This window comes from Streptomyces sp. TRM70350 (genome assembly GCF_019219825.1).
Lineage (GTDB): Bacteria > Actinomycetota > Actinomycetes > Streptomycetales > Streptomycetaceae > Streptomyces.
Genome location: NZ_JAHUXH010000009.1, coordinates 170,471 through 264,091 on the forward strand (window position 1 = coordinate 170,471; position 93,621 = coordinate 264,091).

At 70.9% G+C, this 93,621-nt stretch carries 104 protein-coding genes and 4 pseudogenes (1 of these 108 running past the window's edge); 57 read left to right on the forward strand and 51 right to left on the reverse strand.

What is annotated here, in order from left to right:
* A protein-coding gene (locus tag KWI83_RS16980; protein ID WP_218515193.1) for a non-ribosomal peptide synthetase crosses the window boundary here: on the forward strand, positions 1 to 774 show its 3' portion. It extends 13,521 nt beyond the left edge of the window; 774 of the gene's 14,295 nt are visible here — the last part of the coding sequence; its start codon lies off the left edge, out of view; it ends in the stop codon at positions 772 to 774.
* Positions 771 to 980, forward strand: a complete 210-nt coding sequence (locus tag KWI83_RS16985) for an MbtH family protein (protein WP_218515194.1) — start codon at positions 771 to 773, stop codon at positions 978 to 980. The genes KWI83_RS16980 and KWI83_RS16985 overlap by 4 nt, the downstream gene beginning before the upstream one ends.
* 98 nt (positions 981 to 1,078) lie before the next feature.
* Here KWI83_RS16985 and KWI83_RS16990 read toward each other — a convergent pair whose 3' ends face one another.
* The 4 genes from KWI83_RS16990 to KWI83_RS17005 form a co-directional block, all read right to left on the reverse strand.
* Entirely contained in the window at positions 1,079 to 1,291 is a 213-nt protein-coding gene (locus KWI83_RS16990) for a hypothetical protein (protein WP_218515195.1), read from the reverse strand.
* 340 nt (positions 1,292 to 1,631) lie between these two features.
* Entirely contained in the window at positions 1,632 to 2,786 is a 1,155-nt protein-coding gene (locus KWI83_RS16995; RefSeq protein WP_218515196.1) for an alkaline phosphatase PhoX, read from the reverse strand.
* A gap of 222 nt (positions 2,787 to 3,008) precedes the next feature.
* The gene (locus KWI83_RS17000) at positions 3,009 to 4,817 is read right to left on the reverse strand and encodes an ABC transporter ATP-binding protein (RefSeq protein ID WP_218515197.1); all 1,809 of its coding nucleotides are present in this window, start codon (positions 4,815 to 4,817) and stop codon (positions 3,009 to 3,011) included.
* A gap of 65 nt (positions 4,818 to 4,882) precedes the next feature.
* Entirely contained in the window at positions 4,883 to 6,580 is a 1,698-nt protein-coding gene (locus tag KWI83_RS17005; protein ID WP_218515198.1) for an ABC transporter ATP-binding protein, read from the reverse strand.
* 139 nt (positions 6,581 to 6,719) lie between these two features.
* On the opposite strand from KWI83_RS17005, the gene KWI83_RS17010 reads away from it, so the two are divergent.
* The 5 genes from KWI83_RS17010 to KWI83_RS17030 are packed head-to-tail and all read left to right on the forward strand — an operon-like array spanning position 6,720 to position 11,941.
* Entirely contained in the window at positions 6,720 to 7,787 is a 1,068-nt protein-coding gene (locus KWI83_RS17010) for an iron ABC transporter permease (RefSeq protein ID WP_218515199.1), read from the forward strand.
* Positions 7,784 to 8,893, forward strand: coding sequence for an iron chelate uptake ABC transporter family permease subunit (locus KWI83_RS17015; RefSeq protein ID WP_218515200.1), 1,110 nt, complete (start codon positions 7,784 to 7,786; stop codon positions 8,891 to 8,893). Before KWI83_RS17010 ends, KWI83_RS17015 begins: the two co-directional genes overlap by 4 nt.
* A 17-nt stretch (positions 8,894 to 8,910) precedes the next feature.
* A complete protein-coding gene (locus tag KWI83_RS17020; RefSeq protein WP_256362364.1) occupies positions 8,911 to 9,786 on the forward strand; it encodes an ABC transporter ATP-binding protein in 876 nt (291 codons plus the stop codon).
* Positions 9,786 to 11,384: an amidohydrolase gene (locus KWI83_RS17025; RefSeq protein ID WP_218515201.1), complete on the forward strand. Its 1,599-nt coding sequence runs from the start codon at positions 9,786 to 9,788 to the stop codon at positions 11,382 to 11,384. The genes KWI83_RS17020 and KWI83_RS17025 overlap by 1 nt, the downstream gene beginning before the upstream one ends.
* Positions 11,381 to 11,941 (forward strand): GNAT family N-acetyltransferase, encoded by a 561-nt coding sequence (locus KWI83_RS17030; protein ID WP_218515202.1) that lies wholly within the window; start codon positions 11,381 to 11,383, stop codon positions 11,939 to 11,941. The genes KWI83_RS17025 and KWI83_RS17030 overlap by 4 nt, the downstream gene beginning before the upstream one ends.
* 159 nt (positions 11,942 to 12,100) lie before the next feature.
* Here KWI83_RS17030 and KWI83_RS17035 read toward each other — a convergent pair whose 3' ends face one another.
* From KWI83_RS17035 to KWI83_RS38595, 8 genes are all read right to left on the reverse strand, one after another.
* Positions 12,101 to 12,394, reverse strand: coding sequence for a hypothetical protein (locus tag KWI83_RS17035; RefSeq protein WP_218515203.1), 294 nt, complete (start codon positions 12,392 to 12,394; stop codon positions 12,101 to 12,103).
* Positions 12,391 to 13,314: an acetylglutamate kinase gene (gene argB / locus KWI83_RS17040; RefSeq protein WP_218515204.1), complete on the reverse strand. Its 924-nt coding sequence runs from the start codon at positions 13,312 to 13,314 to the stop codon at positions 12,391 to 12,393. Before argB ends, KWI83_RS17035 begins: the two co-directional genes overlap by 4 nt.
* Before the next feature lie 17 nt (positions 13,315 to 13,331).
* Positions 13,332 to 13,655: a bifunctional ornithine acetyltransferase/N-acetylglutamate synthase gene (locus KWI83_RS40280; RefSeq protein WP_374106313.1), complete on the reverse strand. Its 324-nt coding sequence runs from the start codon at positions 13,653 to 13,655 to the stop codon at positions 13,332 to 13,334.
* A complete protein-coding gene (gene argC / locus KWI83_RS17050; protein WP_218515205.1) occupies positions 13,652 to 14,692 on the reverse strand; it encodes an N-acetyl-gamma-glutamyl-phosphate reductase in 1,041 nt (346 codons plus the stop codon). Before argC ends, KWI83_RS40280 begins: the two co-directional genes overlap by 4 nt.
* 79 nt (positions 14,693 to 14,771) lie before the next feature.
* The gene (locus tag KWI83_RS17055; RefSeq protein ID WP_218515206.1) at positions 14,772 to 15,428 is read right to left on the reverse strand and encodes an isochorismatase family protein; all 657 of its coding nucleotides are present in this window, start codon (positions 15,426 to 15,428) and stop codon (positions 14,772 to 14,774) included.
* Positions 15,429 to 15,526: 98 nt separating this feature from the next.
* Complete coding sequence (locus KWI83_RS17060; protein ID WP_218515207.1) at positions 15,527 to 16,363, reverse strand: undecaprenyl-diphosphate phosphatase; 837 nt, start codon at positions 16,361 to 16,363, stop codon at positions 15,527 to 15,529.
* Between the two features lie 184 nt (positions 16,364 to 16,547).
* A complete protein-coding gene (locus KWI83_RS38590) occupies positions 16,548 to 16,820 on the reverse strand; it encodes a phosphatase PAP2 family protein (protein ID WP_256362365.1) in 273 nt (90 codons plus the stop codon).
* A complete protein-coding gene (locus KWI83_RS38595) occupies positions 16,817 to 17,179 on the reverse strand; it encodes a hypothetical protein (RefSeq protein ID WP_256362366.1) in 363 nt (120 codons plus the stop codon). The genes KWI83_RS38590 and KWI83_RS38595 overlap by 4 nt, the downstream gene beginning before the upstream one ends.
* A gap of 280 nt (positions 17,180 to 17,459) precedes the next feature.
* Here KWI83_RS38595 and KWI83_RS17070 point away from each other — a divergent pair, with 280 nt between their 5' ends.
* On the forward strand, positions 17,460 to 17,762 hold the full coding sequence (locus KWI83_RS17070; RefSeq protein WP_218515208.1) for a PadR family transcriptional regulator: 303 nt from the start codon (positions 17,460 to 17,462) through the stop codon (positions 17,760 to 17,762).
* A 14-nt stretch (positions 17,763 to 17,776) separates the two neighbouring features.
* On the opposite strand, the gene KWI83_RS17075 is transcribed toward KWI83_RS17070, so the two are convergent.
* The 3 genes from KWI83_RS17075 to KWI83_RS17085 form a co-directional block, all read right to left on the reverse strand.
* Positions 17,777 to 18,109, reverse strand: a complete 333-nt coding sequence (locus KWI83_RS17075) for a DoxX family protein (RefSeq protein WP_374106319.1) — start codon at positions 18,107 to 18,109, stop codon at positions 17,777 to 17,779.
* Positions 17,998 to 18,645: a response regulator gene (locus tag KWI83_RS40285; RefSeq protein ID WP_374106314.1), complete on the reverse strand. Its 648-nt coding sequence runs from the start codon at positions 18,643 to 18,645 to the stop codon at positions 17,998 to 18,000. Before KWI83_RS40285 ends, KWI83_RS17075 begins: the two co-directional genes overlap by 112 nt.
* A 246-nt stretch (positions 18,646 to 18,891) precedes the next feature.
* Entirely contained in the window at positions 18,892 to 20,169 is a 1,278-nt protein-coding gene (locus tag KWI83_RS17085) for an APC family permease (RefSeq protein ID WP_218515211.1), read from the reverse strand.
* 520 nt (positions 20,170 to 20,689) lie between these two features.
* Here KWI83_RS17085 and KWI83_RS17090 point away from each other — a divergent pair.
* Positions 20,690 to 20,938 carry a hypothetical protein gene (locus KWI83_RS17090; RefSeq protein ID WP_218515212.1) on the forward strand — a complete coding sequence of 83 codons (249 nt, stop codon included), beginning with the start codon at positions 20,690 to 20,692 and terminating at the stop codon, positions 20,936 to 20,938.
* Positions 20,939 to 20,985: 47 nt separating this feature from the next.
* Here the strand turns inward: KWI83_RS17090 and KWI83_RS17095 are convergent, their stop codons facing one another.
* Positions 20,986 to 21,420 (reverse strand): helix-turn-helix transcriptional regulator, encoded by a 435-nt coding sequence (locus KWI83_RS17095; protein WP_256362367.1) that lies wholly within the window; start codon positions 21,418 to 21,420, stop codon positions 20,986 to 20,988.
* 50 nt (positions 21,421 to 21,470) lie between these two features.
* Positions 21,471 to 22,376, reverse strand: coding sequence for an NAD(P)/FAD-dependent oxidoreductase (locus KWI83_RS17100; protein WP_308122083.1), 906 nt, complete (start codon positions 22,374 to 22,376; stop codon positions 21,471 to 21,473).
* A 265-nt stretch (positions 22,377 to 22,641) separates the two neighbouring features.
* On the opposite strand from KWI83_RS17100, the gene KWI83_RS17105 reads away from it, so the two are divergent.
* The 8 genes from KWI83_RS17105 (at position 22,642) to KWI83_RS17140 (ending at position 30,502) form a co-directional block, all read left to right on the forward strand.
* Complete coding sequence (locus KWI83_RS17105) at positions 22,642 to 24,009, forward strand: NAD(P)-binding domain-containing protein (protein WP_218515285.1); 1,368 nt, start codon at positions 22,642 to 22,644, stop codon at positions 24,007 to 24,009.
* A gap of 28 nt (positions 24,010 to 24,037) precedes the next feature.
* A complete protein-coding gene (locus tag KWI83_RS17110; RefSeq protein WP_218515213.1) occupies positions 24,038 to 24,496 on the forward strand; it encodes an ArsI/CadI family heavy metal resistance metalloenzyme in 459 nt (152 codons plus the stop codon).
* Positions 24,497 to 24,873: 377 nt separating this feature from the next.
* Positions 24,874 to 25,587: a histidine phosphatase family protein gene (locus KWI83_RS40290; RefSeq protein ID WP_218515214.1), complete on the forward strand. Its 714-nt coding sequence runs from the start codon at positions 24,874 to 24,876 to the stop codon at positions 25,585 to 25,587.
* Positions 25,588 to 25,628: 41 nt separating this feature from the next.
* Complete coding sequence (locus tag KWI83_RS17120; protein WP_218515215.1) at positions 25,629 to 26,084, forward strand: MerR family transcriptional regulator; 456 nt, start codon at positions 25,629 to 25,631, stop codon at positions 26,082 to 26,084.
* On the forward strand, positions 26,081 to 27,682 hold the full coding sequence (locus KWI83_RS17125; RefSeq protein ID WP_218515216.1) for a peptide chain release factor 3: 1,602 nt from the start codon (positions 26,081 to 26,083) through the stop codon (positions 27,680 to 27,682). The genes KWI83_RS17120 and KWI83_RS17125 overlap by 4 nt, the downstream gene beginning before the upstream one ends.
* Before the next feature lie 96 nt (positions 27,683 to 27,778).
* On the forward strand, positions 27,779 to 28,567 hold the full coding sequence (locus tag KWI83_RS17130; RefSeq protein WP_218515217.1) for a hypothetical protein: 789 nt from the start codon (positions 27,779 to 27,781) through the stop codon (positions 28,565 to 28,567).
* A 340-nt stretch (positions 28,568 to 28,907) separates the two neighbouring features.
* Positions 28,908 to 29,660, forward strand: coding sequence for a hypothetical protein (locus KWI83_RS17135; protein WP_218515218.1), 753 nt, complete (start codon positions 28,908 to 28,910; stop codon positions 29,658 to 29,660).
* A gap of 539 nt (positions 29,661 to 30,199) precedes the next feature.
* Complete coding sequence (locus KWI83_RS17140) at positions 30,200 to 30,502, forward strand: hypothetical protein (RefSeq protein WP_218515219.1); 303 nt, start codon at positions 30,200 to 30,202, stop codon at positions 30,500 to 30,502.
* Positions 30,503 to 30,585: 83 nt separating this feature from the next.
* Here KWI83_RS17140 and KWI83_RS17145 read toward each other — a convergent pair whose 3' ends face one another.
* Positions 30,586 to 31,002 carry a MerR family transcriptional regulator gene (locus KWI83_RS17145; RefSeq protein WP_218515220.1) on the reverse strand — a complete coding sequence of 139 codons (417 nt, stop codon included), beginning with the start codon at positions 31,000 to 31,002 and terminating at the stop codon, positions 30,586 to 30,588.
* 408 nt (positions 31,003 to 31,410) lie between these two features.
* Between KWI83_RS17145 and KWI83_RS17150 the strand changes: the two genes are divergently transcribed.
* The 3 genes and pseudogenes from KWI83_RS17150 to KWI83_RS38605 all read left to right on the forward strand — a co-directional run bounded on the left by KWI83_RS17150 (position 31,411) and on the right by KWI83_RS38605 (position 34,516).
* A complete protein-coding gene (locus KWI83_RS17150) occupies positions 31,411 to 32,913 on the forward strand; it encodes a SulP family inorganic anion transporter (protein ID WP_218515221.1) in 1,503 nt (500 codons plus the stop codon).
* Positions 32,914 to 33,510: 597 nt separating this feature from the next.
* Positions 33,511 to 33,825 (forward strand): annotated as a pseudogene (locus KWI83_RS40295) (recombinase family protein); the annotation flags it as partial.
* Between the two features lie 439 nt (positions 33,826 to 34,264).
* Entirely contained in the window at positions 34,265 to 34,516 is a 252-nt protein-coding gene (locus KWI83_RS38605; RefSeq protein ID WP_256362370.1) for a hypothetical protein, read from the forward strand.
* Positions 34,517 to 34,534: 18 nt separating this feature from the next.
* On the opposite strand, the gene mgtE is transcribed toward KWI83_RS38605, so the two are convergent.
* Positions 34,535 to 35,902, reverse strand: coding sequence for a magnesium transporter (gene mgtE, locus KWI83_RS17160; RefSeq protein ID WP_218515223.1), 1,368 nt, complete (start codon positions 35,900 to 35,902; stop codon positions 34,535 to 34,537).
* Between the two features lie 1,244 nt (positions 35,903 to 37,146).
* On the opposite strand from mgtE, the gene KWI83_RS17165 reads away from it, so the two are divergent.
* The 8 genes from KWI83_RS17165 to KWI83_RS17200 all read left to right on the forward strand — a co-directional run bounded on the left by KWI83_RS17165 (position 37,147) and on the right by KWI83_RS17200 (position 45,910).
* Entirely contained in the window at positions 37,147 to 37,506 is a 360-nt protein-coding gene (locus tag KWI83_RS17165; RefSeq protein ID WP_218515224.1) for a glycoside hydrolase family 15 protein, read from the forward strand.
* A gap of 261 nt (positions 37,507 to 37,767) precedes the next feature.
* Positions 37,768 to 40,629 carry a Na+/H+ antiporter subunit A gene (locus KWI83_RS17170; RefSeq protein WP_218515225.1) on the forward strand — a complete coding sequence of 954 codons (2,862 nt, stop codon included), beginning with the start codon at positions 37,768 to 37,770 and terminating at the stop codon, positions 40,627 to 40,629.
* Complete coding sequence (locus KWI83_RS17175; protein WP_218515226.1) at positions 40,626 to 41,057, forward strand: Na(+)/H(+) antiporter subunit C; 432 nt, start codon at positions 40,626 to 40,628, stop codon at positions 41,055 to 41,057. The genes KWI83_RS17170 and KWI83_RS17175 overlap by 4 nt, the downstream gene beginning before the upstream one ends.
* A complete protein-coding gene (locus KWI83_RS17180) occupies positions 41,054 to 42,586 on the forward strand; it encodes a Na+/H+ antiporter subunit D (RefSeq protein WP_218515227.1) in 1,533 nt (510 codons plus the stop codon). Before KWI83_RS17175 ends, KWI83_RS17180 begins: the two co-directional genes overlap by 4 nt.
* Positions 42,583 to 43,185 (forward strand): Na+/H+ antiporter subunit E, encoded by a 603-nt coding sequence (locus tag KWI83_RS17185; RefSeq protein ID WP_308122075.1) that lies wholly within the window; start codon positions 42,583 to 42,585, stop codon positions 43,183 to 43,185. The genes KWI83_RS17180 and KWI83_RS17185 overlap by 4 nt, the downstream gene beginning before the upstream one ends.
* Complete coding sequence (locus tag KWI83_RS17190; RefSeq protein ID WP_218515228.1) at positions 43,182 to 43,448, forward strand: monovalent cation/H+ antiporter complex subunit F; 267 nt, start codon at positions 43,182 to 43,184, stop codon at positions 43,446 to 43,448. The genes KWI83_RS17185 and KWI83_RS17190 overlap by 4 nt, the downstream gene beginning before the upstream one ends.
* Positions 43,445 to 43,837, forward strand: a complete 393-nt coding sequence (mnhG, locus tag KWI83_RS17195; RefSeq protein ID WP_218515229.1) for a monovalent cation/H(+) antiporter subunit G — start codon at positions 43,445 to 43,447, stop codon at positions 43,835 to 43,837. Before KWI83_RS17190 ends, mnhG begins: the two co-directional genes overlap by 4 nt.
* 231 nt (positions 43,838 to 44,068) lie before the next feature.
* Entirely contained in the window at positions 44,069 to 45,910 is a 1,842-nt protein-coding gene (locus KWI83_RS17200; RefSeq protein WP_218515230.1) for a thiamine pyrophosphate-requiring protein, read from the forward strand.
* Here the strand turns inward: KWI83_RS17200 and KWI83_RS17205 are convergent.
* On the reverse strand, positions 45,907 to 48,957 hold the full coding sequence (locus KWI83_RS17205) for an FAD-binding and (Fe-S)-binding domain-containing protein (RefSeq protein WP_218515231.1): 3,051 nt from the start codon (positions 48,955 to 48,957) through the stop codon (positions 45,907 to 45,909). The genes KWI83_RS17200 and KWI83_RS17205 overlap by 4 nt on opposite strands.
* 484 nt (positions 48,958 to 49,441) lie before the next feature.
* On the opposite strand from KWI83_RS17205, the gene KWI83_RS17210 reads away from it, so the two are divergent.
* Genes KWI83_RS17210 through KWI83_RS38615 form a run of 4 tightly spaced genes read left to right on the forward strand, consistent with a single transcriptional unit; the run spans position 49,442 to position 52,265 of the window.
* The gene (locus tag KWI83_RS17210; protein WP_256362371.1) at positions 49,442 to 50,791 is read left to right on the forward strand and encodes a nodulation protein NfeD; all 1,350 of its coding nucleotides are present in this window, start codon (positions 49,442 to 49,444) and stop codon (positions 50,789 to 50,791) included.
* Positions 50,788 to 51,573 (forward strand): slipin family protein, encoded by a 786-nt coding sequence (locus KWI83_RS17215; RefSeq protein ID WP_218515232.1) that lies wholly within the window; start codon positions 50,788 to 50,790, stop codon positions 51,571 to 51,573. The genes KWI83_RS17210 and KWI83_RS17215 overlap by 4 nt, the downstream gene beginning before the upstream one ends.
* 57 nt (positions 51,574 to 51,630) lie before the next feature.
* Positions 51,631 to 52,029, forward strand: a complete 399-nt coding sequence (locus tag KWI83_RS17220) for a hypothetical protein (RefSeq protein ID WP_218515233.1) — start codon at positions 51,631 to 51,633, stop codon at positions 52,027 to 52,029.
* A 2-nt stretch (positions 52,030 to 52,031) separates the two neighbouring features.
* A complete protein-coding gene (locus tag KWI83_RS38615) occupies positions 52,032 to 52,265 on the forward strand; it encodes a universal stress protein (protein WP_256362372.1) in 234 nt (77 codons plus the stop codon).
* Here the strand turns inward: KWI83_RS38615 and KWI83_RS17230 are convergent.
* Positions 52,229 to 52,762 (reverse strand): retropepsin-like aspartic protease, encoded by a 534-nt coding sequence (locus KWI83_RS17230; protein WP_218515234.1) that lies wholly within the window; start codon positions 52,760 to 52,762, stop codon positions 52,229 to 52,231. The two genes, KWI83_RS38615 and KWI83_RS17230, sit on opposite strands and share 37 nt — an antisense overlap.
* Positions 52,763 to 53,076: 314 nt before the next feature.
* Positions 53,077 to 54,132: a glucose 1-dehydrogenase gene (locus tag KWI83_RS17235; protein WP_218515235.1), complete on the reverse strand. Its 1,056-nt coding sequence runs from the start codon at positions 54,130 to 54,132 to the stop codon at positions 53,077 to 53,079.
* A gap of 313 nt (positions 54,133 to 54,445) precedes the next feature.
* On the opposite strand from KWI83_RS17235, the gene KWI83_RS17240 reads away from it, so the two are divergent.
* Positions 54,446 to 56,113 carry a cytochrome bc complex cytochrome b subunit gene (locus tag KWI83_RS17240; RefSeq protein ID WP_308122076.1) on the forward strand — a complete coding sequence of 556 codons (1,668 nt, stop codon included), beginning with the start codon at positions 54,446 to 54,448 and terminating at the stop codon, positions 56,111 to 56,113.
* On the opposite strand, the gene KWI83_RS17245 is transcribed toward KWI83_RS17240, so the two are convergent.
* Positions 56,035 to 56,493 (reverse strand): cytochrome c oxidase subunit 4, encoded by a 459-nt coding sequence (locus tag KWI83_RS17245; protein ID WP_256362373.1) that lies wholly within the window; start codon positions 56,491 to 56,493, stop codon positions 56,035 to 56,037. The two genes, KWI83_RS17240 and KWI83_RS17245, sit on opposite strands and share 79 nt — an antisense overlap.
* Positions 56,490 to 58,085 (reverse strand): cytochrome c oxidase subunit I, encoded by a 1,596-nt coding sequence (gene ctaD / locus KWI83_RS17250; RefSeq protein WP_218515289.1) that lies wholly within the window; start codon positions 58,083 to 58,085, stop codon positions 56,490 to 56,492. The genes KWI83_RS17245 and ctaD overlap by 4 nt, the downstream gene beginning before the upstream one ends.
* A gap of 635 nt (positions 58,086 to 58,720) precedes the next feature.
* Here ctaD and KWI83_RS17255 point away from each other — a divergent pair.
* Positions 58,721 to 59,653 carry a site-2 protease family protein gene (locus tag KWI83_RS17255; protein WP_256362374.1) on the forward strand — a complete coding sequence of 311 codons (933 nt, stop codon included), beginning with the start codon at positions 58,721 to 58,723 and terminating at the stop codon, positions 59,651 to 59,653.
* Between the two features lie 59 nt (positions 59,654 to 59,712).
* Here KWI83_RS17255 and KWI83_RS17260 read toward each other — a convergent pair whose 3' ends face one another.
* The 4 genes from KWI83_RS17260 to KWI83_RS17275 all read right to left on the reverse strand — a co-directional run bounded on the left by KWI83_RS17260 (position 59,713) and on the right by KWI83_RS17275 (position 62,803).
* Entirely contained in the window at positions 59,713 to 59,877 is a 165-nt protein-coding gene (locus tag KWI83_RS17260; RefSeq protein ID WP_218515236.1) for a hypothetical protein, read from the reverse strand.
* Between the two features lie 716 nt (positions 59,878 to 60,593).
* Positions 60,594 to 61,451, reverse strand: coding sequence for a F510_1955 family glycosylhydrolase (locus KWI83_RS17265; RefSeq protein WP_218515237.1), 858 nt, complete (start codon positions 61,449 to 61,451; stop codon positions 60,594 to 60,596).
* Between the two features lie 139 nt (positions 61,452 to 61,590).
* Positions 61,591 to 62,250 (reverse strand): DUF305 domain-containing protein, encoded by a 660-nt coding sequence (locus KWI83_RS17270; protein WP_218515238.1) that lies wholly within the window; start codon positions 62,248 to 62,250, stop codon positions 61,591 to 61,593.
* A 100-nt stretch (positions 62,251 to 62,350) separates the two neighbouring features.
* On the reverse strand, positions 62,351 to 62,803 hold the full coding sequence (locus KWI83_RS17275) for a DUF6153 family protein (protein ID WP_308122077.1): 453 nt from the start codon (positions 62,801 to 62,803) through the stop codon (positions 62,351 to 62,353).
* Positions 62,804 to 63,100: 297 nt separating this feature from the next.
* On the opposite strand from KWI83_RS17275, the gene KWI83_RS17280 reads away from it, so the two are divergent.
* The 5 genes from KWI83_RS17280 (at position 63,101) to KWI83_RS17300 (ending at position 66,031) form a co-directional block, all read left to right on the forward strand.
* The gene (locus tag KWI83_RS17280; RefSeq protein ID WP_218515240.1) at positions 63,101 to 63,544 is read left to right on the forward strand and encodes a MarR family winged helix-turn-helix transcriptional regulator; all 444 of its coding nucleotides are present in this window, start codon (positions 63,101 to 63,103) and stop codon (positions 63,542 to 63,544) included.
* Positions 63,537 to 64,064 (forward strand): aspartate carbamoyltransferase, encoded by a 528-nt coding sequence (locus KWI83_RS17285; RefSeq protein ID WP_256362375.1) that lies wholly within the window; start codon positions 63,537 to 63,539, stop codon positions 64,062 to 64,064. Before KWI83_RS17280 ends, KWI83_RS17285 begins: the two co-directional genes overlap by 8 nt.
* Before the next feature lie 188 nt (positions 64,065 to 64,252).
* Positions 64,253 to 64,813: an isochorismatase family protein gene (locus KWI83_RS17290; protein ID WP_218515241.1), complete on the forward strand. Its 561-nt coding sequence runs from the start codon at positions 64,253 to 64,255 to the stop codon at positions 64,811 to 64,813.
* A 355-nt stretch (positions 64,814 to 65,168) separates the two neighbouring features.
* Positions 65,169 to 65,561: a hypothetical protein gene (locus tag KWI83_RS17295; protein WP_218515242.1), complete on the forward strand. Its 393-nt coding sequence runs from the start codon at positions 65,169 to 65,171 to the stop codon at positions 65,559 to 65,561.
* 89 nt (positions 65,562 to 65,650) lie between these two features.
* Positions 65,651 to 66,031, forward strand: coding sequence for an FAD-dependent oxidoreductase (locus KWI83_RS17300; protein ID WP_218515243.1), 381 nt, complete (start codon positions 65,651 to 65,653; stop codon positions 66,029 to 66,031).
* Between the two features lie 314 nt (positions 66,032 to 66,345).
* On the opposite strand, the gene KWI83_RS17305 is transcribed toward KWI83_RS17300, so the two are convergent.
* Together KWI83_RS17305 and KWI83_RS39985 are read right to left on the reverse strand one after the other, a co-directional pair.
* Positions 66,346 to 66,747, reverse strand: a complete 402-nt coding sequence (locus tag KWI83_RS17305; RefSeq protein WP_218515244.1) for a hypothetical protein — start codon at positions 66,745 to 66,747, stop codon at positions 66,346 to 66,348.
* A pseudogene (locus KWI83_RS39985) lies at positions 66,744 to 67,069 on the reverse strand (IS5/IS1182 family transposase); the annotation flags it as partial. The pseudogene KWI83_RS39985 and the gene KWI83_RS17305, both read right to left, overlap by 4 nt.
* 32 nt (positions 67,070 to 67,101) lie before the next feature.
* Here KWI83_RS39985 and KWI83_RS38630 point away from each other — a divergent pair.
* The 7 genes and pseudogenes from KWI83_RS38630 (at position 67,102) to KWI83_RS17345 (ending at position 72,268) form a co-directional block, all read left to right on the forward strand.
* Positions 67,102 to 68,379: a tyrosine-type recombinase/integrase gene (locus KWI83_RS38630; RefSeq protein WP_308122078.1), complete on the forward strand. Its 1,278-nt coding sequence runs from the start codon at positions 67,102 to 67,104 to the stop codon at positions 68,377 to 68,379.
* Positions 68,309 to 68,857, forward strand: coding sequence for a GNAT family N-acetyltransferase (locus KWI83_RS17320; RefSeq protein WP_218515245.1), 549 nt, complete (start codon positions 68,309 to 68,311; stop codon positions 68,855 to 68,857). The genes KWI83_RS38630 and KWI83_RS17320 overlap by 71 nt, the downstream gene beginning before the upstream one ends.
* Positions 68,858 to 69,191: 334 nt before the next feature.
* A complete protein-coding gene (locus KWI83_RS17325; protein WP_218515246.1) occupies positions 69,192 to 69,506 on the forward strand; it encodes a hypothetical protein in 315 nt (104 codons plus the stop codon).
* A 121-nt stretch (positions 69,507 to 69,627) separates the two neighbouring features.
* A pseudogene (locus KWI83_RS40300) lies at positions 69,628 to 70,377 on the forward strand (hypothetical protein); the annotation flags it as partial.
* A gap of 76 nt (positions 70,378 to 70,453) precedes the next feature.
* Entirely contained in the window at positions 70,454 to 70,759 is a 306-nt protein-coding gene (locus tag KWI83_RS17335) for a hypothetical protein (RefSeq protein WP_218515247.1), read from the forward strand.
* 82 nt (positions 70,760 to 70,841) lie between these two features.
* Positions 70,842 to 71,324, forward strand: coding sequence for a hypothetical protein (locus KWI83_RS17340; RefSeq protein WP_218515248.1), 483 nt, complete (start codon positions 70,842 to 70,844; stop codon positions 71,322 to 71,324).
* 230 nt (positions 71,325 to 71,554) lie between these two features.
* Positions 71,555 to 72,268, forward strand: coding sequence for a Crp/Fnr family transcriptional regulator (locus KWI83_RS17345; protein WP_256362379.1), 714 nt, complete (start codon positions 71,555 to 71,557; stop codon positions 72,266 to 72,268).
* Between the two features lie 112 nt (positions 72,269 to 72,380).
* Here KWI83_RS17345 and KWI83_RS17350 read toward each other — a convergent pair whose 3' ends face one another.
* Positions 72,381 to 72,791, reverse strand: a complete 411-nt coding sequence (locus KWI83_RS17350; protein ID WP_218515250.1) for a MerR family DNA-binding protein — start codon at positions 72,789 to 72,791, stop codon at positions 72,381 to 72,383.
* A 119-nt stretch (positions 72,792 to 72,910) separates the two neighbouring features.
* Between KWI83_RS17350 and KWI83_RS17355 the strand changes: the two genes are divergently transcribed.
* Positions 72,911 to 73,057, forward strand: a complete 147-nt coding sequence (locus KWI83_RS17355) for a hypothetical protein (protein WP_218515251.1) — start codon at positions 72,911 to 72,913, stop codon at positions 73,055 to 73,057.
* Positions 73,058 to 73,260: 203 nt separating this feature from the next.
* Here KWI83_RS17355 and KWI83_RS17360 read toward each other — a convergent pair.
* The 9 genes and pseudogenes from KWI83_RS17360 to KWI83_RS17400 form a co-directional block, all read right to left on the reverse strand.
* A pseudogene (locus KWI83_RS17360) lies at positions 73,261 to 73,566 on the reverse strand (mercuric reductase); the annotation flags it as partial.
* Between the two features lie 49 nt (positions 73,567 to 73,615).
* The gene (locus KWI83_RS17365) at positions 73,616 to 74,200 is read right to left on the reverse strand and encodes a YceI family protein (protein ID WP_218515253.1); all 585 of its coding nucleotides are present in this window, start codon (positions 74,198 to 74,200) and stop codon (positions 73,616 to 73,618) included.
* A gap of 98 nt (positions 74,201 to 74,298) precedes the next feature.
* Positions 74,299 to 74,583, reverse strand: a complete 285-nt coding sequence (locus KWI83_RS39990; protein WP_308122085.1) for a DUF2267 domain-containing protein — start codon at positions 74,581 to 74,583, stop codon at positions 74,299 to 74,301.
* 338 nt (positions 74,584 to 74,921) lie between these two features.
* The gene (locus tag KWI83_RS17375) at positions 74,922 to 75,806 is read right to left on the reverse strand and encodes a universal stress protein (RefSeq protein WP_218515255.1); all 885 of its coding nucleotides are present in this window, start codon (positions 75,804 to 75,806) and stop codon (positions 74,922 to 74,924) included.
* 34 nt (positions 75,807 to 75,840) lie between these two features.
* Positions 75,841 to 76,050 (reverse strand): hypothetical protein, encoded by a 210-nt coding sequence (locus tag KWI83_RS17380; RefSeq protein ID WP_218515256.1) that lies wholly within the window; start codon positions 76,048 to 76,050, stop codon positions 75,841 to 75,843.
* Positions 76,051 to 76,240: 190 nt separating this feature from the next.
* The gene (locus KWI83_RS17385; RefSeq protein WP_218515257.1) at positions 76,241 to 76,672 is read right to left on the reverse strand and encodes a DUF2267 domain-containing protein; all 432 of its coding nucleotides are present in this window, start codon (positions 76,670 to 76,672) and stop codon (positions 76,241 to 76,243) included.
* A gap of 558 nt (positions 76,673 to 77,230) precedes the next feature.
* Positions 77,231 to 77,491, reverse strand: a complete 261-nt coding sequence (locus KWI83_RS17390) for a universal stress protein (RefSeq protein WP_218515258.1) — start codon at positions 77,489 to 77,491, stop codon at positions 77,231 to 77,233.
* 178 nt (positions 77,492 to 77,669) lie between these two features.
* On the reverse strand, positions 77,670 to 77,951 hold the full coding sequence (locus KWI83_RS17395; RefSeq protein WP_218515259.1) for a hypothetical protein: 282 nt from the start codon (positions 77,949 to 77,951) through the stop codon (positions 77,670 to 77,672).
* A gap of 3 nt (positions 77,952 to 77,954) precedes the next feature.
* A complete protein-coding gene (locus KWI83_RS17400) occupies positions 77,955 to 78,341 on the reverse strand; it encodes a DUF2267 domain-containing protein (RefSeq protein WP_218515291.1) in 387 nt (128 codons plus the stop codon).
* Positions 78,342 to 78,897: 556 nt separating this feature from the next.
* Here KWI83_RS17400 and KWI83_RS38640 point away from each other — a divergent pair.
* Positions 78,898 to 79,257, forward strand: a complete 360-nt coding sequence (locus KWI83_RS38640) for a phosphoribosyltransferase family protein (RefSeq protein WP_308122080.1) — start codon at positions 78,898 to 78,900, stop codon at positions 79,255 to 79,257.
* A 92-nt stretch (positions 79,258 to 79,349) separates the two neighbouring features.
* Here KWI83_RS38640 and KWI83_RS17410 read toward each other — a convergent pair whose 3' ends face one another.
* Positions 79,350 to 79,733: a helix-turn-helix domain-containing protein gene (locus KWI83_RS17410; protein WP_121745156.1), complete on the reverse strand. Its 384-nt coding sequence runs from the start codon at positions 79,731 to 79,733 to the stop codon at positions 79,350 to 79,352.
* Positions 79,734 to 79,834: 101 nt separating this feature from the next.
* Here KWI83_RS17410 and KWI83_RS17415 point away from each other — a divergent pair, with 101 nt between their 5' ends.
* Positions 79,835 to 80,236, forward strand: a complete 402-nt coding sequence (locus KWI83_RS17415; protein ID WP_218515260.1) for a RidA family protein — start codon at positions 79,835 to 79,837, stop codon at positions 80,234 to 80,236.
* A 66-nt stretch (positions 80,237 to 80,302) separates the two neighbouring features.
* Here KWI83_RS17415 and KWI83_RS40305 read toward each other — a convergent pair whose 3' ends face one another.
* From KWI83_RS40305 to KWI83_RS17430, 5 genes are all read right to left on the reverse strand, one after another.
* Positions 80,303 to 80,608, reverse strand: a complete 306-nt coding sequence (locus KWI83_RS40305) for a hypothetical protein (RefSeq protein ID WP_374106316.1) — start codon at positions 80,606 to 80,608, stop codon at positions 80,303 to 80,305.
* Positions 80,593 to 81,036, reverse strand: coding sequence for a hypothetical protein (locus tag KWI83_RS17420; RefSeq protein WP_218515261.1), 444 nt, complete (start codon positions 81,034 to 81,036; stop codon positions 80,593 to 80,595). The genes KWI83_RS40305 and KWI83_RS17420 overlap by 16 nt, the downstream gene beginning before the upstream one ends.
* A 416-nt stretch (positions 81,037 to 81,452) precedes the next feature.
* Positions 81,453 to 81,587, reverse strand: coding sequence for a hypothetical protein (locus KWI83_RS38650; RefSeq protein WP_256362380.1), 135 nt, complete (start codon positions 81,585 to 81,587; stop codon positions 81,453 to 81,455).
* Positions 81,588 to 81,689: 102 nt separating this feature from the next.
* Complete coding sequence (locus KWI83_RS17425; RefSeq protein ID WP_218515262.1) at positions 81,690 to 82,139, reverse strand: vitamin K epoxide reductase family protein; 450 nt, start codon at positions 82,137 to 82,139, stop codon at positions 81,690 to 81,692.
* Between the two features lie 222 nt (positions 82,140 to 82,361).
* Entirely contained in the window at positions 82,362 to 83,045 is a 684-nt protein-coding gene (locus KWI83_RS17430; RefSeq protein ID WP_218515263.1) for a thioredoxin family protein, read from the reverse strand.
* 897 nt (positions 83,046 to 83,942) lie between these two features.
* Between KWI83_RS17430 and KWI83_RS17435 the strand changes: the two genes are divergently transcribed.
* The 3 genes from KWI83_RS17435 to KWI83_RS17445 are packed head-to-tail and all read left to right on the forward strand — an operon-like array spanning position 83,943 to position 87,184.
* Entirely contained in the window at positions 83,943 to 84,854 is a 912-nt protein-coding gene (locus tag KWI83_RS17435; RefSeq protein WP_218515264.1) for a patatin-like phospholipase family protein, read from the forward strand.
* An 18-nt stretch (positions 84,855 to 84,872) separates the two neighbouring features.
* The gene (locus KWI83_RS17440; protein ID WP_218515265.1) at positions 84,873 to 86,705 is read left to right on the forward strand and encodes a glycoside hydrolase family 15 protein; all 1,833 of its coding nucleotides are present in this window, start codon (positions 84,873 to 84,875) and stop codon (positions 86,703 to 86,705) included.
* Positions 86,702 to 87,184: a hypothetical protein gene (locus KWI83_RS17445; RefSeq protein ID WP_218515266.1), complete on the forward strand. Its 483-nt coding sequence runs from the start codon at positions 86,702 to 86,704 to the stop codon at positions 87,182 to 87,184. Before KWI83_RS17440 ends, KWI83_RS17445 begins: the two co-directional genes overlap by 4 nt.
* A gap of 26 nt (positions 87,185 to 87,210) precedes the next feature.
* Here KWI83_RS17445 and KWI83_RS17450 read toward each other — a convergent pair whose 3' ends face one another.
* The 4 genes from KWI83_RS17450 to KWI83_RS17465 form a co-directional block, all read right to left on the reverse strand.
* The gene (locus KWI83_RS17450; protein WP_218515267.1) at positions 87,211 to 88,578 is read right to left on the reverse strand and encodes an NAD(P)/FAD-dependent oxidoreductase; all 1,368 of its coding nucleotides are present in this window, start codon (positions 88,576 to 88,578) and stop codon (positions 87,211 to 87,213) included.
* 191 nt (positions 88,579 to 88,769) lie between these two features.
* Positions 88,770 to 89,429 (reverse strand): CDP-alcohol phosphatidyltransferase family protein, encoded by a 660-nt coding sequence (locus KWI83_RS17455; RefSeq protein WP_256362423.1) that lies wholly within the window; start codon positions 89,427 to 89,429, stop codon positions 88,770 to 88,772.
* Positions 89,430 to 89,476: 47 nt separating this feature from the next.
* Complete coding sequence (locus tag KWI83_RS17460; RefSeq protein WP_218515269.1) at positions 89,477 to 89,749, reverse strand: anti-sigma factor; 273 nt, start codon at positions 89,747 to 89,749, stop codon at positions 89,477 to 89,479.
* A 41-nt stretch (positions 89,750 to 89,790) separates the two neighbouring features.
* Positions 89,791 to 90,357: an RNA polymerase sigma factor gene (locus KWI83_RS17465; protein WP_218515270.1), complete on the reverse strand. Its 567-nt coding sequence runs from the start codon at positions 90,355 to 90,357 to the stop codon at positions 89,791 to 89,793.
* Positions 90,358 to 90,488: 131 nt separating this feature from the next.
* Here KWI83_RS17465 and KWI83_RS17470 point away from each other — a divergent pair, with 131 nt between their 5' ends.
* The 5 genes from KWI83_RS17470 to KWI83_RS40005 all read left to right on the forward strand — a co-directional run bounded on the left by KWI83_RS17470 (position 90,489) and on the right by KWI83_RS40005 (position 93,264).
* Positions 90,489 to 90,827 (forward strand): anti-sigma factor, encoded by a 339-nt coding sequence (locus KWI83_RS17470; RefSeq protein WP_218515271.1) that lies wholly within the window; start codon positions 90,489 to 90,491, stop codon positions 90,825 to 90,827.
* Positions 90,824 to 91,378 carry a DUF427 domain-containing protein gene (locus KWI83_RS17475; RefSeq protein WP_256362382.1) on the forward strand — a complete coding sequence of 185 codons (555 nt, stop codon included), beginning with the start codon at positions 90,824 to 90,826 and terminating at the stop codon, positions 91,376 to 91,378. Before KWI83_RS17470 ends, KWI83_RS17475 begins: the two co-directional genes overlap by 4 nt.
* 741 nt (positions 91,379 to 92,119) lie before the next feature.
* Positions 92,120 to 92,683, forward strand: a complete 564-nt coding sequence (locus KWI83_RS39995; RefSeq protein ID WP_374106317.1) for a hypothetical protein — start codon at positions 92,120 to 92,122, stop codon at positions 92,681 to 92,683.
* A gap of 162 nt (positions 92,684 to 92,845) precedes the next feature.
* Positions 92,846 to 93,094: a DoxX family membrane protein gene (locus KWI83_RS40000; protein WP_308122081.1), complete on the forward strand. Its 249-nt coding sequence runs from the start codon at positions 92,846 to 92,848 to the stop codon at positions 93,092 to 93,094.
* Complete coding sequence (locus KWI83_RS40005; protein WP_308122082.1) at positions 93,094 to 93,264, forward strand: hypothetical protein; 171 nt, start codon at positions 93,094 to 93,096, stop codon at positions 93,262 to 93,264. Before KWI83_RS40000 ends, KWI83_RS40005 begins: the two co-directional genes overlap by 1 nt.
* Positions 93,265 to 93,482: 218 nt before the next feature.
* Here the strand turns inward: KWI83_RS40005 and KWI83_RS17495 are convergent.
* On the reverse strand, positions 93,483 to 93,621 hold a 139-nt coding region (locus KWI83_RS17495; protein WP_218515292.1), incomplete at its 5' end, for a DUF427 domain-containing protein.

Genomic DNA, 93,621 nt, shown 5'->3' on the forward strand with positions numbered 1-93,621 from the left:
CCCCGGGAACTGGCACTGCCCGCGGACCGCCCGCGCCCCGCCACGCTCGGCGCAGCGGGTCTGGCCGCCGACCACGTCGGTTTCGTCCTCGACGAGGCCCTGCACGCGGCCGTCGACCGGCTGGCCCGGGCGACCGGCACCAGCATGTTCATGGTGCTGCACTCCGCCCTGGCGGCCCTGCTCACCGCCCACGGCACGGGCACCGACCTGCCCATCGGCACGATGGTCGCCGGCCGCACCGACGACCAACTCGCCGACCTGGTCGGCTGCTTCTTCAACACGGTCGTGCTGCGCACCGACACGGCGGGCGACCCCACCTTCGCCGAACTGCTGACCCGGGTCCGCGAGACCACGCTGAACGCCCTGGACCGTCAGGACGTCCCGTTCGACGAGGTCGTACGCGCCGCCGGCCTGCCGCCGCGAGGACCGCAGGTCATGGTCATCCACCACGAACAGGCCGACCTGGAACAGCTGGAGGGCGGCATGGGCTCCCTCCAGGCCGTACCGACCGGCTCGACGCGCGCGGAGCTGACCCTCAGCTTCTACGAACCCCGCGGCGACGGCCCGGTCCACTGCGGGCTGATCCACGCCACCGACCTGCTCGGCACCGCCAAGGCACGGCGGCTCGCCGACGAACTTCTGGCACTGCTGCGCAGCGCGGCCGCCAACCCGGAACAGCCGCTCTCGGAGCTGTTCACCGTAACGTCCACCACGTCCGTACCATCCGTACCAGCCCTACCATCCGCAGCATCCGCGAGGAGTGACAACGCATGACGACCAACCCGTTCGAGGACCCGCAGGGCCGCTTCCTGGTCCTCGTCAACGACGAGAACCAGCACTCGCTGTGGCCGTCCTTCGCCGAGGTTCCGGCCGGGTGGCGCACCGCCTTCGGCGAGGACACCCGCGAAGCCTGCCTCGCCTACGTCGAGTCCCACTGGACCGACCTGCGCCCGGCGAGCCTGGCCGCCCGGCAGGGCTGAGCCGCTGATGGCACGTCGTCGCCCGTGAGCGAACGCGCCGGGGCGCTGCCGGTCGTCGGCGGCGCCCCGGCGCGCGGTGGTTCCGGCTCAGAGGATGTTCAGGCGCGTGACCTGCGGGTCGTGGTCGGTGGGCCGGACTGCGAACTCGCTGTTGGTGTGGACGGCGTCGAAGGCGTAGCCGGCGGTGACCAGGCCGGGGAGATCAGCAGGTGGTCGAGGGCCTGGGAGTTGCCGTCGTAGCTGTAGCTGTAGCTGTAGCGGTCGCTGTCGGGCAGGGTGGCCGGGAAGTGGCGTCGCTGGTGTCCGGGCACGGGTCCTGGTACCAGAAGCCGTTCGGCCCAACCGCGGTGACCACACCGCGGACGTCATGGACGCTGGAACCGTTCAGCGGGGAGATGTGCGACGCGCCCTGGACCCGGCGGATCCGGGTCGAGGTGTGGCCGCAGGTGTCGGCCGCGTGTGCGGGGGCTGCGGAGAGCATGGTCAGCGACGCGGCGGTCAGCACCAGGGCGCTGCCGGAGGCAAGGGAGCGTACGCGGCGCGGCCCGGGCACGGGCGGGGCGAGGGCCATGAGCTGCCTTCCTGGTGAGGGTTTTCGCGCAGAGGCCGGTGGGGGCGCCGGGCGTCGGCGCCCCCACCGGTGAGGCTGGGTCAGAGGGCGGTGCGGAAGGGGCCGGTCACCTCGTAGGTGATGCCGCCGCTGCTGGAGCCGCTGGTGCCGCGCTGGGAGGAGAAGTAGAGCCGGTTCCCGGCCGGGTTGAACGCCGGGCCGCAGATCTCCGAGGAGCTCTGGCCGGTGATGCGCAGGAAGGGGGCCACGATGTCGTCCGGGGTGATGACGCAGATCTCCATGTTGCCGCCGTCCTCGGCCACATAGAGGTCGCCGACCGCGGCGCCGGTGATGTTGTCCACGCCGGTGAGCGGGGGATTGGAGGTGAGGTTGTCGTCGTAGGCGATGGCGAGGGTGTTGTTCACCGCGTTGTAGGCCCAGACGCGGTTGTCGCCCTTGGTGGTGAAGAAGCAGGTCCCGCCCTTGTAGTAGCAGCCCTCGCCGCCGCTGAACTTCTTGGTGTTCGGTACCTGGCTGCGGGTCTGGTTGCCGCCCGAGGCGCTGGGGTCGGGCACCGTGGCCCAGGACAGGGTGCCGTTGCTCTCCGTCAGCACCTGCAGGGTGCCGGAGGACAGGTCGCCCCAGGTGGTGGGGATGAACCGGTAGAAGGCGCCGTCGCTCTCGTCCTCCGTCATGTAGATGACCTCGCGGTCGGCGTCGCACGCGGCGGCCTCGTGCTTGAACCGGCCCATCGCGTCCCGCCGGACGGCCGCCTCGACGCCCCACGGGTCGGTCTCGTACACGAAGCCGCGGGTGGTCTCCTCGCAGGACAGCCAGGTGTTCCACGGGGTGTCGCCGCCGGCGCAGTTGCGGTTGGTGCCGGACAGGATGGTGTACGCGGCGGTGATCGCGCCGGTACCGGAGAACTTGATCGCGCCGACCCCGCCGCCCCGGCTGCCGACCTCGGCGTTGGAGACGTAGATCCAGCCGGTTCCGTCGGCGAAGCAGGCGCCGCCGTCCGGGGCGTTGTGCCAGGTGTGGGTGGTGCCGGACACGGTCTTGCCGGAGCGGGCGATCACCCGGCTGGTGAAGCCCGCCGGAAGCATGATTCCGTTGGCGTCGGCCGCCTGGAGGGCTCCGTACGGGCTGGGGCCGGTCCGGGCGGGATAGGCGAGGGACTCCCGGGTCATGGTGAAGCCGAAGGCCACCGAGCCGGCGCCGACGACAGCACTGCGAAGAAGGGTACGGCGATCCACTGCTACTCCTCCGTCAAAGGCGAGTAATTCCGGTGTGGTTGAGCACCGCCGACTGGTCACGGAGGAGAGTAGAAGCGTCACGTCCGGTCGATCAGGTCCCGCCGGATGAACACATTCCGGCCATCCGGCAAGCGGCTACCGCGCCGTAGTTCAGCCGCCGGACACCTGTCCAAGCGGAAAGGCCCTCGGGACATCCCGAGGGCCTCGTGCAGGCAGGTGCGGTCAGAGTTCCCCGGCCGCCTGCTCCGCCGCGGCCTCGGGCTGTCGGCGGCTGTCGGACCACGTGGCCCAGAGCGCGGCGTAGCGTCCGCCCGCCGCCACCAGTTCCTCGTGGGTGCCGGTCTCGACGACCCGGCCCTCATCGAGGACGACGACGCGGTCCGCGGTCGCGGCCTGGGGCAGGCGGTGGGCCACCATCAGGCCCGTACGGCCCTCCAGCGCCTGGAGGGCGGCGGTCTCGAGGACGCGTGCACCGGCGCTGCCCGCGTCGGCGGTGGCCTCGTCCAGGATGGCGATCGGAGGGTCGGCGAGGACCAGACGGGCCAGCGCCAGATGCTGGGTCTGGGTCACCGTCAGCCGGTGCCCGCCCTCGCCCACGACCGTGGCCAGCCCGTCGGGCAGTGCCTCCGCCCACTCCAGGGCCCCCACCTTGGCCAGGGCTGCCCGCAGTTCCTCGTCGGTGGCCTCCGGCCGGGCCAGCCGCAGGTCTTCGGCCAATGGCCCCGCGAAGACGTGGACTTCCTGGCTGATCAGCGTCACCGCGCGACGGATGCCCGCCGGGCCCAGCTCCCCGGCGTCGACCCCGCCCAGCGTTATCGAGCCGCCGGACGGCTGGTGGACGCCCGCGATCAGCTTGGCCAGCGTGGTCTTGCCCGCCCCGCTCGCGCCCACCAGGGCGACCCGTTCACCGGCGCCCACCTCCAGGTCGATCTCGCGCAGCACCGGGTGGCCGGACACGTAGGCGTAGGCGAGCGAGGACACCTTGACCGAGCCGTCCACCGCCGCGGCCCGGCCGTCGGGCTCCGGTTCCCCGGCGAGGTTCGACACGCCGACCAGGCGGGCGAGGCTGGCGCCCGCCGACTGCGCGTCGTCGAGGAGGAACAGCGCGGCGTTGACCGGGTTGAACAGGCTGTGGAAGTACAGCGCCGCCGCGGTCGCCGTGCCGATGCTCACCGAGCCGCCGTCGACCAGCAGGAAGCCGGTGACGAGGACCGCGGACAGCCCGATGAACTCGGCGAGGTTGAGCCGGGAGAAGAACCCGGTCACCGTGTGGATGCCGCGCAGCGCGAGGTCGACGGCCGCGCGCGACCGCTGCTCCAGGAGGTCCGCGTGTGCGCGGTTCAGCCGGAAGGCGCGTACGGTGCGGACGCCGCCGACACTGTCGAGGAGCTGGTGCTGGAGCGCGCCGGAGGCCACCCGGTGTTCCGCGTACACCGGGGCGGCCCGGCGCAGGTACCAGCGCACGGAGAGGACCTGGACGGGCAGGGCCAGCAGCGCGGCGAGGAGGAACCGCCAGTCCAGCACGGCGAGTCCGACGAGGGTGAGGACGATGGTGAGTGCCGAGCGGGCGAACTCCGGCAGTGCCTGGCGCACCGACTTGGTGATCATGGAGACATCGCCGGTGACCCGGGAGACCAGGTCACCCGAGCCGGCCTCCTCGACCCGCTCCAGCGGCAGCCCGAGCGCCCGCTCGACGAACCGCTCCCGCAGGGCCGCGAGCACCGTCTCGCCGAGCCGCGCCACGAGCGCGCTGCCGACCGCGGTGGCGGCACCGCGCCCCAGGGCGACCGTGATGAGCAGGATCGTCGGCAGCAGCAGGGCCTGCGTGCCCTCCTGATCCACCACCAGGTCGACGACGTGCCCGAGCAGGGGGGCCGTCAGCAGGCCGATGCCGGTGCCGACGACCAGCACGCCCATGGCCGTCACCGCGAGGAGGCGGTGGCCGTGCAGCAGGGTGCGCAGTGCGGCCAGGGTCTCGGCGCCGGTGGCGGTCGGCAGGAGGGCGCGGTGCGCGGGGCCGGCTTCGCTCATCGTCTTCCGGTTCCGTCCTTCGTCGGTCCGCTCGGCGGTGCTCACTTGGGTGTCGTACGCGGCCGTCATGCCAGGACCGCCGCACGGTAGGTCTCGTCGGCGGCGACGAGTTCGGCGTGGCTGCCGTCGGCGGTGACCGTGCCCTCGTCGAGCACCACTACCCGGTCGGTCACCGCGAGCAGTGCGGGGCTGGTGGTGACCAGGACCGTGGTGCGGCCGCGCCGGACGCCCCGCAGGCGGGCGGCGATACGGGACTCGGTCACCGTGTCCACGGCGGTGGTCGGGTCGTGCAGCACCAGCACGGGGCGGTCGGCGGCCAGGGCGCGGGCGAGCGCGACGCGCTGCCGCTGGCCGCCGGACAGGGACCGGCCGCGTTCGGCGAGCACGGTGTCCACCCCGTCGGGGAGCAGTCGGGCCACGTCGTCGGCCGCCGACGCCGTGAGGGCGGGTTCGACGTCCGCCGCGGCCGCTTCGGTTCCGGCGCGTACGTTGTCCAGGAGGCTGGTCTCGAACAGGTCCGCGTCGTGCGGGGCCACCAGGACCAGGCGGCGCAGGTCGTCGGGGTCCAGGTCGGTCAGGGGAACGCCGTCGAGTTCGATCACGCCCTCGGCCGGGTCCGTCTCCCGGGCCAGGCAGTGCAGCAGGTCGTTCGCCGCCGCCGGGTCCCTGGTCACGATGCCGGTGAGGCTTCCGGCGGCGAGGTCGAGGTCGATCCCGCGCAGCGCGCCGAGCGCGACACCACGCAGCCGGATGTTCCCGGCGACCGGGTCGGGCGGCGCGGCGCCGCCCGGCTCCACGGCGGCGGGCGCCGCCAGCACCTCGGCGATCCGGCGGGCCGAGGCGCGGCCCTGGGCGAACTCCGCGTTGACGTAGGCGAGCAGCTGGAAGGGCCCGAGGAGGAACTGGGCGAGCCCGACCGCCGCCACCAGCTCGCCGACGCTGATGGTGCCGCGCATCGCCAGGTACGCGCCGGCCAGGCCGATGGCCGCGATGAACACGCCGGTCAGGGCGAGGACGGCGCCTTCGTGCCCGGCCCGGCTGCGGGCGGCCCGCACCGCGGCGGCCAGCGAATCCTGGCTGGTGTGCCGGTACCGGGACACGGCGGCCGACTCCGCGCCCATCCCCTTCAACACGCGCAGTCCGGCGACGAGGTCGGCGGCGACGCCGGAGGCGTGGGCGGCGCGCTCCTGCTCGGTCTCGCTGCGCTGTTCCAGCGGGCGGCTGATGCGCCGGCCCAGCAGCAGCAGGGGCGGGGTGCCGAGCATGACGAGCAGGCCCAGCGGCACCGAGATACGCAGCAGCAGCACCGCGCTGACGGCGAGGGCGGCGAGGGCCGCGGCTCCGTACGGCAGCACGGTCACCGCCGCTCCCACGCGCTTGGCGTCGTTGGTGGCGATGCTGGTCAGCGCGCCCGGGAGGTGGTCCGCGTCCGCGCCGCCGCGCGGGTCGAGCACCCGGGTGCCGAGGTCGAGCCGGAGCCGGTGCGCGGCCTTCTCGCCCGCGCCCTCCGTGATCCTGGCGCCGGTCCGGTAGCACGTGGACAGGACGAGGAAGAGGGCGGCGAGGAGCAGCAGCCAGCGCAGCAGGGTGCCGGTGGAGCCGGTGGCCACGGCCTCGTCGATGATCACGCCGATGACCACGGGGACGACGGCCTCGCACGCCTGGTGGGTCATTCCGAGGAGTGACGCCGTGACGAGACGGCGGCGCTGGTCTCTGATGGCTCCTCGGAGGACAGGGCCCCCCGACGGTCCTTCGGACGGCATGCGGTACCTCCGCGGAAGGTCAGATGGTTAGGTAAGGCTACTCTAAATAACATTGACCCTCCCGCTCACCTCCAGTTAGGCTCACCTAAGTAACGCTCTGCAGTCAGCACATGTGCGCCGCCGCCAGGGGGAGTTGTAGGTGTCCGTCGAAACCCAGGCGGCGTCCGGGAGACAGGCCACCGGCCCGGTCGTGCCCGGAACCCGGCCGGCCGTGGCCGCTGTGCGCGCCACGGGCCTGCTGCTCGCCCTCGCCGCCCTGATCCTCATCGGCCTGGTCAGCGTGTGGGTGGGCACCCGAGGCATCCCGTTCACCTCGACCTGGAACCTGCTGTGGCACCCTGACGGGTCGGAAGCCTCGGTCATCATCCACGACTACCGCGTCCCCCGCACCCTCCTCGGGCTCCTCGTCGGAGTGGCCCTCGGGCTGTCCGGCGCGCTGATGCAGGCCCTGACCCGCAACCCGCTCGCCGACCCCGGTCTGCTCGGCGTGAGCCAGGGCGCCGCCACCGGCGTGGTCGCGGCCATCGCGTACCTCGGGGTCGGATCGGTCCTGGGCCAGATGTGGTTCGCGCTCGCCGGTGCGGCCGTCACGTCGGTGGTGGTCTATCTGCTGGGCTCCTCCGGGCGGAAGCTGGCCACGCCCGACCGGCTGGTCGTCGCGGGAGCGGCGGTGACGGTCGTGCTGTACGCCTTCACCTCGGCGGTGCTGCTGCTCAAGCCGCGCGCCTTCGACCAGTTCCGCTTCTGGACGGTGGGCGCCCTGACGGGCCGGTACTTCGATGTCCTGTACGTCGTCCTGCCGTTCGTCGCCGTGGGCCTGCTCCTCGCCCTGGCGCTCGCCCCGTCACTCAACGCCCTGGCCCTGGGCGACCAGGTGGGACGTGCCCTGGGCGTGAACGTCGGCCGGACCCGGGCGCTGGGCGCCGTCGCGGTGATGCTGCTGTGCGGCGCCGCCACCGCCGCGGTCGGACCCATCGGCTTCGTGGGCCTCGCCGTACCGCACGTGGCCCGCTTCATCGTCGGCCCCGACCAGCGGTGGGTGTTCGCCTACTCCATGCTGCTCGCCCCGGTGCTGCTGATCGGCGCCGACGTCCTGGGCCGGGTGCTCGGCGCGCCGGGCGAGTTGCAGGTCGGGATCGTCACCGCGTTTCTCGGCGCACCCCTGTTCATCGCGCTGTGCCGCCGTCGAAAGCTGGTCATGCTGTGAGTGCCGTACGCAAGCCGGGGACCTCCGCCACCCCGCCGACCGTCGCGCGCACCGCGAAGCCCCGGGTCGTCAGCGGGTTCGTCGTCCGCACCGGGCGAGGCGGAGTCTCGCTGCGGATCCGGGGACGCGCCGTGGCCGTGACGGCGGTGCTGCTCGCCGTGCTCGTCGTCGTCATGGGCATCACCCTGACCACCGGGGACTTCGCCCTGTCCGTCCCAGAGGTGCTGCGCGCCCTCACCGGCAACGGGGATCCCGGCGCCGACTTCATCGTCAACACCCTGCGCATGCCGCGCCTGGTGACCGCGCTGTGCGTCGGTGCGGCGCTCGCGGTCAGCGGGGGCATCCTGCAGAGCCTGACCGGCAACGCCCTCGGCAGCCCCGACGTCATCGGCTTCACCAACGGCTCCGCCGTCGGCGCGCTCGTGGTCATCATCGTGGTGCACGGCAGCATGACCCAGATCGCGCTGGGCGCGCTCATCGGCGGCCTCGCCACCGCCGCCGCGGTCTGCCTGCTCATGCTGGGGCGGGGGTTGCAGGGGTTCCGGCTGGTCGTCATCGGCATCGGCGTCAGCGCCCTGCTGCTCGCCGTCAACTCGTACCTGATCACCCGGGCGAACTTCCAGGAGGCGATCGAGGCGCAGGCGTGGCTCATCGGCAGCCTGAACAACCGCGGTTGGACCCAGGCCAACGCCATCGTCCTCGCGGTCGCCGTGCTCCTCCCGCTCGCCCTCGTACTGGCCCGCCGCCTGTCCATGGTGGAGATGGGCGACCTCACGGCGACCGCGCTCGGCGTCGACGTGGCACGCACCCGCACCGCCCTGCTCGTCATCAGCGTCGCCCTGGCCGCGTTCGCCACCGCCGTGACCGGCCCCATCCTGTTCATCGCCCTGGCCGCACCCCAGCTCGCCCGCAGGCTGACCGGCTCGTCCGGCCCGGCCCTCGTGCCCGCCGCCCTCATGGGCGCCGTCCTGCTGACCACGAGCGACCTCGCCGTACAGCGCCTCTTCGCCCCCACCCTCCTCCCCGTGGGCACGGCCACCGGCACCCTCGGCGGGCTGTACCTCATCTGGCTGCTGGTCACCGAGTCCCGAAAGAGCCGCGCATGAGCAGGAAAGAGCCACGTATGACCGCGACGAACACCCCGTCGCCCCGCCTGCGGGCCGAGCACCTGACGCTGTCGTACGACCAGCGGACCGTGGCCGACGACCTCGGCGTCGACATCCCCGACCACTCCTTCACCGTGATCGTCGGGCCCAACGCCTGCGGAAAGTCGACCCTGCTCAAGGCGTTGGCGCGGATGCTCAAACCCCGGGCGGGCCAGGTGTATCTCGACGGCGCCGCCATCGCGTCGTACCGCTCCCGCGAAGTCGCGCGCCGGCTCGGCCTGCTGCCGCAGTCGTCGACCGCGCCGGGTGGCATCACGGTGGGCGACCTGGTGGCCCGCGGACGCTACCCGCACCAGCGGCTGCTGAAGCAGTGGTCCGCCGAGGACGAGGCCGCCGTGACCGAGGCGATGCGCCAGACCGGCGTGCTCGACCTCGCCGACCGGCCCGTCGACGACCTCTCCGGCGGCCAGCGCCAGCGCGTCTGGCTCGCCATGGTGCTCGCGCAGCAGACCCCCATCCTGCTGCTCGACGAACCCACCACCTTCCTCGACATCGCGCACCAGGTCGAGGTCCTGGACCTGTGCGCCGCCCTGCACGCCCGCAAGGGACACACCGTCGTCGCGGTCCTGCACGACCTCAACCAGGCCTGCCGCTACGCCACCCACCTCATCGTGATGCGCCCCGGCGGCACGATCGCAGCCGAAGGGGACCCGGCCACCGTCATGACCGCCGACCTGGTCGAGGACGTCTTCGGCCTGCCCTGCCGGATCATCGACGACCCGGAGACCGGTACGCCGCTGATGGTGCCCGCCGCCCCCAAGCGGCCCACCCTCGACGACGCGTCCCATCAGCCCGCGACCGTGCCGGCCGACACCCAGGGAGCGCACCGCTGATGCTCTGCACCAGACTGACCAACGCCCGCTTCCTCACCATGGACCCGGACCATCCGGTCGCCCACGACCTGGGCATCTGGCACGGCCGGATCGTCGGCCTGGACGAGGCCGTGACCTCCCTGCCCGCCCGCGAGGTGATCGACCTGCAGGGCGCCACCGTGCTGCCCGGGTTCATCGACGCCCACGTGCACCTGGCCTGGACCGGCCTCAAGCAGAACACCCCGAGCATCGCGGGCCGCACGCGGATCGACGACGTGCTCGCGGTCGTCGAGGAGGCCGTCACCCGGAAGAACTCGCCCGGCGCCTGGGTGAGCATCGCCGGATACGACCAACGGGCCCTGGGCCGCCACCTGACCGCCGCCGAACTGGACAAGGTCAGCCACGGACACAAGCTGTTCGTGCTGCACGACTCCGGACACGGCTGCGTCGTCAACACCGCCGTCCTGGACCTGCTCCCCGCCGACATTCCGCACGAGAACGGCTTCCTCGCCGAGCAGGCCATGGGCGCCGCCCGCGCGCTGCGGCTGCCGTACTCCCAGGAGGAGCTGGCCGAGGCGATCGGACGCGCCGCCCGGACCTGCCTGGCCGAGGGCGTCACCGCCTGCGCCGAGGCGGGCATCGGCGGAACCCTCTTCGGCCACAGCCCGGTCGAGCTGGGCGCCTACCAACTCGCCCGCGAGAAGGGCCTGCTGCCGCTACGAGTGCAGCTCATGGTCTCCGCCGACCGGCTGAACCCGGTCGCCGCGCACGACGCCGACGGCATCCCCAAGGCCCTCGACCTCGGCCTGCGCACCGGGTTCGGCGACGACTGGCTCTCCGTGGGCGCCCTGAAGATCTACACCGACGGCGGCATGATGGCCCGTACCGCCGCCCTGAGCAGCCCCTACGAAGGGCTGGACCACACGGGCCAGTTGCAGGACGACCCGGAGACACTCGCGGACACGATCGTCGACGGCCACCTCGCCGGATGGCAGCTCGCCGTCCACGCCATCGGCGACCGCGCGGCCGACGTCGCCCTCGACGCCCTGGAACGCGCCCAGCGCCTCCGGCCCCGCCCCGGCGCCCGGCACCGCATCGAACACGCCGGTCTGATCCGCCCCGACCAGCTCCCGCGCTTCGCGCAGCTCGGCGTCAGCGCGGTCGTCCAGCCCAACTTCCTGCGCTACTTCGGCGACGACTACGCGGCGATCATGGGCGAGGAGCGGGCGCCGTGGCTGTACCGGGGGAGGGGCTTCCTCGACCACGGCATCAGCCTGGTCGGCAGCTCCGACCGGCCGGTCACGGACGGATCGCCGTTGCGGGCCGTGCAGTTCATGGTCGAGCGTGCCTCCGGGACGGGCCAGGTGATCGGCCCGGACGAGGGCATCACCATCGACGAGGCCCTGCGCGCCTACACCGTCGCGGGCGCCCACGCCTGCCACTGGGAGGACAGCGCGGGCAGCCTCACCCCGGGCAAGCGCGCCGACCTGGTCGTGCTCGGCGACGACCCCCGGCGCGTCGACACCTCCCGCATCGGCGACATCGAGGTGGTGGCGACGTACGTCGATGGCCGGGAGCCGTCCTCCCCGCACAGTGGAACCGAGGAAGGAAAGCCTTGATCACGGCCACGCCGCGCCCTGCACCGCCGCTGTCCCACGCACTCCCCGCAGCGACTCCCTCCCTGCGTCCCGCCCGCCGGGAGGACGCCACCGCACTCGCTGCCCTGTCCCGTCCGTTCGTGCACTCGGGAGCGCTGCGCGAGCGGCCCCTTTCGCTGTACACCGCCCACGCGGCCGACTTCCTCGTCGTGGAGGCCCCCGACGGCACCCTTGAGGGATGCGTCGGCCTGCGGGTTCATCTGGCCGACCCGGAGCACGACCAAGGCCCCGCGGGCGTTCTGTACAACTTCTGCGTGGCCCGGCACCGGCAGGGATGCGGAGCCGGCGCCCGGCTCCTCCACGCGGTCCTGGCGAGGGCACGCGCTCAGTCGCTGGGCGCCCTGTTCACGGCGACTACCGGCGGTGGCGGACTCTTCCTGCGACACGGGTTCGCCCCGGCGAGCGCGCGTCTGGCACCTACCGCCTGGGTGAAGTCCCTGGATCCGCGGCGCAATGCGCGGATCCTCGCCCGGGTCATGTGCCCGCCGGTCCCGGGCGTACGAGAGGGTTCTCGCTGACCCTCCTGGGGGGCCGTCTGCTTCGCCGGTACCGGCACGACGGCGGCTGGGACGACTCTCGGCCGGGGGTCGGGGTGACCAGTGCCGCCAGTTCCTCAACGCCGTCGCACTGGGCCAGATCACCCCGGGCCCGGTGGTGCAGACCGTGGCCGTCGTCGGCTACGCGGCGACCGGGACGGGGGTGGGCCGCTGGCCGCGTTCGCGGCGTCGTTCGCGCTGGTGATCGCCGGAGCGCCGCGCTCCGGCCGACTCAGGTCCACCCCGCGCGCTCCGGGCGGAGACGGCCGACACCACGGCGGGGTGGGCGTGCCCGAGGGGCGTGTGCGCACGCCCGGGTTCGTCCCGGACCGTGCTGCCCTCGCCCAGGATCGGTGCCAGGGGCGGGGTGTCGTAGGCGTCCGTCACCACGGCCCGCCGACGGTCCGTGAGCGGCGCGTCGTCGGTGGCGGTCACGCGATGTCTCCCTCGACGTACGGGTGCGGGTCGTCGGGGCTGTCGTCCGCAACCACGGTGGTTCCGGTGCCGCTCTCGCCGAGGACGCCGTGCAGCAGGGCGTGCGGCACCCGGCCGTCGAGCACGTGCGCCCTGCGCACGCCGCCCCGGACGGCCCGCAGGCAGCCCTCCATCTTCGGCAGCATGCCGCTCGCCAGTCCGGGCAGCAGCGTGTCCAGTTCGTCGGCGGTCAGGCGCTCGATCACCTCGGTGCTGTGCGGCCAGTCGGCATACAGCCCCTCCACATCGGTGAGCACCACCAGACGTGCGGCGCCGAGGGCCACGGCCAGTGCCGACGCCGCGAGGTCGGCGTTGACGTTGTAGACCTGCCGGTCCTCACCGCGTGCGATGGGGGAGACCACGGGGATGTGCCCCTGCTCCAGGAGCGTGCGCACCGCGCGCGGGTTCACGTCGACGATGTCGCCGACCAGGCCGATGTCCACCGGACGGCCGTCCACCCAGGCCGGCCGCCGCACGGCGGTCATGGTGTGCGCGTCCTCGCCCGTGATGCCCACGGCGAGGGGCCCGTGGGTGTTGATGTGGCCGACCAGATCCCGCTGGACCCGGCCGGTCAGCACCATGCGTACGACCTCCATGGTCTCCGGCGTGGTCACCCGCAGGCCCGCCTCGAAGCGGGTCTGCAGGCCGAGGCGGTCGAGCATCGCGCTGATCTGCGGTCCGCCGCCGTGCACGACGACCGGGCGCAGGCCCGCCTGCCACAACTCCACGACGTCCTGGGCGAACGCCTCCTGGAGGCGGCTGTCCACCATGGCGTGGCCGCCGTACTTGACGACGACCGTGCTGCCCCGGAGTTCCTCCGGGAGTCGGAGCCTGCCGGCGGAGGGATCCGCGTCCGCGCGCTCCGCGACGGCTGTACTCATCTCGGTGCTCCCCGCGCTCACGAGCTGTACGCGCTGTTCTCGTGGACGTACGCGGCGGTGAGATCGTTCGTCCGGATCACCGCCGACGCCTCGCCGGAGCGCAGCTCGACCGTGAGCCTCACCTGACGTCCCGACAGGTCGACCTTGTCCCGAGGCTCTCCGGCCGCTCCGTCCCGGCACACCCAGACACCGTTGATCTGTACGCGGTTCGAGGTGAAGACCCCGGCCGCCGCGCGCGACGGTCCGCGGTTCACCACCAGCGCCAGATCGGGGTCGCCGGAATCCTTGATACCGGCGGACACCCCGCTCGCGAGGAATCCCCGGGCAGCGGTCACGCTCACGGAGCCACTCCATTCAGGGGCAGGCCCATCCCTTCGGGCAGGCCGAGGGCGACGTTCATGCTCTGCACCGCGCCTCCCGCGGTGCCCTTCGTCAGGTTGTCGATGGCGCTCACACAGACCAGCCGGTGCGCGGCCGCGTCCACGGTCACCTGCACCTGGACGGTGTTGGACCCGAGGACGGCGGCAGTGGACGGCCACTGCCCTGGTGGCAGCAGACGTACGAACGGCTCGTCGGCGTAGGCGGCCTCGTACGCGCCACGCGCCTCCTCCACCGCGGCCTCGGCCACCACGCCGGGGCGAAGGCGCGCCGAGCAGGTGGCGAGGATGCCTCGCGCCATGGGCGCCAGCGTCGGGGTGAAGGACACGGTCACGGGCTCGCCCGCGACCTGGGACAGGTTCTGGGCGATCTCGGGGGTGTGCCGGTGGCCGCCCCCGACGCCGTACGGGCTCATCGAGCCCATCACCTCGGAGCCGAGCAGACGCGGCTTGACCGCCCGACCCGCTCCGGATGTGCCACTGGCCGCGACGATGACGGCCTCCGGCTCCACCAGCCCCGCCAGAAAGGCCGGGTACAGCGACAGGGTCACCGCCGTCGGGTAACAGCCCGGCACGGCGATCCGGGCGGTGCCCTTCAACTCGTCGCGCGCTCCGGGCAGTTCGGGCAGCCCGTAGGGCCATGTGCCGGCGTGCTGGGAGCCGTAGAACCTCTCCCAGTCGTCCGGGTCGCGCAGCCGGAAGTCCGCCCCGCAGTCCACGACCAGCGTGCCGGACTCCAACTGCGCCACCAGCGCGGCGGACTGGCCGTGCGGCAGAGCCAGGAACACCACGTCATGGCCTCGCAGGACCGTCGCCGACGTATCCCGCAGGACCTGGTCCGCGACGGCGGTCAGGTGCGGCTGCACCTCCCCGAGCGTCCGCCCCACGCTGCTGTGCGCGGTGACCGCGCCGATCTCCACTCCCGGATGCGACAGCAGCAGGCGAAGGATCTCCCCGCCCGCATAGCCACTGGCTCCGGCCACCGCGGCCCGTACGGTCATGTTCTCCGTCTCTCGTGGAATTCCCTGTGTCCGCCCGAAGCCGCGTGCGGCGTCCGGCTGACGCCGTCGCGCGATGCCGTCACGCGTTCCGCCGCTCCTTGTGCAGGAGGAGATCGCGCAGCAGGGCGTCCGTCGTGCAGACCACGCCGCTGCGCGCGGCCCAGCGCAGTGCCAAGCCGTGTTCCTCGGCGGAGAAGTCGGCCACCGCGTCGGCGACGACGAACGGCTTGATGTCGTTCATGAAGGCGTCCGCCGCCGTCAGGAGGACGCCGACGTGCGCGTACACCCCGCAGATGATCAGCTGGTCGCGGCCCTTCGCGCGCAGCAGCCTGCCGAGATGGCTGCGCAGGAAGGCGTTGTGCCGCACGTTGGACAGCAGGTGCTCGCCCGGGCGGGGAGTGAGGGGCGCGATGATCGCGGCGGCCTCCGGCTCGTCCCCTATGCCCGGACCCCACAGGTCGGCGACGAGCCCACGCTGCCCCGGTGCCTGTCCGGCCGGCTCCGCGGTGAAGACGACCGGCATGCCCAGGGCGTCGGCGAGTTCGCGCAGCGCCGCGATGTTGTCGACCAGCTCCACCACGGGGGAGCGCCCCGCCGGGAACGCTCCGACGAAGTGGTTCTGCATGTCGTGGACCAGCAGCGCGGCGCGCGCGGGATCGATCGCCCAGGAGACATGCGCGCGGGGAAGGCAGGAGTGGTCCGGCATCGGGTAGGAGCCGATGGTCGGCAAGCCCATGGGTGATTCCCTCCCCTGATGTCACACCGCACGGATCGCAGTCTCACGAGATTTGCTTAGCTTAGCCTAACCTAATTTCAGTGGGGGCCCGGATCCCGTCAGCTGTGCAGTACGCCGGTGCCCAGCAGCCCGAACAGCAGCACGCCGATGGCGATCCGGTACAGCACGAACGTGTTGAAGGAGTGCTTGGCCACGAACTGCAGCAGCCAGGCGATCGACGCGTAGGCAACGACGAAGGACACGAGCGTGCCCACGGCGAGTGGCACGGCGCCGACCCCGCTGCCCAGCGCGGACGTCAGCTCATACAGACCGGCCCCGGTCAGGGCCGGGATACCCATGAAGAAGGACAGCCTCGTGGCCGCCACTCGGTTCAGGTCGAGCATCAGGGCGGTGGCCATGGTCGCACCGGAGCGGGAGAAGCCGGGGAAGAGCAGTGCGAGTATCTGTGAGGAGCCGACCAGCATGGCGTCCTTGAAGGAGGTGTCGTCCTCGCCCCGCTTCTGGCGGCCCATCTGGTCGGCCGCCCACATCACACCGCTGCCGACGATCAGCGACCCGGCCACCACCCACAGCGAGGCGAGCGGTCCTTCGATGAGCGGCTTCGCCGCCAGGCCGACGGCCACGATCGGGATCGTGGCGTAGAGGACCCACCAGGCGAACTTGTAGTCGTGGTGGTGACGCTCCTCGCGGTGGGCCAGGCCGCGGCCCCAGGCGGACACGATCCGCACGATGTCCTTGAAGAAGAACACGAGCACGGCGGCGATGGCCCCGACCTGGATGACGGCGGTGAAGCCGACGACGGAGGCGTCGTCGACCGGAATGCCCATCAGTCCCTCGGCGATCTTGAGATGGCCGGTGGAAGAGACGGGCAGGAATTCCGTCACCCCTTCCACGATGCCGAGGATGACGGCCTGGCCGACACTGATCGTGCTCAATGGATCTGTTCCTTCGTGGACTGTGAAGCGGAAGGGCGTAGAGGGGTCCAGAGGCTGCTGTGACGATACTCCCGCCGTGTGAGGCCGCCGCGCACGGAGCCTCACAGCCTCGCGGCGGACGCGGACCGGCGTAAAGACTCCGATTGGGGGTTCCCCGAGCACCGGATGCACCAGGATCCGCAGCTCATCCGCCAATTCCTGCTCCATCAGTGTCAGGGACGCGCCGGAGGTGCGTGGCGGGAGCCAGTGCAGCGATGGCGCCCGCAGCCACGGCACCGCCCAGCAGCGTGCCGACGAGGGTGTCGGTGAGCCAGTGCACGCCCAGGAAGAGCCGGGTGAAGCATGCGGTGGCAGTGATCAGGACGGCCGCGGCCCCGGCGGTGTTCCACCCGAGCGAGCGCAGTCCGGCCGTGCGGGCGAGCCACAGCAGCAGGACGCAGGTCGCGGCGGCGGTCATGGCGTGACCGGAGGGCAGGGCGGCGAAGTCGGCGGAGTCCACGGGCTGTTCCCGGCGGGGCGGTCACGGCCGATCGCCCACCGCAGCACCTGCCGCAGGAGGGTCTCCGCCACCGACGCGGCGGCAAGCCTCACCGCGAGCAGCCGGTGCCGCTGCCACCACAGACCGATCACGGCAACGGCCAACAGGGCGCGCATGGTCCACGGGTCGACGACCCAGTCGGTGAGTACGCGGTGGGTGCGGGTCCAGCCGGGGTGGTCCAGCGGCTGGGCGTGCAGGGTGGTGGCGATGTGCCGGTCGAGACGCAGCAGCGGCTGCCACCCCGCCGTGACCAGGACGACAAGGGCGGCGGCGGCCATGGCCAGCAGCGCAGCTGCTCTCGCCGCGACCGGCCGGCCCGCAGGTCCCGGTGCGCCCGGCCGGAGCGCCGCCGGTCGTGGTGTGCTGTGACTGCGGGGGCCGGTCATCTGTGTCGCCTCAGGTGGGTTGTCGGGGCTCGGTCCGCCGACCAGTCCGGGGGGCGCTCACGAGCCCGCCCGAAGCCGCAGCGCCCGCAGTCGGCGGGCACTGCGCGGCATACACTTACGGAACCGATATCGGATTCGTCACTGCCCGGCGGGGCGGGGGAGGTGTATTGCGGTGCGGGAGTTCCAGCGGGGTGCGGTGCGGCTGCACATCCTGCATCACGCGGCCGAGGGGGAGATCCACGGCGCGTGGATGACCAAGGAACTGGCCGAACACGGCTACGACATCAGCCCCGGCACGCTGTACCCCACCCTGCACCGGCTGGAGGCGGACGGGCTGCTGGTCTCCGAGCAGCAGGTGGTCGACGGCCGTACCCGCCGCGTATACAAGGCCACCGAGGCCGGGAAGCAGGCCCTGGCCGAGGACCGCAGGGCCCTGAAGGAACTGGCCCGCGAGGTCCTCGGCGACGACGCCTGACGTACGACGCTCGGTCAGGACCGGGTCAGGGCCTCGAACTGCCGCTGCTGGGCAAACCGCGCATCCAGCGACCAGGCGCCCGCGCCGACAAGGAGCAGGAACACGCTGCCGCACAGCTGCGCCAGATTGGTGCGGGACTCGTGGATGAAGTCCCACCAGCCGGACTCGCCCTCGAACAGCGGGGCGTCGCCCCACAGGATCGGCAGCTTGGTGATCAGCAGCGCGCCCAGCATGTTCACCACCATCGGTACGGCTGCCAGGCGGGTGGCCAGCCCGGCCAGGATGAGCGCACCGCACACGATCTCGAAGACCCCGTCCACCGGGCCGAAGAAGCCGGGCGCCGGGATGCAGAACCGGCCGGTGCCCAGATCGTCGGAAGGGCAACCGTCGGTTTTCCGCCCGCCGGACGGGCGTGTCGGACGGGGCCCAGTTCCGTGGCGCCGTCCGCGCCGCACCCGTTCAGGCGTTCACCAGGCTCCCGAGCCGTCGGCAGGTGCCGGGGCGGGGCCGGATAGGGCCGGATGGGGCCGGATCGCGTCGGTGCGGAGCAGCATGCCCCGCAGCCGGGCGACGACCTCGTCGAGGGGACCGGCTTGGTGAGACAGGCATCGTCCGCGGGGATACCCGCATCGGCGGCGTCGCAGGCGGTCAGGAACAGCACGCGCACCCCGGGCCGCGCGGCGCGGATACGGCGGGCCGCCTCCAGGCCGTCTCCATCGGGCAGCAGCACATCCATCACCACCGCATCCGGCTGGAACTGCCCGGCCACGGCTACGGCGGCGTAGCCGTCCGGGGCGCCGCGGACCTGCCGGCCCTGGTAGCGCAGCACCGTGCTCACCCCGTACGCCCCATCGGGCTCGTCGTCCACCGCGAGCACCCGCACGGGAGTCCCGTCGCGGCGCAGCAGAGGCGCGGACCGTCTGCTGGTCCATGGTTCCGTTCAGATGAGCCCACCGCCTACCGCCACCGCCGACTGCCGCTGCGAAACACGCGCGCCTGGCACAGGGGGCTTCCCGACCGGGGTGGTCCGCGCGCCGACCCGCCGACCGCCACCGGCTGGTGCCGGTGGCGTGCAAGCGATGGCCGCGCGACCAGCACCGGCTGCGGAAGGCGCTCTGCGCCCCAGGCGTTACGGCTGCCGCTGTGCGGCCATCGCGCGGCGGATCCCGTAGGCGGCGGCGCCCACGGCCAGCACGGCCGCCCCGGAGATGACCGAGGTCAGCGGCAGGGCGAAGGCCAGGACCAGACAGCCCACCAGCCCCACCACCGGGATCAGGCGATGCGGGCGGCCCTCCTGCGGCGTGAGCGTCCAGGCGGAGGCGTTGGCGATCGCGTAGTAGGCCAGTACCCCGAACGAGGAGAACCCGATCGCCCCGCGCACATCCGCCGTCGCGGCGATCACCGCCACCAGCACGCCGACCGCGAGTTCGGCCCGGTGCGGCACCTGGAACTTCGGGTGCACCGCGGCCAGGGCGTGCGGCAGGTGCCGGTCGCGGGCCATGGCCAGGGTGGTACGGGAGACGCCGAGGATCAGCGTGAGCAGCGAGCCGAGCGCGGCCACCGCGGCCCCCACCCGTACCACCGGCGCGAGCCAGTCGGCACCGGCCGCGCGTGCCGCGTCCGCCAGCGGCGCCGTGGCATCCGCCAGACGCCCGGGCCCCAGCACCATCAGCACCGCGATGGCGACCACCGCGTACACCACCAAGGTGATGCCCAGCGCGAGCGGGATCGCCCGCGGGATGGTGCGCTCCGGGTCGCGGACCTCCTCGCCGAGCGTGGCGATGCGCGCGTACCCGGCGAATGCGAAGAACAGCAGTCCCGCCGCCTGCAGGACTCCGCCCACGGTGGCATCCGAGCCGACGTCCAGCCGGGCCGCGTCCGTGCTGCCGGACGTGAGCGCCGCGACCACGACGGCGGCGAGCACCGCCAGGACGGCGGCGACGATGGCGCGGGTCAGCCAGGCGGACTTCCGCACCCCGGCGTAGTTCACCGCGGTCAGTGCCACCACCGCCGCCACCGCGACGGCATGCGCATGCCCGGGCCACACGTACGAGCCGACGGTGAGCGCCATCGCCGCGCAGGACGCGGTCTTGCCGACCACGAACGCCCAGCCCGCCAGATATCCCCAGAACTCACCCAGACGTTCACGGCCGTAGACGTAGGTGCCGCCGGAGGCGGGATGGCGGGCGGCCAGCCGGGCGGAGGAGGTGGCGTTGCAGTACGCCACCACCGCCGCCAGGGCCAGGCCGAGCAGCAGCCCCGACCCGGCGGCGTGCGCGGCCGGGGCGAGGGCGGCGAAGATGCCCGCACCGATCATCGATCCCAGGCCGATCACCACGGCATCGGACACACCCAGCCGCCGACGCAGCTCGTCCGGCAATCCGGTCGCGGTGGTTGGCTTGCTCATGACCCACTCCCTCGGCGGTGCACCCGCACACAAGTTCTCGGCTCCGATATCGGGTCACGATATATGAGGCCAGTGAGCCCGCTTGTTCGAAGCGGTCTCCGGGGGCGGACACGGCACCAGCGCAGGTGCCCCCATGCATCAGCGCGGCCGATCCGGTACATCAGCGCGGCCGATCCGGCGTGGCTGTCAGGCGCAGGGAGATCAGCGTCCGGGCTCGGCGAGCGTGTCGTCGGTGATGATCTCCACCATGGTGATCCGGTCGGTGGTGAAGGTCTGCCACTGCGTCTGGCCCGCAGCCAGGAATCGCACGCGGGCAACGGGTGAGTGCCGGCGTATGCGGTGAATGAGGGTGCCGACGGTGGGGATGTGGTGACGGCCGTGGACGGCGCCCCACCGGGGGTGGCGCCTGGCCCGTACGGGGCGTCGATGCAGGACTCCCCTTCCGGCGTGTCCGGTACGGGACGATCCTCACTGTCCGGGGGCCGCCGCGGAACACGCCCACCGATACGGCGGGCGGGCCGTGGTCCATCCCGGCGTCGACCGCCTCACCGGAACCGTCACCGTGGCCGACGTGCTCGGCCTGACCGCCATCGACCGGATCACCGTACTCGGGCAACCAGCGACGAGCGGCCAAGGACCCGATCCTGCCCTGCCCGTGCTCACCCGCGACCACGTACGACCCGAATGGCAGGAGGCGGCCGCGGCACAAGGCGAACGTTCTCGCGCCCTCCTGCCGCAGAGGGACGGCTGGTGGCCGAGGGGCCGGTGACCCTCGACGGCGGCGAGGCTGTCGCCGATGTCGTGGTCGGGGCGCCGCTACGGTGTCTGACCTGCCGGGTTGTACAGGCCCGGCACGGCACGGTCTGTCGTCAGGCGGTTGCGTGGGCGGGGTGCGGCGAGAAGTCGGCCCATCGCGGCCATCACGCTCGGCTCCACCCGGTAGTACACCCAGGTGCCGCGCCGCTCGGAGGTCAGCAGCCCGGCCTCCCTCAGCTTCTTCAGGTGGTGGGAGACGGTCGGCTGGGAGACCCCGACATCGGAGATGTCGCACACGCACGCCTCGCCGCCCTCGTGCGAGGCCACCGCGGAGAACAGCCGCAGCCGCACCGGATCGCCGAGGGCCTTGAACATCCGGGCGGCCGTCTCGGCCTCCTCCGCGGTGAACGGGCGCTCGGTGAGCGGCGGGCAGCACGGCGCCACAGCCTCGCCCGGGGCGGGTTCCAGCAGCGGCAGCACCTTCGCATTCGACATACATCTATGTTGACATACGTCGAACCAATGAGGCGAGGGGCGGGACGGCCTCAGGCGCGGGAGAGGTGGGCGGCGATGCGCCGCGCGACGCGTTCCGCATCCCGGCCCACCCCGCGCAGGGAGTTGGACGACAGGCTGCGCTGCCACTCCAGGCCGACGTAGGCCAGGCCCGGGTGCGTGAGCGACATGCCCTCGCGGTGGCGGGGGTTTCCGGAGATGCCGAGGGCGCCGAGCGGGGCGAGGTGGCCCAGGTCGGGCCGGTAACCCGTGGCCAGCAGGATCGTGTCGACCTCCTCGGTGCGTCCGTCGGCCCAGGTGACCTTGGTTCCGTCGATGCCGGTGAACACCGGACGCCGGTCTGGTGCCCCCGAGGCGACGGCGGCCCGGTAGCGGCCGTCGTCGATGACCGGCTGGCTCGGCGGAGTGCGCAGGAACCGGCCGAGGGGCAGCGCGTCGATGCCGGTGCGCTTCAGCCACCAGTGCAGGTCCCGGCCCAGCACGCGCCGGCGGGCGAAGCGCACCGGATGCCGCGCCGCGAGCGTCACCCGCGCCCGCCCGGCGAGCTCGGCGGCGATCTGCACCGCGGAGTTCCCCGCCCCCACGACCACAACGCGCTGCCCCGTGAACCGCTCGGGCGTGCGGTACTCGGCGGCATGCAGCAGGGTGCCGCCGTAACCCTTCAGTCCCGGCAGGTCAGGGCGGTACGGCCGCCCGAAGGTGCCGGAGGCCGCGACCACGGCCCGGGTCGCCAGCTGTCCTCCCCCTTCCAGGCTCAGCGTGAACGTGCCGCCGGCGAAGCGGACTTCGCGCACTCTCGCCCGGGTGCGGATGTCGGCGTCCAGCCGGTCGGCGTAGCGCAGCAGATAGGTGACGACCTCGTCGCGGTGCGGGTAGCGGTCCAGGTCACCGCCGAAGGGCAGCCCGGGCAGGGCGCTGTACCCGGCGGGGGAGAACAGGGTGAGGCTGTCGTAGTAGCGCGGCCACGACCCGGCCGCTGCTCCGACGACTCCAGCACCACCGGCTCGATCCCCTGCCGGTGAAGGGCATGCGCGGCGGCAGCCCCGACTGGCCGCCCCCGATCACAGCGACATCAACGTGCTCCACAGGTAAACCCCCAGATTCGACGAATGTCTATGTTGACGTTTATCGAAGCAGGTGCCATCCTGGCAGCGCAAGCCATCGACGAATGTCGAAGTAAAGGGGAGTCCCGTGGCCGTGTCCATGAACAACGTGCCCACCACCGACCAACTGCCCGTCGTGGTCGTCGGAGCAGGTCCCGTCGGCCTGGCCGCCGCAGCCCGCCTCGTCGAGCGCGGCCTCGAACCGCTGGTCGTGGAAGCCGGACCGTCGGCCGGCACCGCCGTCCGCGACTGGGCGCACGTGCGGCTGTTCTCCCCCTGGTCCGAAGTCATCGACCCGGCCGCCGAGAAGCTGCTGGCCCCGACCGGCTGGGTCCGCCCCGACGGCGCCGCCTACCCCACCGGCGGCGACTGGGCCGAGCGGTACCTGCAGCCGCTCGCCGACGTCCTGGGCGACAAGGTCCGCTACGGCGCCACGGTGACCGGCGTGGCCCGCGCGGGCCGGGACCGCATCGTCGACTCCGGCCGCGACGAGCAGCCCTTCACCGTGCACATCCAGACCGCGGACGGTGGCGAAGAGAGGATCAGCGCCCGCGCGGTGATCGACGCCTCCGGCACCTGGTCCACCCCCAGCCCGCTGGGCGCCAACGGCCTGCCCGCCCTCGGCGAGAAGACGGCCGCCGACCGCATCGCCTACCGCGTCCCCGACCTGGGCGACCCGGCTGTCCGTGCCCGTTACGCGGGCAAGCGCACCGCGGTCGTCGGCTCCGGCGCCTCCGCCTTCACCGCGCTGGCCGCCCTCGCCGACCTGGCCAAGGAGGAGGACGGCACACACGCGGTGTGGATCCTGCGCCGCGGCATCACCGGCTCCACTTTCGGCGGCGGCGAGACCGACCAGCTCCCCGCCCGCGGCGCGCTGGGCCTGCGCGCCAAGGCCGCCGTGGAGGAGGGCCACGCGAGCGCGGTCACCGGATTCCGAACCCAGGCTGTGGAACGCGACGACGACCGGCTGGTGCTGGTCGCCGAGGACGGCCGCCGCCTGGACCCGGTCGACGAGGTCATCGTCCTGACCGGCCTCCGCCCCGACCTGTCCTTCCTCTCCGAGGTCCGCCTCGGCCTCGACGAGCGCCTCCAGGCCCCCACCGCCCTGGCCCCGCTCATCGACCCGAACGTCCACTCCTGCGGCACCGTCTACCCGCACGGCGTGAACGAACTCTCCCACCCGGAGAAGGGCATCCACCTGGTCGGCATGAAGTCCTACGGCCGCGCGCCCACGTTCCTCGCGATGACCGGCTATGAGCAGGTCCGCTCCATCGCGGCAGCCATCGCCGGAGACCGGGAGGCCGCCGAGCGTGTGGAACTGACCCTGCCGGAGACCGGAGTGTGCGGCGGCGCGGGCCTGTTCGACGAGCCCGACGCCACCCAGGCCGATCCGGGCGGTGGCTGCTGCGCCGCCCCGGCCACCCTGCAGATCGGCATCGGCGCCCCGGCCGCCTCCGGCGGCTGCTGAACTCCTCACCCACTCAAGGAGGTACGTCATGTCCCGCGTGCAACTCGCCCTGCGCGTCCCCGACCTCGCCGCGTCCGTCGCCTTCTACACCAGGCTGTTCGGCACGGAGCCCGCCAAACTCCGCGACGGCTACGCCAACTTCGCCATCGCCGAGCCGCCGCTCAAGCTCGTCCTGATCGAGGGCACGGCGGGCGAGGCAACCCGCATGGACCACCTCGGCGTCGAAGTCGAGACCACCGAGGCCGTGCACGCCGCCACCACCCGTCTGAGCGAGGCGGGCCTGGCCACCGACGTGGAGAACGACACCAGCTGCTGCTACGCCCTCCAGGACAAGGTCTGGGTCCACGGCCCCGGCCGCGAGCCCTGGGAGGTCTACGTCGTCAAGGCCGACGCCGACACCCTGGCCAAGCAGCAGGACAGCACCTGCTGCGCCGGTCCCGCCGACGCCACCACGAAGGAACCCGCCGCGGCGGGCGGCTGCTGCTGACCCGCGGACTACGCGACACCGCGAAGGCGTCCCCTGCACGGGAGTTCGACTTGCGATGCGCTGGGGCTGGTGGAGGCGGGTCGCGGTGTGGACGAACTGCGCGACATGGTGCCTGCGTGAGCCCTCGAACCAGGCGATCACGCCCGGCCCAGTAGGCGTGCCCTGCCGGTGCCATCCGCGGCCAGTGCGGTATCGGCTCGTCCTCCAGGTCGCGGCAACGCAGTACGTCCCGCTGGGCGAGCGGGTGGCCGGTCGGCAGGGCAGCGACCCGGCGTTCGGCGGTCAACGGCTCGACGCCGAGCCCGCGCCCAGTGACGCCTGGGCCCATCGCACGGGCCACCCGTGCCGTAGCGCTGATCACCGGCGCCGTACTGGCGATGGCCGCTTGCACCGGCGGGAGCGAGACCGGCACCAGCGCCAGTGCCGGCGCCACGGCGACCGCACCCTCGACGCAGCGCGGTGACGACCTACTGGACCGGCTGCGGGGCGGCGGCCTCACGGTCGTCATCCGGCACGCCGCCACAGACCAATCCCCTCCGGACGCCCCCACCGTCGACCTGGACGACTGCTCCACCCGACGCAACCTCTCCGACGAGGGGCGCGCCGACGCAAGGGCGATCGGCAACGCCATCAGCCGACGGGACATCCCCGTCGGAGAAACCTGGGCCAGCCCTTACTGCCGCAGCAGGGACACCGCCAGACTGTCCTTCGACCGATTCGAGGTGGTGCACGGCCTCGAACGGCTCTACCCCGAGCGGGACGAGCAGGCCGACCGGCGCCTGAACCAGCGCATCCAGGACCGGGCACCCCACGCGGACGAACCGAACCTGATCATCGTCAGTCACGGGTCTACCCGAGCGTACTGGCCCCCGCGGTCACGCTCGACGAGGGAGAAGCGGCCGAGCCCCGGAGCAGCCGCATCCGCGGCGTCGGGCCGGTGGCCCGTGGCCGGGTGCGAGTGGGGGGTCGCCAGCGCCACCCCGAGGGGGAGTCGGGGCGACGCTGCCGAGACGACGACGGCAGCAGCCTGTCCGCGGCTGCCCTCGGTTCCACTCTTGCAAACCTACCCTAACGAAAGGGTAGGTTTGTAGCTCGGCGAGAGCGCCGGTATGTGACGTGAGGCGGTGGAGCCGTGGGCGAAAAGTTGATGCAGATCGGCGAGGTGGCCGAGCGCACGGGCCTGTCGCTGCGGACGATCCGCCATTACGAGGACGTCGGCGTGGTCGCCCCCAGCGAGCGCAGCATGGGCGGCTTCCGCCTCTACACCGAGGCCGAGGTGCGCCGCCTGGCGCTTGTGCGGCGAATGCGGCCGCTGGGCTTCTGCCTCGACGACATCCGCGCCCTGCTGGACGTACTGGAACAACTCCCCGACGACGGCAGGCCGTTGCCGGAGAGCGACGAGCAAGCGCACGAGGAACTGGTGGAACGGTTGCGTACGTACTGGGTGAAGGCCGACGCGCGGTGCGAGGACCTGCGGAGGCAGCTGGGACAGGCGGAGGACTTCGCCCGCTCCCTGCACGGCCACCTGGCCCGGCTCGTGGACGCCACGGCCGCGGCGGCCGACGCCGGTGCGGAGGCGGTTCGATGAGCCCGAGCAGTGACTGGGCGGCTTCGGAGGCGGCCCGCCGACGGACGTTCGCGGTGATCAGCCACCCGGACGCGGGCAAGTCCACTCTGACGGAGGCCCTGGCCCTCCACGCGCAGGCCATCACCGAGGCGGGCGCGGTGCACGGCAAGGCCGGGCGGCGCGGGGTGGCCTCGGACTGGATGGAGATGGAGAAGGCCCGAGGCATCTCCGTCACCTCCGCGGTACTGCAGTTCGCCCACCGCGGGTGCGTGCTGAACCTGCTGGACACCCCCGGCCACGCGGACTTCTCCGAGGACACCTACCGGGTGCTGGCCGCGGTGGACTGCGCGGTGATGCTCATCGACGCGGCCAAGGGCCTGGAGGAGCAGACCCGCAAACTCTTCGACGTCTGCCGGCATCGCGGCATTCCGGTGATCACGTTCGTCAACAAGTGGGACCGGCCCGGCCGTGAGGCGCTGGAGCTGCTGGACGAGATCGAGCGCGAGTTCCGCCTCAAGCCCACCCCCCTCGTCTGGCCGGTGGGCGACGCCGGATACCTGCGCGGACTGATCGACGTACGGCAGCCGGGGCGGATGCTGCGCTACACCCGCACCCCCGGCGGCGCCCACCAGGCCATGGAGGCGCTGGTGCCGGCGCAGCGAGCCGCGCTGGAGGACGAGGCCGACTGGAGCAGGGCCGTCGAGGAACTGGACCTGCTGCGGGTCGATGGCGCCGTACACGACCAGGAGGCGTTCCTGACGGGCCGGACCACGCCGGTGTTCTTCGGCGCGGCGATCTCCAACATCGGCGTACGGCTGCTGCTGGACGCGATCGTCGACCTCGCCCCGCCGCCCGGGCCGCGCGAGCTGGTGGGCGGCGGCGCCCGTCCGGTGGACGCGCCGTTCTCCGGGCTGGTGTTCAAGGTGCAGGCCAACATGGACCCCGCGCACCGCGACCGGATCGCGTTCATGCGGGTGTGCTCGGGCATCTTCGAGCGCGGCATGACCGTCACCCGCGCCGCCTCCGGCAAGCCGTTCGCCACCAAGTACGCGCACAGCGTCTTCGGCCAGGACCGCTCCATGGTCGACATCGCCTACCCCGGCGACGTGGTCGGCCTCGTCAACGCCACCGCGCTGCGCGTCGGCGACACCCTCTACGCGGACAAGGCGGCGGTGTTCCCGCCGATGCCCACCTTCGCGCCCGAGCACTTCGCGGTGGCCCGCCCGGTCGACCTCTCCCGCTCCAAGCAGTTCCGGCGCGGCATCGCGCAGCTCGACGAGGAGGGCGTGGTCCAGGTCCTGGTCTCGGATCTGCGAGGGGACCAGGCGCCGGTGCTCGCGGCCGTGGGGCCGATGCAGTTCGACGTGGTCAGCGCGCGGATGGCCGGGGAGTTCTCCTCCCCGGTGAAGCTGGAGATGCTGCCCTACCACCTGGCCCGGGCCACGGATGCGGCCGGTGCGGAGGCACTCAACCGCTCCCGGATCGTGCAGGGCGAGGCCCTCACCCGCATCCGCGACAAGGCGCAGCTCGCCCTCTTCCCCGACCGCTGGCAGGCGGGCTCCTTCGAGCGGGAGTTCCCCGCCGCACGGCTGGACCACCTCATCGCCGCCCACGACTGAACCGCGCCGCACGGTCGTCGACCCCGGCAAGTCGACCCTTACGTCACGGTAGGCTTGAGCTTCGGAAGGCGCCTGCGGCTGGGAGGGCGGACGATCATGGCGGGTGTGGCGGCGTGTCCGTCGTGCGGGGAGGCCGAGGACCTGCGCGGCGAACCCGTGGACGGCGATATCCGGATCACCTGTCTGAACTGCGACACGCAGTGGATGCGCGGCGGTGTGCGCTGTGCCGGCTGCGGTGGGCAGGACATCGTCCACCGCCCGCAGGCCATGACCCGGCACTCGCGGGGCACTCAGCTGTCCATCATCGGCTGGCGCGAACTCCCGCTGTGCCGCAGTTGCGACGCCGAGGTGCTGGAGACCTCCGTCTCCCAGAACGTCCCCGTGCCCAGTGACTACGTGGCCGCCTGTCTCGGCGCCGCCCAGAATCCGGCGGTAACTGCCGCACCGCAGGCGGGCCGGCCGGCTCCCGCGCCGCCCCAGAAGCCCGCTTCCGCGGCCGCAGCCGGACCGGCCGGGGCCACGAAGAGTTCACCCGCGCCGCGCACCCCGGCCCGCCCGCGGCAGGCCCGGCCGAAGGCCACGCCGTCGCCGTCGCCGTCCATGGTGCCCACCGTCCGGCAGGCCATCGCCGCGTTCATGAGCGAGTCCTCCGGGCAGGCGGATGCCACCGCGATGTTGTTGCTGGGCACCCATCTCGGCTCTCACAACCGGCTGACCGTGCTGGAGGAGGACGGCGCCGCCGATCGGCTCGCCGAGTGGTGCCTCGGGCACTGGGGCGACGGTGGCGACCGCGCGCAGCGGTGCCTGAGCACGATCTGCAGGGCCGTCGACTTCTGGGGTGCCCGCGGCTGGCTCGCCTCCGATCCGGCCGCCGGGCTGCGCTGAGAGAGCCACCGGCCTCCGCCGAGCGGACCAGGAGCGGAAGTAGCAACTCTGTCTCCACGTAAAGGTAGGGGCCTGTTCATCCAGCCTCATACCTGCTTCACACCGACAAGACTCTCGCGTTAGGTTAGAGATGAACGGTCGGAACGCCGTCGTTCGTCCCGCCTCGGGCCACAGAGGCGGGGTCGCGGGGCCGTCGTTCCGAGGCGGCCGTCGGCCGCAGCCCGCGAGGCCATCCTCCTGTCCTGACACGCAGGTCTCGCGGGCCCGCACCCCGGCGCGGCTGCGGGCCGCATTCCCGACGCCGCCTGATCGGTCCGTCCCGAGTGCGCAAGGAGTCCGCATGCTGTCCTCGACCTCGCCCCCCGACGCCGGATCCGCCCGGGACGCGCCGGAGACCGAGCGCCTCGTGGCCGCCGCCGTACGCCTCGCGGGCACCCTCCCGGCCACGCGCCCCACGTTGGCCGTCGTGCGCGGCTGGAACCGCGGTGACCGGGAGCGGGCCCGGCTGCTGCGCGCACGCCTGGCCGAACACGGCATCCGCACCACGGAGTTGAGCCCCGCCCCCGAGGCCGGCGAGCGTGGCGGCCAGGACCGCGGCATCCGGGGCCCGGCCGTCGACCTGCTGGTCCACGCCGGAGGACCCCAGCCGGAGCAGGCCATGCGGGCCGCGGCCCTGTGGCAGCTGCCGCTGCTGATCGACCGCCCTGCGGGGCGGTCGGGCGGCGAGCTGAACGCCTTCGCAGGCCATCGCAGCCCCGTCATCGGCATCCATCTCCCCGCCGGCGGCTTCGGCGTCGCGGTGCGCGAGATCGTCCTGGTCTCACTGCAGCCGCACCCGGGCAATGCCCGCCTCATCCTCGACAACGAGAAGATCACCGCACCCGGCGACCGGCCCCTGCGCATCACCCTGACCGACCAGGGCCTGCTGGAGGCACGCGGCCACTCCTTCGGCAGGCGCCGCATCCGCCGCCTGCGCTTCGAACGCGCCTGGGGTACCTACCGGTTGGACGTGGACGGCGCCCCCGCCCGCGATGTGCGCGCCCCGCTGCGCATCGAGGCCCTGTCCGGCCGCCTGCACCTGCTGCACCCGTGAGCGCCGAGCAGCAGACTCTCACGTCACGTGAATGATGGAGGCGGTTCACCGGTTTTCCGTACGCTCCTGCCCCTGGATTTCTGGTGCAGTTCGCCGGATGGACCGGAGTGGTCTTGCCGAGCAACTCTCTCCCTGCGTTGGAGTGGAGTCGCTCGCCGACACAGTCGGCCTGCTTTCGAAGGCCGTTCGGGCCGCCCCGACAACTCCCGCACGCCGCACACCACCACGGCGCGCTGCTCATCGCCGCCGACGCCCGCCCGGAGTGGAGTCAGCAGGGCAGCCGGGTGAAGGCCGCCTGTGTGCGCCGTACCGGCGAGGACGGGCGCCCCGCCGTCCGACGGGCGCTGGTGGGCGTACTGACCGGAGAGACCCCGCGCGTGCCCTTCGGGACGCTCGCGGGCCACCCGGACGACCGGCCGAATACCGCTCGACGCTGCCGGAGAACGGTGCCGACACTCCCCGGCGCGGCATCGCCGTGTCGGTCACCGGCCGGGTGAGGCATGGAGGCGCCGCGAAAATGCCCGGGGAGGCATTGCCCCGTGTCGGTCGAGTTCAACCACACCATCGTTCTCACCCGTGACCGGGGGAAGTCCGCTCGCTTCCTCGCCCACATCCTGGGGCTGGGGGCGCTTGCGCGCCTCGTGGCGGCCGAGGTCCCGGTCCAGGCCGACCCGCACGGCAGGCAGCCGCGCCGGATCAACCGCGACGACGGCGGGCGGGGCGTGTACTTCCTGGATCCGGCCGGTCACGGCCTGGAGGTCATCACCCGCCCGTACGGCAGCGATTGGGACTCACCGCTGAACGGCGTCACCGAAGAGGTGCCGGGAGCCGCAGGCGGCTGACCACCACGCGGCCCGATGGCATCGAGGGACGCGGACCGCCATGGGCCGTGCCCCTCGTCTCGTATGACGACCGCCGGTGCGGCTCAGGCGCCCGTGCGGGCGTCGGCCTGGAGGCGGCGGCGGAGTGTGGCGGCGAAGTCCTCGGCCATTTCCAGGCGGGCCCGCAGGGTCTCGCAGCGGGCGTCGGCCACCTTCCGGTAGGAGTCGAGCCGCTCCCGAAGACGCTCACGCTCCTCACCGGCGGGCGGGGCGTCCGTGGCGGCGAGGCGGTCGGTGATGTCCAGCAGGTCGCGCATCTCCTCCAGGGAGAAGTCCAGCGGCTTCATCCGGCGGATCACCATCAGGCGCTCGACGTCGGAGTCCGTGTACAGCCGGAAGCCGCCCTTGCTGCGGGCCGAGGGGATCACCAGGCCCACTTCCTCGTAGTGGCGGATGGTGCGCAGCGACAAACCGGTCCGCTCGGCCACCTCGCCGATCTGCATCTGCCGCTGATCCGTCATCACCCCATGATCCCCTTCGTTGTTTCCTTCGATTTTCGTATCCGTAAAGCTGTCCGGCTTAAGTGATATGAATCACAGGGTCCTGGCGGGCGTTTACCTGTGTTTCACAAGTCGCAAGTCGCACTCTGCCCTCACGTCAGGGTAGAGTCTCTACGTGTTCACCGCCGCCGTCGAGACTGACGGCAGGAGTGAACGCCATGGCGTGGGCCCCGACCGGGCCCCGATGACATCCGAAGACTTCCGGGCCATGATGCCCGACCGGCAGCCGGACGGCTGTCACACAGATCGGCTGGGCCCCGCTGAAGTGGCCGGGCCGCCGAGGGATTCCGCCCCGTGCGTGCGCGGAGTCGTGTACGACGTGGACGCGTCCACCGGCTGGTGGCGCTCTGCCCGAACAGAAACGGTTGCATGTCCTCACTGCTGCCCGCAGCCCCCAGGTTCCGCCTGTCCAAGCCCGACTGGCTCGACTCCCCGAAGGTCTTCCGTACCGAGGTGCTGGCCGGTCTGGTCGTCGCCCTGGCGCTGATCCCCGAGGCGATCTCCTTCTCGATCATCGCCGGGGTCGACCCGGCGGTCGGCCTGTTCGCCTCCTTCACCATGGCCGTGGTGATCTCGGTCGTGGGCGGTCGCAAGGCGATGATCTCCGCCGCGACCGGCGCCATCGCCCTGGTCATCGCCCCGCTCAACCATGAGCACGGACTCGGCTACCTGATCGCCGCCGTCATCCTGGCCGGCGTCTTCCAGGTGATCCTGGGCGCGCTCGGGGTGGCCAAGCTGATGCGGTTCGTGCCGCGCAGCGTCATGGTCGGCTTCGTCAACGCCCTCGCCATCCTCATCTTCATGGCGCAGGTGCCGGAGCTGACGGGCGTGCCGTGGATGGTCTACCCGCTGGTCGTCGGCGGCCTGGCCCTGATGGTGTTCTTCCCGAAGGTCACCACGGTGATCCCGGCCCCGCTGGTCTCCATCGTCATCCTGACCGTGATCACCGTGGCCGCCGGGATCGCGGTGCCGACCGTCGGTGACAAGGGCCAACTGCCGTCCTCGCTGCCCGTGCCAGGCCTGCCGGACGTGCCCTTCACCATGGACACCCTGACCACCATCGCCCCCTACGCGTTCGCCATGGCGCTGGTCGGCCTGATGGAGTCGCTGATGACGGCCAAGCTGGTCGACGACATCACCGACACCCACTCGGGCAAGACCCGCGAGTCTCTCGGCCAGGGCGTCGCCAACATCGTCACCGGCTTCTTCGGCGGGATGGGCGGCTGCGCCATGATCGGCCAGACGATGATCAACGTACGGGTGGCCGGGGCCCGTACGCGCCTGTCGACGTTCCTGTCCGGCGTGTTCCTGATGGTGCTGTGCATCGCCTTCGGCCCGGTCGTCTCCGACATCCCGATGGCCGCTCTGGTCGCCGTCATGATCATGGTGTCGTTCGCGACCTTCGACTGGCACTCCGTCGCCCCGAAGACGCTCAAGCGGATGCCGCTCGGCGAGCTGACCGTCATGGTCGTCACGGTCGCCTGCGTGGTCGCCACCCACAACCTCGCCATCGGCGTCGTGGTGGGCTGCATCACCGCGATGGTGGTCTTCGCCAAGCGCGTCGCCCACATGGTCAACGTCTCCGGCGTCGTCGACCCCGACGGCAACCAGGTCGTCTACGCGGTCACCGGCGAGCTGTTCTTCGCCTCCTCCAACGACCTCGTCTACCAGTTCAACTACAAGGACGACCCGGACGACGTCGTCATAGACCTCTCCGACGCCCACATCTGGGACGCCTCGTCCGTCGCCGCCCTGGACGCGGTCGAGACCAAGTACGCCCAGCGGGGCAAGAAGGTCACCATCATCGGCCTGAACAAACCCAGCGCCGACATGCACGAACGCCTCGCCGGCCAGCTGACCGGCAGCCACTGACCGGACCGGCCGCCCTTCCCCGACCACGGACGTAGCGGGGGAGGGCGGCCTTTCCGCGCGCGGGCCGGGCCGGGACACCGCCCCGACGACCCGGAGCCTGGTCCGCGCCACCTCGATGCCGCTCCTCGGGGGCGAGGTTGCGGCCGCAGCTTCTGCCGGGTGCGGACGAGGTTTCCGTAGTGCTCGATGCGCACGGGACGGGGAGCCTCGATGTGGTAGCGGTCGGCGCTGAACCGCAACAACGTCTCGGGCCGGTGCGGATTGCGGGCCAGGGCGTCGTTCATCTGCGCAAGAAGACGCTCGGCCCGGCCCGCGTGCTTGCCCCGGTAACCGGGATCGCGACTCCGTCGGCTTCTCGAACAGTGTGCTGCGGCCCAGATCCGCCCTCACAGGCCCTCCTCAGCTCACGTCGATCGTCCATCACCCGATCGCTCCAGCAGCTGGCCCGGGCACATGCCACGCATGCATGGTCCGGCCAGCCGGATCCGTACCGCACGGCAGTGCCGAGGGTGTGGAAGAGGCAGGGGTGCGGGCGTCGGGAAAACAGAGCCGCACCCGCGGCGGCAAAGTCGCCCGAAGTGCCACACTCCGCGCTTCATGCCCGTCCCCCAGTTCCGCGCCGAGCTCGAAGTCCGTATCCCCGCCGACCGCGGACCCGGACGGTACGCCCGTTGCAGTACCGCCCAGCAAGAGCTCCAGAGCCGGCTCGACGCCCTGGGAGAGGCGGGCTGTGGTCCCGTCGTCGCGGAGAAGATCAGCACCCGGGGCATGGCCCGGCCGGAGTTCGTCAAGGCGATGGACTTCGCCCGCACCATCAGGAAGGCCGTCCCGCACCAGCGCGTGATGTTCACGGTGCACGAGATGAAGCGCCCGGGCCGCGGCGCCGAGCTGCTGACCATCGCCGAGGACCTGCGCCACCACGACATCCAGCTGGAACTCCTCACCGGCCCCCTCCAGCAGTCCGAGCGCGAGTACATCCGGGAGAAGTCCCTCGAAGGCCAGGCGTCGGCCCGCGAGCGCGGCCGGCACGGCGGTCGGCCCGAAGTCGTCGACGACATGGCCGCCTACGCCCGGTCCTTGCGGGCCAACGGCGTCCCCGTGCCTCAGGTCGCCTGCAAGGTCCTCATCACCTCGGGCCAAGAACAAGGGCGAACACCCCTCGGTCGCCACGGTCTACCGCATTCTCGCCGACGGCGACGACGTCACCGACCCCACGGCCTGAGCAGAGTCCGGGGCCCCTACGACAGCGGTCGGCACCCACCGGGAACCGGGGCGTCAGTGTCGCGCGAGGGCCCACGTGTCGGTGGTACGGTCGCCATGCTGGACCCATCCCAAGCCCCCGGGAGGGGCGATGTTCCTTGCCGCGCTGATCATCCTGGGGTGCGCGGCCCTGGTGGCGGCTGTGGCGACCAGGCCACCTGTCGGCTGGGGCTTCCGCTGGCGTTTCCCTCTGGTGGTCGTCCTGATCGCTGCGGCTGATGCCGGTCTCGTGGTGATGGCCGCCACTCGTTCGGACCGGCAGACCGGCCTGATCTCTCTCCTCGCGGCCGGGTTGCTGGTCTGCGGCACGCAGCGGCGCATGCGCGCCGTTCGCAGGCTCTGACTCCGTTCTGCCGGCTGGTCAGACTCCCAGCACGGCTTTCGCAGTCAGGAAGTAGATGATCAGGCCGGTGGCGTCGACGAGGGTGGTGACCATGGGGGCGGAGACGACGGCCGGGTCGATCCGCAGCCTCTTGGCCAGGAGCGGCATGGTGCCGCCGATGGTTGCCGCCCAGCCACAGATCAATACCAAGGTGATGCCGACTACCAGAGCGATCTTCGCGCTGACGAACACGGTGCCCACCACCAGCCCGAGTACGGCCAGCAGGGAGCCCAGGACCAGGCCCACCCGGCATTCGCGCCAGATCACCTTCAGCAGGTCCGACCCGCGGACCTCGCCGACCGCCAGGGCACGGACGCAGGCGGTGGCGGCCTGGGCGCCGGCGTTGCCGCCGGCGCCGATGAGCATGGGGATGAACAGGGCGAGGGACGCAACTTGCTCCAAAGTGGCCTCGAACGCCTGGGTCACACCGACCGTGAGGGTCGCCGCGATCAGCAGCAGGCTCAGCCACATCGCCCGGTAACGGGCGAGCTGCCAAACGGATGCGGCCATGTAGTGCCCGGCCCACGGCGCGGCACCGGCCTGACGGGCCACGTCCTCGGTGTCGGCGGCCTCGATGACCTCCACGGCATCGTCGATGGTGAACAGCCCGACGAGCCGGTCCTCGCTGTCGACCACGGGCAGGTTCAGGTCGTTGGTCTCCCGCATCAGCCGGGCCGCGGACTCGGCGGAGTCGGTGGCGTACGCGGAGGCCGGCTCGGTGACGACCAGCTTCGAGACCATGGTGTCCGGCGGGTTGAGCACCAGTTCGCGCAGCTCCACGATGCCGGTCAGCCGCCGCCCGGAATCGACCACGGGCAGTGTGTACACCGTCTCCGCGTCCGCTCCCTTCGCCCGTACGGTCCGCAGCGCCTGCTCAACGGTCAGATCCTGCGGCAGCGCCACCACCTCAGGGGTCATGTAGCGGCCGACCGAGCCTTCCGGGTAGCCGAGCAGTGCGGAAGTCATGCGCCGCTCGTTGGGGCTCAGCCCGGCCAGCACCCTCTTGGCGACCTTCGCCGGGGCCTCCTTCAGCATCCTGGCCCGGTCGTCGGGATCCATGCCCTCGATGAGATCCAGGAAGGAGCGGTCCCGCAGCCCTTCCAGGATCTGCTGCTGGTCGACCGGCTCCAGCTCCTCGAACACCGCCAGCGCCCGGTCCTTGTGCAGCAGCCGGAAGGCCACCCCGGCATCGACCGCGTCCATACGCGCCAGCTCATCGGCGATCACATGCGGCGGGTGCGTCTCGAGCCACTCCTGGGCGGCATCCAGCCGGTGCTCCTTGACGACGTCCTGCAATGACTCGGCAAGCTCCGTGCCCGGTTCGGGGGGCAGGTGTGACTGCGGCATGGCACATCCTCAGAGGCGGTGGACATCAGACGACAGGCACGAAGGGCACCGCCGGCACCGCTCTCCCAAAAGCGGAGAAGCGGCCCTACGCGGCGCCGGTATACGAACTAGGAGGCTCGCTGCGCATCACAGCACCACCCCCTGCTCTCAGATCCACTGCCAGCACCCGCTCCACACTGAGGAGAACGCGATCGCAGGATACCGTGCGCCGCCATCGAGAACGGCAGTCCTCCTCACGGCGACCAGAGCCTGTTCGGCCATGGTCGAAGCCTTGCAGGGACCTCAGGCTCAGCCAGTGTTCCGCGAGCCCGCGTCCCATTCCCTGGCCGGCTGGCGCGTAGCCGCGTGCCACGGCGTATAGCGCCTGCCACGGCGTCAGCTCGACCAACCGGCCGCACTCGGCCTGTGCGACGGGGCGTAGTTCGCGCCTTCTTTCCCGAGCCTGCCCGCTCCCGTTTCCCACTGCCCAGTAAGGCCGCCAGGCGGTGCAGGCGAGCCCCGCGGCGACGGACCGGCAGGGGAACGACGGCCGGCCGGAGCGCCACCAACAGCTGGATCCCGATGTAGGCGACTCCGGCGACCGGCAGGATCACGGCGCACCGGGCGGCAAGCCGGCGAACCGGCTCCGGAAGCGGCTGCACGCGTCCAGCGTACGCATCGGATGCCCTGTCCTCGGCGAACGGCCGGCCCGGACGGCAGGCGTCAGCTCCGGTAGTGCCGGCCCTCTTGGGGCAGGCACTGGTGAACCCCTGCCGAGCTGCCGAGCCGTCGACCGGTGACCGCGGAAGGCGGTGGCCACTACGGCGTCCCCTATCGGCGGCCCGTCAGACCGGTTCCGTTCGCATGGAACCATCCCAAAGTCAGGCAGAGGCGGCGCAACCGGCGAAGTGCCCGGTCCTCGCTCAATGAGAGCACGGAGTCCGTCGTGAGCAGGAAGAAGTCACTGTTCGGCCCATGCAGAAGCCTCAGCCTGCACGGGGGTCACGACGACTGGTTTCCCCATCTCGGAACGCGGGGAGTGCGCCCTCCGGCAGGCTGCTCAGGTCGGCCCCAATGGCCACTCCGAGGCGCCCCATGAGCGCCGGCTCGCTGCGGGCGAGCGCACCCTGCAGTCGCGCCCGCAGCTCCGTGTACGGCACAGGTGTGCCAGATCGTTGAGCAGCCATGCCAGGACCAACGAGACGGGCCGAGGATGCGCTGTACGCCGGACGGGCGGAGCTGCGAATGCGCCGCAGGGGACCGGCATGGCGGTGAGCTTCTTGGCGGTGGTGACGCCGGATTCAGCCGCCGCCGAGAAAGAGGGACAACTCGTCGATTCCGTCCTGGGAGCTGGCTGGGTCAGGCGTGTGTGCAGTTTCTGGCTGGTGGACAACCTCACGGGGCAGGGGCACGTCGAGCGGGCAGGCGAGCTGTTCGAGAACCTGTGCTCCCGCACCAACCATCTGGGGCTGTTGCCGGAGCAGATCGATCCCTCGGACGGCACGTTCCTCGGTAACTTTCCGCAGGCCATCAGCCATGTCGGCCTCGTCTCCAGCGCGGTCGCGCTCGCCCGAACCGCCCGCGGGGCGCACCCGGAGCTTTCCACGGGGGCCTGGTTCACCTGACCGGGCCGGCACGCCGACCGCCGTGAGACCGCCGGACCGCCACGGCTGTCCCGCGACGGAGGGACCGGCGGACGGATCCGCTCCCCGCCAGTGCTGCGGCGCGGTCGCGCTCGGAACGGCTGTGCGCCCGTCTGCCACACATTCGGGATTGATTGCCGCGATGCCGGGAACCCATGGCCGTCGATCGGTGTGCAGCCCAGGCCCTAGCTGTGCGGGAGTGCCGCGTGTCGGTGGGCCGGGTTCCAGTAAGGAGTTGGTGCGGTGCTGTTGCTGCTGGCTGCCCATGCGGGGGTCGCGGTGGCGATCCCCTGGTGGCAGCGGCGGCTGGGCCGTGCCGTGTGGGTCGTGGCGGCCCTGGTGCCGCTGGCCGCGGTGGTCTGGGCGTGCACGCGGGCGGCGCGGGTCCTGGACGGCGGGGAGTACGGGGAATCCCTGTCGTGGGCTGCGCCGCTGGGACTGACGGTGCACCTGCGGCTGGACGCCCTGTCCCTGCTGATGCTGTGGATCGTCGCCGGTGTCGGGGCCCTGGTGCTGCTGTACTGCGGGTACTACATCGAGCGGGACGCCGGCCGCCAGGCCGCGCTGCTGCTGGCCTTCGCCGGGGCGATGGCGGGGCTCGTCCTGGCCGACAACCTCTTCGTCCTGTACGTGTTCTGGGAGCTGACCACGATCGCGTCGTTCCTGCTCATCGCCGGGCGCGGGGAAGCGGCGGAGGAGCGGCGCGCCGCCCGGCAGGCGCTGCTGGTGACCGCGGCCGGCGGCCTGGTCATGCTGCTCGGCTTCGTCGTCCTGGGGCAGGCGGCCGGGACCTACCGGGTCTCGGCGATCGTCGCCGATCCCCCCGCAGGCGGGGCGGTGTCCGCGGCGGTGGTACTCGTCCTGGTCGGGGCGTTCGCCAAGTCCGCGCAGATGCCGCTGCACGGCTGGCTGCCCGCGGCCATGGTGGCTCCCACGCCGGTGAGCGCCTATCTGCACGCGGCGGCGATGGTCAAGGCAGGCGTCTACCTGGTGGCCCGACTGGCGCCCGCCCTGGCGGAGGTGGAGCCCTGGCGGCCGATGGTGCTCGCGGTGGGCCTGACCTCGCTGGTGCTGGCCGCGTGGCGGGCGCTGCGCGCGACCGACCTGAAGCTGCTGCTGGCCTACGGCACGATCAGCGAACTGGGCCTGCTCATCGCCCTGCTGGGGGCCGGAACGCGGACCGCCGCGCTGGCCGGGGCGGTGCTGCTGCTCGCGCACGCGGCGTTCAAGTCGGCGCTGTTCCTCACGGTCGGGATCGTGGACCACCAGACGGGGACGCGGGACATCCGGGAACTGTCGGGCCTGTGGCGCCGCATGCCGGTCCTGTGCGCGGTCGCCGTGCTCGCCGCCGCGTCGATGGCCGGTCTTCCGCCGCTGGTCGGCTACCTGGGCAAGGAAGCGTACTTCGAGGCGTTCCTGCACGGCACCCAGCTCGACGGGCACGGACCGCTGACGGTGGTGCTGCTGATCGGCTCCGCGCTGACCGTGGCGTATGCCGCGCGGTTCATGCACGGGGCCTTCGGGGGGCGCCTTGGTGGGGCGGTGAACGCGGCCGAGCGCCCGGAGGCGGGGTTCGTCGCGCCGGTGGCCGTGCTGGCGGTCGCGGGTCTTGCCCTGGGCGTGGGATACGCGGGCACGGCGGCCGTCGTGACCGCCTACGCCGACGTCTATCCGCCCGGCGAGCAGGGGCCGTACGAGCTGTCCTTGTGGCACGGTTTCACGGCCGTGCTGGGCCTGTCGGCGCTGAGCCTGGTGCTGGGCGGTCTGCTGCATCTGGGCAGGCGCTCGCTGCCTGTCACGCGCCGCCTGCCCGACGTGCAGGGCGCCTTCGACCGCACTGTCGCGGCCGTCGACCGGCTGGCCCTGGCCGCGACCCGGCACACGCAGGTCGGCTCGCTGCCGCTCTACCTGACGGTGCTGCTGACGACCGTGGTGGCGGTGCCCGGCGCGGCGCTGGCGGCCGCGGCGCCGGCGCTGGGCTCCCCGCGGCTGTGGTGGTCACCGGCCGAACCGCTGCTGGCCGTGGTGGTGCTGACGGCGGCCGCGGCGGTGGTGGCCACCCGGCACCGGCTGACCGGCATTCTCCTGGCCGGCGCCGTCGGCTACGGGGTGGCCGGAGCGTTCGTGGTGCGGGGCGCGCCGGATCTGGCGCTCACGCAGTTCCTCGTCGAGACCATGACCCTGATCGTGGTGGTGCTGGTGCTGCGCCGGATGCCGGCCCGGTTCAGTCCCGGCCGGACGATGACCCGGGTGCGCCTGGTAAGGGCTGGCGCGGCTGGCGCTGTCGGTGTCCTCGTCATCTGCTTCGCGCTGGTGACGTCCGCCGCGCGTACGGCTCCGGCGATCTCGGCGGGGTACGCGGACCGTATGGCGGAGGCGGGCGCCGACAACATCGTCAACGCGATCCTGGTCGACTTCCGCGCGCTGGACACGCTGGGCGAGATCTCGGTGCTGCTGGTGGCCTCCGTCGGGGTCGTCAGTCTGGTCCGGATCGGTGGCCGCGGTGGGGTGCGGGCTCCTGACGGCGGAGACGGCGGACCCGGCAGCCTGTTCCCGACGGCGCACTGGGACGAGCCGGAGCAGACCTGGCTGTCCGGTGCGGGGGAGCGGCCCGGCGGTGAGCGTTCGATGCTGCTGGAGGTGGCCACCCGGTTGCTGTTCCCCTCGATCCTGGTGCTGTCGCTGTTCCTGCTGTTCTCCGGGCACTACCGTCCCGGCGGCGGGTTCGCCGGCGGCCTGGTGGCGGGTCAGGCGTTCGTACTGCGGTACCTGGTGGGCGGGCGCGCGGATCTCGGGGCCGCCATACGGGTACCGGCGGCTGCGGTCGCGGGCTCGGGGCTGCTGCTCGCCGCCGCCGTAGGGCTGTTCCCGCTGCTCCTCGGCGGCGCGCCCCTGGAGAGCGCGGTGGTGACGCTTCACCCGCCGGTGGTGGGCACGGTGAAGTTCGCGACCAGTCTGTTCTTCGACATCGGTGTCTACCTGCTCGTCGTCGGCGTCGTCCTCAAGTTGCTGTCGGCGGTGGGCGTCTCCCTCGGCCGGGACAAGGCCGGAGCGGACGACGCCCCGGCCACAGCCGGCGACGAGAAGAAAGGCGGGGCGCGGTGAACCAGATCGACGTGACGATGTCCCTGATGGTCGGTGGTCTGTTCGCTGTGGGTTTCTACCTGATGCTGCAGCGGTCGCTGATGCGGATCCTCCTCGGGTTCATCCTCATGGGGCACGGAACCAACCTGCTGCTCCTGGTGGCCGGGGGCTCGCCCGGTCGGCCCCCGGTGCTGGAGGGACAGACCACCGACCCGCCGCGGATCGCCGACCCGTTGCCCCAGGCCATGGCGCTGACGGCGATCGTGATCACGTTCGGTCTCACGGCGTTCCTGGTGGCCCTGGCCTACCGGTCCTGGCGTCTGTCCGGGCACGACGAGGTGCGCGACGACGTGGAGGACCGGCGCATCGGCACCGTGTGGGAACGCGCCGAGGCCGACCCCGTCACGGACCGGACCACGGGCGGAGCCGCGCCGGGGGAAGACCGATGACGGCGGCACTGCTCGCTCTGCCCGTGCTGCTGCCGGCTCTCGGCGCCGGTCTGTCCCTGCTCGGTATGCCGCGCACGGTGGTGCGCGGGCTCAGCACCGGCGTCCTCGCGGCAGTCGTCGCCTGCGGCGCGGCGCTCCTGGTGCTGGCCGACCGGCGCGGCCCCCAGGCCCTGCAGGTCGGCGACTGGCCCGCGCCCCTGGGCATCACCCTGGTGGCCGACCGGCTGTCGGCCCTGCTGCTCACCGTGTCGGCGCTGGTGGCGCTGGCGGTGCTGGTCTTCGCCATCGGCCAGGGCACCGCCGAGGACCGCCGCCGCTCGGCGGCGGTCTTCCACCCCGCCTACCTGCTGCTCGTCACGGGCGTGAGCCTGGCCTACCTCACCGGGGACCTGTTCAACCTCTTCGTCGCCTTCGAGGTGATGCTCGCCGCCTCCTACGTGCTGATCACGCTGGACGCGGACGAGAACCGCACCCGTGCGGGGATGACGTACACGATCGTCAGCCTGACGTCGTCGCTGCTGTTCCTGTCCCTGGTCGCCCTGGTGTACGCGGCGACCGGCACCGTCACCCTGGCACAACTGGGACCACGGCTGGCGGAACTGCCGGACGGCCTGCGCTCGGCCCTGGCCCTGCTGCTCCTGGCCGTCCTCGGCATCAAGGCGGCGATCGTCCCGCTGCACTTCTGGCTGCCCGACAGTTATCCCACCGCGCCCGCTCCGATCACGGCCGTGTTCGCCGCCCTGCTGACCAAGGTCGGCGTGTACGCCCTGCTGCGCACCCAGACGCTGCTCTTCCCCCGCACCGGTGTGTGGACGCTGCTCGCCTGCGCGGCGATCATCACCATGATCGTGGGCATCCTCGGTGCCATCGCCCAGGACGACCTCAACCGGCTGCTGTCCTTCACCCTCGTCAGCCACATCGGCTTCATGCTGTTCGGCCTCGCCCTGTTCGACACCCGCGGGCTGACCGGCACCATCCTGTACGTCGTCCACCACATCGTCGTCCAGGCGGCCCTGTTCCTCGTCGCCGGTCTCGCCGTGCGCCGAGCGGGCACCGCCGCACTGCACCGCATGGCGAAGCGGCCGCCTCCCGGCGCGCTGGTCGTCGTGCTGTTCGCCGTCCCGGCTCTGAGCCTGTCCGGCATCCCGCCGTTCTCCGGCTTCGTGGCCAAGCTGGCCCTGCTGCAGGCGGGCGTCGCGCAGGGCGGGCCGACGGCGTACAGCCTCGCCGCGGCCGCCCTGCTCACCAGCCTGCTGACGCTCTACGCCATGACCCGCGTCGGGACGTCGGCGTTCATGGGACGGCCACCGGACCCCGGGAAGGCCCGTCCCCCGAGGCCACCGGACGCCCGGCGTGCCCGTCCGCGCGGGACCCGGCTCATGCTCGCCGCCACGGCCGGTATGACCGCGACCGGGGTCGCGGTCGCAGTCTGCGCCGGCCCGCTCGCCCGTCTCAGCCAGCAGGCCGCCGACGACCTGCTGCAACCGCGCGCCTACCGGTCGGCCGTCCTGGGGGAGGGAAACCCGTGATCCGTTCCCTGATCCGTCCGGAACGGGCCCGCCGGGGCGTGCGTCACCTGCCGATGATCGCCTGGCTGTGGATCCTGTGGGTCCTGCTGTGGGGATCCACCGGCGCGGTAGTCCTCATCGGTGGCCTGCTCGTCGCCGTCGGGGTGGTCCTGGCCTTCCCGCTGCCCGCCGTCCTGCCCGGAGCCGTACCCAGGCCGCTGCGCACCGTACGAGCGCTGGTCCATCTGCTCACGGACCTCGTCGGGTCGGGGGCCATCGTCGCCTGGCAGGTCGTCCGCCACGGCAGGAATACCTCCTCGGCGATCATCGAAGTCCCCTTGCACGTCGACAGCGACCTGCTGATCACAGCCGTCGCCGAACTCACCACCATGACCCCCGGAACCCTCGTGGCGGAGATCGACCGGCGCCGCAAACGCCTGTACGTGCACGCGCTGCCGATCCGCGACCTGCACGACATCACCCATCGGCGGGACCAAGTACAGGCCGCGGAGGGCCGGGTCGCACGCGCCGTCGGCCACCGCCACAGCGCCGACCAACTCGGACCGGAAGCAGGTCCTCCGGGCACCACCCCGCGACGCATCCGAAGGAGGAAACCATGATCATCGTCTACGGCGCCACGCTGGCCATGATCGCGGTGGCCGGCCTGCTCACCCTGCTGCGTCTCGTCCGCGGCCCGCTTGCCCTCGACCGCATCATGGCGCTCGACGTCCTCGTCACCATGGCCATCGCCGCGATCGCCGTGGGCATGACGGTACGCGAGGACACCACCGCCATCCCCGTGGTCGTCGTTCTCGCCCTACTGGCCTTCATCGGGTCGGTGACGGCAGCCCACCTGATCGAGAAACGGGAAGGCATGCGATGACAACCGCGCGTGACGTGTTCACCGCCGTCCTGTTCCTCACCGGCGCGGTCTTCTGCCTGCTCGGCGCCCTCGGCCTGCTCCGCTTCCCGGACACCGCGAGCCGTCTCCACGCCGCCGCCAAGGCCCAGACTCTCGGCCTGCTGCTCACCTTGGCCGGAGCGGCCGCGCAGGCGCCCGCGCGCCATGCCCCCGTCCTGCTGCTCGTCGCCCTCTTCCAGCTGCTCACCGCCCCGATCACCAGCCAGATCATCGGCCGTACCGCCTACCGCACCCACGGCCTCGACCACGACCTGCTGTTCCGCGACGAACTCGCGGACCGCCTCGCGCGCGAGGGCACCCCCCTCCACGAACACGACCGGCCGGAGCGCGATGAGGACTCCGAACGCTGAACGCGCCTGTGCGAGCTCACGGTCGTCGACGGGCCGTCCGACGAGCCGGCGGACATCCGGGTCTCAGCCGCCTGCGGCACGAGCGGGGCGCCGCCTGGAGGACCCGTGGCAACGGCGGACGGGTGCGGTGACGTTTGCGCCGGTCGCCGGGAGGTAACCCGTCAGGCCCCCAGGGTGGCTGCGCCCGGCGGAGCAGATGTGCATCAGGGGAGGCGGAAGGGGCGATGGCGCATGAAGGTGTCCGACTACATCCTCCAGCGGTTGCGCGAGTGGGAGGTCGACCACGTCTTCGCCTATGCCGGCGACGGCATCAACGGTCTGCTGGCGGCATGGGGACGCGCCGACAACCACCCCAGGTTCGTTCAGTCCCGGCATGAGGAGATGTCCGCCTTCCAGGCCGTGGGGTACGCGAAGTTCTCCGGCAAGGTGGGTGTCTGCGCGGCGACCTCGGGCCCGGGCGCGATCCACCTGCTCAACGGCCTGTACGACGCGAAACTCGACCATGTCCCCGTGGTCGCGCTGGTCGGACAGACCAACCGGAGCGCGATGGGCGGCTCGTACCAGCAGGAGGTCGACCTGCAGAACCTGTACAAGGACGTGGCCTCGGAGTTCTGCGAGACGGCGATGGTGCCGGAGCAGCTTCCGAACCTCATCGACCGGGCGATGCGCACCGCGTACGCCAAGCGCACCGTCACAGCGATCATCATCCCCGCCGACGTACAGGAACTGGACTACAGCCCGCCGACGCACGCCTTCAAGATGGTGCCCTCCAGCATGGGGCTCAGCCACTACGCCCCGGTGCCCGCCGACACGGACATCGCGCAGGCCGCCGACGTCCTCAACGCCGGTGAGAAGGTGGCCGTCCTCATCGGCCAGGGCGCCCGCGGGGCCCGCGCCGAGGTGGAGGAGCTGGCGGACATCCTCGGCGCCGGTGTCGCCAAGGCACTGCTGGGCAAGGACGTCCTCCCCGACGACCTGCCCTACGTCACCGGCGCCATCGGCCTGCTCGGCACCCGCCCCTCGTACGAGCTGATGCGGGACTGCGACACCCTGCTCATGATCGGCTCCAGCTTCCCGTACACGCAGTTCATGCCGGAGCTGGACCAGGCCCGGGCGGTGCAGATCGACATCGACCCGCACATGATCGGCCTGCGGTACCCCTTCGAGGTCAACCTCGTCGGCGACGCCCGCGAGACACTGCGCCGACTGCTGCCGCACCTGCGCCGCAAGGACAACCGCGCCTGGCGCGAGAAGATCGAGAAGAACGTCGCCCGCTGGTGGGAGGTCATGCAGCGCCGCGCCGCCGTCGACGCCGACCCGATCAACCCGGAGTACGTGGTGCACGCCCTGGACGGCAGGCTCCCCGACGACGCCATCATCAGCGCCGACTCCGGTTCGGCCGCCAACTGGTACGCCCGTCACCTGCGGCTGCGCGGCCGGATGCGCGGCTCCCTGTCGGGCACGCTGGCCACGATGGGGCCGGGTGTGCCGTATGCGATCGGCGCGAAGTTCGCCCACCCGGATCGTCCAGCCATCGCCCTCGTCGGCGACGGTGCCATGCAGATGAACGGGATGATGGAAATGGTCACGGCCGCCAAGTACTGGCCGCAGTGGCCCGACCCGCGTCTCATCGTGGCCGTCCTCAACAACCACGACCTCAACCAGGTCACCTGGGAGATGCGAGCGATGGAGGGCGCGCCCCAGTTCGAGGAGTCGCAAGCCATCCCCGACCTGCCGTACGCGGAGATCGCGCAGCGCATCGGGCTGGAGGGGGTCCGGGTGGAGAAGCCCGAGCAGGTCGAGACGGCCTGGGACCGGGCGCTTTCGGCCGACCGGCCCTTCGTCATCGACTTCCGCACCGACCCGGCCGTGCCGCCCATCCCGCCGCACGCGGAGCTGGACCAGATAGAGGCCGCCGCCGCGGCGATTCTCCGGGGCGACAGCGACCGCGGCTCCATGATCAAGCAGGGAGTCAAGGCCAAGGTGCAGGAGATGCTCCCCGGCACTCGGCACCGGGAGGACCGGCCCGGCGCCGGCCCCGACGACAGCGCCGGTGGGAAACCGGGACCCTAACTGCGTCCCTGGAGCCGCTTGCGGAGCAGCAGAGCCATAGTCAGTGCCCCGACCGCCGCACCTCCCGCCGCGGCCGGTCGCAGCAGAGCACGTGGACCAGGGCGTGACGGGCGCTCGGGCTCGGTGCTTCCTCCCCGGAGCGCGGCGGCCAGGACCTCGGCCAGGTGCAGAGGGCGGCGCCCGGTGCCGGCCTGTTCGACCTGCGTGCGGCAGCTGAAGCCGTCCGCCAGGATCAGTGTCGTCGCGTCCGCGTCCCGTACGGCCGGAAGCAGTCCCGCTTCCGCGCACGCCATGGAGACGTCGTAGTGGCCCTTCTCGAAGCCGAAGTTGCCGGCCAGCCCGCAGCAGCCCTCGTCCAGTACGTCGGCGGTGACGCCCGCGCGTTTCAGCAGCTCGCGGTCGGCGTCGAAGCCCATCACGGCGTACTGGTGGCAGTGGCGTTGGACCAGCGCGCGGGCGTCGACGGCGGGCGGGTCCCAGTCCTCGGCGCGTTCCACGAGCAGCTCGGCCAGGGTCCGGGTCTGCTCCCGCAGACGTTCGATGTCCGGGTCGTTCGGGAGGAGTTCCGGGGCGTCGGCGCGGAAGACGGCGGTGCAGCTGGGTTCCAGTCCCACCACGGGTGTGCCCCGGCGCAGGTCCTCGCGCAGTACGTCGATGGTGTGCGCGAGGACGCGTTTGGCGACGTTCAGCTGGCCTGTGGAGATCCAGGTCAGTGCGCAACACACCGCCGCCCGGGGCACCTTGACGCGGAAGCCCGCGGCCTCCAGGACCTCGACGGCGGCCTTGCCGATCGCGGGGTGGAAGTGGTCGGTGAAGGTGTCGGGCCACACCACGACCTCGCCGCGGTGTCCGTCGCCGCGCGGTCCGTCCCGCTCGCGCCACCAGTCGGTGAAGCGCTGCTCGGCGAAGAGGGGCAGGTCCCGTTCGGGGGCGATGCCGCCGAGGACCTTCGCCACGCGGGTCACCCAGGGCAGGGAGGTCAGTGCGTTGACCGTGCGGGGGGCCAGCGCGGCGACACGGGCGGCGGCGGGCAGCCAGCCCATCGAGTAGTGGGCGCGGGGGCGCAGCCGCCCCGCGTAGTGGTGGTGCAGGAACTCGGCCTTGTAGGTGGCCATGTCGACGTTGACGGGGCAGTCCGTCTTGCAGCCCTTGCAGGCCAGGCAGAGATCGAGGGCGTCGTGCACCTCGCGGGAGCGCCAGTCGGAGGGGACGGGTGAGTCGTTGCGGACCATCTCGAACAGCAGACGTGCCCGGCCGCGCGTGGAGTGTTCCTCCTCGCGGGTGGCGCGGTAGCTGGGGCACATCACACCGCCCTCCAGGGACCGGCACTTGCCGACGCCGACGCAGCGGGCGGCGGCCCGGCTGAACTTGCCGTCGTCGTGCGGATAGGCGAAGGCGGTGTCCGGCTTCCAGGGACGGTAGTCCGCCCCCAGGCGCAGGTTCTCGTCCAAGCGGTAGGGCCGTACGACCTTGCCGGGGTTCATGCGGTCGCCCGGGTCGAACAGTCCCTTCAGCCGCTGGAACCCCTCGACCAGCTCGGGCCCGAACATCTTCACCAGCAGCTCGCCCCGCGCCTGCCCGTCGCCGTGCTCGCCGGACAGCGACCCGCCGTAGGCGACGACCAGGTCGGCGGCCTTCTCCACGAAGGCCCTCATCCGGGCCACGCCCTCCTCGGACTCCAGGTCGAAGGGGATGCGGGTGTGGACGCAGCCGTGACCGAAGTGGCCGTACACCGAGGGCTGCCCGTAGCCGAACTCCTCGTACATCTGCTTCAGGTCGCGCAGGTAGTCACCGAGGCGCTCGACCGGAACGGCCGAGTCCTCCCAGCCCTCCCATGTGTCGGGCTCCCCCGGGACGTGGGCCGTCGCCCCCAGACCGGACTCACGCACCAGCCACAGCTCGCGCATCTGCTGCTCGTCGTCGTACCAGGTGTGGTCGGCCGCGCCCGGTGCCGCCTCGATCAGCGCCCTGGTCCTCTCCCGCACCTGCTCACGGGTGTCACCGTGGAACTGGACCATCAGGTACGCCTGTCCGTCGGGAAGCTTCGCCAGGGCCTCGGGGTTGAGGTCCTTCTTGCGCTGGTAGTGGACCAGCCGGCGGTCCACGCCCTCCAAAGCCAGCGGCTTGTGTTCCAGGACGGCCGGTACGTGGTCGGCGGCCTCGCAGATGTCCCGGTAGCCGAGGACCACCAGTGAGCGGTGCGGGGGCACGGGCACCAGCTCCAGTTCGGCGCGCAGAACGGTGACGAGCGTGGACTCCGAACCGGTCAGCAACCCGGCCACGTCGAAGCCGTGCTCGGGCAGGAGCGAGTCGAGGTTGTAGCCGGACACCCGGCGGGGGATGTCGGGGAAGCGTTCCCGGACGAGGTCGGCGTACCGGTCCCGCAGGGCCGCCATCCCCCGGTACAGCTCGGCCTGCCGGCCCTCGCCGGACATCAGCCGCTCCAGTTCGCCCGTCTCGGTCCGGCCGACCCACATGCGGACCCCGTCGTAGGTCAGCACCTGAAGGCGGTGCAGGTTGTCGACGACCTTGCCGTACGCCTGGGCCGTCGAGCCGCACGAGTTGTTGCCGATCATTCCGCCGATGGTGCAGTTCGGGTGGGTGGCGGGCCTCGGCCCGTACTGCAGGCCGTACTCGGCGAGCTGCCGGTTCAGATCGTCCAGCACGATCCCCGGCTCGACGACGCACCGCCGCCTCTCGGCGTCCACCGACACCAGCCGGTTGCAGTACTTGCTCCAGTCCACAACGACGGCGGTGTTGCAGCACTCTCCGGCCAGGCTGGTGCCGCCGCCCCGGGACAGCAAGGGGGCGCCGTGCTCCCGGCAGACCGCCACGGCCTCCTCGGCCGCTTCAATGGTGCGCGGGATCACGACCCCGATGGGCACCTGCCGGTAGTTGGAGGCGTCCGTCGAATACGCCCCACGTGTGCCCGCGTCGAAACGGACCTCGCCGTCGACGCGGGCCTGCAGGTTCCGTCGCAGTGTTTCGGCATCCACTTCTGCCGAGGTCCGGCGGACAACGGGCGGGGGTAGATCGACCGGGTTCATACACTGCCTTCCACTCACGGATACCTGACCGGGCGTCACAGGGCCGACGGTCGATGCCGCCCCCCGTCAGGGCTTTCTGCCCCCGCCGACGCCTGCGGCTTGCGGCCGGCAGCCCGGGCGATGTGCCGGGCGCCACGGATACGGCCTCGAAGGCGGTCTTCCCGGTCCATCGAACCCGGTCACCCATCGAACCCGGTCACCCGGTTTCCTCAGCGTCACCCGGGACGCCGCGCCGTGCACCCCGAGGACAAGCGGCGCCAACCACCGGGCCCGGGTAACCCTGCCGTCTCAGCGGCAAACCGGTTCGGCGTTGTTCGGCACGCTCTCTCCCAGTTGCCTGGGCTCGGCAACGAGCCACGGTGCTGTGCGATGGCCGATCCCATCACCCTCTTACGCCTCACGTGTCGCCCGGCGGGTACTCGTGTACGGCCTTGACCGGAGGTCCGCGTTCCGTGAAACGGCGTGCAGGGAGGGAGTGGATGCGATGATCGGCTGCGGCCCTCGCGCGATGGCCGGGATGTTCGCCCGGGCGCTCCTGGTCGCTCTGGCGTGCGTGCTCGGGCTGCCCGCCGCCGGTGCGGCGCAGGAGTCGCGTGTCCTGGTGACGCGGGTGGACGGCACGATCACGCCGGTCATCGCGGACCACCTTCAGGAGGGGCTGCGCACCGCGGAACGGGGCGGCTACGCCGCGTACGTGGTGGAGATCGACACACCGGGCGGTCTGCTGGTGTCCACCAGGGAGATCGTGCAGGACTTCCTGTCCTCGCCGGTGCCGGTCATCGCCTATGTCACGCCCGCGGGTGCGAGGGCGGCGTCGGCCGGTGCCTACATCACGATGTCCGCGCACGTCGCCGCGATGGCACCCGGCACGCACATCGGCGCGGCGACACCGGTGACCGGGCAGGGGGAGGAGGCGAGCGACAAGGTGGTCAACGACTCGGCCGCGTTCGCCGTGTCGATCGCCGAGCGCCGCGACCGCAACACCGAGCTCGCCGAGAGCATGGTGCGTGAAGGGACATCGGTCGCCGACCGGGAGGCCCTGCGGGACAACGTCGTCGACCTCGTGTCGCCCTCCAGAAGTTCGCTGCTCGACGAGGTGGACGGACGCACGGTCGTCGTGGGACCGCAGGACGCCGCCCGTGAGGTCGTGCTGCACACCGCGGACGCCCGGGTGGTCGAGCACGACCTGGGGTTCTTCGGCAACCTGCGGCAGTGGCTGGCCAGCCCGGAACTGGCGTTCTTGTTCCTGTCCATCGGAACCCTCGCCGTCCTCTACGAGCTGGCCGCACCGGGCATCGGCTTCGCCGGCGTTCTCGGCGGCATCCTGCTGGTGCTGGGTTTCGTGGCGTTGAGTGTGCTGCCGTTCAACGTCGGCGGGCTGCTGCTGCTCCTGCTGGCCGCCGGACTGTTCCTCGGCGAAGTCCTCACGCCGGGAGTCGGCGTGTTCGCCGCAGGGGGGACCGCTTCGCTGGTGATGGCCGGGATCCTGCTGTTCCGGGGAGAGCTCCGCGTCGATCCCGCGGTGCTGTGGCCCACCGCCCTCGTCGTCGGAGGTGGAGCGCTCATCGCGGGCCGCCTCGCCTGGCGGGCACGCCGCGCCCCCACCCTGGGCGGCAAGGACGCCCTGGTGGGACAGGAGGCAGTGGTCACGCGCACCGAGGGCGGTGCCGGTCAGGTCCTGCTCGACGGAGCGTGGTGGACGGTACGCGGACGCCACGGCCCGGTGGGAGAGGGAAGCCGCGTGCGCGTGGTGGCCCGCGAGGGACTCGACCTCATCGTCGAAGACGCACCCAGCCCCGGCGAGGACCGGGGGCCCACGGAGGAGGAACCATGAACGGCGCACTGACCGGCATCATCGTCGCGGCGGCCGTCGCGCTGCTGCTCCTGCTCATGGCCGTCAAGATCGTCCCCGAGTACGAACGCGGAGTGATCTTCCGCCTCGGACGCATCATCGGAGCCAAGGGGCCCGGCCTCTTCGTGATCATTCCCTTCGTCGACCGCATGGTCCGTGTGTCTTTGCGGACGGTCACGATGGACATCCCGCCGCAGGACATCATCACCAAGGACAACGTCACCGTACGGGTCAACGCCGTGACCTACTTCAACGTCGTCGACCCCAACCGCTCGGTGGTCGCCATCGAGGACCACATCAAGGGGACCTCGCAGGTCGCCCAGACCACCCTGCGCAGCATCCTCGGCCAGATCGACCTGGACGAACTGCTGGTCAACCGGGACGAGATCAACCAGAGGCTGCAGCAGATCATCGACCGCGTCACCAACCCGTGGGGCGTCAAGGTCACCCTCGTCGAGGTCAAGGACGTCGAACTGCCGCAGCCCATGCGCCGTGCCATGGCCCGCCAGGCGGAGGCCGAGCGCGACCGACGGGCCAAGGTCATCCACGCCAAGGGCGAGTACGAGGCCGCCGAGACCCTGGCCGACGCCGCCGACCGTCTCGAAGGCCATCCCGCCGCACTCCACCTGCGGATCCTGTCCACCATGGCCGAGATCACCAGTGAACGGAACTCCACCCTCATCTTCCCGCTCCCCATGGAGGTGCTGCGCCTCGTCGACACGCTCCGCCCGTCCGACACGACCGCCGCCGTGACGAAGTCATGACCACGCCCCCTGGGGCTCCTCCGGCTTCGTCATGCGCTGAACACCGAGGTGACCGACATGAGTTCCGCGATGAACGAAAACCACGCGTTCGCTCGGATCGAACGACGTCTGGCCCGTGAGGATCCCGAACTGGTCCGGCGCCTCAGCGCCATCAACAGCCAGTTCCCCGACATGGTGGACGAACGGGTCACGGCAACCGAGGAGCGGCTCATGGACCACACCGAGGAGCGGCTCACTCAAGACGGCCTTGCCACAGACCGGGCCGCCGAGGAGCACCTCGCCGAGCAGTCCGAAGACGGCGGCCCCAGGCGCTCATGGACTGCCGTGATCGCCGTGGTGCTGGTCGCTGTGGCCGTCCTCGGACTGCTGCTCACCGCGATCCTGTCGGCACCCGGCGGCAAGCAGGAGCCGTTGCAGCCACACGGGCTCGCTCCTCCTCCTGCGGCCTCTGACTGACCTTGGGCGACCCGGCCGGAACACTGGTCAAACGCTCTGAGGAGGCTTCGCTCGTGGTGCTGGGGCATCGCGGCGGTGCCGGGTTCCCGCGCCTGCCCCTGGGGTCGGTGAGCCTGCACGTGGCAACGCACGCCGAGTGCCCTGTGCTGACTGTCCACGGTCACCCTCGCCCGGTCGTGAAACGCCTCCAGACGCTCTCTCACCGCGCGGGGAGCAGCAGGGCTTCATTGGTGTAGTCGATGGTGATGCGCCCGAAGCCGCTGAGGACGTCCGAGCCGAGCAGGCCCTCGATCGGCTGGCCGAGCAGGCCCTCGATCGGCTGGGTCTGTGACGATTCCGGCATGTCGATGACGGCGGCGTCGGTTGCCTCGAGGGTGACCTCCCCGGCCCTCCAGTCGCGCATCTCGACCACGGGCGCGCGGTCCGTGCCGATGACTCCGCTGATGGGCCGCCGTTCCCCTGTTCTGGGCAGATTCAGCTCGCGGGCGACATCGTCGTCGACGACACTGGCGGAGGCGCCGGTGTCCAGCACGAAGGTGAAGGGCCCCTCGCCTTCGATGGTGATGGGCACCAGGGCCATGGTCTGCCCGCCGCGTTCGACGACCGTGATAGGGACCCGACGGGTATCGGTTGCTTCCGGCGACTGTGCAGTGGAATCCGTCGGGGCGTCGGCGCATCCCGCCACGAGTGCGGTTGCGAGGCCGAGCGCCGCACAGCCTGCGGTGAGACCCATGAGAAAAGGCATGGCGCCGCCCTTCGGCTCGCGCTGATTGCCTGCCCCGGTTCCCCGCCCGTCCCCAGACCAAACGTTGCGCCGCAGGAGGCCGGGCATGCGGTGGTAGGCGGAAGGCAACGAGGTCCGTGGTTCGGGCGTCAAGGTGTGGCAGGCGGGAGTGAGCCCGCCGGATGCCTGCTGGACGTGCCCGTCATCACGGGCCGAGGAGCTCCAGCAGGTAGCGACACCCGCGCGGAGGGGACCGGCGTGGTCGCAGTGGCGCCGGTGCGGGCCGTTCGATCGCAGGCACGTCTCCCCCCGTGTGCCGCTGCTCAGGTGTGCCCGAGTTCGAGCACGGTCTTGATGTCGTCGCGCTCTCGTTCGTAGGCGGCGCGAAAGCGGGTCAGTGGCACCCTGCGGGTGATGAGCCGGTCGAGCCAGTCCTGGTCCGCCGCGGCGAGTACCGTGGCGGCTTGGGTGTAGTGGTCCCGGTTGGCGTTGACCGACCCGATCACCGCGGCGTTGTCCATGACCATGGTGCGGTTGAGGTGCCCCGCGTCCACCTCCAGGGTCCGCCCGACCGGGGAGACACCGGTCAGGCACAGCACGCCGTAGGGCCCGATGGCGGCCATGGCCCCGAACGCCACGGCGGCGGCTCCGGTCGCCTCGATCACGATGTCCGGCCGTATCGTCTCCATGGTCTGGTCGATCCCGTCGCTGTGGTAGTGCGCGCCGAGGGTTCGTACGAGGCTCGGTTTGGGACCACTCGTGACGCGGTCCAGGACGTGGACGTCCAGGCCCCGCTGCACGCCTACCAGTGCCGCCAGAAGCCCAATGGGGCCGGCGCCGGTGACGAGCACCGACCGCGGATCGGCCCAGGAGCGGGCCTGGACGTGCGTGATCTGCTCCCACGCTTTGGTCACCACGCTGGTGGGCTCCAGCAGCACACCCACCCGCGCAAGTCCGGGGTCCAGGCGCACCGCGTAGTCGGCCTCCACGGTCCACAGGGTGGCCGCGAATCCGTCGAGACCCTTGATGCCCCGCTCGGTGTAGCGGCCGTTGCGGCACATGTCGAAGTGGCCGCGGGCGCAGGCTCCGCAGGGCAGCGGATCGGGGCGGCGGACCACCCCGGTCACCAGGTGGCCGGGCTGGAAGCCGGAGCCGGAGGGGGCCTGCCGGACCCGGCCGAGGGATTCGTGGCCGATCACGAAACGGTCCCGGCCTGGCGGCGGGCGGCCGTGCGTCCCGTCGATGATCTCGATGTCGGTACCGCACACCCCCACTGCTGTCGCCTCCACCAGGAGTTCACCGGGGCCGGGGCTGGGGTCGGGGAGGGGGTCGAGGCGGAGTGAGTCGTGGTGTCCGGGGGCGACTGTGAGCGCGTCCATGCCTGTCGTGAGTACCCGGGAGCATCGGGCGGATACACCGAATCTCGCCTGCGTGCCGAGGGGCGATGCCGCAGGCCCAGGCAGCGGGCCGACGGCGGGTTTCTCAGCGGACGGACGGCTGCGCCCGAGGGCGCAGGTCACCGGAACGGCGGCAGCCTCGCCATGTCCGGTGCCCTGATGACGACCACACCACGCTGTGTGACGGCGCGTCCGGCCCCTGTGCCCGCTGGGCCTCCCTATCGTTGCTCAGGAACCGAGAGAGCGGGAGTTGCCTGTGATCTTCTTCCGGCGGACTCGTCTGAAGGCGCACGCGGTGAGACGCAGGACCGGGCAGTCGGCGGGCCGCGTCGTCGCGGGACTCGACGGACGGTTCCCCGTCAGTGAGGCCGGCGGGCTGCTGCGCAAGGCATTCCCCGGCCACTGGTCCTTCTACCTGGGCGAACTCGCGCTCTACAGCCTCCTCGTCCTCGTGATCACCGGCATCTTCCTCACCCTGTTCTTCGAGCCCTCCATGACGGAGGTCGCCTACGACGGCTCCTACACCCCGCTGAACGGGGTGCTGATGTCGGAGGCGTTCGCGTCCACCCTGGACATCAGTTTCGATGTGCGCGGCGGGCTGCTGATCCGTCAGATGCACCACTGGGGGGCCCTTGTCTTCGTCGCCGCGGTCGGTGTGCACATGCTGCGGATCTTCTTCACGGGCGCGTTCCGCAAGCCCCGCGAAGGCAACTGGGTGATCGGCGTGACCCTGTTCCTGCTGGCCGTCGCGGAAGGCTTCGCCGGTTACTCGCTGCCCGATGATCTGCTGTCCGGAACCGGCCTGCGGATCGCCCAGGGCATCATCCTGTCGATCCCGATCGTCGGCAGCTATGCCGCGATGTTCGCGTTCGGGGGCGAGTTTCCCGGCGAGGACATCATCGTCCGGCTGTACAGCCTGCACATCCTGCTGCTGCCGGGACTGCTCCTGGCCCTGGTGACGGTCCATCTGATCCTGGTGTTCTACCTGAAGCACACCCAGTGGGCGGGCCCGGGGCGCACGAACCGCAACGTCGTCGGCAAGCCGATGGTCCCGCAGTTCGCCACGTCCTCCAGCGGGCTGTTCTTCATGGTCTTCGGTGTGCTGACCCTGCTCGGCGGGCTCGCCCAGATCAACCCCGTGTGGGCGTACGGGCCCTACCGTCCCGACCAGGTGTCGACCGGGGCGCAGCCCGACTGGTACGTGGGTTTCCTGGAGGGCGCGCTGCGGCTGATCCCGCCGTGGGAGACCGTCGTCGCCGGGCACACGCTGATGTGGAACGTGCTCCTGCCGGCCGTGGTCCTGCCCGCCGCGCTCTTCGCGGTCCTGTACGCCTATCCCTTCATCGAGGCATGGGTGACCGGTGAGTCGCGCGAGCAGCATCTGTGCGACCGGCCGCGGGACCGGCCCGTGCGGACCGGCTTCGGGGTGGCCGGGGTCGTCTTCTACGGGGTGCTGCTCCTGGCCGGCGGAAACGACATCGTGGCGCTCTCCTTCGGTATCTCCCTCAACGCTCTGACCTGGGCCCTGCGTCTGGCCGTGATCGTGCTCCCGGTGGCCGCCTTCATGGTGACCAAACGCGTCTGCGTGGCCCTGCGCGAGGCCGAGCACCAGCGGCTCGCGGAGGGGGCGGAGACCGGCGAGGTGCGGCAGACGATCGAGGGCGCCTATGGGGAGAGCCACCGGCCGGTGGAGGCCGGGGAGCGGCACGTCGTACTGCGCGGGAGCTTGCCGATGGCTGTGCCGCCGGCTTCCACGGAGGCCGCCGGGAGGACGGCGCGGCTGCGCGCGGCGCTCGGGGTCTGGTTCGCGGCCTCCGCGCATCCGCGGCAGGAGGCCGAACCGGGTGGTCCGGGGAAGCTGGAACCGCCCGCCCGGCGTCCCGCTCAGCGTGGCCCGTCGGACGGCGGCTCGGCGGACGGCGGCTCGGCGGACGGTGGCTCGGCGGACGGGCCGAAGTCCTGACGGCCCGCGTGCTCGAAAACGGTGCCGAAGATGCCCAGCGCCAGCACGCCGAGGCCGATCAGCAGCAGCCACAGCCCGTAGACCACCCCCAGCGCGACGACCACGGACCCGAGGGCGGTGGTGATCGGCCAGGAGCTGTCGGGCGGCAGGAACTCCAGTGGACCGGCCGTCTCCGCGATCTCGGCGTCCTTGCGGTCCTGCGGGCGAAGCCCGCGGCGCCGGTACTGGACGGCCAGGAAGAAGGCCACCAGGGCCGCCATGAGGAAGGCGACGATCAGGGCCGCGGTTCCGGCCGGATCGTCGGCGAATGTGGCGTAGGTGCCGGCCGTCAGCGCGAAGAACGCGGCGACACCGGTGAACAGCACCGCTTCGGTCTTCATCCGTAACGCCTCTGCTCGTCCCGTTTGATGTCCGGGTGATGCAGGTCGAAGGCGGGTGACTCGGAGCGGATCCGCGGCAGGGCGACGAAGTTGTGGCGTGGCGGCGGGCAGGGGGTCGCCCACTCCAGTGAGCGCCCGAACCCCCAAGGGTCGTTCACCTCGACCTTCTTGCCGTACCTGGCGGTCTTCCAGACGTTGTAGAGAAACGGCAACGTGGAGATACCGAGCAGGAACGAGCCGATGGACGAGATCATGTTCAGCAGGGTGAAACCGTCGGCCGCGAGATAGTCGGCATAACGGCGTGGCATCCCCATCTCGCCGAGCCAGTGGTGCACCAGGAAGGTGGTCTGGAACCCGACGAAGAGCGTCCAGAACTGGATCTTCCCGAGCCGCTCGTCGAGGAGTTTCCCGGTGAATTTGGGCCACCAGAAGTAGAAACCGGCGAACATGGCGAAGACGACGGTGCCGAAGAGAACGTAGTGCAGGTGGGCCACGATGAAATAGCTGTCGGTGAGGTGAAAATCCATCGGTGGTGACGCGACGATCACTCCGCTCAGGCCGCCCAGCAGGAAGGACACCATGAAGCCCAGCGCCCACAGCATGGGCGTCTCGAAGGAAAGACTCCCCTTCCAGGTGATGCCGATCCAGTTGAAGAACTTCACTCCGGTCGGCACGGCGATCAGGAACGACGTCGCGGAGAAGAACGGCAGCAACACCGCACCCGTGGCGAACATGTGGTGCGCCCAGACCACCGCCGAGAGCATGGTGATGGCGATCGTGGCCCCCACCAGGCCGAGATAACCGAAGACCGGTTTCCTGGAGAAGACCGGAAGGATTTCAGTGACAATCCCGAAGAACGGCAGCGCCACGATGTAGACCTCAGGATGTCCGAAGAACCAGAACAGGTGTTGCCACAGGACCGGCCCGCCGTTGGCCGCGTCAAAAATGTGCGCGCCGAATTTCCGGTCCGCCTCCAGGGCAAGCAGCGCGGCCGTGAGCACAGGGAACGCGGGCAGGACGAGAATGGAGGTGAACAGGATGTTCCAGGTGAAGATCGGCATCCGGAACATCGTCATTCCGGGGGCGCGCAGACACAGGATGGTGGTGATGAAGTTGACCGCCCCCAGCGTGGTGCTGACCCCGGTGATCACCAGCCCCATGGTCCACAGGTCACCGCCCGTGCTCGGGCTGTGCACCTCGCTGTTCAAGGGGGCGTAGGCGAACCAGCCGAAGTCCGCGGCCCCGCCCGGCAGCAGGAAGCCGCTGACGACCAACAGCCCGCCGAACAGGAACATCCAGTACGACAGTGCGTTCATCCGGGGGAAGGCCACATCCGGTGCGCCGATCTGCAGCGGCATCACGGCGTTCGCGAAGCCCGCGAACATGGGAGTCGCGAACAGCAGCATCATGATCGTGCCGTGCATGGTGAACAGCTGGTTGTACTGGTGGAGGTCGACCACCTGGACACCGGGGCGGGCGAGTTCCGCCCGCATCAGCATCGCCATCACGCCGGCCAGCAGGAAGAAACCGAACGCGGTCACCATGTACAGATTGCCGATCACCTTGTGATCGGTGGTCCGTGTCAGACGCACCAGTGCGCGCCCGAGTGCCGGACCCTGCGCCGGGTGAGCCGACGAGGAATCCCTGGTCAGCTCGGTCACAGCGCGACCCGCCGGTTCCCGGGAATGACCCTTGCCGCGCCGCTTGCCGCTTCCCGCATCCCGGTCACCCGGCCCTGAAGGGCCGCACCTTCCCCATGGTCGGTATCCCACTGGCCAGCCAAAATGCCACACTTCGTCTGTTCTGGGCGGAAGGCGTGCCGCGTGGTCCTGTGGCTGGCTCACGCCTTGACTCCTGTGACCGGTGAAGCAGCGAGCACCTGGGTGGCGCTGCGGGGCCTGGGGCCTGCGCGAGGGAGCCTGCGCCGTAACTCCGTGTGCGGGCCGTCGCGTGTCGGTGGGGAGCGTTCCGGGGACCCGGCGGCGCATGAGACGGCAACGGCTCGACGGCACCGAGGGGCCGGCGCCGCGCCTGCAAGGCATGTGGCCGGCATCCGAGTGGGGGTGCACGGGAGCGTCCTGGACACTTTCGTGGTGATCCTGGTGGGGCTGGCGGGGGGGTGGGCTCCGGGAGGCTCATCCGGGCCGGCCGGTGTGGCGGTACTGGCTTGCCTCCGCGGTGACCGCGGTGGTCTTCCTGCTGTCGCTGCTGGCCCATGAGATCAGCCATGCGCTGGTGGCCCGGCGCAACGGTGTCCGTCGAGGACATCACTCTGTGGCTGCTCGGCGGACTCGCCCGGCTGAAGAGCGAGGCGGCCACGCCCGGGGCGGAACTGCGCATCGCCGGCGTGGGACCGCAGGTCAGCCTGGCACTCGGCGTGCTGTTCGCTCTGGCGGCCGGGCTGCTGGCGGGATTCACGGAGGCTGGGCTCGTGGTGGGGGCGCTGGCCTGGCTGGCGGGGATCAGCGTCCTGCTGGCCGTTTTCAACGCCTTGCCCGCCGCGCCGTTGGACGGTGGCCGGCTGCTGCGGGCGATCGTGTGGTGGAAGACCGGCAGCCCGCTGCGCGCCACCGCCGTGGCCACGGCCGCGGGGCGGGTACTGGGGTGGGTGCTGGTCGGTCTCGGTGTGTACCGCGTCCTCGCCGGGGCCCTCTTCAGCGGGGTCTGGCTGGTCGTCATCGGCTGGTTCGTCATCGCGGTGGCCACGGCGGAAAGTGGCCGGGCGAAACTCCGGGAACTGCTGTCCGGGATCCCGGTGAGCGACGCGGATGACCCCCGACCCGGTGGCTGTCCCTGGCAGACCACGGTCGGCGAGTTCCTGACCGACCCGCGCTGTCGCTACCGCCACTCGGCCTTCCCAGTCGTCGAGGACGGGAACGCCGCGGTCGGGCTGGTCACTTCGAAGGGCGCCGACGCCGTCCCGGAGACGGAGCGAGCGTCCACGACCGTCGCCCGTGTGATGGTGCCGGTCGGCGATCTGCCGACGCCCCGTCCCGACGATCCGCCGGCCCGGCTCGTGCCGGAACTGCAGGCAGGCTCCACCCATCGTGCCCTCGTGCTGGAAGGAAGCCGACTGGCGGGCATCGTCACCTCCTCCGACATCAGCCGGGTCACCTCATGGCTCAGCTCCTCTTCCGCCTGGCGGAGCCGGACCGTGTGAGCACAGGGTGGCATCGCCGGCGTTGTGCTGACAGTGCCGTCCCGAAGAGCTGCGGGAGTTCAGCGGTACCGGCGGCCTCCCCGGCGGAACCGCAGTGCGGCATAGGCGAGTGCGCAGAGGAAGACGACCGCGCCGATCACGAGCAGGTACAGCAACCCCTCGACCACCGCACCGATGAGGCCCAGGACCACTGCCACGAGGATGAGGAACAGCAACAGAGCCATCGTGACCGCCTTCCGCGACACCGTTCCGAATGGGGAGGCTTTCACCCCGTCTTCCCCCTTGTCGGTGGTTGATGCCCTGCCCTTGCGCTGCTCGTCGGGGTCGTCAGCGCAGGTGCGGGCACGCTGATACGACCGTGTCCCACAGGAGGACGGCCGCGATGCCTCATCATCGGTGCGGAACCCGTGCGGCGCGCGAAGCCGCCCTCGGTTGCGCCCCTAGCGCGTGGCTTCGCCGTACTGCCGGCCGCACTGGACTCGGCGCCCGGGACACACTCACCCCGCCCGTGAACGATCGCCGCGTTCGTTGCTGAGCCTGCGCACGACGACGACCAGATCGACCGCCGCGAGGGGAGCGAGCGCCGTGCACACGACGACGAGAGTGACCAGAGTGACAAGGACGCCGCGTCCGGGGCTGTCGTCGGGGGCCCCAGCCCGCCGCCCACACGCCGAAGAGCACGGCCGCCCCGCCGAACAAGGCCCCGGGCTGTTGCCGCTCGTGGCTGCCTCCCCGCCATGTGGCCGGCCACGAAGAGCCGCCCGCGAAGACAGAGGAACGCGAGGTCACTCGCGACGAGAAGCAGGAGAGACACGAGCCCGTTTCCAAGTCCTCGCCGAGTGGCGATCGCGGCGCCCCGGACGCCGGGCATGCCGACGATGGTCACAGTCACGGAGTAAACCCGCGTCCCGGCTCCCGGCGTGATCGACTGGGTGCCGGGTCAGTGTCCGCCGCTCGATTCGACGGCGAGGCGCTTGCGGAAGGTCTTGCCGCCGTCCTTCGACTCGTACACGCCGTCCTGGGTGGCGGCCAGGAGGTGCTCGGCGCCGACCGCGGTGAGCGCCTGGGGTGGGCCGCCCGGCACGGTGGAGACCTTCTTCCACGTGGCGCCGCCGTCGCTGCTGCGCTTCAGGACGCCGGCCTGGTCGATGCCGTAGAGGGCGTCCGCGGCCTTCCAGGAGAGGAACGCCAGTACCGGCTCCTCGCCGTCGGCGAACGTCCTGCCGCCGTCGGTGCTGCGGGCGATGCCCTCGGCGGTGGTGGCGAGGATGAGACTGGGGTTGTTGGGGCTGACCGCGATGTCGAGCGCCTCGAGGCGCGCCCCGTCCTTCCAGGTGGTGCCGTCCTTGGTGGTGCGCAGCAGGGCGTTGGCGGCGTCGTAGCCGTAGACCGTGCCGTGCGCGTGGTCCAGCGCGTGGAAGTCCGACTCGCCGGACAGGGACAGTGACGTCCAGGTCTTGCCGGCGTCGGTGCTCTTGATCAGTCCTTTGTTTCCGCCGGAGGCGGGGTGGCCGCTGGCGTAGAACGTCTTTTCCCCGGCCACGGTAAAGCCCATGAAGTCGTCCTTGCTGTCCCCGACCAGCTGGGCGTCGCCGTCCGCGTCGGAGGTGTAGACGCCCTCATGCGTGGCGACGTACAGGCGCTGGTCGGAGGGGTCCAGGCCGAGGCCGTGGATGTGGCTCACCCTGGTGCCGGAGGCGGCGGACGCATCCGTGCCGTCTTTGCCATCGGAGCAGGCGGCCACGGTCAGGGCGAGAGTCAGGGCAGCCGCCGTCGCGGCGGCATGGCGCTTGTGCATGGGTCCTCGGAGTCATCGGGCTCGCGTCGGCGCGGAAGGCCGGGAGGTGCGGTCGAGGGGAATGTGCGAAGGCCGGGGCCGGGCCGTCCGGCTCCTCGGCGAGCGTGCCGCGGAGCCGGACGGCCCTGTGTGACCTGGCTCAGAGCCGGTCGAGGATGCTCTGGAGCTGCTTGACCTCGGCGGACTGGCCCCTGACGATGTCGCCGGCCATCTTCTTGGCGTCGGCGTTCTTGCCGTTCTTCTGCTCGTCCTCGGCCATGGTGATCGCGCCGTTGTGGTGCTCGATCATCATCTGGGCGAACAGCTTGTCGAACTCCTGGCCCTTCACGGCTTGGAGTTCCTTCATGTCCGCGTCGGACATCATGCCGTCGCCACCGTGACCGCTGCCGTGGTCCATGCCGGGCACGGACTCCATCGCGGTCGGCTGCTTCCAGGACTCCAGCCAGCCCTTCATCGTCTGGATCTCAGGGTCCTGGGCCTGCTCGATCTTCTGGGCGATGTCCTTGATCTCCGCGTCGGAGGCACGGCCGTCGGCGAGCTGGGCCATGTCCAGGGCCTGCTCGTGGTGGGGGATCATCATCTGCGCGAACATCACGTCCGCGTCGTTGAAGTCCCCGGCCTTGTCCCCGGCGTCGGCGGTCGCCGTGGCCGACGACGAGCCGCTGCCGTGGTCCATGCCGCTCATGTCATCGCCGTCGCCACCGCAGGCGGACAGCAGCAGGGCTCCCGTCGCGACGATGCTCGCTGCCGCGATACGGCGAGTGGACGTGCGGCGCAGGGCACGCGTGAAGGCAGTCATGATCGATTTCACCTCGGGTGTTGTCTGGTTCTTCTGGCGGTTTTCGGGCGTGCGAGACAGCGGGATCGCGCGTGGTGCGCGCCCGCGAGGGTGTCTCGGCCTACAGCCGAAGAACCGACAACTGGGTGAGATCGGGGCCGCGTGGCGGCGGGTTGGGGTGCAGCACCGCGGCGACCTGGGCCCGAAGGCTCGCCGGCCTGTCGGGGTGGCGGGCGAGCGCCGACCGGACGAGCGCGGCGAGCACCCATGCGGCGAGCAGGACGGCCAGGCAGAGGGAGAGCATGTCCATCGCCAGGACGGGCATGTCGGTCGACGGTGCCTGCTCGGAGGTGGCCGCGTGCTGGGAATGCGCCGAGGCCGGAGTTGAGGCAGCCTCGTACGCCGACGAGACCGCGTGGGCCGTGGGCGCCGACACATGGGAGGCCGGGCCCATCTCGGCGGCATGCGCATCGGTGGGATGGCCGACGGTGTGCATGACGAACACACCGAACGCGAGCACGACCACGAGCAGCAGGTGCCCGAGGGCGCCTCCTGTTCGTACGCACCGGCTCACGGTCGCTCCCAAAGACATCTTTCGAGGGCCGCCGCGGCCCTCGCCCCCTGACACTACCGAAACGGAGCGGGTCATGCCGGGGCGAGGCGAGTCACCACTCGCCGCCGCTGCCGCCGCATGGCCGCAGCGGCACTGCTCCAGGCCCTGGCCGCTCACCTCACCCGTGCACGTGTCCTCTCGCTGACAGGCGGCAGATCCGCGGATCAGCCCGCTGAGGCCGCCGTGCCGGATCCGATACCCCGTGGACGAGCCCCAAACTGGTTGTGCTTTCGAACCTCTTGGTTGTATGGTCGAACCATGTCAAGGGATCGCAGGGCCGATGACCCCGCCGTTCTTCAGGAGGCACTGGCAGGTTTTGTCCGCGCCTTTGGACTGCACCAGCCGGAAACCACCCCCTGCGGCCAGCAGATCTCGGTCTCCGAGGCCCACGCCCTGGGCGAGTTGGCACAGGGGGGCGAACTGCGGCAGGTGGAGCTGACGCGCCGGCTGCGACTGCAGAAGAGCACCGTGAGCCGCCTGGTCACCCAGCTGTCCGCCCGTGGGTGGGTGGAACGCGCCCCGGCCCCTGACGACGGACGCGGTGTCGTCCTGCGCCTCACCCCGTCGGGGCAGCGGGCCGCGCAGAACCTTGCTCAAGCACGACGGGAGCGCTTCTCCCGGCTGCTCGAAGCGATCCCGGCCCACGAAAGAGCGGGCGTACTCCACGCCCTCGATGTGATGGTGGAGGCACTGGATGAATAGCGGCAAGCGCCGGGCCCTGGTGGCGGGCGCGGGTGTGATGATCGCCGGCGCGGTGACGGCTGTCGCCCTGGTGGCCGGCGGCTCAGAGCAGGAGCCGGGCGACGGCCGGACCGAGCGGCAGGAGTTAGTGGCCGAGCGCGGCAGATCCGTGATGCCCTTCGACCTTGAGCAGACCACCCACCGCTTCACCCCCACGGCAACGGGGGGCACCCAGGATGTCGTGGCCGACCAGCGCGGCGACGCCGAGCAGATCGACCTGATACGCGAGCACCTGCGCAAGGAGGCCGCGGCGTTCGGCCGGGGTGACTTCGCCGACCCTGCCCGGATCCACGGCGCCGACATGCCCGGCCTCGCCAAACTGCGGGACGGCTATGACCGTATCGAGGTGACGTACGAAGACCGGGCCGACGGGGCCACCCTGACCTACACCACGCAGGATTCGGCGTTGGTCGACGCTCTGCACGACTGGTTCGAAGCCCAGCTCGGCGACCACGGCGCGCACGCCGAGTCCGGCCATTGAACGGATCGCGCCGGAGGACCGCCGAGGCTCGTACTTCGGCGCGCAGACCTTCGCCCAACTCGGCGTCTTCATCGGCCCCTACACCGGTGGCCTGCTCCTCGCGGCCCACGGCGGCACCACCATGTTTCTCGGCGTCGGCTCGTTCGCGCTGGCCGGTGTGGTCATCCATCTGAACCGCCCCGGGTTCGGTGGAGATCTCAGTCGTCCTCGTCGACTACGCCGTCGGCTTCGCGAACCTCCTGCGCTCCCATAACCTCTCCGACCACATCAACAACGTCGTGGGCCTGGCGAAGACGGCGAAGTGGTACGGCAGCGGCCTGGTGGTGACCAACGGCGAGTCCAGCAAGCCGTCCGGCCCGCTGTACCCGGAACTGCTGGAGGCCATTGGTGACCAGCCGGTCATCGAGCGCGCGGTCGACTTCAACTCCTTCCTCGACGCATCGTTCGCCGAGGCGGTCCGGGCGGAGGGCCGGGAGAACCTGGTGATCGGCGGCATCGCCACCGACGGGTGCGTGCTGCAGACCGTACTGGGCGGCCTGCGTGAGGGCTACCGCGTGCACGTGGCGGTCGACGCCTCCGCCAGTCTCTCGCTCGAGGCCCACAACGCGGCGATCCAGCGCATGGTCCAGGCCGGTGCCGTCCCGGTGACGTGGTTCTCCCTGGCCGCCGAGTTCCAGCTCGACCCCAAGTTCCACGACGCCCCGCACCGCATGCGCCTGAGCAGGAGAACGTGCCGGCCATGGGCATGAGCGCCCGGTCCTTCTTCAACGCCGTCGATATGGGCGAGCGCGCCGCAACGGCCGCCTAAGGGTCCTTGAGGAGCGGGCACCGGCCCGCCCCTGCCCAGCCCCGCCCCGGGGGTCCATCTCCCCGCCTCACAGAAAAAAGGGGACGTCGTCCCATGAACGCACATACAGGAGAACCTGCTGCTGTCCGGACGGACCGTCGTGGTGGCGGGCGCGACCGGTAGCGTCGGCGGGGAATGGCCCTCGCGCTGCTTCGCCAGGGAGTCACCGTCGCGGCCACCGGCCGCAGCGAGGAACGGCTGGCCAGCCTCGCGGCCTACGCCAAGGATGCCGGCTGCGCACCCTGATCACCCACACGGTGGATGTCGGCGACGCCGACAGCGAGTCGGTGCGTGCCCAGCTGTACCCGACCAGTCATTTCCACGCGCTACGAGCGGTCACTCCGCTGCTGTCCCGGGACGGTGCCCTGGTGCACCTGAGCGGGTTCAGCGCGGAGATCCCCTACCCGTTCTCCGCGCTCGTCGGCGCCACCAACGCGGCGAAGAAGTCACTGGTGACCTTCCTTACGGCGGAACTGGACGGCGCGGGGCCGCGTACCTGCGAGCTCATCATCGGCCCCATCCGCACCCGCCGCGTGCCGCGATCGGAGCGGACAGTCCCGATTGGTTCAGCGGCGAAGACCTCGGCCGGCACGCGGGCCGCCTCATCGCCGGCGACAGCCCGCACACCGCGGCCCCGCTTCAGCACCTGATCCCATGCACCAACGGCGTACGGACCACCCCGCCGCAGTGCCGGACAGAACCCAACCCTCTCATCCACGCCGAGAACGCGGAGCACCCGATGCGCACCACCGCCAGCCCACTGCCAGCCCCTGACGACGCCATTCCGCAAAACCTCGCCGCGGTCGCGATCCGACCGGGCGACCGTTACTACGACGCCGTACGGCACACCTACACCCGCCTCGGCTCCCCGGCCGCCGTGCTACGCGCCCGCGATCACCAGGACATAGCAGACGCCCTGGTCCATGCCCGCACTGCTCAGGTGCCCGTGACCGCGCGCAGCGGCGGCCACGGCATCAGCGGCCGGTCCACCAACGACCACGGCATCGTCGTCGACCTCTCCCGGCTCAACAGAGTGAGCGTGCTCCACCCCCAATCCTTATTGGTACGAGTGGAAGCGGGAGCCCGCTGGGGAGACGTCGCCGCGTCTCCAAGTGGTTGATGTCTTTGACGGCGTTCACGGACATGATCGGCAGCCTCGCTGACTTTTTCGCGCCCGGAGCGGGCGACGGTATCGGTCTTCGTAACGGCTGATACGACGGCGTACAGCACTCGGTTCACGGGTACGCCGGTCAGGTCAGCGGGAGATCGTCACCGCTTGACGACTTGAGGCCGTCTGGAGGAAGCCCGCACAGGGTCGCCGCAGCCATTCCCAGCCCGCGGCTCACCTGCCGGAGACTTTCTCGGAGGGCGGTTCGTGCGGTGATGTCCGTTTCCAGGTGATGCTTGGGACAGGAGTGCTGGCTGCGGCGTCCGCTACTGCTTCCTGGCGAAGCTACCGGCGTCGGCTTGGGTGAGGATGCCGAGTTTTTTGGCCAGGTGTTTCAGCTTGGCCCGGGTGCCTTCGACGTTCTTCGGCAGCACCTCGTGACCGAGGGCCTGGCAGACCTCCTTGGCCCGGAGGGGGCCGGTCGCCTCGTTGAGGACAGCGAGGATGCGCGTGTCGTCCGGGTGCTCGGGCAGCTCCGGCGGGGATGCGGGGAGCCGGTCGGCGAGGCCGGTGACGGTCTTGCGGGTGATCGCGAGGTGAGCGAGGTGTGTCTCGGCCTCCCGCAGCAGGGCCTGCAGAGCGTCGATCTGCGTACGAAGGTCGTCGGCCAGGGCCCGGGCGGCGTCCTCCTGGAGGTCCAGTGCCTGAAGGAGGGGGCGAATGTTCATGCGCTCACCGCCTCTTCGCGCCAGGTGGAGATGTTCGCGCCGGTAAGGCGGCGGATCACGACGTGGGACATCGCCCAGTGGACGCGGGAGGCGGATGAGGCGGTGCGGTGCTCGTAGTCACGGACCAGGCGCCGGTGCAGCATCGGGATCCGTAGGTCTGCTCAACCCTCCACCGCTTCGGCTGCGGCAGGAATCCCCGGTGCCCGGGGGCGCGTTCGACGATCTCGACGTCGATGCCCAGGCCGGCGCCGTGTGCGACGACCTGGTTCTTGAAGCCCTGGTCGACCAGGGCTTTGCGGACGGTGTCGCCGGTGTGCTGGCTACGCCGGGCTGCGGCCCGAGGAGGCCGTCGCGGTGACCCTGCCGGACTGCGTCCTGCCGCCGGAGGGCTGGGGCAGGGTGATTCTGCACATCACTCGTCCCCAGGCGGGCAGGAAGTGGACCGACACCGGACGCCTCCATGACGAGCGTGGTCTGAAGGGCCGCCCGCCGGGGGACGCCCGCCCGGTGCCGCTGCCGCCTGAACTGGTGGCGCTGTGGCGGGAGAGCGTCGACACCTTCGGTACCGCTGACGATGGGCGGTTGTTCTTCAACGAGCGCGGTGGCGTCCTTGCCCCCAGTAGGTACGGCCGCGTCTGGCACGGAGCCCGGGAGCTGGCCCTATCGCCCGGCCTGGTGAGCACTCCACTCGCGGCTCGCCCGTACGACCTGCGGCACTCGGCCGTGTCCGGCTCCAATGACGTGGTGGACCCGCGCGTTCTGGTGAACGCCGTACAGGCCTGGCAGTTGCCCACGTCCGTCTCCTACGTCGGTTCGTGGGATCGCTGCCGTGGGCGGCGCCTGGTGGCCTTCTACGCGGTCCTGTACTACGCGGGGCTCCGGCCCGCTGAGGCGGTCGGGCTACGGCTGTCGGACTGCCACCTGCCAGAGAAGGGCTGGGGCACGCTGACGCTGCGGGAGACACGCCCCGTCTCCGGCAAGCAGTGGACCGACTCCGGGGAGCGCCACGACCGGCGGGGCCTGAAGGCGCGCGAGGCGTCCACCGACCGGCCGGTCCCCATCCCACCGGTCCTGGTCGCCATCCTCCAGGCGGACCTGAAGGAGTTCGGAACCGCCAAGGAAGGGCGCGTGTTCGGCAACGAGCGCGGGGGAGTGGTCGGCTCATCCACCTACTGGCGGGTGTGGGAGGAAGCGCGGGAATACGCCCTACCGCCGGAGGCCTTCGACTCGCCGTTGGCCGGGCGCCCGTACGACCTGCGGCACGCGTGCATCACGCGATGGCTGAATGCCGGAGTGCCGATCGCTGAGGTGGCCCGACGCGTCGGCAGCTCTCCAGAGGTCATCCACCAGCGATATCACGGCTGCATCGACGGCCACGAGGAAGCCGCCAACGCAAAGATCACAAAGGTTCTAGTGCCGCATCAGAGAACCTTTGCCCTGTGGTCATGTGACGCGCCGTTCGGACGCTGTATGTGGTGTGCAACTCGGTGCCACTCACCACGCATCCTTCGGGCTTCAAAACCGTGTGCGAGCGACTGGGACGTGTCCTTACCATCCGGTCATGGATCTTCGCGAAGAACTTCCGAGCGACAGAGAGTCTGTGCGGGACATCCACCTGCGGGCGTTCGGTGACCACGGCCTTGTCGTGGCCGACCTGGTCGATACCCTGCGGGGCACGATCACGCCCGCGGACGGTCTCTCACTGGTCGCTGAACTCGACGGGCAGATCGTCGGGCACATCATGTTCACCCGCAGTCTGCTCGATGCCCCTCGGCGACTGGTTGAGGTGCATGTGCTCAGCCCGTTGGCCGTCATGCCCGAGCATCACAAGCGCGGTATTGGCTCGGCCCTGGTCCGACACGGGCTGAAGACCCTCGCTGAGCGGGCCGTCCCCCTGGTCTTCCTGGAGGGCGATCCGGGCTACTACTCCCGCTTCGGCTTCGCGCCCGGTGACGACCAGGGCTTCCGAAAACCATCCCTGCGCATTCCAGATGGCGCCTTCCAGGCCCTCAGACTCCCGGAGTACGAGCCATGGATGACAGGGACACTGGTCTACGCAGAGCCGTTCTGGCGGCACGACGCAGTCGGCCTCCGTGACCCCAGCGCATAGTGCCGCGAGAACCTTTACCCCTGTCGTGACGTGACGCGCCGTGCGGATGCTGATGGCGTCCCTTGTCGTGGTGTAGCCGATCACGGTTAGGGAGCCTGGACGGCGCCACAGCCCACACCCACGACCTGCACCGCGGCCCCGGCTCCTGGCAGCGCACCATCGACGGCATCCGCCACCTCATCGACCTCGGCCTGCCCCGCGCGTCGCCCTCACCGAAACCCCGGACAACACCCACGAGATCCCCGCGGTCGCCGAGCTGCTGGCCGAACCCGGCCTGCCCGCCAGCCACTTCGCCGTACGACCGCTGCTGCGCCGCGGCTTCTCCGACACCGGCGTGGAGATCGGCGAGGACTCCGGCATCTCCGAACTGACCGTCACCGGCGTGGAGATCGGCGAGGACTCCGGCATCTCCGAACTGACCGTCACCGGCGTGGAGATCGGCGAGGACTCCGGCATCCCCGAACTGACCGTCACCGCCGACGGACTGCACCGGCACCCCGCCGACGCCGACCTCGCCACCAGCCCCGGCCTGCACCTCGCCCCCGCCGGCACCCCGCTCACCACGGGCCAACAGCTGGTCACCGAGCGGTTCTCCACCGCCCGCCTCACCGACGGCACCCTGCCCCGCCCCGTCCACTGCGCCATCTGACCCGTACGGAAGAGGAGTTCCTCATGCAGCGCCACGTCGCGATCTCGGCGCCGGCCCCGTCGGCCCCGTCGGCCTCGACGCCGCCCTCGCCTGCGCCGACGCCGGACGGCCGTTCACCGTCTACGAAGCCGCGGCCACCGTCGCCGCCCACGTACGGGCCCGGGGCCACGCCCGGCTCTTCACCCCGTGGGACCTCAACGTCTCCCACCGCATGCGCACCCACCTGCCGACCGGCCCGACCGGCGACGACTGCCCCACCAGGGCCGAACTCGCGACCCGACTCCTCGACCCGCTCGCCGCACTGCCCACCCTCGAAGGCCGCATCCGGTACCGCACCCGCGTCGCCGCCCTCGCCCGCACCGGCCTGCTCAAACACGAGCAGATCGGCACCGACACCCGCGCCGCCGCACCCTTCACCCTCCTCCTGGACACCCTCGACGGCGAGGACACGACCACGGCGGACCTCGTCCTGGACTGCACCGGCACCTACTCCCACCCCAACACCCTCGGCCCCGGCGGCATCCCCGCCCCCGGCGAACGCACCGTCGCCCACCGCATCACCCGCACCCTCCCGGACACCGGCGACCCCGACCGCTGGACCGGAACCGTCCTGCTCGTCGGCGCCGGACAATCCGCCCAGACAGCCGCCCGCGACCTCGCCGCCCTGCCCGGCACCCGCGTCGAATGGGCGGTACGCAGCCCCGCGCCCGACTGGGGCGCCGTACCCGACGACACCCTGCCCGGCCGCCAACACCTCGTCGACACCTCCCAGGCCCTCGCCGACGGCGCCAACCACCGCGTCACCGTCCACACCGGCACCCACGTCCAGACCCTGAAACCCGCCGACGACCGGGTACGCGTCATCCTCGCCACCGCCGACGGCCCGCGTGAGATCGTCTGCGACCACATCGTGGCGCTGACCGGCTACACCGGTCTGCGACCACATCGTGGCGCTGACCGGCTACACCGGCGACGCCTCCCTCTACCGGCAGTTGCAGGTCCACGAGTGCTACGCCACCGGCGCCCCCAGGAACCTCCCCGCCGCCCTCCTCGGCTCCGCGGCCGGGGACTGCCTCGCCCAGCCCGCCGTCGGCATCGACGCGCTGCGCAACCCCGAACCGTACTTCTTCATCCTGGGCGCCAAGTCCTACGGCCGCCTCAACACCTTCCTGCCGCGTACCGGCTACGAGCAGGTCGACCAGCTCGCCGCCGCGTATGCCGACGAATCGGAGCTTCTACCTGCCGGTACGTAAGCGCGGTCACATGCCTTCCCGATGCACCGGTCCTAGCGTCGGCGGGGAAGGAAGGCACGCGCAGACAGAGAGGTCGTAGACCATGGCAACCACCGTGCAGGTATCGCCGAGGACCGCCGTCATCCCGCTGTACGCCGTCTGGGGCGCCGCGGCCGGCGTCGTCGGAGGCATCGGTATGGGCATCTGGATGTCCGTCTCCCGGCCGATGATGGACACCGCGATGATCACGATGGTCGCGGGGCTGCTGGGCTCGACGAACGCCGTTGCGGGCTGGCTCATCCACCTGGCCATCGCCGTCTCCTTCGGCCTGGCCTTCGGCGTGCTGCTGGGAAAGCACGCCCGGAAAATGGTGCCCGCGGCCGTGCTCGGGCTGGGGTACGGAGTCGTGGCCTGGCTGATCGGAGCGATGTGGATCATGCCCGCGAACATGGGTATGCCGGTCTTCGAGTGGAACGACGTCACCAGCTCCAGCTTCGGCGCCCATCTCGTCTTCGGACTGCTGCTGGGCCTGTCCTATGCCTGCATCGCCTCGGTGATGGGCAAGCAGCGCACAGGGCCGGCCTGAGCATGGGACGCACACCGCCGCGGTCGGCCGGCACCCCGGGGAAGCCCGTGCCCTGGGGTGCCTCGCCGGGAGGGCCGCTTTCACCCGAAGATACTCATATAGGTGCTGATATACCGATTGGTGATCAGGTGCCCTATTGTCTGGTGGAGGGCAGTGACGTCCTGGCGAACCCGCCCTGGGGTGCGGCACCACCCCCCTGGGCCCCGGGCCGACGCGAGGACATGGGCCGCATGCGCGAGAACCTTCACGAGGACGCGGACCGGACCTGGTGCCTGTCCGAGGTCGACATCTTCTGCGACCTCAGCGAGCCGGAGACGGCGGCCATCGCGGACGCCGCCCCGATGAAGACCTACACCGCCGGCGAGATCCTCTACTCCCCGCCCCAGCCGTGCGAAGTGCTGTTCATCCTCAAACGCGGCCGTATCCGCGTCTTCCGGGTCTCGGCCGAGGGCCGCGCCCTGACCACAGCGATCATCAACCCCGGCACGATCTTCGGCGAGATGGCGCTGCTCGGTCAGCGCATGTACGGCAACTACGCCGAGGCCCTCGACGACGTCACCGTCTGCGTGATGAGCCGCGACGACGTACACCGGCTGCTGCTCGCGGACCCGAGGATCGCCGCACGGATCACCGCGATCCTCGGCCGCCGCCTCGCCGACCTCGAACAGCGCCTGTCCGACACGGTCTTCAAGTCCGTCGCCCATCGCGTCGCCTGCACCCTGATCACCCTCATCCCCGCGAAGGCGCCGACCCGGCCGCTGCGCCCCACGGCCTCACATCCACAGGTCACGCTCACCCATGAGCAGGTGGCCGCCCTGGCGGGCACGTCCCGCGAGACGGTCACCAAAGTGCTGCGTGAACTGGCCGACCGGGGCCTGCTGCGGCTGGGTCGGGGCCGCATCACCGTTCTCGAACCGGACCGGCTGCGCGACGAGGCCGGGTAGCGCGGAGTCATCGGCGGAACGAGGGCATCCGCTGGTCCGCGAGTGCCTGCGGGAGCCGACGGCTTGCGGGCCTTGGCGCGGGAGTAGGCTCCGGTCGCTGTGTGTGGAGCGGCTACTCCGCTTCGATCAGCCCGCAGACCTCGGCGCCCGGGGCCGGCTCTGGGCGGGCCGCCGCCGCAGCGAGTTCGGCCCGTATGGCCAGCAGATCGGCCACCAGTGTGTCGATCTCGCCGATGCGTTCCGCGAGCAGCGCACGTACGGTGGCGCACGGCTGCTGGGCACTTTCGCGGCGGGTCCGCAGAATGCGTGCGGCGGCGTCAAGGCCAAGGCCGAGATCCCGGGCACGGCGCACGAACACCGCGGTGCCCACCGCCTGCGGAGCGAAGAGCTGATAACCCGAAGCCGTGCGGTCGACCGGGGCCAGCAGCCCGCGCCCGGTCCACACCCGCACCGCCTTGCGGGTGACCTGCGCCGCCGCGGCGAGCTGCCCAATGGTCAGCAGCTCCCGGCCGTCGTCGCGCATGTGCCGCACCTCCGGCGTGTCCGTGTTGACCGTGCCCCAGGGGCACGGCTTCACCATGGAAAGCACCGGAACAATCCGGCACATTCCACTCGTCACTCATTGGGAAGAAGGTACACGCCATGCCGATGCAAGAAGGCGAGACCTACACCTGCCCCTGCGACACCTGCGACTGCACCATCCAGGTGCTCGTGTCCGCCCCGGCTGACTGCACCGGGACGGCCCCGACCTGCTGCTGCGGGAAGGTCATGGTCAAGTCCGACAGTTGAGCCGAGCAGGTGGCCCGCTCCAGGGGACCAGCCACCCGCAGGACATGCGCAGCGACCTCGCCCCTGAGCACGTCATCGCTTCCCCAGGCAGACCCGGCATCATCATGGTGAGGCGCGCCGCCGGCCGGGGCCGTACCACTCGCGGTGTGTCCGGGCAGACCAAGACTGCGCAGCCCACCGATGGACCACAGGCCCCGCCTGGCTCACTCGGCGCAGCAGGACAGCCTGTCCACATCGCGGGTGAAGGTCTGCGTGGCGAGCTTGAGGGCCTCGGCCATGGTCAGATACGGCGCCCAGGCGCGCGCCAGCTGGCCGACAGCCATCCCCGCGCTGATCGCGTACGTAGCGGCAGTGATGACGTCTCCGGCGCCCTCGGCGACGGCATGCACACCGAGCACGCGGCCGGTGCCCGCCTCGGCGACGATCTTCACCAGACCGCGGGTGTCCCGGTCGACCAGCGCCCGCGGCACGTGCGCCAGCGTCAGCGTACGGCGGATTCTGGCGCAGCCGCCCGCCTGTGGCCCTTGACGTCTCACCGCGGGCGACGGGACATCGCTCCTATCGGGGCGCCTGCCCTGGGCCGGGGAGCGGCTGGAGCTCGGTCACCGCGTACTCGATCCGGACCTCGTCGGCCACCTTCAGCGCGCCCATGAACGCACTGTACGGCTTGATTCCCCAGGTTGACTGGGTAACGGTGGCCCAGCCGCACACCGTGCCGTCACCGTCGCTGCCGCCGTGCACCGTGACCGGGTGGGTCCGGCCCTTGATGGTGAGGTCTCCGGTGATTTCGAAGTCCTCGGGTGTTCCGGTGATGCTGGTGGAGCGGAAGGCCATGGTGGGGTGCTCTGCGGTGTGCAGCAGTGCCTCACTCTCCAGCGTCCGCTTGATCTCCGCCCGGTCGGCGTCGGTGAGGGGTTTGAGCCCTCCGGCGCCCTCCCGGACGGTCAGCGCCCCTGTCTCGATCATCACGGTCACCGACGACTTCCCGGGGTCGCCGGTGACCACCACCGCGTTCCCCGACCATCGGGTGACCTCGATCGCAAGGTCGTGCCCCGCCCTCCGGCCGAACCCGGCGCGGCTGGTACGGATCGTCAGACGCCCGGTCGGCGGCCCGAAAGCATATACTCCATCACTCACTGTCACGAAAGTGACTTTACGTGATGTGTCCGGCCCTGCAAGGGAGCACCACCGGCGCCTCTCCGTCGGTCCCGCTCCATCCGGCCAGCTGCCCGAAGTACCTGTCAGGCCAGTCCCCGCCAGATCGTCTTCGCGAGGACGGTGAGCACCGCTTCGGCGTGAGCGCGGGCGGTCTCTTCGTCATCCCCGGTGGCCTCGGCCACCCGTCGTACGAACTCCCGCACGCCCCAGGTTCTGCCGGGGAAGTTGTCGGCCGCGTCCATGAGGACCTCGGCCAGCTCGATCGGAAGCAGGCCGACGCCTCTCGAGCCGTGATGCGTATTCCTGCTTGCCTGGTGATTGCCGGGAGGCGCCCTGATTACCTGGCGACCAGGGGAAACGCCGAAGATCCCGGCAGGGGGTGAGGGGAATGCGCCACGAGGAGTTCATCGGGCAGGTGCAGTCGCGGGCACGGCTGGGACAGTCGTGGCGCCGCGGAAAGGGCGGCCCGCGCGACGCTGGAGACGCTTGAGGCCTGTGTTCCGCCGCACGCTCACAACCGCCGTGGTCATGAGGTTGCCGATCATTCGATGCAGCATGTGACCTCTCCCTCCTCAGGCGCTCGCGGCACCGGCCTTCTTCTCCACTGTCTGCCCGCTGGAGAGCCCGCGCACTGTCCCGGCGAGAGTCACGGCGGACACTTGGCACCCGCCTTCCGGCGTGAGGTCCTCCTGCTGGAGACCGTGGGCTACTGGTCGTGCGCGTATGGAACGGTGATGACCGGGCAGCGGGCGTGGTGCAGTACGCCCTGACTGACGGAGCCCAGCAGCATGCCGGTGAAGCCGCCATGCCCGCGCGTGCCCACGACCAGGCCGAGGGCGTCTTCGGACACCTTGGTGAGGACCTGTACCGGGTGGCCTCTCACGACCTCGTGGTGCAGTTCCACTTCCGGATGGGCGGCGGTACGCACCGTAACCGTCTCCGACAGCAGCCTGCGGCACTCCTGGACGGCCGCTTCCTCGTCCAGGACTCCGAGCATCGGAGGGTGCCACACGTACAGGGCCCGCAGGGCCGCGCCGCACAACGCGGCCTCCTCGAGTGCGAAGTCGACGGCGGCAGCGGACTGAGGGCTCCCGTCGACCCCGACGACGAAATGCGGCGGCTGCCGGGTGATGTGCTCCCGCTCGGGTACGACCACCACCGGGCAGGGCGCGTGGGAGACGAGCGGCAGGGCGACAGCGGCGGAGGTGAAAAGCTCCTGGACAGCGCTCAGATGCCAGGAACCGAGCACGACCTCGGTGGCGTCCTGCGCGTGCTCGTGCAGCACCCAGGCCGGATGCCCCTCCGCCAGCAGCCCGGACAGCGTGACCTGCGGGTGGCGGGACTCGGCGAAGGCCACCGCCTCCTTCAGCACGCGATCCCCCGTCGCGTGCAGTGCCTCGTTCCACTCCTCCCAGGACGGCCGACCGCCCGTCGGCCGGTACCCGGGGGTCGGCACGTTCTGCGCGAGGACCAGCAGCAGTGGCAGGCGCCGTCGGGCCGCCTCGTCGACAGCCCAGGCGAGCGCCGCGCGTCTGTCCGGATCGGGGTCGACGCCGACCACGATGGGTTTACGTCCTGTTGCATGCGTCATCACGGACTCCCTCTCTTCCGGCACGACGGTCCGTCTACAGACCCTGGAGGAGCAGGAGTTCGTGGGCGAGTCGCGCGCCGCGTTCCGCTTCCTCGGGCGGAACGTCCTCCGACGGGATGTTCTCCCGCCCACGGGCGAGTACCCGGACGGCCTCGGCCAGGGTCGCGACCTGTGCTTCCAGCCGGCTCAACTGGGCCTCCGGCCCAAACGCGGCATCGGATTCAGGGGACCGGTTCTGCATCATGTCGTGCTCCCTTACGAGGTGGTGACGGGCCGGGCCGTTACCCGGCGGGGCGATCAGGCTGTTGTGCATCTGTCGTCACGCCGGTGGTGGGCAAACGTTGTGCAGTCGCCACTCTGAGTGACCGTCAGGTCCCGCCCCGCGCTGCGCCGGGGCGCCGCCATGCCGGTACCAGCGCGTGCGTGGAGCTCGGTCAGGCTGTCGGCTGGAGGAGGAGTGCGCGGATGTCGTGCGGAAGTTGCTCCAGTGCCGCTTCCAGTTGCCCGGGCGAGACGTGTTCGCGTACGACGGCGGTGACCGCGGGAACGATCCGTGGCACGTCCTCGGCGGAGACCTTCGCTTCCTGGACGAAGCGGTTCACGTAGCCTTCGCGGTCGTACTTGATCGGTACGGCGCTGGGGTTCCAGCCGTCGTAGTAGGCGCCCCGCAGCAGCTCGGGGAGTTGCGCGGCGAAGTGGGCGGCCACGTCGACGGTGACCCGGTCGCGGAGCGTGTGCAGCCAGGTGCGCAGCACCCGGTGGGCGAGGTGGCGGTCCTCGGTTCCCAGGGCTTCGGACACCGCTTTCAGCCAGATGTTGGCGGTGTGGATGGCGTGCTCGAAGTCGGGTGGATGGGTGGGAGGCATCGGTTTTGCCCTTCCGGTCTTCCGTGGCGCCTATGCGCTTGCGGGAATGCCGCGCCTCCGGGCGGGTGGTGTCCGGCACTGGGGACGGTCGGCTCACTCGGAAGTGGCGAGGGCGCGGGTGGTAACTGCCCGGTGGCGTACCGCATGCGCTTCCGCGAGGTGCGCGCGGTGGCTTCTCTTTCCTGCCCCTGGCTCCATGCTAGTGCGGACGGAACCGGTCGGCAGCCGGCCACAGCAGGGCATCACGAGGACCACGGGCTGAGGACCGCCGTCGGCAACACCGGCAACGCGGTGACCATGGGCTGATACCTGATGGAGCGCCCTCTGGTCCGCGCGCGTGCGTCCGTGCCGCTTCATGCCGCTTCGCGCGCTTCGGTCCATGACACGTGGAAACCGGCCCCGTCGAGCGGCGACTCCGTACTGGACACTTCGGCTGGCAGGCGGAACGCCCTTTTGCGGGCCGCGGTCACCATGTCGGCGAGTCTCTGACCTGGCCCGGTCTGTGGGCGCGGGGCCGTGCGGCCGTATCGGGTCGGGTTGGCATGCCCCAGCGGGCCGTCAGGGGATCGGCACGACGGCGACCGGGCAGTGTGCGTGCTGCAGCACCGCGTGCACCACAGAGCCCAGGCGCAGTCCCAGACGTTCGGCAGGGGGATGGCGCGGCACGACGAGCAGGCCGGCGTGGGACGAGGCATCCACCAGGGTGGCGGCCGCCGGACCGATGATCACTTCCGCGTCCACATGCACTTGGGGATACTCCGCGATCGGCCGGGCCGCGTGGTTGAGCAGTTGTGCGTGCAGGCGATGTTCCTCGTCCATGTCGATCGGGGGCGCCAGGACACCGGGGTGGACGATCCCACACTCGGCCGGGGGCGTGCTCGCCGGGCGGAGACGCCGCTTCGTTCCCGGTCCATCGCATCCTCGCCATTCGCAGGAGATCGGCACAGATGGAGGTCAACCCTTGGTGGGCGGCTCCTGCGCGGGGCCCCAGGGCTTGCTACGCGGCCACGTGTCCACGGCGGTGCTTCATCAGCCCCATCACCCGTGCCATGGCATACATGGAAGGCGCCGCCCTGCGGACGTCGCGCCGCGCGGTGGGGCCGGAGAGTGTCAGCACGCGGTCCATTTCGGCGACGCCGCGGAGCATCGGTACCACGTGCCCCTGGTGCTCGCGTGGCTGCGAGCGCCCGGACAGGACGTTTTCCAGGGCCGTACGCAGGACTGATTCGCGGTCGTCCGACCACAGGACGCGGAAGAAGACCCGGCCGTCCGCGTCCATCCGTCAGCTCAGGCCCGTCCTGCCGAACAGCTCCGCGTAGCGGGTCGGCACTTGGGACAGCAGATGGTTGACCTGCCTGCCGGACACCGCGTCGGCGACGGTGGACAACACGGCGCTCGCGTCCCACTCCGCGGTCCGTGGCCGGGCGCCGGTCTGCTGGGCCACGCGCCGGAGGAACTCCTCGCGGCCGAAGGACTCGGGGCGCCCTCGCTCCAGGTGCAGGACGTCATCCAGCGGGGCGGGCAGCTGAGCCGCCAGGTCGTCGGCCTCCTCAGGGGTGATCCGTGTGGCGAGCACCCACAGCACCGCCGCACTGACGTGCTCGGCCTCCTCCTGGCTGTAGTACTCCCCGCGGTCGCGGACCCGAGCCAGAAATTCCGCCAGCTTCACGGTGCCCTTCTGCAGTCGGTCCGCATTCCGCCACGGCTTCTGTGCCACCGCACCTGTCGCCGCGTCGGCCGGACCGCGAAACGGATCTCGCGAGAGGTGTCACGGCGCGCGGGCTGGAGACTCGGCGGCCCGGGTCGAGGAGTGCACATCCGACTGGGCGGCCGGCATCTTGCCAGCTCCTCGAAGCCGACGGTGTGGGCGGCGACGTACGCGTGGTCCACTTCTACTGTGCGAAGTGCGACGAGAAGGTCCAGGTGAGGCAGGGAGAGAAGATCCCGGCCTGCCCCAATGGTCACAAGGAGTTCGCCGCGCGCCGGAACGAGCCGACATGAAGTCCCTATGGCAGCACAGGTCGCCCGAGCCGGTGTGCCCGGTCAGCCGGAGACCGGAATCGTCGCCGACGATCCGCCGCTGTTCGACCAGCAGGCATCTTGAGATGCTCGACCTCAGGGAGGACCGGCTCGGTGCAGAGGTGGTCCGCGAGCGGGTAGCACTGCACCACCGCGAGCAGTTCTACTGAGGCGGGCGGCAGGCAGCCCACGTCAAGGACCGAACGGTGATCCTCGTCGACGACGGACTCGCCACTGGCGTCACCGCACGCGCCGCCCGGCGCCATCTGCGCAGGCAGGGTCCCAACCGGCTGATCCTGGCCGTTCCCGTCTGTGCCTCCGGCACCGCGGACCTGATGCGCCGGGAAGCCGACGACGTCTCTGCCTCCACCAGTCGCGCTTCCGAGCCGTGGGCGAGTGGTATGGCTTCGTTCACTTCAAACAGCAGCGTTTGCCTGCCGGTTTGGGCAGCAGTTGGTGATCTTGAGGCTCGTGGATGTTCACGAGAAATAGCAGCAAGTCCATGGGGCGGTCCGCCGCCTGTGAGATGTCTGTTTCTGAACCTGCGGCACAGGATGGCTCGGTAGCCCGATCAGGCAAGCGCGGGCCGCGTTGGTGGCCACCAACGTGAGATCGGTCAAGGAATCGCGCAACGCGCGAGAGTGTCGCTGCATGCCCGTCAGGCGTCGAAACGGCCGCGTGCACTCTCGATGTGACCGAGGTGCTGGTGGGTCCAGCCGCATATGGCGTCGACCGCGGTGCGCAGGGCCCGGCCCGGCTCGGTGAGGGTGTACTCGACTCGCGGCGGCACGGTGGGGTGCACCTTCCGGTCGACCAGGCCATTGCGCTCCAGCATGCGCAGGTTCTGGGTGAGCATCTTGTGGCTGACGCCCTCGACCTCGTTCCGCAGCTCGCTGAACCGCAGAGTGCGCTCGCCGAGCGCCTCGATGATCAGGAGCGCCCACTTGTTGGCGACGTCCGAGAAGATCTCCCGCGCCAGGGAGTCTGCGCGCCGCAGGTCAGCGTCCTCGGGCAGGCCCTTGAGTAGTTGCTTGGTCACCATCAGGTTCCTCAGTCACCGAAAAGTGCGTTCTTCCAGGTCAACCGTCACTCTCCTACAGTTTCCGAGTAACTACAAGAGAGCAAAGCGGAAGGGCGAGCATCGTGGCCACCATTGATGTCTTCAACTACAACGTGCCGGCCGAGAGTGACTTCGGCTACTCACAGGCGATCAAGTCCGGCGAGCTGATCCACGTCTCTGGACAGCTCTCGTTCGATGAGGCAGGCGAGTTCCTCTACGCGGGCGACTTCGCCGCCCAGCTCAAGCAGACCTACGCCAACATGGACAAGGTCCTGGACCACTACGGCGCCACCCGGAACCAGGTCGTCTCGCAGACCCTGTACGTGGTGAACCTGCGGCAGAATGCCGCGGCGACGGCGGAGGGCAACCTGGGGTACTTCGGCGACCACCGCCCGGCCAGCACGGTCTTGGGCATCACTGAACTGACCTTGCCCGGCCAGGTCATCGAAATCAGCTTCGTCATCGACACGAAACTGCCCGCTTGAGGTCTCCTCCTAGCCAGGCGCTTTCCCAGGCGCCACCGCTCTCGAACAGGCTCGTTCCGCGCAGGTTCACCCCGGTCCGTGACGCCTGGTGGGCCCAGGAATCTTTTCCTGATCTCGAAGGGGCAGATCAAACCGCGCCGGCCGGAAAGCGAGGGTTATGGGAGCGTTCGTGGAACGGTCACTGTGACTGTTCCACGAACGGAGCCCCAGAGGGCTGTGGGACGCTTCCAGGTAGTGGTCCAGTTCCAGGCGGCAGCCGCCCTTGGCGATCAGCCGCTCATGCCGGGCCACTTCCACGTTCTGGTCGTAAACCACTAGGTGAGAGGCGTGCAGCACGACCCGGACGCGTTTGCCGATCAGGCGGACCGGCACCGAGTAGTGTTGGTGCGGACGGCGATCCGACTGTAGCGGTCGACCCTGGGGGTGAACACCCGCCCGGTCTCGAACGGTTCCTGCGGCAGCGGCATCAGCAACGGCTGTTCGAGGGCGAAGTACTCGTCGATGGTCCGCGGCCGCGAGCCGATCCGGCGCCGGCCGTCGTGCAGGTCCCACTGCTCGACCATCTCGTTCAGCTCCGCCAGCGAAGAGACCTCCGGCACGGGGGCGAAGTGGTTGCGGCGGAAGTAGCCGATCTGCCCCTCGACCCCGCCCTTCTCGTGGGCGCCGTCGACGCCGGGGCGGCAGTAGAAGCTCTCGATGCCAAAGTGCGATCTGAACGCGATCCACCGGTCGGTCTCCACCCTCGCCCGGCTCAGCCCCAGCACCTGGGCGACCGCGGCCTTGAGGTTGTCGTAGCGCACCCGGCCCCGAGGGGCCCCGCCCAGCGTGCGCAGCGCGGTCTTCGTGCATAGTGATCGTTTGGCCGGGCTGAGGGTGCCGCCACTGCGAGGGGTCGAGAGGTGCGAGTCGCACGGAGGACCGCTCGCCGGGTCCCAGGAAGGGTGTGAATTCGACCCAGAGGCTCGCGATGTTGAGGACCGGTTCGCCGGTCCGGGCTCGCTTTCCGATATTCCACATCGGCCGAAGAACGCCAGCTCCGGAGAAGGGAGTCTGCCGACGACCCTCACTGGCCGGTCGGAGGGTGAGGTCCGCGCGGATGATCCCGTTGCGGGTTTCGTAGCAGCGCCAACGACACCAAGCCGCGCTCTTCTCCAGCTGCATCTGCTCGGCAGCCGTGGCGAGGGTCTCCCAAAAGCTGAGCTGAAGCGGGTGGACTTCACTTCTTCTCGGCGATGTGCCGCGGGCTCTCCCTCAGGGCGGCGACCTCGCCCAGCCACAACATCCGATGGGCCTCTTCGAGCCGTTGACGAGTGTTCGCCTCGATCTCCAGCAGCCGGGGGACCTGGGCCAAGTCAAGGCGAAGCATCGGGCAGCGGACGCACGCATGCTCGTGCCGCGTACTGCTCGAAGTCCTCAACTACCAGATCGAGCAAGTCCTTTCCGGTGAAGATGGTCATGCGCGTGAGCAGGTTGAGGGTCGCTGAATTGTGGACGGTGCGGCTCGGGCTTCGGCCAGGGCGGGCGGCACAGCGGCGAGGTGGAAGGCCGCGGCCAGGGTGCACCAGGAGCAGACCTTGCGGTGCTTGGTCAGCTGCTCGGTGATGAGCACCACCGACATGCCCGCATCCGCGACGGCCTTTCCCGCGGCCGCCAGGACGATCCAGGGGTGCTGTCGATGCCGTCGGCGATTCCCCATGCCGGTGAGCGTCAAGGTGATGCCGGCACTGGCCAGCCCCAAGGCCGTATCCGGGGTGCGCAGGAGGGTGTACGCCTCGCCGCTGGCATCGACACGCTCGGCGTCCAGACCGGGCAGAGGCGGTTCGGGAAGCCGCTTGAGCAGGCCGAACTGGTACAGACCGACCACCGCATACGCGGTGACTGCTCCCATGTTCAGGGCGGCCACGCGCCGACGCTGTTGGAGGAAGTCACCCGTACCGAGACGCAAGTCGTCACTGATCCGTTCGGCCGAGGCGGAGGAACTGCGGCCGATCCCTTGCCGGGGGCGTGCTTCCCGGGCGGAGACGCCTTTTCGTCGGCGATTCATCGCACCGCACCTTTCCTCAGAGGCCCGGGCGTAGACGGCAACTGCGGGGACTAACTTGTGGGCCGTGTGTCACCGGACGCGTCATCCAGGCACCTTTTCGCGGCGGTGCCTCAGCCCCATCAGCCGTGCCATGGCATACATGGGAGGCGCCGCCTTGCGCACGTCGCGCCGCGCGGTGGGCCCGGACAGGGCCAGCACGCGGTCCATTTCCGCGACGCCGCGCAGCATCGGCACCATGCGTCCCTGATGCTCGCCCACCGGGGAGCGCCCGGACAGCACCGTCTCCAGGGCCTGGCGCACGATGTGCTCGCGGTCGTCGGACCACAGGATCCGGAAGGCGACGCGGCCGTCGGCGTCCATCAGGTAGGCGGCGTTGGGCTTGGGATCGAGGAGGCGGTGCAGGGTGCCGTCGATGTCGTCGACGGCGACGGGCCAGAGGAGTCCGTCCCGGTCCCTCAGGTCGCGTGCGTGGGCCGTCTTGCGCTCGAAGTCTTCCGGCTGGGGATACCGGTCGCCGGGGTGCGCCTCGCGTACGTACAGCATCACGAACGCCGCCCGGTCACCGAAGTCCGCGTGGAGCCGCTTCAGGGCCGGGTCGGCTGCCGCGGTCATCGGGCAGGTCACCGATCCCATGGTCAGCAGCAGTGGGGTGCGGCCCGCGAAATCGGACTTGGTGACTCGGCCACCGTCCACCGTGGGCAGGTCGAAGTCCGGCATCTCTTCGCCCGGCCGCGGTCCTGTGTGGAACCGCATGTCCTCGATCACCAGTCGAGTGTGAAAGTGCGGGTATCGGTACGTCATGGTTGTCAGCCTTCCGCGCAGGTGACACGCAGTTCGCCGCGGTCGCTCGAGAGTGCCGGGTGGGCTTTTCTGCGCTTCTGTGGCCGGTAGCTGCGTTGTTGGGGTGGTCCCGTTCGCCGAGGCAAACTGGCCGCTGCTGCGCCTGGGCCAGCAGCCCGGGCGAGCGGCCCTTGCGGGCGATGACGCCGCGCAGCGACGGGAAACCTTCGGTGAGTAGGCCACCGAGGTCGAGCGGGCGGCGTTCGGGCTCGCTGATCACACGGGGGATGTGCATGTGCGGCGCATGGGACTCAAGAGCGCCATGCCTGCTCACCTTCTCTCTGGGATGGAGAGTGGATGTTCTCTCTGGGATGGAGAGTGGATGCCCGACGGCGCGGCTCGGTGCATGGCAGCCATCTCCAGAAGTGCCGCATCTCGGGAACCCGGGGGGCCACCGTCCCCATTCCGCTCCAGCCGATGAACCGCGCCTCCCGTGATGCGGCACCGCGGACCCTCCAGCGGCTGCTGCCGATATCGCCAGCCAGCTGGGCAAGTGATACAGCGCACCGCCCGGCCGTCGGCGCTTCCATCCGCGTCAGGCGGGGGGATGTTCCGGAGTGTGAGCGGCATCACCGTGGGCGGTGGCTCCGGCGCTCTAGCGTCGTGGCATGGACTCCGATGACCGGTCCGGAGACGGAAGATCATGATCCGTGTGGCACGGTGTGGTGCTCGCAGGGGCGGCGGAGCGCACCCGCGTGGTAAGGGCAATCACTGTCTCCCGCCCGAGTCGCTGCGCCGTGAGTTACCTGGTCTGATACGGGCCCGCTGACCCCGCTGGGGGCGCCGCTGCGGCGCGCTACCTGTAGAGAGGAGGCGTTGGGTGTGACGACCGCTGTCGTACTGTCGGGCGGGGGGAGTCTCGGCGCCATCCAGGTCGGCATGCTGCTGGCGTTGGCTGACTATGGTGTAGCCCCTGATCTGCTGGTGGGCACGTCCGTGGGCGCGATCAACGGCGCATACATCGCCGGGCACCCCGGACGGGAGGGAGTGGAATCCCTCGCGGGTAAATGGGAGTCGGTGCGACGAGGCGACATCTTCCCGGTCCAGCCGGTTCTCGGCCTGCTCGGGCTGGCCGGCCGGGCGGACCATCTTGTGCCCTCCGAGAAGTTCCGGGGACTTCTCGAACAGCATCTGGGCTACAGCGACCTGAAGGACTCCGCCCGTCGGCTCTGCCTGGTGGCCAGTGAGGTCAGGACCGGGAAGGAGGTGGTGCTGTGCCACGGGCCCGTCATCGACGCGGTGATGGCCAGCGTCGCCGTGCCGGGTGTGTTCCCGCCGGTTCGGCTCGGGGGACAGGACCTCATGGACGGGGCGGTGGCGAACAACACACCGATCTCGGTTGCCGTGGAGGCGGGAGCGGAGACCGTGTATGTGCTGCACGCCGGCTACGCCTGCGCGCTGCCGGCCGCACCGCGCTCTGCTCTGGGGATGGCGCTGCACGCGCTCACGCTGATCCTGCAGCAGCGTCTGCTTGCGGACGTCACCGTGTACCGGACGACGGTGCAGGTGCGGGTGGCGCCGCCGTTGTGCCCGCTGGGGGTCTCCCCGGCCGACTTCCGCCACAACCGCGAGCTCATCACCCGCGCCCGCGAAACCACCCGCCCGTGGCTCGACCGCGGTATGCCGAGCGACCCCGCGCAGTACCTGCGGGTCCACAACCACGGCAGCGGGCTCGATGCCGACCGTACGGACGGCAGCCGCGGCCGTCGGCGGTGGCGGAAGCAAGCTGCATGACTCGGAAAGGGTCTTGGGATGGAGCCCGGCTTTTCGCAGGTGGCCGCCGACGGGCGGCCGGCGCGCCGTGACGGGTACGCACCGCTGCGGGATTACGCCGCGATCGGCGACGGCCGCACCGTCGCGCTGGTCGCCCGTGACGGATCGGTGGACTGGCTGGCGGTACCGGACCTGGACTCCGAGACGGTGTTCGCCGCCGTACTGGACGCCCAGCGCGGAGGCCGATTCGCGCTGGGGCCCGCCGTGGCCTACGCAGTGGACCGCCGTTACCTGCCGGGCACGAACGTGGTGGAGACGACGTTCACGACCGATCACGGGGTGGTCCGGGTCACGGACGCGTTGACACTGCCGGATGCGGGGCTGACGCCGGTCCGCGAGCTGCAGCGCCGGGTCGAGGGGCTGTCCGGGAGCGTACCGGTGCGCTGGGGCGTGGTGCCCGGCTTCGGCTACGGCACCCGGGCGCCGGGTATCAGCAGGCGGTCGGGCGTGCCGGTCGCCTCGTCCGGGGCGCATGCCTTCGCGGTGTGCACCTGGGACGTCGGCGAACCGCAGTGCACCCACGACGCGATCAGTGGCCACTTCGAGACGCGGCCGGGATCCCGCGCGTTGCTCGCCCTGTGCTTCGCCCACCAGGATCCGCTGGTCTTCCCGACCCGCGCCGAGTGCCAGGCACGCCTGGACCACACCTGCGCCGCCTGGCGTCGGTGGCTGGACGAGCGCACCACCCACGGGCCCTGGCGGCAGGCGGTCGAGCGCAGCGCCCTGGCGCTGAAGCTGCTGGTGTTCGCCCCGTCCGGTGCGGTCGCGGCAGCGGCAACGACGTCCCTGCCCGAGCAGATCGGCGGGGCACGGAACTGGGACTACCGCTTCTCCTGGATCCGGGACTCGGCCTTCACCCTGAACACGCTCCTGCAGCTGGGCTGCCCACGCGAGGCACACGCCTACTTCTGGTGGCTGATGCACGCCACCCAGCTCACCCACCCCCGGCTGCGCGTGCTGTACCGGCTGGACGGCGGCGCCCGCACGCCCGAGCGGGCACTGCCGCTGGAGGGCTACCGGAAATCGGGACCGGTCCGGGCCGGGAACGCCGCCGCCGAGCAGCTGCAGCTGGACACCTACGGCGAACTGCTGCAGACCGCCTGGCTGTACGCCGCGGCCGCCGGGCGGCTCGACGCCGACATCGCCCGCCGGGTCGCCGAGATGGCCGACCTGGTCTGCCGCACCTGGCAGGAGCCGGACGCGGGCATCTGGGAGGTGCGCAGCCCGCCGCGGCACTTCACCCAGTCGAAGATGATGTGCTGGGTGGCGCTGGACCGCGCCATACGCCTGGCCGGCCAGGAACTGATCCCGCACCGCCACGCCGACCGCTGGCGGCGGGAACGACAGGCGGTCAGAGACTTCGTCGAAACCCGCTGCTTCAGCGACCGCAAGGGCAGCTACGTCCGTGCCGCAGGCAGCCAGGAGCTGGATGCCGGCCTGCTGCTCGGCCTGCTGCACGGCTACGCCGACCCGGACCAGCCGCGACCGCGCGGCACCATCGAGGCCATCCGCCGAGAGCTGGCCCACGGCCCGTTCGTCCACCGCTACACCGGCGAAGACGGCCTGCCCGGCACCGAAGGCGCCTTCCTGGCCTGCTCCTTCTGGCTGGTCGAATGTCTCGCCCGCTGCGGACACCTGGACGAAGCCGCCACCTTGATGGATCAGCTTGTCGGGCTGGGCAACGACGTCGGCCTGTACAGCGAGGAGATCGACCCGGCCACCGGCGCGTTCCTGGGCAACATGCCCCAGGCGCTCAGCCACCTCGCGCTGATCAGCGCCGCCAGCGCCGTCAGTGAGCGGGAGCAGCGATGAGTGTGTGGGCGGCACTGTCGGGTGGATTCGCCGGCACCCTCGTTCTGACCACCGCGCTCCGGGCGGCCGCCGAGCTGAAGCTCACCCGCATCGACATCCCGTTCCTGCTCGGCAGCGCCTTCACCGCCGATCGCACCCGCGCCAAAGCACTGGGCTACCTGCTGCACTTCGCCGCCGGACAGGTTTTCGCCTTCGGCTACTACGCCTTGTTCCTCGCCCTCGGCCACAGCGGCTGGCTGCTGGGAGCGATGTTCGGGATGGGCCACGGCATGTTCGCCGGCACCGCGCTGGTCAACATCCTTCTGCCCGTGATCCACCCCCGGATGGGCACCCCCCTCACCAGCGCCCCGGACACGGCGCTGCTGGAACCTCCCGGCTTCCTCATGCTCAACTACGGGCTCGCGACCCCCATAGTGAGCCTTACCGCCCACATCGCCTACGGCGCCCTCGTCGGCGGCTTCACCGCCCTCGCCCGGTAGCAGGCGAGGGCTGCCAGGCGTACCGGTCAGTCGCGGCCAAGGTCGGCAAGGGCGTCCTCCACGCCCCGGTGGAACGTGGGGTACGCGTACATCATGTGCCGCAGCCGGTCGACGGGGACCTCGGCCTGCACCGCGACGGCGAGCCCGTAGAGGACCTCGCCGCCCATGGGCCCGGCGGAGGTGGCGCCGAGCAGCACCCCGCGCTCGGCGTCCTCCACCAGTTTGATCAGGCCCTCGTTGCCGGCCTTGTGGATCCAGCCGCGCGCCGAGGACGGCACGCGGGATGTGCCGGTGCGTACCCGCAGTCCCTGCTCGCGCGCCCGGGCCTCGCTGAGTCCCACGGAGGCGACCTCGGGGTCGGTGAAGGTGACCCTGGGCAGGGCGCGGTAGTCCGCGTCCGGGCCCGGTTCGCCCAGGACGGCGCGGGCTGCCACCTCGGCCTGGTACATCGCCACGTGCGTGAACAACCCGAGCCCGGTGACATCGCCCACCCCCCACAGAGCGGGGGCCGCACGCAGTTGTTCATCCACATGCAGGGCGCGGGCGCCCGGGTCGAGGCCGACCGTCTCCAGCCCGAGCCCGGCGAGGTTGGCGCGGCGGCCGGTGGCCACCAGCAGCCGGTCGGCCGTCAGTGCCGCGCCGTCGTCGAGGGTGAGGGTGAAGGTGCCGCCGCCGTCGTGGCGCACCTGGGTGGCCTGGGCCCCGGTGCGTACGGTGATGCCCTCCGCGTCCAGCACGTTGGCGAGCAGACTGCCGATCTCGGGCTCCTCGTTCGGCAGCACCCGCTCGGCCGCCTCGACGACGGTGACCGCGGTGCCGAAGCGGGCGAACGCCTGGGCGAGCTCCAGGCCCACGGCTCCTCCGCCGAGCACGAGCAGCGAACGCGGGCTTTCCTCGGCGGCGACCGCGTCGCGGTTGGTCCAGTACGGCACCTGGTCCACGCCCGGCACCGGGGGGATCTGAGGGCGGCTGCCGGTGGCGAGCACCACCGCGCGCCGCGCAGCGAGGACGTGGCCGTCGACGTCCACCCGGCCGGGGCCGATCAGGCGGGCGCGTCCGCGGACGAAGTGCCCGCCCTTGCCGGTGAACCGGTCCACGGCCACTTGGTCGTTCCAGTCGTCGGTCGCCTCGTCGCGGATCCGGTCCGCGACCGGCCCGAAGTCGGGGCTGACCTGTGCCCGGCCGGCCATGCCCGGAATACGCCGGGTCTCGGCGAGCAGGTTCCCGGCGCGGATCATCATCTTGCTGGGGATGCACGCCCAGTACGGGCACTCACCGCCGACCAGCTCCGCCTCCACCCCGACCACGTCCAGACCGGCCTCGGCCAGCCGCCCGGCGACGTGCTCGCCCCCCACGCCCATCCCGATCACCACGACATCGGTCTGCTGCGCCATGTCCGCCTCCAGTGCGTGGTACGTCTCCCCGGGTGTACCCGGAACCCGGTCGGCGGTCCCGCGCCTTCCCTTCGGCGACCCGGGCGGAGGCGCGGCTCTCTCCCTTCTTTCCGCAGCGCGCAGGGCACTCGGTGACAGTTACAGGCGCACCGAAGCCGGGGAGCGGGCAGGTCGGGGCAGAGCACTCGCATTCATCCACGGTGCGGCGGCCCGTTCCTGAGCCGGCGCAGCGCGATCAGGGCCTGCATCGCGGCGGCCGGGCGCAGCACCGCCGGGCGTGGGGCCTGCGCCATGCGGCCCCGGGCCAGGCTGCACGCGGTGACGGTGACCACGGGTGCCGCCCATGCGGCGAGGGCCGCGGTACGCAGGTGGCGGCTGGGCTTGTGCCGCATGACCAGCCAGGTCCAGAACGCGGCGTCCGCCAGGTGGTCGGCGTAGGTGCCGAACGGGCAGACGGTGCGTCGGCGGCGGGCAAGGCGGCCGTCGGCCAGGTCGGTGGCGATCGCCGCGATGCCGATCCAGCGAACGTGCCGGGTGCCCAGCACGGGGAGACTGGCGCGGCACAGGGTCAGCAGATCCGCCGCCGAGAGACGGCTGCGCTGCTCCAGCATGCCCAGGTGGGCGGCGGCGAGGGCCCAGCTGACGGTGATCCAACGGCGGCCCCGACCGCGGGACAGGAGGAGGACGGCGCCGTGCAGGGCGGTGACTTCGGCAAGGGCGCGGGGGCGCCGCGCGGCCTGGACGGCCGAGCGGCGTGCGGCCCGCCCCAGGAACCGGGCCCAGCCCGCCGGGCGCCAGCCGTCCTCGCGCAGCGCGGCCAGCAGCGCATCGGTGGCTTCCCGGCTGCCCATGGTCACCACGGGATCCTCCGGCCGGCGAGGCAGCCGGGGCAGCGTATTCATGCGCTCGTCGGCGGCTGCGCGCCGGAGTCGGCGTCGTCGCCGCGGTCGGGGTGGAGCAGCGTCTCGCCGAACGCGCGCAGCCGTGCGACGGCCTCGTCGGCGGGTGCCTCGTGCCGGGCTAGCGACTGCTTGATCTCCCGGTACACGGCCACCTCCAGACCGCAACGGCGGCAGTCCTCCAGATGCGCCGCCACCCGCCGCGCGGTGATCTCGTCGGTCTCCCCGTCCAGGTAGGACTGCAGCACCCGCGCCACCTGCATGCAACTCATCCGGCGCCGCGCGGCGTCACGGCGTCGCCAAGGCCACCTGCTCACATCACACCCCGCTTCGGTGCCAGCCCCGCCGCCGACAGACGGTCCCTGATCCGCCTGCGGGCCCGGTGCAGCCTGCTCATCACGGTCCCCTCCGGCACGCCGAGCAGCTCGGCCGCCTCCGCATACGACAGCCCCTCCACATCGACCAGCCGCACCACCTGCTGGTGCTTGACCGGCAGCGCGGCGAGCGCGCCGTCGACCACCGCGTCGAAGCACGCGCCGACCACGATGTCCTCCGGACTCGCCCCGGCACCGGGCGCGGGCTCGGCCGGCCGGCCGAGATCCGTGTCCGGGTCGTCCAGGAGCTGCGGCCTGCGCCGCCGGTGCCGGTTCACCTCGGCCCGGCGCATGATCGTCAGGAGCCAGGCGCGCGGATGCCGTCCGTCGAAGCGGTCCACGGCCCGGTACGCCCGCAGCAGGGTGTCCTGGACGAGGTCCTCGGCGTCGGCGGGCTGGGCGGTCAGCGTCATCGCCACCCGCAGCAGCACCTCCACCTCGGGCAGCACGTACTCGGCGAACGCCTTGTCCCGTGCCGTGCCGACGTCCGGCGATCGTTCGTCCACAGCGAGGAAACCCTCCTCCCGCGATCGGGCATTCCAGAAATGTTCCCCGCAGGTGACCGGGTTCCCCAGGCATGGCAAGCATCAGGACGTGGGTATCCCCGCCGCGGCCAGGCGGACGGTGGCTGCGGCGCATGGCCGCCGAGTGCCAGGAGAAATACCGGCACGTGCGGCTGCGCGGCTGGATCGAGGCGTACGTCGACAACCAGCTCACCGGAACTCGCCGCGCCCGGGTCGCAGCGCACCTGGCGGCCTGCTGGGCCTGCAGCGGCACGGCCGAGACGCTGCACCTGGTCAAGCACTCCCTACGGCGCGCCCCACGCCGTACCCCAACGCTGTCCGAGCTGCGGCTGCGCCGCTTCGCTAGCCGCCTCACCCACACCGGCGCAGCCCGGCCCACCCGACAGGTCGAGCGCCGCCCCAGAGGCGCGGATCTTCGATTCCATGGAGACACAGGAGGTGACACCCGATGATGCGCGCGATCTGGAACGGTGTCGTCATCGCCGAAACCCCACGCACCAAGCGCGTGGAGGGCAACCACTACTTCCCACCCGAATCCCTCAAACGGCAGTACTTCATCGACAGCCCTACCAGGTCGCTGTCCCGTGGAAGGGCGTCGCTCGCTACTACACTGTCGATGCCCTGCTGGTACGGGTTGCCCAGGAAAGGCGCATCGTTCGACGGATGCGAGCGTGGCTGCGACAACTGCGGCAGGCTCTTGGTCAAGTGCGTCGACGGCTTGTCGTGCACTGGCGACGGCCTGGCTGGCTACCGCGCGGCGTTGAAGGATCTCCTCAATGGCAGGAAAGGCTGTCATCTTCTGTTCGAGCTGAGCGATCTGGGCGGCGAGGTTTTCGAGGCCGGCCATGAACGGAGCCAGTTGCGCGGCGCGTTCTTCGTTGATGCGGTGCGCGAGCCGGGCCTGTTCGTCTTGAAGTTCCGCTCGGCGGGCGCGGGCCGCCTGCAGATCGGCGGCGGTGCGGGCGGTGACGTCCTCCAGGTCGGCAAGTTCCGACTTGAGTGATCTGATCTCCACTTGTGCCCGTCGGCGGCGCTGGTCGTCGTCGACCGGCTGGAAGCACAGGTAGCAGGCGTCTTCGCCATGCTCTCGGTGAGGGTCCACGCGTTGTTCGCATGCTGGGCAGAGTCGTACGGGGAGGGCGTCGAAGATCTCCACGGAGGCGATGAGGCGTTCCATGCGGGTCACCTCCGAGGTGACCGTCTGGGCGGAGTAGGCGTGTTCGCTGCCCAGTTGTTCGAGCGCAACGACCTCGTCGACCGCCTGCTGCAGCTGCCGGGATATGTCTTCGTAGGCGCTCGTCAGTGACGAGTCGTATCCGGCGGTCGCCTCGGTGGTGGACCTTCCCTGCAGGAGGCTGTTGATCTCCTCCGTCAGTTCGTGACGACGCTGGCGCACTGCGTCGAGTTGGGCGATGACCTCTTCCCGTGCGGTCGCTACCTGGTCGAGGGTGCGGGCGACGGGAATGCGGAGCCGTTCGGAGATGGCCGTGACGGCCTGCACTGTGCTGTCCCGCACGTCCCGCTCCACCGCCTGGGCTTCGGCAAGTCGCCGCTTGGCCTGGGCGATTGCGAAATCCTTGGTGTCGTAGCGGGAGCGGGCGAACCCGAGGAGCATGCTGACGACGCCGCACCGGATGACCTCCTGCTCCTTGTTGGCGAAGCTCGTCCAGGACTCCTCGTTGCGGTAGAAGTGGCGCAGCAGGTTCCGGAAGGACAAGGGCGTGAGTTCACTGGCTGTTCCCGGGTGGAGACCCTTGGGGATACGCAGGTTGGGCCAGCCGAGTTCGCGCAGGATCCAAGCAACGAGCGGATCTGGGCCGCCGGGGACGCCACCGGGCACCCGCAGTTCGTCTACGTCGCCGCCGCGCACGGCACGCTCGTCGCCGACGACGCCCTCGACGGCGCCGGGCGCACCCTGGACTACCACCACCTGCCCCGCGTCACCTTCACCAGCCGGGCCATCGCCGCCACCGGACTGACCGACGCCCAGGTCGGCGCCCAGGGCTACGCCTGCGACTGCCGCGTGCTGCCGTTGGAGTACGTACCGAGGGCGCTGGTCAACCGCGACACCCGCGGCCTGGTCAAACTCGTCGCCGAGGCCGGCACCGGCATGGTGTTCGGCGCCCACGTCGTCGCCGAGGGCGCCGGGGACGTGATCGGCACCGCCGTCTACGCCCTGGCCAAACGGATGACGGTGCAGCAGATGGCCGACCTGTGGTGCCCGTACCTGACCATGGCCGAGGGCCTCAAGCTGGCCGCCCAGACCTACCCCCGAGACGTGGCCAAACTGTCCTGCTGCGCCTGCTGAGCAAGGAAGAGAGGAGAGAGCAGTGGTGTCCATGCGCAGAGGAGCGCCTGGCGGCACTGGCACGCTCTAGGCAAGAGCAATCTTCCCCAGAAGCGACGGACCCGGCGTCAGCGCAACACCACACACCCACCGCTAACCCACCCGTTCGCCTGGAGGCCACTGATGGATGTCCTGGTGCTCATCGGACGCATTTTGTTTGCGTCCCTCTTTCTCCTCTCCGCGGTCAACCACCTCACCCGGACCGCAATGACGGCCGCGTATACCAAGTCCAAGGGCGTGCCGGCCGCGGTGCCGGCGACGATCGGCAGCGGCCTGCTGATCCTGGCCGGCGGACTGAGCGCGGCGCTGGGATCTGGGCGGATCCGGGGGCGCTGCTGCTGGCGGCCTTCGTGTTCTCCACCGCGCTGCTGATGCACGCGTTCTGGAAGGAGAGCGAAGCTCAGGCACGGCAGGCCGAGATGGTCCATTTCCTGAAGGACGTCGCACTGGGCGGGGCGGGACTGATGCTGCTGGCCTTCTTCTCGTACGTCGGGGACGACCTGGGGCTGACCATCACAGGCCCCCTGTTCGACATCAGCTGACGGCTGGGACCTGGCCGGGCGGAGGTTCTGTCCGGCCCGCACCCGGGATCGCCCCCCACGGCGCCCTGCCCCATCCGACATCGGCACGTCGCGATGAGCCCCGCGAAGCGGGAAGCCACTGCCATCGTCACCCCCTGAGGGAGCACGGACGGATATGCGCGCCGAAGCCGTGGCCGGGGACGCGCAGTCGGACTGCCCCGGCCATATCCGCGACGTCGTTACGCCCTTTCCCGAGTGCCTTCGATGGTCACACCGTTCCAGAAGGCCACGTGGTTCTTGATACGTCGGGCGAGCGGAATCGGATGGGGGTAGTACCAGGCGGCATCCGGATTCACCTCGCCGCCGACCTGGAGGGTG

Excerpts from the sequence above, each read along its gene's own strand:
- KWI83_RS16985 (WP_218515194.1), top strand. The coding sequence starts at position 771 with ATGACGACCAACCCGTTCGAGGACCCGCAGGGCCGCTTCCTGGTCCTC.
- KWI83_RS17000 (WP_218515197.1), bottom strand. The coding sequence starts at position 4,817 with ATGAGCGAAGCCGGCCCCGCGCACCGCGCCCTCCTGCCGACCGCCACC.
- KWI83_RS17005 (WP_218515198.1), bottom strand. The coding sequence starts at position 6,580 with ATGCCGTCCGAAGGACCGTCGGGGGGCCCTGTCCTCCGAGGAGCCATC.
- KWI83_RS17020 (WP_256362364.1), top strand. The coding sequence starts at position 8,911 with ATGACCGCGACGAACACCCCGTCGCCCCGCCTGCGGGCCGAGCACCTG.
- KWI83_RS17025 (WP_218515201.1), top strand. The coding sequence starts at position 9,786 with ATGCTCTGCACCAGACTGACCAACGCCCGCTTCCTCACCATGGACCCG.
- argB (WP_218515204.1), bottom strand. The coding sequence starts at position 13,314 with ATGAGTACAGCCGTCGCGGAGCGCGCGGACGCGGATCCCTCCGCCGGC.
- argC (WP_218515205.1), bottom strand. The coding sequence starts at position 14,692 with ATGACCGTACGGGCCGCGGTGGCCGGAGCCAGTGGCTATGCGGGCGGG.
- KWI83_RS17055 (WP_218515206.1), bottom strand. The coding sequence starts at position 15,428 with ATGGGCTTGCCGACCATCGGCTCCTACCCGATGCCGGACCACTCCTGC.
- KWI83_RS38590 (WP_256362365.1), bottom strand. The coding sequence starts at position 16,820 with ATGACCGCCGCCGCGACCTGCGTCCTGCTGCTGTGGCTCGCCCGCACG.
- KWI83_RS38595 (WP_256362366.1), bottom strand. The coding sequence starts at position 17,179 with ATGGCCGCCGCCGCCCTTGTCGTCCTGGTCACGGCGGGGTGGCAGCCG.
- KWI83_RS17085 (WP_218515211.1), bottom strand. The coding sequence starts at position 20,169 with ATGAGCAAGCCAACCACCGCGACCGGATTGCCGGACGAGCTGCGTCGG.
- KWI83_RS17095 (WP_256362367.1), bottom strand. The coding sequence starts at position 21,420 with ATGTCGAATGCGAAGGTGCTGCCGCTGCTGGAACCCGCCCCGGGCGAG.
- KWI83_RS17105 (WP_218515285.1), top strand. The coding sequence starts at position 22,642 with ATGAACAACGTGCCCACCACCGACCAACTGCCCGTCGTGGTCGTCGGA.
- KWI83_RS17110 (WP_218515213.1), top strand. The coding sequence starts at position 24,038 with ATGTCCCGCGTGCAACTCGCCCTGCGCGTCCCCGACCTCGCCGCGTCC.
- KWI83_RS40290 (WP_218515214.1), top strand. The coding sequence starts at position 24,874 with ATGGCCGCTTGCACCGGCGGGAGCGAGACCGGCACCAGCGCCAGTGCC.
- KWI83_RS17125 (WP_218515216.1), top strand. The coding sequence starts at position 26,081 with ATGAGCCCGAGCAGTGACTGGGCGGCTTCGGAGGCGGCCCGCCGACGG.
- KWI83_RS17130 (WP_218515217.1), top strand. The coding sequence starts at position 27,779 with ATGGCGGGTGTGGCGGCGTGTCCGTCGTGCGGGGAGGCCGAGGACCTG.
- KWI83_RS17135 (WP_218515218.1), top strand. The coding sequence starts at position 28,908 with ATGCTGTCCTCGACCTCGCCCCCCGACGCCGGATCCGCCCGGGACGCG.
- KWI83_RS17145 (WP_218515220.1), bottom strand. The coding sequence starts at position 31,002 with ATGACGGATCAGCGGCAGATGCAGATCGGCGAGGTGGCCGAGCGGACC.
- KWI83_RS17150 (WP_218515221.1), top strand. The coding sequence starts at position 31,411 with ATGTCCTCACTGCTGCCCGCAGCCCCCAGGTTCCGCCTGTCCAAGCCC.
- KWI83_RS38605 (WP_256362370.1), top strand. The coding sequence starts at position 34,265 with ATGTTCCTTGCCGCGCTGATCATCCTGGGGTGCGCGGCCCTGGTGGCG.
- mgtE (WP_218515223.1), bottom strand. The coding sequence starts at position 35,902 with ATGCCGCAGTCACACCTGCCCCCCGAACCGGGCACGGAGCTTGCCGAG.
- KWI83_RS17165 (WP_218515224.1), top strand. The coding sequence starts at position 37,147 with ATGGCGGTGAGCTTCTTGGCGGTGGTGACGCCGGATTCAGCCGCCGCC.
- KWI83_RS17180 (WP_218515227.1), top strand. The coding sequence starts at position 41,054 with ATGACGGCGGCACTGCTCGCTCTGCCCGTGCTGCTGCCGGCTCTCGGC.
- KWI83_RS17190 (WP_218515228.1), top strand. The coding sequence starts at position 43,182 with ATGATCATCGTCTACGGCGCCACGCTGGCCATGATCGCGGTGGCCGGC.
- mnhG (WP_218515229.1), top strand. The coding sequence starts at position 43,445 with ATGACAACCGCGCGTGACGTGTTCACCGCCGTCCTGTTCCTCACCGGC.
- KWI83_RS17200 (WP_218515230.1), top strand. The coding sequence starts at position 44,069 with ATGAAGGTGTCCGACTACATCCTCCAGCGGTTGCGCGAGTGGGAGGTC.
- KWI83_RS17205 (WP_218515231.1), bottom strand. The coding sequence starts at position 48,957 with ATGAACCCGGTCGATCTACCCCCGCCCGTTGTCCGCCGGACCTCGGCA.
- KWI83_RS17210 (WP_256362371.1), top strand. The coding sequence starts at position 49,442 with ATGATCGGCTGCGGCCCTCGCGCGATGGCCGGGATGTTCGCCCGGGCG.
- KWI83_RS17215 (WP_218515232.1), top strand. The coding sequence starts at position 50,788 with ATGAACGGCGCACTGACCGGCATCATCGTCGCGGCGGCCGTCGCGCTG.
- KWI83_RS17220 (WP_218515233.1), top strand. The coding sequence starts at position 51,631 with ATGAGTTCCGCGATGAACGAAAACCACGCGTTCGCTCGGATCGAACGA.
- KWI83_RS17230 (WP_218515234.1), bottom strand. The coding sequence starts at position 52,762 with ATGGGTCTCACCGCAGGCTGTGCGGCGCTCGGCCTCGCAACCGCACTC.
- KWI83_RS17235 (WP_218515235.1), bottom strand. The coding sequence starts at position 54,132 with ATGGACGCGCTCACAGTCGCCCCCGGACACCACGACTCACTCCGCCTC.
- KWI83_RS17245 (WP_256362373.1), bottom strand. The coding sequence starts at position 56,493 with ATGAAGACCGAAGCGGTGCTGTTCACCGGTGTCGCCGCGTTCTTCGCG.
- KWI83_RS17255 (WP_256362374.1), top strand. The coding sequence starts at position 58,721 with ATGCGCTGGTGGCCCGGCGCAACGGTGTCCGTCGAGGACATCACTCTG.
- KWI83_RS17260 (WP_218515236.1), bottom strand. The coding sequence starts at position 59,877 with ATGGCTCTGTTGCTGTTCCTCATCCTCGTGGCAGTGGTCCTGGGCCTC.
- KWI83_RS17265 (WP_218515237.1), bottom strand. The coding sequence starts at position 61,451 with ATGCACAAGCGCCATGCCGCCGCGACGGCGGCTGCCCTGACTCTCGCC.
- KWI83_RS17270 (WP_218515238.1), bottom strand. The coding sequence starts at position 62,250 with ATGACTGCCTTCACGCGTGCCCTGCGCCGCACGTCCACTCGCCGTATC.
- KWI83_RS17280 (WP_218515240.1), top strand. The coding sequence starts at position 63,101 with ATGTCAAGGGATCGCAGGGCCGATGACCCCGCCGTTCTTCAGGAGGCA.
- KWI83_RS17285 (WP_256362375.1), top strand. The coding sequence starts at position 63,537 with ATGAATAGCGGCAAGCGCCGGGCCCTGGTGGCGGGCGCGGGTGTGATG.
- KWI83_RS17300 (WP_218515243.1), top strand. The coding sequence starts at position 65,651 with ATGCGCACCACCGCCAGCCCACTGCCAGCCCCTGACGACGCCATTCCG.
- KWI83_RS17305 (WP_218515244.1), bottom strand. The coding sequence starts at position 66,747 with ATGAACATTCGCCCCCTCCTTCAGGCACTGGACCTCCAGGAGGACGCC.
- KWI83_RS17320 (WP_218515245.1), top strand. The coding sequence starts at position 68,309 with ATGGATCTTCGCGAAGAACTTCCGAGCGACAGAGAGTCTGTGCGGGAC.
- KWI83_RS17340 (WP_218515248.1), top strand. The coding sequence starts at position 70,842 with ATGGCAACCACCGTGCAGGTATCGCCGAGGACCGCCGTCATCCCGCTG.
- KWI83_RS17345 (WP_256362379.1), top strand. The coding sequence starts at position 71,555 with ATGCGCGAGAACCTTCACGAGGACGCGGACCGGACCTGGTGCCTGTCC.
- KWI83_RS17350 (WP_218515250.1), bottom strand. The coding sequence starts at position 72,791 with ATGCGCGACGACGGCCGGGAGCTGCTGACCATTGGGCAGCTCGCCGCG.
- KWI83_RS17355 (WP_218515251.1), top strand. The coding sequence starts at position 72,911 with ATGCCGATGCAAGAAGGCGAGACCTACACCTGCCCCTGCGACACCTGC.
- KWI83_RS17375 (WP_218515255.1), bottom strand. The coding sequence starts at position 75,806 with ATGACGCATGCAACAGGACGTAAACCCATCGTGGTCGGCGTCGACCCC.
- KWI83_RS17380 (WP_218515256.1), bottom strand. The coding sequence starts at position 76,050 with ATGATGCAGAACCGGTCCCCTGAATCCGATGCCGCGTTTGGGCCGGAG.
- KWI83_RS17385 (WP_218515257.1), bottom strand. The coding sequence starts at position 76,672 with ATGCCTCCCACCCATCCACCCGACTTCGAGCACGCCATCCACACCGCC.
- KWI83_RS17390 (WP_218515258.1), bottom strand. The coding sequence starts at position 77,491 with ATGGACGAGGAACATCGCCTGCACGCACAACTGCTCAACCACGCGGCC.
- KWI83_RS17395 (WP_218515259.1), bottom strand. The coding sequence starts at position 77,951 with ATGGACGCGGACGGCCGGGTCTTCTTCCGCGTCCTGTGGTCGGACGAC.
- KWI83_RS17410 (WP_121745156.1), bottom strand. The coding sequence starts at position 79,733 with ATGGTGACCAAGCAACTACTCAAGGGCCTGCCCGAGGACGCTGACCTG.
- KWI83_RS17440 (WP_218515265.1), top strand. The coding sequence starts at position 84,873 with ATGGAGCCCGGCTTTTCGCAGGTGGCCGCCGACGGGCGGCCGGCGCGC.
- KWI83_RS17445 (WP_218515266.1), top strand. The coding sequence starts at position 86,702 with ATGAGTGTGTGGGCGGCACTGTCGGGTGGATTCGCCGGCACCCTCGTT.
- KWI83_RS17450 (WP_218515267.1), bottom strand. The coding sequence starts at position 88,578 with ATGGCGCAGCAGACCGATGTCGTGGTGATCGGGATGGGCGTGGGGGGC.
- KWI83_RS17455 (WP_256362423.1), bottom strand. The coding sequence starts at position 89,429 with ATGGGCAGCCGGGAAGCCACCGATGCGCTGCTGGCCGCGCTGCGCGAG.
- KWI83_RS17460 (WP_218515269.1), bottom strand. The coding sequence starts at position 89,749 with ATGAGTTGCATGCAGGTGGCGCGGGTGCTGCAGTCCTACCTGGACGGG.
- KWI83_RS17470 (WP_218515271.1), top strand. The coding sequence starts at position 90,489 with ATGGCCGCCGAGTGCCAGGAGAAATACCGGCACGTGCGGCTGCGCGGC.
- KWI83_RS17475 (WP_256362382.1), top strand. The coding sequence starts at position 90,824 with ATGATGCGCGCGATCTGGAACGGTGTCGTCATCGCCGAAACCCCACGC.
- KWI83_RS40000 (WP_308122081.1), top strand. The coding sequence starts at position 92,846 with ATGGATGTCCTGGTGCTCATCGGACGCATTTTGTTTGCGTCCCTCTTT.
- KWI83_RS40005 (WP_308122082.1), top strand. The coding sequence starts at position 93,094 with ATGCACGCGTTCTGGAAGGAGAGCGAAGCTCAGGCACGGCAGGCCGAG.